101 protein-coding genes, 1 other RNA gene and 1 other annotated feature are annotated in these 95,502 nt (G+C 53.8%); of the genes, 56 read left to right on the plus strand and 46 right to left on the minus strand.

Annotated elements, in window-relative coordinates; translation table 11 throughout:
- The 7 genes from IM290_RS21615 to IM290_RS11295 all read right to left on the minus strand — a co-directional run.
- Positions 1–545, minus strand: a 545-nt coding sequence (locus IM290_RS21615; protein WP_193042565.1) for a BapA prefix-like domain-containing protein, incomplete at its 3' end; no start/stop codon positions are given.
- Positions 546–1,409: 864 nt separating this feature from the next.
- Entirely contained in the window at positions 1,410–2,585 is a 1,176-nt protein-coding gene (locus tag IM290_RS11270) for a cupin (RefSeq protein ID WP_193042587.1), read from the minus strand.
- An 11-nt stretch (positions 2,586–2,596) separates the two neighbouring features.
- A complete protein-coding gene (locus IM290_RS11275; protein WP_023295301.1) occupies positions 2,597–3,388 on the minus strand; it encodes an HpcH/HpaI aldolase/citrate lyase family protein in 792 nt (263 codons plus the stop codon).
- Positions 3,370–4,113, minus strand: a complete 744-nt coding sequence (locus IM290_RS11280) for an alpha/beta fold hydrolase (protein WP_015571633.1) — start codon at positions 4,111–4,113, stop codon at positions 3,370–3,372. Before IM290_RS11280 ends, IM290_RS11275 begins: the two co-directional genes overlap by 19 nt.
- A gap of 8 nt (positions 4,114–4,121) precedes the next feature.
- The gene (locus tag IM290_RS11285) at positions 4,122–4,886 is read right to left on the minus strand and encodes an SDR family NAD(P)-dependent oxidoreductase (RefSeq protein WP_062937992.1); all 765 of its coding nucleotides are present in this window, start codon (positions 4,884–4,886) and stop codon (positions 4,122–4,124) included.
- A gap of 3 nt (positions 4,887–4,889) precedes the next feature.
- Positions 4,890–6,212 carry a histidinol dehydrogenase gene (gene hisD / locus IM290_RS11290; protein ID WP_193042566.1) on the minus strand — a complete coding sequence of 441 codons (1,323 nt, stop codon included), beginning with the start codon at positions 6,210–6,212 and terminating at the stop codon, positions 4,890–4,892.
- A 75-nt stretch (positions 6,213–6,287) separates the two neighbouring features.
- Positions 6,288–7,526 carry an MFS transporter gene (locus IM290_RS11295; protein ID WP_023295299.1) on the minus strand — a complete coding sequence of 413 codons (1,239 nt, stop codon included), beginning with the start codon at positions 7,524–7,526 and terminating at the stop codon, positions 6,288–6,290.
- A 308-nt stretch (positions 7,527–7,834) separates the two neighbouring features.
- On the opposite strand from IM290_RS11295, the gene IM290_RS11300 reads away from it, so the two are divergent.
- The 5 genes from IM290_RS11300 (at position 7,835) to IM290_RS11320 (ending at position 13,841) form a co-directional block, all read left to right on the plus strand.
- On the plus strand, positions 7,835–8,905 hold the full coding sequence (locus IM290_RS11300) for a LacI family DNA-binding transcriptional regulator (RefSeq protein ID WP_003862277.1): 1,071 nt from the start codon (positions 7,835–7,837) through the stop codon (positions 8,903–8,905).
- The gene (locus IM290_RS11305) at positions 8,902–9,873 is read left to right on the plus strand and encodes a nuclear transport factor 2 family protein (RefSeq protein ID WP_015571630.1); all 972 of its coding nucleotides are present in this window, start codon (positions 8,902–8,904) and stop codon (positions 9,871–9,873) included. The genes IM290_RS11300 and IM290_RS11305 overlap by 4 nt, the downstream gene beginning before the upstream one ends.
- Positions 9,874–9,978: 105 nt before the next feature.
- On the plus strand, positions 9,979–11,121 hold the full coding sequence (locus IM290_RS11310; protein WP_015571629.1) for an ester cyclase: 1,143 nt from the start codon (positions 9,979–9,981) through the stop codon (positions 11,119–11,121).
- Entirely contained in the window at positions 11,122–12,417 is a 1,296-nt protein-coding gene (hisD, locus tag IM290_RS11315; RefSeq protein ID WP_193042567.1) for a histidinol dehydrogenase, read from the plus strand.
- Between the two features lie 53 nt (positions 12,418–12,470).
- Entirely contained in the window at positions 12,471–13,841 is a 1,371-nt protein-coding gene (locus tag IM290_RS11320) for an amidase (RefSeq protein WP_015571627.1), read from the plus strand.
- On the opposite strand, the gene IM290_RS11325 is transcribed toward IM290_RS11320, so the two are convergent.
- The 8 genes from IM290_RS11325 to fliE are packed head-to-tail and all read right to left on the minus strand — an operon-like array spanning position 13,838 to position 20,785.
- Complete coding sequence (locus IM290_RS11325) at positions 13,838–14,257, minus strand: flagellar protein FlhE (RefSeq protein ID WP_239660460.1); 420 nt, start codon at positions 14,255–14,257, stop codon at positions 13,838–13,840. The genes IM290_RS11320 and IM290_RS11325 overlap by 4 nt on opposite strands.
- Positions 14,254–16,347, minus strand: a complete 2,094-nt coding sequence (gene flhA, locus IM290_RS11330) for a flagellar biosynthesis protein FlhA (RefSeq protein WP_015571626.1) — start codon at positions 16,345–16,347, stop codon at positions 14,254–14,256. The genes IM290_RS11325 and flhA overlap by 4 nt, the downstream gene beginning before the upstream one ends.
- A complete protein-coding gene (gene flhB / locus IM290_RS11335) occupies positions 16,347–17,492 on the minus strand; it encodes a flagellar biosynthesis protein FlhB (RefSeq protein ID WP_015571625.1) in 1,146 nt (381 codons plus the stop codon). The genes flhA and flhB overlap by 1 nt, the downstream gene beginning before the upstream one ends.
- An 18-nt stretch (positions 17,493–17,510) precedes the next feature.
- Positions 17,511–18,152 carry a protein phosphatase CheZ gene (gene cheZ, locus IM290_RS11340; RefSeq protein ID WP_015571624.1) on the minus strand — a complete coding sequence of 214 codons (642 nt, stop codon included), beginning with the start codon at positions 18,150–18,152 and terminating at the stop codon, positions 17,511–17,513.
- 5 nt (positions 18,153–18,157) lie between these two features.
- Positions 18,158–18,544 (minus strand): chemotaxis response regulator CheY, encoded by a 387-nt coding sequence (gene cheY / locus IM290_RS11345; protein WP_015571623.1) that lies wholly within the window; start codon positions 18,542–18,544, stop codon positions 18,158–18,160.
- Positions 18,534–19,595 carry a chemotaxis response regulator protein-glutamate methylesterase gene (locus IM290_RS11350; protein ID WP_048974279.1) on the minus strand — a complete coding sequence of 354 codons (1,062 nt, stop codon included), beginning with the start codon at positions 19,593–19,595 and terminating at the stop codon, positions 18,534–18,536. Before IM290_RS11350 ends, cheY begins: the two co-directional genes overlap by 11 nt.
- On the minus strand, positions 19,592–20,446 hold the full coding sequence (locus tag IM290_RS11355) for a CheR family methyltransferase (RefSeq protein ID WP_015571622.1): 855 nt from the start codon (positions 20,444–20,446) through the stop codon (positions 19,592–19,594). Before IM290_RS11355 ends, IM290_RS11350 begins: the two co-directional genes overlap by 4 nt.
- A gap of 15 nt (positions 20,447–20,461) precedes the next feature.
- Entirely contained in the window at positions 20,462–20,785 is a 324-nt protein-coding gene (fliE, locus tag IM290_RS11360; protein ID WP_020480519.1) for a flagellar hook-basal body complex protein FliE, read from the minus strand.
- A gap of 264 nt (positions 20,786–21,049) precedes the next feature.
- Between fliE and fliF the strand changes: the two genes are divergently transcribed.
- The 13 genes from fliF to fliR all read left to right on the plus strand — a co-directional run bounded on the left by fliF (position 21,050) and on the right by fliR (position 31,491).
- A complete protein-coding gene (gene fliF / locus IM290_RS11365; RefSeq protein WP_045333244.1) occupies positions 21,050–22,720 on the plus strand; it encodes a flagellar basal-body MS-ring/collar protein FliF in 1,671 nt (556 codons plus the stop codon).
- Positions 22,717–23,703: a flagellar motor switch protein FliG gene (gene fliG / locus IM290_RS11370; RefSeq protein ID WP_015571619.1), complete on the plus strand. Its 987-nt coding sequence runs from the start codon at positions 22,717–22,719 to the stop codon at positions 23,701–23,703. Before fliF ends, fliG begins: the two co-directional genes overlap by 4 nt.
- A complete protein-coding gene (locus IM290_RS11375) occupies positions 23,690–24,394 on the plus strand; it encodes a flagellar assembly protein FliH (RefSeq protein ID WP_017692817.1) in 705 nt (234 codons plus the stop codon). The genes fliG and IM290_RS11375 overlap by 14 nt, the downstream gene beginning before the upstream one ends.
- Entirely contained in the window at positions 24,391–25,764 is a 1,374-nt protein-coding gene (gene fliI, locus IM290_RS11380) for a flagellar protein export ATPase FliI (RefSeq protein WP_033487535.1), read from the plus strand. Before IM290_RS11375 ends, fliI begins: the two co-directional genes overlap by 4 nt.
- Positions 25,765–25,785: 21 nt before the next feature.
- A complete protein-coding gene (gene fliJ, locus IM290_RS11385; RefSeq protein WP_193042588.1) occupies positions 25,786–26,217 on the plus strand; it encodes a flagellar export protein FliJ in 432 nt (143 codons plus the stop codon).
- Positions 26,214–27,275, plus strand: coding sequence for a flagellar hook-length control protein FliK (locus tag IM290_RS11390; RefSeq protein WP_193042568.1), 1,062 nt, complete (start codon positions 26,214–26,216; stop codon positions 27,273–27,275). Before fliJ ends, IM290_RS11390 begins: the two co-directional genes overlap by 4 nt.
- A 127-nt stretch (positions 27,276–27,402) precedes the next feature.
- Positions 27,403–27,909, plus strand: coding sequence for a flagellar basal body-associated protein FliL (fliL, locus tag IM290_RS11395; RefSeq protein WP_032669358.1), 507 nt, complete (start codon positions 27,403–27,405; stop codon positions 27,907–27,909).
- Between the two features lie 5 nt (positions 27,910–27,914).
- Positions 27,915–28,907 carry a flagellar motor switch protein FliM gene (gene fliM / locus IM290_RS11400; protein WP_015571613.1) on the plus strand — a complete coding sequence of 331 codons (993 nt, stop codon included), beginning with the start codon at positions 27,915–27,917 and terminating at the stop codon, positions 28,905–28,907.
- Between the two features lie 7 nt (positions 28,908–28,914).
- Entirely contained in the window at positions 28,915–29,298 is a 384-nt protein-coding gene (gene fliN, locus IM290_RS11405) for a flagellar motor switch protein FliN (protein WP_015571612.1), read from the plus strand.
- On the plus strand, positions 29,298–29,693 hold the full coding sequence (gene fliO / locus IM290_RS11410; RefSeq protein WP_015571611.1) for a flagellar biosynthetic protein FliO: 396 nt from the start codon (positions 29,298–29,300) through the stop codon (positions 29,691–29,693). Before fliN ends, fliO begins: the two co-directional genes overlap by 1 nt.
- Positions 29,690–30,433 carry a flagellar type III secretion system pore protein FliP gene (gene fliP / locus IM290_RS11415; protein WP_015571610.1) on the plus strand — a complete coding sequence of 248 codons (744 nt, stop codon included), beginning with the start codon at positions 29,690–29,692 and terminating at the stop codon, positions 30,431–30,433. The genes fliO and fliP overlap by 4 nt, the downstream gene beginning before the upstream one ends.
- 9 nt (positions 30,434–30,442) lie before the next feature.
- Positions 30,443–30,712, plus strand: coding sequence for a flagellar biosynthesis protein FliQ (gene fliQ, locus IM290_RS11420; RefSeq protein WP_017692822.1), 270 nt, complete (start codon positions 30,443–30,445; stop codon positions 30,710–30,712).
- On the plus strand, positions 30,712–31,491 hold the full coding sequence (gene fliR / locus IM290_RS11425) for a flagellar biosynthetic protein FliR (protein ID WP_193042569.1): 780 nt from the start codon (positions 30,712–30,714) through the stop codon (positions 31,489–31,491). The genes fliQ and fliR overlap by 1 nt, the downstream gene beginning before the upstream one ends.
- 4 nt (positions 31,492–31,495) lie before the next feature.
- Here the strand turns inward: fliR and IM290_RS11430 are convergent, their stop codons facing one another.
- The 3 genes from IM290_RS11430 to IM290_RS11440 form a co-directional block, all read right to left on the minus strand.
- Positions 31,496–32,017 carry a hypothetical protein gene (locus tag IM290_RS11430; protein ID WP_048974273.1) on the minus strand — a complete coding sequence of 174 codons (522 nt, stop codon included), beginning with the start codon at positions 32,015–32,017 and terminating at the stop codon, positions 31,496–31,498.
- A complete protein-coding gene (locus IM290_RS11435) occupies positions 31,983–32,801 on the minus strand; it encodes a winged helix-turn-helix domain-containing protein (protein ID WP_226876068.1) in 819 nt (272 codons plus the stop codon). The genes IM290_RS11430 and IM290_RS11435 overlap by 35 nt, the downstream gene beginning before the upstream one ends.
- Positions 32,802–33,664: 863 nt before the next feature.
- The gene (locus IM290_RS11440) at positions 33,665–35,149 is read right to left on the minus strand and encodes a flagellin (RefSeq protein WP_045333977.1); all 1,485 of its coding nucleotides are present in this window, start codon (positions 35,147–35,149) and stop codon (positions 33,665–33,667) included.
- A 311-nt stretch (positions 35,150–35,460) separates the two neighbouring features.
- On the opposite strand from IM290_RS11440, the gene fliD reads away from it, so the two are divergent.
- The 3 genes from fliD to fliT are packed head-to-tail and all read left to right on the plus strand — an operon-like array spanning position 35,461 to position 37,716.
- The gene (fliD, locus tag IM290_RS11445; RefSeq protein WP_193042570.1) at positions 35,461–36,963 is read left to right on the plus strand and encodes a flagellar filament capping protein FliD; all 1,503 of its coding nucleotides are present in this window, start codon (positions 35,461–35,463) and stop codon (positions 36,961–36,963) included.
- Between the two features lie 44 nt (positions 36,964–37,007).
- The gene (gene fliS, locus IM290_RS11450; RefSeq protein ID WP_193042571.1) at positions 37,008–37,415 is read left to right on the plus strand and encodes a flagellar export chaperone FliS; all 408 of its coding nucleotides are present in this window, start codon (positions 37,008–37,010) and stop codon (positions 37,413–37,415) included.
- Positions 37,408–37,716 (plus strand): flagellar protein FliT, encoded by a 309-nt coding sequence (gene fliT, locus IM290_RS11455; protein ID WP_023295285.1) that lies wholly within the window; start codon positions 37,408–37,410, stop codon positions 37,714–37,716. Before fliS ends, fliT begins: the two co-directional genes overlap by 8 nt.
- A gap of 116 nt (positions 37,717–37,832) precedes the next feature.
- Here fliT and IM290_RS11460 read toward each other — a convergent pair whose 3' ends face one another.
- The 3 genes from IM290_RS11460 to flgA form a co-directional block, all read right to left on the minus strand.
- Complete coding sequence (locus IM290_RS11460) at positions 37,833–38,276, minus strand: flagella synthesis protein FlgN (protein ID WP_015571603.1); 444 nt, start codon at positions 38,274–38,276, stop codon at positions 37,833–37,835.
- A 23-nt stretch (positions 38,277–38,299) separates the two neighbouring features.
- The gene (flgM, locus tag IM290_RS11465) at positions 38,300–38,590 is read right to left on the minus strand and encodes a flagellar biosynthesis anti-sigma factor FlgM (RefSeq protein WP_017692828.1); all 291 of its coding nucleotides are present in this window, start codon (positions 38,588–38,590) and stop codon (positions 38,300–38,302) included.
- 73 nt (positions 38,591–38,663) lie between these two features.
- Positions 38,664–39,362, minus strand: a complete 699-nt coding sequence (gene flgA / locus IM290_RS11470) for a flagellar basal body P-ring formation chaperone FlgA (RefSeq protein WP_193042572.1) — start codon at positions 39,360–39,362, stop codon at positions 38,664–38,666.
- 259 nt (positions 39,363–39,621) lie between these two features.
- Between flgA and flgB the strand changes: the two genes are divergently transcribed.
- From flgB to IM290_RS11565, 19 genes are all read left to right on the plus strand, one after another.
- Complete coding sequence (gene flgB / locus IM290_RS11475; protein WP_015571600.1) at positions 39,622–40,032, plus strand: flagellar basal body rod protein FlgB; 411 nt, start codon at positions 39,622–39,624, stop codon at positions 40,030–40,032.
- A 4-nt stretch (positions 40,033–40,036) separates the two neighbouring features.
- Complete coding sequence (gene flgC / locus IM290_RS11480; protein ID WP_193042573.1) at positions 40,037–40,441, plus strand: flagellar basal body rod protein FlgC; 405 nt, start codon at positions 40,037–40,039, stop codon at positions 40,439–40,441.
- Between the two features lie 8 nt (positions 40,442–40,449).
- Entirely contained in the window at positions 40,450–41,148 is a 699-nt protein-coding gene (locus IM290_RS11485; protein ID WP_193042574.1) for a flagellar hook assembly protein FlgD, read from the plus strand.
- 28 nt (positions 41,149–41,176) lie between these two features.
- The gene (gene flgE, locus IM290_RS11490; RefSeq protein WP_015571597.1) at positions 41,177–42,391 is read left to right on the plus strand and encodes a flagellar hook protein FlgE; all 1,215 of its coding nucleotides are present in this window, start codon (positions 41,177–41,179) and stop codon (positions 42,389–42,391) included.
- A 9-nt stretch (positions 42,392–42,400) separates the two neighbouring features.
- Positions 42,401–43,138 (plus strand): flagellar basal body rod protein FlgF, encoded by a 738-nt coding sequence (locus IM290_RS11495; RefSeq protein WP_015571596.1) that lies wholly within the window; start codon positions 42,401–42,403, stop codon positions 43,136–43,138.
- Between the two features lie 18 nt (positions 43,139–43,156).
- Positions 43,157–43,939, plus strand: coding sequence for a flagellar basal-body rod protein FlgG (gene flgG / locus IM290_RS11500; RefSeq protein ID WP_015571595.1), 783 nt, complete (start codon positions 43,157–43,159; stop codon positions 43,937–43,939).
- A 62-nt stretch (positions 43,940–44,001) separates the two neighbouring features.
- Positions 44,002–44,715, plus strand: a complete 714-nt coding sequence (locus tag IM290_RS11505; RefSeq protein WP_015571594.1) for a flagellar basal body L-ring protein FlgH — start codon at positions 44,002–44,004, stop codon at positions 44,713–44,715.
- Positions 44,716–44,773: 58 nt separating this feature from the next.
- A complete protein-coding gene (locus IM290_RS11510) occupies positions 44,774–45,838 on the plus strand; it encodes a flagellar basal body P-ring protein FlgI (protein WP_045324746.1) in 1,065 nt (354 codons plus the stop codon).
- Positions 45,838–46,767: a flagellar assembly peptidoglycan hydrolase FlgJ gene (gene flgJ, locus IM290_RS11515; protein WP_193042575.1), complete on the plus strand. Its 930-nt coding sequence runs from the start codon at positions 45,838–45,840 to the stop codon at positions 46,765–46,767. The genes IM290_RS11510 and flgJ overlap by 1 nt, the downstream gene beginning before the upstream one ends.
- A 104-nt stretch (positions 46,768–46,871) precedes the next feature.
- The gene (gene flgK, locus IM290_RS11520; RefSeq protein WP_193042576.1) at positions 46,872–48,512 is read left to right on the plus strand and encodes a flagellar hook-associated protein FlgK; all 1,641 of its coding nucleotides are present in this window, start codon (positions 46,872–46,874) and stop codon (positions 48,510–48,512) included.
- 11 nt (positions 48,513–48,523) lie between these two features.
- Positions 48,524–49,417: a flagellar hook-associated protein FlgL gene (gene flgL, locus IM290_RS11525; protein ID WP_193042577.1), complete on the plus strand. Its 894-nt coding sequence runs from the start codon at positions 48,524–48,526 to the stop codon at positions 49,415–49,417.
- Between the two features lie 65 nt (positions 49,418–49,482).
- Positions 49,483–51,111, plus strand: coding sequence for a methyl-accepting chemotaxis protein (locus tag IM290_RS11530; protein WP_045333251.1), 1,629 nt, complete (start codon positions 49,483–49,485; stop codon positions 51,109–51,111).
- 169 nt (positions 51,112–51,280) lie between these two features.
- Positions 51,281–52,009 carry an RNA polymerase sigma factor FliA gene (gene fliA, locus IM290_RS11535; RefSeq protein ID WP_045333292.1) on the plus strand — a complete coding sequence of 243 codons (729 nt, stop codon included), beginning with the start codon at positions 51,281–51,283 and terminating at the stop codon, positions 52,007–52,009.
- Positions 52,010–52,365: 356 nt separating this feature from the next.
- Positions 52,366–52,716 carry a flagellar transcriptional regulator FlhD gene (flhD, locus tag IM290_RS11540; protein WP_023295279.1) on the plus strand — a complete coding sequence of 117 codons (351 nt, stop codon included), beginning with the start codon at positions 52,366–52,368 and terminating at the stop codon, positions 52,714–52,716.
- A gap of 1 nt (position 52,717) precedes the next feature.
- On the plus strand, positions 52,718–53,290 hold the full coding sequence (gene flhC / locus IM290_RS11545) for a flagellar transcriptional regulator FlhC (protein ID WP_015571589.1): 573 nt from the start codon (positions 52,718–52,720) through the stop codon (positions 53,288–53,290).
- Positions 53,291–53,375: 85 nt separating this feature from the next.
- Positions 53,376–54,272 (plus strand): flagellar motor stator protein MotA, encoded by an 897-nt coding sequence (motA, locus tag IM290_RS11550; protein ID WP_017692837.1) that lies wholly within the window; start codon positions 53,376–53,378, stop codon positions 54,270–54,272.
- A complete protein-coding gene (motB, locus tag IM290_RS11555; RefSeq protein WP_017692838.1) occupies positions 54,269–55,174 on the plus strand; it encodes a flagellar motor protein MotB in 906 nt (301 codons plus the stop codon). The genes motA and motB overlap by 4 nt, the downstream gene beginning before the upstream one ends.
- Positions 55,161–57,149, plus strand: coding sequence for a chemotaxis protein CheA (gene cheA, locus IM290_RS11560; protein WP_193042578.1), 1,989 nt, complete (start codon positions 55,161–55,163; stop codon positions 57,147–57,149). The genes motB and cheA overlap by 14 nt, the downstream gene beginning before the upstream one ends.
- Entirely contained in the window at positions 57,146–57,649 is a 504-nt protein-coding gene (locus IM290_RS11565; protein WP_015571587.1) for a chemotaxis protein CheW, read from the plus strand. The genes cheA and IM290_RS11565 overlap by 4 nt, the downstream gene beginning before the upstream one ends.
- A 65-nt stretch (positions 57,650–57,714) precedes the next feature.
- Here the strand turns inward: IM290_RS11565 and IM290_RS11570 are convergent, their stop codons facing one another.
- The 12 genes from IM290_RS11570 to smpB all read right to left on the minus strand — a co-directional run bounded on the left by IM290_RS11570 (position 57,715) and on the right by smpB (position 69,334).
- Positions 57,715–58,770 carry an ABC transporter ATP-binding protein gene (locus tag IM290_RS11570; protein WP_015571586.1) on the minus strand — a complete coding sequence of 352 codons (1,056 nt, stop codon included), beginning with the start codon at positions 58,768–58,770 and terminating at the stop codon, positions 57,715–57,717.
- A gap of 1 nt (position 58,771) precedes the next feature.
- Positions 58,772–59,983: an ADP-ribosylglycohydrolase family protein gene (locus IM290_RS11575; protein ID WP_033487530.1), complete on the minus strand. Its 1,212-nt coding sequence runs from the start codon at positions 59,981–59,983 to the stop codon at positions 58,772–58,774.
- The gene (locus tag IM290_RS11580; RefSeq protein WP_193042579.1) at positions 59,980–61,380 is read right to left on the minus strand and encodes an extracellular solute-binding protein; all 1,401 of its coding nucleotides are present in this window, start codon (positions 61,378–61,380) and stop codon (positions 59,980–59,982) included. Before IM290_RS11580 ends, IM290_RS11575 begins: the two co-directional genes overlap by 4 nt.
- A 14-nt stretch (positions 61,381–61,394) precedes the next feature.
- Positions 61,395–62,294 (minus strand): carbohydrate ABC transporter permease, encoded by a 900-nt coding sequence (locus IM290_RS11585; protein WP_193042580.1) that lies wholly within the window; start codon positions 62,292–62,294, stop codon positions 61,395–61,397.
- The gene (locus tag IM290_RS11590; protein ID WP_223230137.1) at positions 62,294–63,217 is read right to left on the minus strand and encodes a sugar ABC transporter permease; all 924 of its coding nucleotides are present in this window, start codon (positions 63,215–63,217) and stop codon (positions 62,294–62,296) included. Before IM290_RS11590 ends, IM290_RS11585 begins: the two co-directional genes overlap by 1 nt.
- Before the next feature lie 121 nt (positions 63,218–63,338).
- Positions 63,339–64,577 carry a ribokinase gene (gene rbsK / locus IM290_RS11595; RefSeq protein WP_032104640.1) on the minus strand — a complete coding sequence of 413 codons (1,239 nt, stop codon included), beginning with the start codon at positions 64,575–64,577 and terminating at the stop codon, positions 63,339–63,341.
- A 540-nt stretch (positions 64,578–65,117) separates the two neighbouring features.
- Entirely contained in the window at positions 65,118–65,957 is an 840-nt protein-coding gene (locus IM290_RS11600; protein WP_048219595.1) for a TIR domain-containing protein, read from the minus strand.
- 50 nt (positions 65,958–66,007) lie between these two features.
- The gene (locus tag IM290_RS11605) at positions 66,008–66,967 is read right to left on the minus strand and encodes a reverse transcriptase family protein (protein ID WP_193042581.1); all 960 of its coding nucleotides are present in this window, start codon (positions 66,965–66,967) and stop codon (positions 66,008–66,010) included.
- 30 nt (positions 66,968–66,997) lie between these two features.
- The gene (locus tag IM290_RS11610; protein WP_049109617.1) at positions 66,998–67,189 is read right to left on the minus strand and encodes a hypothetical protein; all 192 of its coding nucleotides are present in this window, start codon (positions 67,187–67,189) and stop codon (positions 66,998–67,000) included.
- A gap of 452 nt (positions 67,190–67,641) precedes the next feature.
- The gene (locus IM290_RS11615) at positions 67,642–68,100 is read right to left on the minus strand and encodes a hypothetical protein (protein ID WP_193042582.1); all 459 of its coding nucleotides are present in this window, start codon (positions 68,098–68,100) and stop codon (positions 67,642–67,644) included.
- 298 nt (positions 68,101–68,398) lie between these two features.
- Positions 68,399–68,762: a transfer-messenger RNA gene (gene ssrA, locus IM290_RS11620) on the minus strand.
- Positions 68,763–68,851: 89 nt separating this feature from the next.
- A complete protein-coding gene (smpB, locus tag IM290_RS11625) occupies positions 68,852–69,334 on the minus strand; it encodes an SsrA-binding protein SmpB (protein ID WP_003863115.1) in 483 nt (160 codons plus the stop codon).
- Positions 69,335–69,490: 156 nt separating this feature from the next.
- On the opposite strand from smpB, the gene IM290_RS11630 reads away from it, so the two are divergent.
- Together IM290_RS11630 and IM290_RS11635 are read left to right on the plus strand one after the other, a co-directional pair.
- Positions 69,491–69,928: a type II toxin-antitoxin system RatA family toxin gene (locus IM290_RS11630; protein ID WP_003863117.1), complete on the plus strand. Its 438-nt coding sequence runs from the start codon at positions 69,491–69,493 to the stop codon at positions 69,926–69,928.
- Positions 69,918–70,205: an RnfH family protein gene (locus tag IM290_RS11635; RefSeq protein ID WP_017383006.1), complete on the plus strand. Its 288-nt coding sequence runs from the start codon at positions 69,918–69,920 to the stop codon at positions 70,203–70,205. The genes IM290_RS11630 and IM290_RS11635 overlap by 11 nt, the downstream gene beginning before the upstream one ends.
- Positions 70,206–70,313: 108 nt before the next feature.
- On the opposite strand, the gene bamE is transcribed toward IM290_RS11635, so the two are convergent.
- From bamE to nadK, 3 genes are all read right to left on the minus strand, one after another.
- The gene (gene bamE, locus IM290_RS11640; protein WP_003863121.1) at positions 70,314–70,652 is read right to left on the minus strand and encodes an outer membrane protein assembly factor BamE; all 339 of its coding nucleotides are present in this window, start codon (positions 70,650–70,652) and stop codon (positions 70,314–70,316) included.
- Between the two features lie 138 nt (positions 70,653–70,790).
- Positions 70,791–72,452: a DNA repair protein RecN gene (gene recN / locus IM290_RS11645; RefSeq protein WP_086523996.1), complete on the minus strand. Its 1,662-nt coding sequence runs from the start codon at positions 72,450–72,452 to the stop codon at positions 70,791–70,793.
- Positions 72,453–72,537: 85 nt separating this feature from the next.
- A complete protein-coding gene (gene nadK / locus IM290_RS11650) occupies positions 72,538–73,416 on the minus strand; it encodes an NAD(+) kinase (protein WP_017383004.1) in 879 nt (292 codons plus the stop codon).
- Positions 73,417–73,538: 122 nt separating this feature from the next.
- Here nadK and grpE point away from each other — a divergent pair, with 122 nt between their 5' ends.
- Positions 73,539–74,132 carry a nucleotide exchange factor GrpE gene (gene grpE, locus IM290_RS11655; protein WP_003863126.1) on the plus strand — a complete coding sequence of 198 codons (594 nt, stop codon included), beginning with the start codon at positions 73,539–73,541 and terminating at the stop codon, positions 74,130–74,132.
- A gap of 52 nt (positions 74,133–74,184) precedes the next feature.
- Here the strand turns inward: grpE and IM290_RS11660 are convergent, their stop codons facing one another.
- Positions 74,185–75,471 (minus strand): HlyC/CorC family transporter, encoded by a 1,287-nt coding sequence (locus IM290_RS11660; protein ID WP_026094274.1) that lies wholly within the window; start codon positions 75,469–75,471, stop codon positions 74,185–74,187.
- Between the two features lie 19 nt (positions 75,472–75,490).
- Positions 75,491–76,282 (minus strand): inner membrane protein YpjD, encoded by a 792-nt coding sequence (locus tag IM290_RS11665; protein ID WP_014832951.1) that lies wholly within the window; start codon positions 76,280–76,282, stop codon positions 75,491–75,493.
- A gap of 166 nt (positions 76,283–76,448) precedes the next feature.
- On the opposite strand from IM290_RS11665, the gene ffh reads away from it, so the two are divergent.
- The 7 genes from ffh to IM290_RS11700 all read left to right on the plus strand — a co-directional run bounded on the left by ffh (position 76,449) and on the right by IM290_RS11700 (position 81,866).
- Positions 76,449–77,810 (plus strand): signal recognition particle protein, encoded by a 1,362-nt coding sequence (gene ffh / locus IM290_RS11670; RefSeq protein ID WP_003863132.1) that lies wholly within the window; start codon positions 76,449–76,451, stop codon positions 77,808–77,810.
- Positions 77,811–77,926: 116 nt separating this feature from the next.
- Positions 77,927–78,175: a 30S ribosomal protein S16 gene (gene rpsP / locus IM290_RS11675; protein WP_003863133.1), complete on the plus strand. Its 249-nt coding sequence runs from the start codon at positions 77,927–77,929 to the stop codon at positions 78,173–78,175.
- 15 nt (positions 78,176–78,190) lie between these two features.
- Complete coding sequence (rimM, locus tag IM290_RS11680) at positions 78,191–78,730, plus strand: ribosome maturation factor RimM (RefSeq protein WP_015571575.1); 540 nt, start codon at positions 78,191–78,193, stop codon at positions 78,728–78,730.
- Between the two features lie 31 nt (positions 78,731–78,761).
- Positions 78,762–79,529, plus strand: coding sequence for a tRNA (guanosine(37)-N1)-methyltransferase TrmD (gene trmD / locus IM290_RS11685; protein ID WP_193042583.1), 768 nt, complete (start codon positions 78,762–78,764; stop codon positions 79,527–79,529).
- 43 nt (positions 79,530–79,572) lie between these two features.
- Complete coding sequence (rplS, locus tag IM290_RS11690) at positions 79,573–79,920, plus strand: 50S ribosomal protein L19 (protein ID WP_002914145.1); 348 nt, start codon at positions 79,573–79,575, stop codon at positions 79,918–79,920.
- Positions 79,921–80,052: 132 nt separating this feature from the next.
- On the plus strand, positions 80,053–80,457 hold the full coding sequence (locus IM290_RS11695) for a DUF2946 domain-containing protein (RefSeq protein ID WP_023304265.1): 405 nt from the start codon (positions 80,053–80,055) through the stop codon (positions 80,455–80,457).
- Between the two features lie 38 nt (positions 80,458–80,495).
- Positions 80,496–81,866: a PepSY domain-containing protein gene (locus IM290_RS11700; protein WP_045340482.1), complete on the plus strand. Its 1,371-nt coding sequence runs from the start codon at positions 80,496–80,498 to the stop codon at positions 81,864–81,866.
- Between the two features lie 2 nt (positions 81,867–81,868).
- Here IM290_RS11700 and IM290_RS11705 read toward each other — a convergent pair whose 3' ends face one another.
- From IM290_RS11705 to IM290_RS11720, 4 genes are all read right to left on the minus strand, one after another.
- The gene (locus IM290_RS11705) at positions 81,869–82,354 is read right to left on the minus strand and encodes an OmpA family protein (protein WP_017382956.1); all 486 of its coding nucleotides are present in this window, start codon (positions 82,352–82,354) and stop codon (positions 81,869–81,871) included.
- Positions 82,355–82,366: 12 nt separating this feature from the next.
- Positions 82,367–83,587, minus strand: coding sequence for a diguanylate cyclase DgcN (dgcN, locus tag IM290_RS11710; RefSeq protein ID WP_017692859.1), 1,221 nt, complete (start codon positions 83,585–83,587; stop codon positions 82,367–82,369).
- On the minus strand, positions 83,580–84,116 hold the full coding sequence (locus tag IM290_RS11715; RefSeq protein ID WP_032672087.1) for a YfiR family protein: 537 nt from the start codon (positions 84,114–84,116) through the stop codon (positions 83,580–83,582). The genes dgcN and IM290_RS11715 overlap by 8 nt, the downstream gene beginning before the upstream one ends.
- Before the next feature lie 153 nt (positions 84,117–84,269).
- Positions 84,270–84,644 carry a DUF2799 domain-containing protein gene (locus IM290_RS11720; protein ID WP_193042584.1) on the minus strand — a complete coding sequence of 125 codons (375 nt, stop codon included), beginning with the start codon at positions 84,642–84,644 and terminating at the stop codon, positions 84,270–84,272.
- 212 nt (positions 84,645–84,856) lie between these two features.
- On the opposite strand from IM290_RS11720, the gene aroF reads away from it, so the two are divergent.
- The 3 genes from aroF to IM290_RS11735 are packed head-to-tail and all read left to right on the plus strand — an operon-like array spanning position 84,857 to position 87,992.
- Positions 84,857–85,927, plus strand: coding sequence for a 3-deoxy-7-phosphoheptulonate synthase AroF (gene aroF / locus IM290_RS11725; RefSeq protein ID WP_006811632.1), 1,071 nt, complete (start codon positions 84,857–84,859; stop codon positions 85,925–85,927).
- A gap of 10 nt (positions 85,928–85,937) precedes the next feature.
- Entirely contained in the window at positions 85,938–87,059 is a 1,122-nt protein-coding gene (gene tyrA / locus IM290_RS11730) for a bifunctional chorismate mutase/prephenate dehydrogenase (protein WP_023295266.1), read from the plus strand.
- Positions 87,060–87,119: 60 nt separating this feature from the next.
- Entirely contained in the window at positions 87,120–87,992 is an 873-nt protein-coding gene (locus IM290_RS11735) for an SMP-30/gluconolactonase/LRE family protein (protein WP_015571568.1), read from the plus strand.
- On the opposite strand, the gene pheA is transcribed toward IM290_RS11735, so the two are convergent.
- The 4 genes from pheA to bamD all read right to left on the minus strand — a co-directional run bounded on the left by pheA (position 87,989) and on the right by bamD (position 90,756).
- Entirely contained in the window at positions 87,989–89,149 is a 1,161-nt protein-coding gene (gene pheA, locus IM290_RS11740; protein WP_032669371.1) for a bifunctional chorismate mutase/prephenate dehydratase, read from the minus strand. The genes IM290_RS11735 and pheA overlap by 4 nt on opposite strands.
- A 30-nt stretch (positions 89,150–89,179) precedes the next feature.
- Positions 89,180–89,305, minus strand: a sequence feature (Phe leader region).
- Positions 89,257–89,304, minus strand: a complete 48-nt coding sequence (gene pheL / locus IM290_RS11745) for a pheA operon leader peptide PheL (RefSeq protein ID WP_100229775.1) — start codon at positions 89,302–89,304, stop codon at positions 89,257–89,259. It overlaps the preceding feature by 48 nt.
- A 104-nt stretch (positions 89,306–89,409) precedes the next feature.
- Positions 89,410–89,751, minus strand: coding sequence for a ribosome-associated translation inhibitor RaiA (gene raiA, locus IM290_RS11750; RefSeq protein ID WP_003863162.1), 342 nt, complete (start codon positions 89,749–89,751; stop codon positions 89,410–89,412).
- Between the two features lie 267 nt (positions 89,752–90,018).
- Positions 90,019–90,756, minus strand: coding sequence for an outer membrane protein assembly factor BamD (bamD, locus tag IM290_RS11755; RefSeq protein WP_003863164.1), 738 nt, complete (start codon positions 90,754–90,756; stop codon positions 90,019–90,021).
- Between the two features lie 131 nt (positions 90,757–90,887).
- Here bamD and rluD point away from each other — a divergent pair, with 131 nt between their 5' ends.
- The 3 genes from rluD to clpB all read left to right on the plus strand — a co-directional run bounded on the left by rluD (position 90,888) and on the right by clpB (position 95,299).
- Entirely contained in the window at positions 90,888–91,868 is a 981-nt protein-coding gene (rluD, locus tag IM290_RS11760) for a 23S rRNA pseudouridine(1911/1915/1917) synthase RluD (RefSeq protein ID WP_193042585.1), read from the plus strand.
- A complete protein-coding gene (yfiH, locus tag IM290_RS11765) occupies positions 91,865–92,596 on the plus strand; it encodes a purine nucleoside phosphorylase YfiH (protein ID WP_062937975.1) in 732 nt (243 codons plus the stop codon). The genes rluD and yfiH overlap by 4 nt, the downstream gene beginning before the upstream one ends.
- A 129-nt stretch (positions 92,597–92,725) precedes the next feature.
- Positions 92,726–95,299 carry an ATP-dependent chaperone ClpB gene (clpB, locus tag IM290_RS11770; protein WP_193042586.1) on the plus strand — a complete coding sequence of 858 codons (2,574 nt, stop codon included), beginning with the start codon at positions 92,726–92,728 and terminating at the stop codon, positions 95,297–95,299.
- Positions 95,300–95,502: the final 203 nt, after the last annotated feature.

Consider the following 95,502-nt stretch of genomic DNA (forward strand, 5'->3'; position numbering starts at 1 on the left):
ACGGTTTTGCCGTCAGGTGAGACCTGTAGATTGGTGGGGGCATCCGGAGGCGTGGTATCTGGCTCGGAAGGATTTCCCGGATTGCCGGGATTCGGACTGTTGTTATCGTCATCTCCGCCACCTCCACCGCCGGTTCCCGCCGCAATGGCAATCCCACCTGCGACGGCCAGGCCACCCAGCACCCAGGGCCACGCTGCGGCGCCGCCGGTATCACTCCCTGACGCCGCCAGTAGGGCGTCCGTGGAGGCGATGGATTCATAGGTGGCGGCACCGGTTGGATCTTCAATCCACCACAGCGCACCGTCGCTCTCCTCAAGCACCAGCTGGCTCACGCCCTGCGCGTCGGTGACGTAGAAATTCTTGAGGGTAATCACTTCGCCCGAGTGGAGGGTAATCACCAGATCGTTTCCGCTGCGGGAGTAACCTGAGATATCGGCGCGATCCACGTTAAGTTTAACAATAGACGAATGGCCGAGTGTTACCTGTGTTCCCTCCGTGGTCGTTTCCACGCCAGTTAGTTTCGATATAACAGATATTTGGCTCATACAGTTATTACTCCAGCAGAGTTATTGTTTACGGCGTGTCAGACGTGGCCATATTTTCTGAAGGGATGAGGGCGCTCCCGGCGAAAATACTGTGAATAAAACAGTATTTACCGTTGCTTTCTTTAGAGCGACCGAGACCCGCCAGCAATCAACGTGGCAACATCAGGGCGAAGCTAATTATTTACATGAGTAACTGTTATTTATTTATATTTTCTTAATTTATAAGCCTTATTATTTGTGCGGGTATTATTTGTTTTGCTGTAAAAATGATATAGCTATAAATATCTGAATGTGCAAATTAAGTGTCTGTAAACCCTGCACTGTGATTGCAGAGAAAATTAATTGATAGCGCGAATATATTTTGTTGGCTATGCGGGCCGCGCCACAGAGGCGTTGGCGTACAGGCGGTCGGGATTAGGTAGTGGAAGAAATGAGAGGGGGATAATACTGAATACATAGGCTTTATTTATAATTACAGCGAATATTAATGACTGCTTAATAATGATTTAAGTTAGGGTGAATCATCTGCTGTATGATATATTTCGAAGAATTGCATTAATGAAATATATTTTCGGTTTGGGTTTGGATTCTGCTACGCATAAAAATAAACTGTCGACTTCACATATTTCATAAATAAAAAGGCCGCAAATGTGGCCTTTCTGAGGGGGGAGGTTTAGCCGAAAGAGATAATCCCCATTTCAATCAGTGCGGCGAGCGTCAGAAGAATAAAGAGGATAACGACTATGGGTCTGTACATTTGATTTTCCATCCATGTTTATCATGCAATCCGTTTTATGTGCATCATTATTGATGATGGTGCAGGCGATCCCTGCCCCCCTATTTTGCGCCACTTTGCCGTAAAAATCAGTTAGCTGCTGGCACTTTTTCTACTTTTTCTCCGGCCCGACGGGCCGTGGCTGGCAGGATGTCGGCATCCGCCACGTAGCCATCAGGATCGAGACAGCGATTGTGTTCTCTCGCCTGGTGCAGGATCGCTTCGTCCCAGTACAGGCGCTTACGCTGATCGCCCTGGGTCGTCAGAATAAACTCCACATTGCCATCAACCGCGCGGTAGCGGCGCCAGCTGTTTGCCGGAATGGAGATCACCGAACGTTCCGGGGCGATAATGCTGACTTCTTTACCCGCCTCGTTCCAGGTCACCTCCAGCTGTCCTTTAAAGACCATGATCACCTGAATATCCGGGCAGAGATGGCGACCGACAATGTGGTCGTCAGCAAGACGCAGCCATTCGACGGAAAAACCGTGCGGGCTCACAATAGCGGGAGCGGAATTCCGATCCTGTGAAATGCCGAAACCGATAACCGGCGCAATTTCGCCGCCGTGTCCCGGCAGCACCGAATCCAGCAGTCCCTGTGCTGACCAGCAGCGATCATCGCCGGTTACCGCACGCTGGCGCATCTCCTCAACGCTGTAGTCACGCAGACCGGCAATATATTGCTCTGACAGCGGCGTCAGCAGCGTGGCGGGATCGGGCATTGGTTCACCTGCCTCCTGCGCAATCAGCATATTATCCTTGCTGAGATACATACCGTACTCGCTGGCGGCCGCCAGCACTGACGGGTGCCAGATGATGCCGCCCGTGTTGTCCCCGCCGAGCACGGTAAATACCATGCCGCAGGTATCTTCTTTACTGACGTTGGTGAAACCGCGGAAGATCCAGGTCGGTATTGAGAGGATGGTGGGCGCGCTAAATTCCGCTTCATGCTCGCCGTTGGCGCCCCAGCGAAAACGCCATGTCCCTTCATGGATCAGGAACACTTCTGCGGTGAAATGCAGATGCAGGTTATTGGTTACCCCTTTCGGCATAGCCGCCGCGCCAATGTTAAAGCCGTGCGGCTCGGGGATATTAACAATCTGCTCGCTGGACTGAGTTACACCCGGGCCGATGAAGGAATAGTTTTGTTTGAGATGCGAACCGGGCAGCTTGCAATCAATAAAAGCAAGATTGCAGGAAACCATATCGTCGGGGGCGATTAACCGTGTTCGTGCCTGGCTCTGGCTAAGATGGATAGTTTTCATCATTTCTCCTTTTAATAACCGGATGCACCGGTGGTAGGGATGGCGTTGCCGCGGGCGAGAGCAATTGCTTCACGTGAGGCGCGACCCAGCTGCATAACGTCGTTTGCTGGGGTAACAAACTGGAAACCCTGCGCAATACGCGCTGCGGCGGCCGCGCCGGAAGTGCAGAAAATACCGGCAATCTTCTGCTGCTGGCGGCAGCAGTGAATCACCCGCTCAATAGCAGCAAGCATTTCGGGATGTTGGGATTCGGCGCTGGCGCTGCCGGTCAGCGTCAGCGAGAGATCGTTGGGGCCAATAAACACACCGTCCAGTCCTTCGGTATCAAGGATGGCGTCAAGATCCGCCAGCCCTTCGCGGGTTTCGATCATTGCCAGCGTCAGGATCTCGTCGTTAGCGTGCTGTGGATAATCACTGCCGCCGTAGAGTAGACCTCTGGCCGGACCAAAGGAGCGAACACCCAGCGGTGGATAGCGACAGGCAGCGACAAAACGGCGAGCCTGTTCCGCGCTGGAGATCATCGGACAGATTACGCCATACGCGCCGGCGTCTAATACGCGCATGATTTGCGCCGGATCGTTATCTGCCACCCTCACCAGCGGCACGGCAGGCGTGCTCGATAGCGCCTGTAGCATCGACAACGCGCTGGCAAAATCAATCATGCCGTGCTGCAAATCGACGGTGACGGCGTCGTAACCCTGATGGCCCATAATTTCCGCGCTATACCCGGACGGGATCGCCAGCCAGCCGTTAACGATCGGGGTATTTTCCAGAAATGCGGTCTTTAAACTGTTTTTGCGCACTGTATGCACTCCGTTATCCACTGACGCAGCAGCGGCGCGATCTCATCCGGGGTTTCCAGCGGAATAAAATGCCCGCCAGCCTCCACCGTATGCCTGGTCACGTTCGCGTTGCCTGCTGCCAGTAGCTGATGATGATGGGGCGTGCAGATAACGTCCTGCGCGCCGTTTAGAAGTAATGTGGGGCAGGAGAGGGCGTTAAACGCAGCCCGGTTGTCCTGCCGGTGAATGGCCATTTCCGTTTGCTCCGCAAAGGTCTCAATGCCGCACTCTTGCGCCATTCGGCAAATAGTCTCTTGCAGGATCCGATCGGACAGACGTGACGGGGCGACATAGCTCTGCCACAGCGAGGAGACCAGCCAGTCGGCCAGGCCCCGCGCCTGTGCGGTGTGTACCGCTTCCCGGCGTGAAGCAAGGGTGTCTGGCGCAACGGGCAACGGATTAACGGAAATCAGCGTCAGCCCGTTCACTCTTTCTGGCGCGTCGGCGGCCATTTGCAGCGCGACAATCGCGCCGAGCGAAAAGCCTGCCAGCAGAAAGCGCGGCGGCAGAACCTTTAACAACCGCCGTGACGCCTGCGGCGCGGACTCTGCGCCCGTCAGCGTGATGCACAGCACCGCTGAGACGTTCAGCCGTTCAATGACGGGCTGCCAGAGCCGGGCGTTACAGAGCGTGCCGCCAAGCAGCACCAGCGGCAGATCGGTATTGTCCAGAAGCGGATATTCCATTGCATCCCTCACGTAGCCGTCCAGCCGCCGTCAACCATCAGGGCGCTGCCGGTGATCAGCCCGGCGGCTTCAGAGGCGAGGAACACCACCGGCCCCATAATGTCCTCCAGCCTGCCTGGCCGGCGCAGTTTGATGTTGTCCAGCACATAGCGGCGAAATGCCGGGTCGGCGAGCGACGAACGCGTCAGGTCGGTTTCAATGAAGGTCGGGCACAGCGTATTGACGCGGATCCCCGCATCGCCCAGCTCCAGCGCCATCGTTCGGGTTAACCCTTCAAGCGCGAATTTGGAGGCACAGTACACGCTACGCTCGGGGCCACCAACGTGTCCCATTTGCGATGAGATGTGAATAATCGATCCCCCCTTACCGCCCGCCCGCATTCTGCGCGCCACGTGCTGGCTGATAAAAAAGGTGGCGCGCAGGTTAAGCGCCATCACCGCATCGAAATTTTCCTCGTTCACCTCAAGAAACGGCTGGTGGCGGGCCAGCCCGGCACTGTTCACCAGAATGTCGGGCGTGGGCAACGTCGCCAGCACACGCGCCACCTCCTGAGTGTCGGTAATATCCAGTTCCAGCGGGTGAAATGCGAGACTGTGTTCCGCTGCCAGACCTGTGGCATGCGCCAGCGCCTCGCGGCCCCGGGCGGCGATCCATACCTCTGCTCCCGCCTGTGCGAGGGCGACGGCGGCGGCGAAGCCAATCCCTCTTGACCCGCCGGTCACCAGCGCGCGTTTGCCGTGCAGGGTGAAAGAGGGCGTTTGCAAAAGCGTCATGGCTTACACCTTTTCCCTGACCGGGGCCGGTGTGGCGTAGGGAACTTCCGTCTGGCCATAACGGCGCACGCGAATATTGGCCTGCTCGGCATGTCCGGCGAACCCTTCCAGCAGCGACAGACGGGAACAATAGCTGCCGATTTCGGCGGTGGCTTCGTCGCTGAGGACTTTCTGGAAGGTGCAGGTTTTCATGAACTTGCCCACCCACAGGCCGCCGGTATAACGTGCGGCTTTCTGCGTGGGCAGGGTGTGGTTGGTGCCGATCACCTTATCGCCGTAGGCCACGTTAGTACGCGGTCCAAGGAACAGCGCGCCGTAATTGGTCAGGTTAGCCAGGAACCAGTCGTCCCGGTCGGTCATCACCTGAACATGTTCGGAAGCGATACGATCTGCCTCCAGCAGCATCTCTTCGTGGCTGTCGCAGACGACGATTTCCCCGTAGTCCTGCCACGACTGGCGGGCAATGTCGGCGGTAGGGAGCTTTTCCAGCAGCCGTTCCACTTCGCTGAGCGTCTCTTTGGCAAGTTGAAGCGAGTTCGTCAGCAGGATGGCAGGGGTGGTGACGCCGTGTTCGGCCTGGCCCAGCAGATCCGTGGCGCACATTTCCGCGTCAACAGTGTCATCGGCAATCACCAGCGTTTCCGTCGGACCGGCAAACAGATCGATACCTACCCGGCCGAACAGCTGGCGTTTGGCCTCCGCGACGAAGGCGTTACCGGGCCCGACCAGCATGTCGACCGGTGCCAGCGAGTCCGTGCCCAGCGCCATGGCGCCTATCGCCTGAATGCCGCCAAGGGCATAGATTTCCGTTGCGCCAGCCATTTTTTGCGCCGCGACAATCGCCGGGGCGGGCTGACCGTTAAACGGCGGGGCACAGCTGATGATTCTTGAACACCCCGCCACGCTGGCAGTGATGATCGACATGTGCGCGGAGGCGAGCAGGGGATATTTTCCGCCAGGCACGTAACATCCTACGGCGTTAATCGGAATATTTTTATGTCCGAGGATCACCCCGGGACGCGTTTCAATTTCCAGGTCCCGCAGACATTCTTTCTGCGCGCGGGCAAAATTCGCCACCTGCTGTTGGGCAAATTCAATATCCTGAATATCCTGGCGGCTTAACTGTTTTATGCAGCGGTCAATCTCCGCGGACGTCAGACGATAATCCTGACGGTCATAACGATCGAATTTAATGGATAATTCGCGAATGGCTTTATTTCCGCGTTTTTCAATATCCGCAAGTATTTGTTCAACCGTTTCTCTTATTTGCTGGTTGGCTTGCTGGCGCTCTTCGGTAGATTTACCGGTTTTTAATTTCCAGGACACTCGCTTCTCCTTACCTTTTTCAGATGTCAGTTGTCCTCCCGGCGAGCCGGGAAAGGGTGTTTACTTCAGAAAGAGTTATTGATCCGGCGCGGCAGCGTACGCACCGTTTTTTAATAATTGGGCTGAGGTTTGCGTTTTACGGGCATATACCCATCGAGCGGACAGCGGCGTGGCAATAGCGGCCACAACGGAAAGGGCGGCAATCAATATATAACCGGACGACAGGTTAATATGTTGCATCATTACGCCCATCATTACCGGCCCGACAAACATGCCGCAGGAATAAATGGTCTGGAATAGTCCCATTCGCGTGGATTGTTCATCAGACGAGGTATTCACTACGCTGAGCGACATGAATGCGGCAAAGGCCATACCGAACGAGAACCCCGCCAGCGCCTGCCACAGGTAAATCACATAGATATTGCTGGTAAAGGGAATGCCGAAAGTGGAAATCACCTGTAAAACGATGCCGAGCACGGCGGTTTTTACCAGCCCAAGGCGCTGATAAAACACCGAACTGCACAGGGCGATGGCCAGCCCGTAAAAAAGAAGGTGGATGTTACCCAGCAGCGCGAGGATCCCCGCCCGGGCGCCAAGCTGCTCGGCATAGACCGGCGTCAGCGTGTCACGGGTGGCGAAGGGCACCAGAATGACGACGGTCGCCAGGATGCCAATCAGCCAGACGGAACGGTCGGCCAGCTGCTGGCGCGCGCCGGTAATGCAGGCTTTAAGCGTGGGGGCCTGAACCGGGTCGTGCACGTCCTGAATGCGGGTCGTCAGGAATAACGCCACCAGGGCGGAGATGCAGGAGACAAAAAAGGCGATGTTATTGGCGAAATAGTGAATCAGCACCGCGCCAATACAGTTACCGAGAAACACGCCGATGGGCCCTGCCAGCGCCAGCAGCGCGACGGCGGCAGGCGCTTCGTTGCGACCGAAGTAACGCATGAACAGGATGTTGTACAGCACCCAGGTCGCCGCCGTGACACCGTCTGCCGCTTTCGCCAGATACAGCGTAATGGCGTTGGGTTCAAGCCAGGCAATCGGCCAGGCGATAATTGGCAGCAGCAGGCCAATCTGGATGAAGATCCTGCGGCTTTTAACCACGTCGGAAATAATGCCTAACGGGAAGCGTATCAGAAGGGTTGCCAGACCGGACGCGCCCATGATGATGCCCATGATCTGTGGCTCAATGCCCTGGTTGATCATCATGGGGGCCAGGAATGCATCAATGCTATGAATGCAGATAAAGAACAGGATGCTGATGATGAAAAAGAGCCGGGCTTCCCGACGGCGTAACAGTGCTTGAAACATGGTTTTGAACCTCTTAAGAATTAATGGGTTATAACCAGTCAGGGACGACGTTTACCGGTTCAATCCTTTGGGCGACTCCTGTTCTCTCCGGTACCATTGACGGTATGAAAACTCTTTGCATACGTATTCAAGATTTGAAGTTACGAAAAGGTTTCACATTTGTAAAGTGATCTCGATCTTGTTGTGAGAATTTTAATTTTTTGTGTTGCATACGCATGCAAAGGTGGTGTAAGTATAAAAAACACCCACTTGCTGAGGCGTTTGAAGCACGCGCAAATGGGCAGGACGTTGATAAGGAATCAGGGGTAATGAAACGTAAGACTTTTGCAGCAGTCACATCCCAACAGGTCGCTCAGCTGGCGGGGGTATCGCAATCTGCGGTGTCGCGAACGTTCACGCCGGGGGCCAGCATTTCACCGGCAACGCGTGAAAAAGTGCTGAAGGCAGCGCGCGAGCTGGGTTATCGCCCGAATGCGATCGCCCGTTCGCTCAACACGGCTCGTTCGCGCATTATCGGTGTCGTCATTTCTTACTTTGATAACCCCTTTTACTCGCAGGTGCTGGAGGCGCTGGCGCAAAAGCTGGATACGCTGAACTATCACCTGCTGCTGTTCGTTGGCGACCGGGAAGGTAACGTAGACCGTATTTTTGACCAGATTATGCAGTACCGGGTGGATGGCATTGTGCTGGCCTCGGTGACGCTGTCGCTGGAGTTATCCGAGGAGTGCCTTGCCGCCGGGATCCCGGTAGTGCTGTTTAACCGCAGCGAAGAGAGTGGCATGGCCTCCAGCGTCAACAGTAATAACGAAGCGGCCGCGCGGCAGATTGCCGAGTTTCTGCTGGCGGGGGAGCACAAGCGTTTTGCCTACGTGGGCGGCGTGGCCGATTCCCCGGTCAATATCGCCCGCCAGCGCGGGTTCATTTCCACGCTGGAAGAACATGGCATCACCGATGTCCGGGTGGTGCACGGGAATTACGACGCTCAGCAAACCACCCGGGCAGCCTATACCCTGTTTTCGACGTCGCCAGCGCCGGATGCGGTCTTTGTCGCCAACGATCATATGGCCGTCACGGTAATGGATGTGGCACGCTATGAGTTTGGTTTGCGCATTCCGGAGGAGGTCTCCGTTGTCGGGTATGACGACATCGGCCCTTCCGGCTGGCCCTCTTATGCGTTGACCTCGGCGTCGCAGCCGGTCGGCGCGATGGTGGATGCCACGGTGGAACTGTTAATGAAGCAAATTGACAGCGGAACCATAGAGCCTGAACAGATTACGGTGCCCGGTACGCTGGTGATACGCCACTCGGCGCGTCGCCCACGCAGCGGCGTTATCGAAACCAATGGTTTAACGCTATTCCAGTCTAAGGAGCGCACATGACCAGATTGCGGGGCTTCAGCCCTCAATTCGACTCTATCCAGCAGTTCATTTTGACGCTGACGCACGTGGTGTGGGAGCAGAAAGATATCGGCCAGCTGGCAGATTTTTACGCCACGCCGGTGGTTTTCACTACCCCCGAAAAACAGCTGCATGAGCTTTCCCAGTTTATGCGCCTGACGCTTGAGGCGATGCACAGCTTCCCGCAGCGAGCGGTGCTGACGGAGGATATTCTGTGCAGCCAGAACCCGGGGGACGAGTACTATGCGGCGCAGCGTACCGTAGCCCGCATTCAGCACCAGGGGGAGGGATTTTTTGGCCCGCCGACCGGGAAAAATGTCTGGGTCCGCACCTGGGCCGATCGCATCTGTGTTGATGGTGCCGTACGCCAGGAGTGGCTGCTTCAGGATCGTGCCGCGATTGTGGCGCAACTGGGGCTGGATGTCCGCGACTTTGCTTTTAACCTGGCGACCATGCGCCAGCAGCTTGGGCTGGAATCTGTATCTGCTGAGACGCTTGACGCCCGCTGGGCGGGTGGGCCTGAGGGCGACGACGTGGAAGGGGCGCTGGCCGGGGTCGTTGAGCGCTACTTAACGATGTGGGCGGGCGGTAACAGCGGCGTGGTGCCCGGTCTCTATCACCCGGCGGCGACGCTGTACGCGCCGGGGCACTGCCTCTGCACCGGCGAACAGGAAATTGGCGCACAGCTTTCCGGTTATCGCGCTTCATTTGCCGACAGCGAAACGCAGCTTCATCACCTGATTGTGCGTAAAGATCCTAATGAGCCGATTCGACTTTCATTGCGCTGGTCGTTGTTAACCTGGCATGACGGTTACGGCAAATTTGGTGCGCCGACCCGTAAACCCATATCAATTACCGGTATCAGCCAGCTTGAATTACGTGATGGTTTAATTTTCCGTGAATATCTGGGGATCGATGAATTAGCGATTTGGTCGCAAATATTTAATTAATGGGGCGGCAGCCCCCTTATTCCGGCTGCAAAAAATAACCGTGTTTAATTCACCCTCACTTACGGGTGCGGGTTCTTATTGTCTGAAAACAGAGCAGGAGTTTATATGTCTTCCACCGAAGCAACAAATAAAGCACCAGCCGTACCCGAAAAAAGCAGCGTGAAATCGCTGAAAGAGGAACCTGTATTACAGGTGGAGCGTCGTGATTTTGTCGATCTGGTACCGGAAAAAAGACCGCGCGTGCAATCATTACGCGGCTTTGATGACTGCTATACCGATATTGTCGATTATATCGTTCGCTGCACCCATAAAATATGGGACGAGCGCGATGTTGGCTTAATTTATTCTCACTATACCCATAACTGCGTGCTGTATAACGCGCTGGGGACACTCTATAACCGCGAACAGGTGGTGCAGGATACGCTGCAACGCTTAATTGCCTTCCCGGAACGGCGCGGAATGGCAACCCAGGTTATCTGGAACGGAAATGATGTTGACGGTTTTTATACCTCTCACCTGGTGACGGGAAGCGGGCGGCATACCCAGCACAGCCATTTAGGTAAGCCGACGAACCGTACGTTTGTGACGCGTACCGTGGCGGATTGCATGATCCACGAGAATAAAATTTATCGGGAGTGGGTGGTCAGCGACAATATGTCACTGATGAAACAGCTTGGCCTGAATACCGATCAAATCGCATTTAATATGGCAAAGGAGCAGTTCGATAAAGGCTTCCGCGTGATGGACATCGGCGAAAACGGCCGCATGCTGGGGCAATATCCGCCGGAGATGGAGTGCGATGTTTCCATTGCGCACACCGATACGGAGGAGCAGTGCCTGCGCTGGCTGCATGAGATCTACAACCGCCGGATGTTTGGCAAGATCAAAGAAGTGTATGCGCCTAACGTACAGTGGCACGGTCCGCTGATGAAAGAGCTGTACGGCACCGCGGCGGTAACCCATCAGACGCTGGCGCTGGTGGGGATGATCCCTGACGGCGCGTGGCTGCCGCAGCATATTTGTTCCAACCCGTGCGATGAAGGCGGCGTCAAAGTGGCCGTACGCTGGATTATCGAAGGACATCACCTGGGTTACGGCGAACTCGGCAAGCCGACCGGAGAACGACTGTTCGTGATGGGCATGTCGCACTACCACATCGTCAACGGAAAAATTGTTGATGAGTGGGTGGTTTATGACCATCTGGCGCTGCTGGCGCAGATCAAACTCGGCCAGATGGAGGACGCGTAAATGTTAAATCAGGTGAGCTGGATTAAGCGCCCGCAGGGGCAGGATGCGCAGGCCGATCGTTCCCTGACGGAGAAGGTCAGCGCCATTATCGAGCGCGTGAAAACCGAGGGCGATACGGCGCTAAGAGCCTTTTCGCAGCAGTTTGATCATGTCGTACCGGCGCAGTTTGAGGTGAGCGAGCAGGAGATTGCCGAAGCACTGGAGGGGATGGATGCCCAGACGCGCCGCGACAGTGAGTTTGCCATTAATCAGGTGCGTCGTTTTGCGCAGGCGCAGCTGGCGACCATGCTGCCGCTGGAGGTAGAGACGCTGCCTGGCGTGCATCTCGGTCACCGGATCATCCCGGTGCAGACGGTGGGCTGCTACGTGCCGGGCGGACGGTATCCGATTCTCTCCGCACCCGTGATGTCGATTGTTCCTGCGACGGTGGCGGGCTGTGAACAGATTATCGCCTGTCTGCCCCCGGGCGCCCATCCGGCGATGATTGCCGTTTGCCATCTGGCGGGCGCGCACCGCATTTTCAAAGTTGGCGGCGCGCAGGCCATTGCGGCTATGGCCTGGGGAACGGAGAGCATCCCGTCGGTGGACAAAATCGTTGGGCCAGGCAACGCCTTCGTTAACGAAGCGAAACGCCAGGTGTTTGGTCGAGTCGGCATTGATGCCCTCGCCGGGCCGAGCGAGATTTTTACTATCGCCGACGACAGCGCCGATCCGCGCATTCTGGCCGCCGATATGCTGGCGCAGGCAGAGCACGATATTCTTACCCGCGTCGGGCTGGCGACAACCAGCCGGGATATCGCTGAGCGTACCCTGGCGGAGGTTGAGCGTCAGCTTGCGACTCTGCCAACGGCCGCCACGGCGGGCGAGGCGTGGCGTCGGCAGGGTGAGATTGTGCTCTGCGAAGATGAAGCGCAGCTAATTGCGTTTGCTGACCATATGGCGACGGAGCATTTGCAGGTGCATACCCGCGATCCGCACGCGACGGCAGCGAAGATCCGCAACTATGGCTCTCTGTTTATTGGTCAGAACGCCAGCGTGGTGTTCTCCGATAAATGCTGCGGCACCAACCATACGTTACCGACGATGGCGGCGGCACGCTATACCGGCGGTCTGTGGGTAGGGGCATACGTCAAAATCTGTACCCATCAGTGGATTGACGAGCAGGGTATCCCGGCAATCGCAGAACCGGCGATCCGCCAGAGCCGTACCGAGGGGATGCAGGGGCACCGACGGGCGGCGGAAATTCGTCTGCGTCCGCAGGACATTGATGCCATTACTACCGGCATGCGGGACTAAAACGTATCCCGGGCAGCCTTCTGCCCGGTTTTCAGCACGGGGAGCCTGAGACTATGAAGCGCCTGATACCGCCAGACGACTGTCCGGAGGAAATTGCCCGCCGTCTCGACGTCATACAGCAGCACCGGGCGCTCAACGCGATCCTCGGGGTTAACCCTGACGCCATGTCTCAGGCGGAACAGCATCAGCAGCAGCGTCGGCGTGGAGAGCCGATCGGCCCCCTGCACGGCGTGCCGCTGATCGTCAAAGATAATATTGCCTGCGCGCCGATGCCGATCACCCTTGGCTGCCGTGCGCTGGCCTCACTTAACGCGACAGCGGATGCTCGGGTCGTGCAGCGATTGCGCAGAGCGGGGGCGATTATTCTTGCCAGGGCCAATATGTCCGAGTTCGCGTTCGATGTGCGCTCGCGTAGCTCGCTGGGGGGTGATGTGGCGAATCCACTTTGCCCGACACTCACCGCCGGAGGTTCCAGCGGAGGATGCGCCGCGGCGGTGGCGGCTGGAATGGCGGATGGCGCATTGGGTACCGATACCGGCGGCTCTATCCGCATTCCCTGTAGCTATACCGGGCTGGTGGGGCTACGGCCTGCCTTTCGCCGTTCACAGCTGGACGGCGTGGCGCCGCTCTCGCCCAGCAAAGATACCGTTGGGCCAATGGTACATAGCGTTGAGGATGCCGCCTTGCTGCATGCGGTGATCCATGGCCTGCCGCCGGTTGCGCTTCCTGTGCGTTCGCTGAAAGGCGTTCGCTTTGGCGTGGTGACCGCGTTACAGGGAGAGGATGAGGTACAGCTGGAGGTCTGGCAGTCGGCGCTGCACACGTTGCGCCGTGCCGGAGCGACGCTGGTGGAGGTTTCACTCCCCTTCCTTGAAGAGGTGAGGCAGGCCACCTGCCTCAGTCTGTATGAATTTCGCGTGGCGATTGACGACTGGCTTAGCAAACAGCCTGGCGCTCCCTCCGGGCTGACAAGCATTGTGGACTCCGGCGCTTTCCTGCCAGAGTTTGCGCCGTTTCTACGTCAGATGCTGGCGAGTAACACGCTGAAAACCCCGCTCTGGCTGGCGGGGCGTCGCTTTCAGCGCCTGTTGCGGCAGAACCTTTGCCAGGTGGCGGAGGTGCAGCGCATCGACGGATTTGTGTATCCCACCGTACAACGATTACCAGAAAGTATGGCGAAGATGCCGCCAGGCTGCGCGCCGGAACTGGCCGCCATCAGCGGCCTGCCTGCCATTACGTTGCCCTGTGGCGTAAGCCGTATCGGGCTGCCGGTAGGGATGGAGATGTTATCGGCGCAGGAGGATGAGACGATGCTGATGACGCTGGCGCTGGCGTGTGAGGGGGCGCTGGGCGGGATAAATGAGGTGCTGAGGTTTAAGGCAGGATATCGCCAGAGCGGTACCGTTTGTCAGAACCTCTCTTAAGGCGCCGATGGCCCCTTGCCGCGATACCTTATTGTGATTTCATTTTTCAGTATTGTCAGCGGCGGCGTCATTTCGCCGCGCGCTACCGACTGATACTCAAAGCGAAAGGGGCCCGCGGCCGGGAAACCCGCTGGCAACGGGATTTCGCCCGCCAGTTCCCTAAGTATCAGACAGCGCAGGTTGTTACAGACGCGAATGCGAAAGCCCGGCGGCGTGGGGCCGTCCGGTGTAATCTTCCACAGCAGATGCGTCGGCGTAACCCCTTTCGGAAGGGGGGCGGCGGGCTGAACTGGACGACTTTTCAGTACCTGCTTGCCGCGCGACAGCGTGCCGCCAAAACTATGGCTGCTCCATGAACCGTCCGCAGCAAACGCCGGTGGCGCAAGCAGCAGAACAAGCAAGGCGGCTCTTATCACGATTTACCTCCAATGAGATACGTCATTCTCACGTTGCGCTGAGTGTTTATCTCCTGGCTGGAGAGCACTGCAAGCTGAGGGAAGATGCGACGAAGATAGCGGGACAGCATCAAACGCAGCGCCGGGTTCACCAGCAGAACCGGCGGCGCACCCAGCGCTTCCTGATGCTGCAACGCCTGCTCGGTCTGTTTCATTAAATTCTCGGCAATTCCCGGCTCGATAGCGCTTCCGCTCTGGGTTGCCTGTACCAGCAACTGCTCAAGTGACATATCAAGGCCGATTATTTGGATATCGTCGTCGCCAGGGAACCACTGCTGCGTAATCGCCCGGGAGAGGCGAGCGCGCACGCGGGCCGTCAGCTCGTCAGCGTCAGACTGAGGAGTGGCATACTCAGCCAGCGTGTCGATGATGGTCCGCATATCGCGGATCGGCACGCGCTCGGAGAGCAGATTTTGCAGTACTTTGTGCAGCGTGGTCAGGCTGATTACCCCGGGGATCAAATCCTCTATCAGCTTCGGCGACTGTTTGGTGAGCTGGTCAAGCAGCTGCTGCGCCTCCTGGCGACCGAAAAGTTCGTCCGTGTGGGTGCTGATAAGGTGGTTCAGGTGCGTAGCGACGACGGAACATGGATCGACTACGGTATAGCCCAGCGTCTGCGCCAGCTCGCGATGGACTTCATCGATCCATAGAGCGGGAAGTCCAAAGGTTGGTTCTTTACAGGGCGTACCGGGCACTTCTCCCTCTGCACAGCCTGGATCGATCGCCATCCAGCGATCGGGCTGGACCTCGCCTTTACCAATCGTCACCCCTTTTAGCAGAATACGATAGTGAGTCGGCGGCAGGTCGAGATTATCGCGAATATGAACTGCTGGCGGCAGAAAGCCCATCTGCTGCGCGAACTTCTTACGAATACCCCGTACGCGGGTTAACAGCTGGCCCTGCTGTTCATGATCGACCATAGGGATCAGTCGATAGCCAACCTCCAGCCCCAGTACATCTTCCATCTGTACGTCAGACCATGTCGCTTCATTAACCTGCGCCACGTCAGCTTCAGCTCGGGTAGGGGCGGAGGGGGCGGCGCCCGTTTTTTTCGCCTTACCTTCCTGGCCCCGCAACCACCATGCAATCCCTAATAGTGAGGAGGTAAAGAGTAAAAAGACCAGATTGGGCATGCCTGGGATTAGCCCCAGCAAACCAATTACGGCCGCAGAGAGGGCAAGCACGCGAGGCGAGGTAAACAGCTGGCCGACCATCTGCTCGCCTACGTCCTGCTCGTTGACCACACGCGTTACAACGACACCTGCCGCGGTGGAGATCACAAGACCAGGGATCTGCGCAACCAGGCCATCACCGATGGTCAACAGCGTGTAGGCTTCTCCCGCTGCGCTGAGGGTCATATCATGCTGCATTACGCCGATAATCAGGCCACCGATAATGTTTATTGCCATGATCAGCAGGCCTGCGATGGCATCGCCACGCACAAATTTGCTCGCACCGTCCATGGAGCCGTAAAAATCTGCCTCCTGAGTCACCTCTTTTCGACGGCGTTTGGCCTCCTCCTCGCCGATCAGACCGGCGTTCAGGTCGGCATCGATTGCCATTTGTTTACCGGGCATACCGTCAAGGGTAAAGCGGGCGCCCACTTCTGCAATACGCCCGGCCCCCTTGGTGATGACCATAAAGTTTATAATTATCAATATGATAAAAACGACAATGCCGATGGCAAAGTTGCCGCCTACCAGGAAGTGGCCGAACGCTTCGATGACCTGGCCCGCGGCGTCAGCGCCGTTATGGCCGTGCATCAGGATAACGCGCGTTGAGGCGACGTTTAGCGCCAGGCGAAGCAGCGTTGAGAAGAGCAGTACCGTCGGGAAGGCGGAAAACTCCAGCGTATTCTGGGTAAACATGGCGACCAGAAGGATCATGATCGCCAGTACAATATTAAAGGTAAACAGCAAGTCCAACACGAAGGTTGGCAGCGGCAGGATCATCATCGCAAGGATCGTCATGATCAGGACTGGACCGGCCAGTACCTGCCACTGGGTCTCCTTGATGCCGGGCAAACGTAATTTGGTGGCGATATTAGCCATTACTCTTTACTCTCTTGTGCAAAATCGAGCGCCGGGGGAACCGGCAAATCTTTAGGTTCTGTTGGGCGCAAGCCAAAGCCTTTACGCCACCGGCGCAGGCTATATACCCAGGCCAGGACTTCGGCAACAGCGTTATATAATTCACCGGGCACCGGCTGACCCGGCTCGCAGTGCCGGTAAAGCGCACGCGCCAGCGGTGGCGCTTCCAGCATCGGAACCCGATTTTCTTCAGCCATCTCGCGGATGCGCAGGGCAATAAGTCCACTGCCGCTTGCGACGACGATCGGTGCGCCCATGGTGCCTTCCTGGTACTTCAGCGCCACGGAATAGTGGGTCGGGTTGTTGACGACCACATCGGCGGTGGGCACCTCGGCCATCATGCGGCTTTGTGCCATCTGGCGCTGAATCTGCCTGACGCGACCCTTAATGTGCGGGTCACCTTCCTGGTTTTTAAATTCATCCTTTATCTCCTGGCGGCTCATTCTCAGCTTCTTAAAGTTGCTCCAGAGCTGATAAATCACGTCGAAGGCCACCATGGGGATCAGTGACAAAATCACGTACAGCATGCAGCCAATCAGCAGGTTGCTGATGTCGTTTAGCGCGCCGCCCAACGGTTCATACATTAGATTGATGAACCTGCTTTTATTGAGCAGTAAAAACAGTCCTCCCCCCGTGGCGGCCAACAGCACCTTGAGGATGCTTTTGATCATCTCTGATACCATTTGGGCAGAGAAAAGACGCTTGATACCGGTGACGGGATTAAGTTTTTTAAGATTAACCTTTAGCGCCTTACTGCTTGCGTTCAGGCCGCCGATAATCGACGGTGCCGTTATTGCGGTCACGTACAGCCCGCCGGCGAAGGGCAGAATGGCGAGAAAAGCCATGCTCAACAGCGAGGCTGCACGATGTAACATATTCTGCGGGTCGCGGATCAGCAGTCGATCAAAGGTCAGCCCGTTGTGCAGAATAGATTCAAGCTGCGTCGCCAGATGGCTACCTGCGCCGACGATAAGCCCCCAGCCCACCAGAAGCATGGCAAGGGTGGTCAGCTCGCGCGAACGCGGAACCTGACCTTCCTCCCGCGCTTTCTGTTTTCGGTGGGGTGTGGGGTCTTCTGTTTTGTCGCTCTCGCTCTCTTCAGACATAGTGTTGGCCTGGGGTCATCAAAAGCCCAGCGACTCCAGCAGGTCATCCACCTGTTCCTGAGAGGCGACAATCCCGGCGACGCTGGTATCAATCTGCGGGCCGTTCTTGAGATGGGCGTCACCGCTCTGTTCGATACCCGCGTCACGTTCGCGCATGTTTTCAACCAGCACGCTGATCAGCTCGGTTTCGACGGTCTGAATCACCTGCATCAGGCTTTGCAGCACCTGGCCGGTGAGATCCTGGAAGTCTTGCGCCATCATTATTTCGGTGAGCTGTTGGTTGGTTTGCTGAGCGGTGGCCGGCACGTCCAGCAGAAAGGTACGTGTCTCTTTCACCAGTTCTCGCGCCTCGTCAAGCGGCTGTGGCTCTTCAAACCAGGCGTCCCACCGTTCAGTAAGCTTACCGGCATTTTCACCTAATCTTTCCTGGAGCGGTCGTGCCACCTCGACGGCCGTCAGCGCGCGATCGGCGGCCTGAGACGTTTTGCCAACAACGTAGTTGAGACGGTCACGCGTGTTGGGGAACGCGTCCGCGACTTCTTTAATGGCCTGCTCCAGGCCAAGATTTGCCATACTGTCGCGCAGCAGCCGGGTTAATTGACCGATACGCAAAAAGAGATCCTTTGGCGGTTCCGCGATCTCGCCAGGCTGAGTGGTCATAGTATTCACCCGAGTTTTTCAAAAATTTTGCCAAGCTTTTCTTCCAGCGTGGCGGCAGTAAACGGTTTAACGATGTAACCGTTGGCACCCGCCTGCGCGGCGGCGATAATGTTTTCGCGCTTTGCTTCCGCAGTAACCATCAGTACCGGCAGCTTTGACATCGCCGGGTCGAGGCGAATGGTTTTCAGCAGCTCAAGGCCATCAAGGTTGGGCATATTCCAGTCGCTCACAACGAAATCAAACTCACCGGCGCGCAGCTTGTTCAGCGCGTCCTGGCCATCTTCCGCCTCTTCAATATTTGAATAGCCCAGATCCTGAAGCAGGTTACGTACGATACGTCTCATGGTGGCAAAATCGTCCACCACCAAAAAACGCAGGTTTTTATCCGACATGTGTGTTCTCTCCTGAACGTCGTGGTTTATGGCTGAAACTTTCCAGCAGACGCTGGCTAATTTTATTGAGATCGACGATTTCTCGGGCAGCGCCAAGGGCAATCGCTTCGCGAGGCATACCGAACACCACGCAGCTCGCTTCGCTCTGAGCGAGGGTAAACGCGCCCGACTCCCGCAACGCCAGCAACCCACGTGCGCCGTCGGCTCCCATTCCGGTAAGGATGGCGGCGCTGGCATGTGCGCCCACCAGCTGTGCAACGGAGTTAAAGAGAACGTCTACCGACGGGCGATGACGGTTGACGGGGGGCGCGTCGGTCAGCCTGACGGCGTACCCTTTTCCGTGACGGACGATCTCCATATGCTTGTCGCCGGGGGCGATCAATGCCGTACCCGGAAGTACCGGATCGCCGTCATCCGCTTCATGCACCTTTATCTGGCAAAGTGAATCAAGACGCTGGGCGAAGGAGCGGGTAAATCCGGCAGGCATATGCTGGGCGATGACGATACCGGGGACGCTGGTTGGCAGCGGCGTTAATACCTGGCGCAGCGCCTCCGTCCCGCCGGTCGAGGAGCCAATCGCCACAATGCTTTGTGGATCCACGGTAATGCCCCGCAGTATCGGCGAGGCCACTTCAGCCTGACGTCCCAGTTTTGCCTTCGCGGCAATGCGGATCTTCTCTGCGACCTGCACACCCCACAGTTCCAGATTTCCGGCGATACGCTGATCGGGTTTGGCCAGAAAATCGACGGCGCCGTGTTCCAGCGCGGCCATTGTCGCCTTCGAGCCTCGGGTGGTCATCGAGGAGATCATCACCACCGGCATTGGACGAAGGCGCATCAAACGGGAGAGAAACTCCAGCCCATCCATTTTCGGCATGTCGATATCCAGCGTCAGCACGTCGGGGTTCAACTGCTTAATCATCTCGCGTGCGATCAGCGGGTCTGGCGCGGTGCCGACCATCTCCATATCTGGCTGTTGATTGATCACTGCGCTCAGGATGTTGCGCATGAGCGCAGAATCATCAACTGTCAGCACCCGTATCCGTTTCACCGTAAGGCCTCCGTAAGTTCATACACCGACTGGCCGCGAAGCCTGAGTGGAATGTGCGGATGATTAAAATGTTCAGAGTGACCAACAAACAGCAGGCCGTCTGGCTTCAGCATGCGGGCAAAGCGCTCAAGCAGACGCTTCTGTGTCGGCGCATCGAAATAGATCATCACGTTGCGGCAAAAGATGGCGTCAAACGGTCCGGGCAGCGGCCAGCTGTTGTCCAGCAAGTTGAGCCGCTGATAGTGAATAGCGGCCAGCAGTTCTGGCTTTACCTTCACCCGATCGCTGTTCTCACCCGAGCCGCGCAAAAAATAGTGGCGTTTTTGCACCAGGGTCAGCGAGTGTAGGTCGGACATGCGGTATACCCCTGCCTCCGCTTTGGCCAGCACCTCGGTATCGATGTCAGAGGCCCAGACGCGTGGCCCTCCCGTCGCGCTCCCCAGAGTCTCGTCCAGCGTCATGGCGATGGAGCAAGGTTCTTCCCCGGTGGAAGCGGCAGTACACCAGACGCGGTAGCCGTTGGGCCGCTGACGGGCGTGTTCTGCGAGCACCGGGAAGTGGTAGGTTTCGCGAAAGAAAGAGGTCAGATTGGTTGTCAGCGCGTTGACAAAGTTCTGCCATTCCGGATGCTCGCTGTGGGATTCCAGAATGCTGATGTACTCAAGAAATGTGTCAATCCCCAGCGCCCGTAGCCGCCGTGATAAACGATTAAAAATCATCTCTCGTTTTTGTGCGTTGACTACAATCCCGGCGCGGCGATAGATCAGTTGCCCAATACGCTGTAATTCAGAATCGGATAACGTAAGCTTATTTGGCGATAAGCGCACGGGAATGTCTTTAAATTCACTCATAGACAGGGCGAGGCCTTATACCGGGGTATTCATGATTTCCTGGTAGGCACTGAGCATTTTATTGCGCGCTTGCACACCGAAGCTAAAAGAAATTGAGGACTTCTGCATTGCCAGCATTACGTCATTTAATCCAATATCGCTACTGCCAGACATCCACTGCTGCGTCATTTCTTTCGCGTTAACCTGAGTTTCATTAATTTCATTGATACTGTTGAATAAAATGTCAGAGAACGACGGCGTGTTTTTCAGCGCGGCAGGCTGGTTTCGGCTCATGCCGGCTATTTGCTGTGACTGAGTGTTAATTTGATCGAGTACGCCACGCATTAAAGTTGCTGACATTGTTGACTTCCTGAATTAATAAGGGAAAAGCACACATTTATTACATATCTTTTAAACGTTGATAGTTTAACACGTAGGCAAAATGGCCATAAAATCCAATAAGCGAACATTACTTTAAGCTTATTTATCCTTAAAAAATCGGCCTTTCAGACGATAATGCCCGCCTGAAAATTTCTCTTAATTTGAAATCGTCGTTATCAGCCCTGCGATATCACAGGCGCTGACGCGCATTATTGTGCGTGCTATTTCTTACAGGATCACGGCATGAGTGCCACATTAAATGATTTAACGAATAATCCGGCTGACCGAATTAAATCGGCTCTGTCATGGCTTCGCGCCAGCCCGAAGCTATCGCTGGTCATTTGCGCCGCGGCTGCCGTATCGGTATTAATTGCGCTTATGTTCTGGGCAAAAGAGCCAGGCTATCGCGTGTTGTTTAGCAATATCAGTGATGAAGACGGTGGGGCCATTGTTGCCCAGCTGTCGCAGATGAATGTCCCTTACCGCATCGACGCGCCGGGTGGCGCTATTCTGGTTCCTGAAGGGCAGGTCCATGAAGTGCGTATGAAGCTGGCCCAACAGGGGTTGCCAAAAGGCGGCTCCGTAGGGTTTGAACTGCTGGATAAGGAAAAGTTTGGTATTAGCCAGTTTAGCGAACAGGTTAATTATCAGCGGGCGCTTGAGGGAGAGCTGGCGCGTACTATTGAAAACCTGGGGCCGATCAGATCGGCGCGCGTTCATCTTGCCACACCCAAGCAGACGATGTTTGTGCGTGAGCAAAAACAGCCAACGGCTTCCGTTACCGTCAACCTGATTCAGGGGCGTACCCTGGATGAAGGACAGGTCATTGCCATTACCCATCTGATTTCCAGCGCCGTGACGGGGCTGACGGCAGAAAATGTCACTATCGTCGATCAGCGGGGTGAGCTGCTCACCCAAAGTGGTTTGCGCGGCCTGCAAACGTCACAGCTGAAGTACACCAGTGAGATCGAAAGTGATTACCAGCAGCGCATCCAGCGAATCCTGGCGCCGCTGGTGGGCAGCAAAAATATTCGCGCCCAGGTCACGGCGCAGATTGATTTTACCCAGCAGGAGCAGACGCAGGAGCAGTATCAGCCCAACGCCGATCCGCAAAAAATGGTGATTCGAAGCCGCCAGACGAGCCAGTCCGAGCAGGGTAACGGACGCGGCAATGGCGGCGTACCGGGCGCGCTGACGAATCAGCCGCCAGCGCCTGCCACTGCGCCACTTACGCAACCGCTTGACAAGCCTGCCGCTCAAACCAGTACCGCTGGTACCGGAAATGACCGCTCACAGCCCTACAACAATCACAACGATGAGACCACCAATTTTGAGGTCGATCGCACGCTAACCCACATTAAAAATGCCATGGGGCGCATCGATCGTCTTTCAGTCGCGGTGGTGATAAACCATCTGCCGCAAGGCGCTGAGGGCAAGCCGGGTCCGCTGAGTGAGGCTGAACTGAACCGTATTAATGCTCTGGTTAAAGAGGCTGTCGGCTATACGGCCTCACGCGGCGATAGCGTCAATATTTTGAACTCGCCGTTTAACGGGGTTGAGGAAGAGGAACTCCCGCCATTCTGGAAACAGGATAAGTTTTATCAGTTGATGATGGCGATTGCGCGTTATCTGGTTATCGCGATTATCGCCTGGGTTATGTGGCGTAAGCTTGTTCATCCGGCCTGGATCCGCCATCAGGAAACCAGCCTGCGCCGCATGGAAATGGAAAAAGAGGCGCGTCAGGAAGAGCTGGCCGCCCGCAAGAAAGCGTCCGAAAAGGATGCGCGTGACCGCGCTCAGCAGCGTGTGGATACGGAACTTAACAGTCAGCAGCTGCGCGAACTGGCGGAACAGGAGCCGCGGGTTATTGCGCTGGTTATTCGTCAGTGGATGAATCAGGAGCTCAAATCATGAATGCCGCAGAGAAAAGCGCCATCGTTATGTTGACGCTGGGCGATGTCCTGGCCGCCGAAGTCTTTAAGCACCTAAACGCGCATGAGGTGAAGACCATCAGCAGTTCTATGGTCAACATGGCGGGGTTTACCCACGATCAAATGGCCTCCGTGCTGCGCGACTTTAAAAATGACTCAAGCGAGTATGCCGCGCTGAGCCTTAACACGAACGAGTATCTGCGCAGCGTGCTGGTCAAGGCGCTGGGTGAAGAGCGTGCGTCAACGCTGCTTGAGGATTTGCTGGATACCCACCAGGGTGGAAACGGGATCGAAACGCTCAACTTTATGGATCCGCTGGCGGTATTCGATCTGATTCGTGAAGAACACCCGCAAATTATCGCCACGATCCTGGTCCACTTAAAGCGTAACCAGGCGGCGGACGTCCTGAGCAAATTCGACGATCGTGAACGTAACGACATTATGCTGCGTATCGCCACCTTCGGCGGGGTTCAGCCCGCCGCGTTGCAGGAACTGACGGAGGTACTCAACGGCCTGCTCCACGGTCAGAATCTTAAGCGCAGCAAAATGGGTGGGGTGCGCCCGGCTGCGGAGATTTTAAACCTGATGAAATCCCAGCAGGAAGAGGCCGCCATTGAGGCGGTTCGCGATTTCGACAGTGAGCTGGCACAGAAAATTATCGACGAAATGTTCTTGTTCGAAAACCTGGTGGATGTCGAGGATCGCAGCATCCAGCGTCTGTTGCAGGAGGTGGAAAGTGAAACCCTTATCATCGCCCTCAAAGGAGCAGATGAAGCGCTGCGGGCCAAGTTCTTCCGTAACATGTCGCGCCGTCAGTCGGATCTGATGACCGAAGATCTGGCATCGCGCGGTCCGGTGCGTTTGTCACAGGTGGAAGCCGAGCAGAAGACTATTCTGAACATCGTTCGTCGCCTTGCGGAGACAGGGGAAATCATCATTGGAGGCAGCGACGATGCCTACGTTTGATGCCAATAGCGCCGCTCAGTGGCGCAGCTGGCAGCCTGAGGATCTGTTAAACGAAACGGTTGAAGTACCGTTGCAGACGCAGGATACCGGCCATTCTGACGCGCAGTTTAAGGCCGAGCTGGCACGCCTGCGTAAGCAGGCTGAGCAGCAGGGTATTGCTCAGGGATTGGCGCAAGGCAAAGAGGAAGGCCGTCGCGAAGGCTATGAGGCCGGGCTGAAGGAGGGGCGTGAGGCGGGTCTGGCGCAGGGGCTGGAACAGGCTCGTGACGAACGGCAGGCTTTACTGCTCCAGGCTGGAGAATGGGTGACGCAGTGCAAGCTTGCGCTTTCGAATCTCGATAGCCTTATTCCCGGACGTCTGGTTCAGCTGGCGCTGACGGCGGTACAGCAGCTGTACGGCACCCTGAGCGTGGCGGATAACCATGCTCTGCTTGCGCAGATCCGCCAGTTAATGAAGCAGGATACCCTGCTCAACGGCCCGACAGAACTGCATGTGAACCCGCAGGATCTGCCCATGGTCTCCCAGGCGATCGGTGAGACGCTCTCCTCAATGGGGTGGTCCTTACAAAGCGATCCCCAATTGGCCGCAGGGGGATGTCGTGTGGTCACGCCGGACGTGGAGTATGACGCCACCATGGAAACGCGCTGGCAGTCTCTCTGTCAGCTCGCCCGAGAGGAATTGTCCCAATGAGCCAGCAGTTAAAAAACTGGCTCTCGGTCATGGATCGGGTGGAAGAGAAGCTCGGAGAGCTCCCGCGCTTTCGTCAGTACGGCAAGCTGACGCGTGCTACCGGGCTGGTGATGGAGGCCGTTGGCCTGAAGCTGCCGATAGGCGCGTTGTGCATTGTTGAACGTCAGACCGGGCAGGCTATTTTACCGGTCGAGTGTGAGGTGGTCGGGTTTAACGGTCAGACGCTCTATCTTATGCCGCTTGAACATGTTGACGGTATTCTTCCCGGCGCGCGCGCGTACGCGCCAGAGGCCGATAAGGGAGCGGGTAAACAGCTGCCGGTGGGGTTACACCTGCTGGGGCGCGTGCTTGACGCTCAGGGCCGCCCCCTGGATGGTCGTCCACCGGCGGGAAAACCCGTAGCCGGCCTGTTTACCCCCTCGTTTAACCCGCTTCACCGCGATCCCATCAAGTCCGTGCTCGATGTGGGCGTGAGGGCAATAAATGGCCTGCTGACGGTTGGCAGGGGACAGCGTATGGGCCTTTTTGCCGGCTCGGGCGTCGGTAAGTCGGTGCTGCTCGGCATGATGGCCCGTTTCACCACCGCCGACGTCATCGTCGTCGGGCTGATTGGCGAGCGCGGACGTGAAGTAAAAGATTTTATCGAGAACATTCTTGGCGAAGAGGGGCTCTCACGCGCGGTCGTGATCGCCGCACCTGCTGACGTCTCGCCGATCCTGCGTATGCAGGGTGCGGTTTACGCCACCCGAATTGCTGAGGATTACCGCGATCGTGGGATGAATGTCCTGCTGATAATGGACTCTCTTACGCGCTATGCCATGGCGCAGCGTGAAGTGGCGCTGGCTATCGGTGAACCGCCGGCAACGAAAGGTTATCCACCGTCCGTCTTCGCGCGTCTGCCCGCACTGGTAGAGCGTGCGGGTAACGGTATGCGCGGCGGCGGATCGATAACCGCCTTTTATACGGTTCTGACCGAAGGGGACGATCAGCAGGATCCGATCGCCGATTCGGCGCGCGCGATCCTCGATGGCCATATCGTGCTTTCTCGTCGCCTGGCTGAGGCGGGCCATTATCCTGCTATTGATATTGAAGCCTCTATTAGCCGCGCGATGACGGAGCTGATTCCGCATGTCCAGTACCGCAAGGTTCAGCGTTTTAAGCAGCTGTTGTCGACCTATCAGCGTAACCGGGATCTGGTCAGCGTAGGCGCTTACGTGAAGGGCAGCGATCCGCTGCTCGACAGAGCGATAGACCAGTATCCTGCGCTGGAAGCCTTCCTGCATCAGGCAATACACGAGCGGAGCGGTTACGACGAGGCTATTGCCGCACTGAGCCAACTTTTCCCAGACATCGTTGAACAGGCGGGATAAAACGTGAAAGTGAATAATCCAATGGTCATGCTGCGTGACATGGCTCAGGAAAAGCTTACGGAGACCACTCGCGCCCTCGGCAGCGTCCAGCAGACGCTTATGGCAGCCGTGGCCCAGCATGAACAGCTTCAGCACTATGAGCGCGAGTACCAGCAATCTTTGCGTCAGGGCTTGCTGGGCAACGGTATGTCGATGGCGGATCTGATTAATCAACAGTCTTTCATTTTGTCACTTAACCAGGTGGTGAAGCAGCACGAATCACATGTTTCCACCTGCGAACAAGCCGTGGATCGGGTCAAAGAGAAGTGGCTACAGAAAAAGCAGCGCCTTAATGCGTTTGAGACGCTCATCGATCGCCGCGAAGCGGCACTGGCTATGGCACAGAGCCGCCAGGAGCAAAAAATGATGGACGAATTCGCCCAGCGTGCCGGACAGAAAAGAGAAAGGCTATGAATATTGATATTACGGCTCTGCTGTCCGGCGGAGCGCCGACGAGAGCAGGCAAAGGAAAACTCATCGGCGAGGATTTTGCTCTCACGCTCGACGACAGGTTGGCGCAGATGGGACTGTTGTTACCTGGGCTGGACGTTCCGGCGCAGCTGTTGAGTCATGAAGGATACCCTCTCCCGCAGCCGGTTTTGCCGCCGGTAGCTGAGCCGGGGGAGAGTGACGACACGCTGGCGGAGGTCAGAATCAGCGCCTCTCCCGGTGATGAAAGCCCGCAATGGCAGCTTCAGCAGATAGTCACCCGCCAGGCGAGGGGCGCTACAGAGGCTTCGACCCTTGCTGATGCGAGTCTGCCACGTGAAGAGGTCGCTGGCGAAAAGGCGCCTTTAACGATCCCTGTTGACGATATTAAGCTGAAGCCCGCCCGACGCGAAGATACCCCTCTCCAGATGCAGGCACAGGCGTTAGGGGGAAAAGCCCCGGACGCCAGCGCCGTGATGCCAGGCTTAACGGCTCATCAGGGAGACGCATCGCAGCACGCTACGTGCGATCCCACGGTTCAGAGCGTCGTGATGGAGCCATCAACGGCGCGACTGGTCAGTCAGCCTGTCTCACAGCAGGTGGTCAACGTCCGTTATCCGCTGGAGTCGCCCGAATGGAAACAGTCGGTGAGCCAACATATTGCCCTGTTCAGCCGCGACAATTTGCACAATGCGGAGATCCGCCTGCATCCTCAGGAGCTGGGCTCATTGCATATCTCTTTGCGCGTGCAGCAGGACCAGGCGCAGATCCATATCGTCAGCGAACATGCCCAGGTGCGGCAGATGATGGAGACTGCTCTACCGCACCTGCGGGCGGCTTTAGCGGAAACCGGGCTTCAGTTGGGCCAGGCGAGCGTGAGCCCCGATCGACCACATACTGGCGGTGGCGAGCAGGGACGTCATCCTTCCGGAGAGCAGCATACCGCTCAAGGCGCAGATAACGTGTTCGTGGATGAAGACACTGTGGCGGAATTATTAACATCGACGCAAGGAAATATATACGGCATTAACACTTTTGCCTGAATTGCTGAATTGCCGACAGGAATGAAATTTTATCTCCTGATTATTCTGCTGATTAAATGGACTACAATGTCCGCCGTATTTATCGAGGGGCAGGTTGCTGCCTCTCTTATTTTATTGGGTTTACGTAATGGGTAACAAAAATAAAAATGCTGCGGCTCGCGGAGGGTCGCGCTCGCTTCTGTTAATACTAATGTTTCTGATTGCCCTCGCAGCCTGCGGTTTTTCAGGCTATCTGTTCTGGTCGATGAAATATGCACACGTGCAGACGGACAACAATTCGAGAAGTGAGCACGAAGCCCCGGCGGTACAGCAAGTTGAACCGTTATACGTGTCGATGAATACCTTTACCGTTAGCCTGACCCCGACACAGCACGAGTCGGATCGCGTGCTCTACATTGGTCTGTCCGTACGACTTGGCGATACGTCGTCCGTACAGGTGCTTGAGAAATTCCTGCCGGAATATCGCAGCCGATTGTTTATGCTGCTTTCTCAGCAAACGTATGAAACGCTCTCAACGGATGAAGGTAAACGCCAGCTGATTAGCAACATCAATAATGAGCTTAAAAAACCGCTGGCGTTCAACAAAAAGATTAACGTCACTGACGTTTTGATTAATGAATTTATTCTGCGGTAAACACAATGGCTGATAGTTTTTTATCACAGGATGAGATCGATCGCCTGCTCAATGCTGATACGGAGAGTCCCGATGACCTCCATGGAAGCATGGGAGATGCGGGGATAAAACCTTACGATCCAAATACTCAGCGACGCGTGATTCGCGAGCGGCTTCATTCTCTGGAAATTATTAACGAACGTTTTGCCCGTCAGTTCAGGATGGGGCTATTTAACCTGCTGCGCCGCAGTTCAGATATTACGGCGGGAAATATCAAGATCCAGCCGTATCATGAGTTTGCCCGCAATTTACCGGTGCCAACTAACCTGAACCTGCTGCACCTTAATCCCCTGCGTGGGACCGCGCTGATGGCATTCTCCTCCGGTCTGGTATTTATGGCCGTGGATAACCTGTTCGGCGGAGACGGGCGTTTCCCGACGAAGGCAGACGGGCGGGAATTTACCCCAACCGAGCAGCGGGTGATCCACCGTATGCTGACAATGGCACGCGAGGCGTATGAGTTTGCCTGGGGCTCTATTTATAAAATTAAGACGGAATACATTCGTTCAGAGATACAGGTGAAATTTACCAATATTACCTCTTCGCCAAACGATGTTGTTGTCACCACGCCTTTCTCCGTGGAAATCGGCTCGCATCGCGGGGAGTTCAATATTTGTATTCCCTTCAGCACGATAGAGCCTCTACGTGAACTGTTAAGCAATCCGCCAATGGATAATTCGCGCCATGAGGATTCTGAGTGGCGCAGCATGCTGGCAAGCCAGATGCGTGAAACCGAGCTGGAGCTGGTGGCGCAATTTGCCGACATCAACACGCGGTTGTCAAACGTCATGAAGATGAAAAAAGGCGACATTATCCCACTGGATAAGCAGGAGTTTATAGAAGCGAACGTCGGCAGCGTGCCGGTATTTACCGCGAAATATGGCTCTGTAAATAATCAATATGCTCTGAAGGTCGATCGGATGAATCAGCCAGCATTAAAATCTTTCAATAAGGAGTGATTTCCCCATGAGCGACATGAATAACTCGTCGGGATCTGAAGATAAGTCTATGGACAATCTTTGGGGTGAGGCGCTGAACGAGCAGAACGCTGCGGGAAGTACAGAGCAAACGGCGGTTCCTCAGTTTTCTGAAGAGATGAACCTGATTCTGGATATCCCTGTCAAAATGACCGTTGAGCTGGGCCGCACAAAAATGACTATCAAGGAGCTGCTGCGCTTAAGCCAGGGCTCGGTGGTTTCGCTTGACGGTCTGGCGGGTGAGCCGCTTGATATTCTGATCAATGGTTACCTTATTGCCCAGGGCGAAGTGGTGGTCGTGTCCGATAAATTCGGGATTCGTATTACCGATATCATTACCCCATCCGAGCGAATGCATCGCCTGAGCCGCTAATGAACGCAGTACAACCTCCTTTTGCCGCAGGGAGCACGAACGTGCTCTCTGGCGGGGCAATCGCGCTATCGGTTATCGGTACGCTCATGCTCATTATTATGCTGATGGTACTGCTGGCGTGGATCGCTCGCCGCAGCGGGTTGGCGCGTTGCACCCGCGAAAGCCAGGCTGCGGTATCGCTGGTGGCAAGTAAACCTCTCGGCTCGCGCGAACGGCTGGTGGTGGTTGACGTGGGCGAACAGCGTCTGGTGCTGGGTGTTACCCCAACCCACATTAGCTGTCTTACCGTACAGGTTAGGCCAGAGGTGCCTGAGCAGGCGACTCCTTCAGCGGCTTTCCCCGCCATGCTGGATAACTTTCTTCATAAATACCGTTCGGGTGGTGAGCAAAAATGAACCGTCTGTTGATTGCCCGTGCTGCGACGGGTGTTGGTCTGCTGCTGCCCGTCGCCTCTGCGCTCGCCGCTAACGGCGACATTACGCTGGCCAGCTCGCCGGGGAGCGCTGGCTGGACGCTACCCATCCAGACGCTATTGTTGCTCAGTGGATTCACGTTCATCCCTGCGGTACTGCTGATGATGACTGGCTTTACGCGTATCGTTATCGTGCTGGGATTGATGCGCAACGCGCTTGGTACGCCGACCGCACCGCCAAATCAGGTATTAGTGGGACTGGCTCTGTTTTTGACCTTTTTTGTGATGTCGCCAGTGCTCAACCAGATCTATGAACAGGCATGGCAGCCGTTGCAGGCCAATAAAATCACCATGGAAACGGCCCTGAAGGAAGGCGTAAAACCGCTGCGGGCCTTTATGCTTGAGCAGACGCGTGAAGCCGATCTGGCGATGTTTGCCCGCATTGCTAAAACGCCGACCCTTACCGGCCCGGAGGACGTGCCGTTGAGTATTCTGGTGCCTTCCTTCGTCACCAGCGAGCTGAAAACCGCCTTCCAGATTGGTTTTACCATCTTTATTCCGTTTTTGATTATTGATTTGGTGGTGGCCAGCATTCTGATGGCGCTGGGGATGATGATGGTTCCGCCAGCGACAATTGCGCTGCCTTTTAAGCTGATGCTGTTCGTACTCGTGGATGGCTGGCAGCTGCTGGTCGGTTCGCTTGCACAAAGCTTTTACTCATAGGAGCCTGATATGACCCCCGAAAGCGTCATGGTATTGGGCATGGAAGCTATCAAGGTTGGGCTAATGATTGCGGGGCCGCTGTTGCTGGTCGCGCTGGCAACCGGTCTGATTATCAGTATTCTTCAGGCCGCAACGCAGGTGAACGAAATGACCATGACCTTTATCCCTAAAATCCTGATGATCGTGGGTGTCGGCGTACTGCTCGGTCCGTGGATGATGAAAATCTTTATTGAATACACGCGCATGTTGTTCGCCAGCATTCCTTACGCCATCGGCTAATGATTTTTAATCTTCCCCTTGAGCAGCTTTACGCCCTGATAAGCCATTACTTTTTGGTCATGGTGCGTATCTCGGCGCTTCTGCATGTTGCGCCAGTATTTAGCGAAAAAGCGATCAGCGCCCGCCTGCGTGCGGCATTGGCCTTAACCCTCGCGCTGCTGCTGGGCGGGCTGGTTTCTGACGCGGATATAGGACTTTACTCCTGGGCGGGCGTCTGGACGATGGCTAAGCAGGTGCTCATCGGCGCCGCGATGGGGCTGACGATGCAACTGCTGTTTGCCGCCGTTCGCCTGGCGGGCGAGATCATTGGAATGCAGATGGGACTCTCGTTTGCCACCTTCTTCGACCCGGGCAGCGGTAACAGCCCGGTGATCGCTCGCCTGCTAAACATGCTGGCGATGCTGCTCTTTCTGGTGTTTAACGGCCATCTGTGGTTGCTTTCGCTGCTTGCAGAGACATTCGAGGCTCTCCCCATTAACTCAGAACCGCTGCATGCTGGCGGGATGTTTTACCTCGTTAATCATGCCGGACTCATCTTCAGTCAGGGACTGATCCTGGGCCTCCCGGTGATAGCCCTGCTGCTGAGCATAAACATGGTGCTTGCGCTGCTAAACCGACTTACCCCGCAGCTCTCGATCTTTGTAATAGGGTTCCCGCTCACGCTGACCTTTGGCATGCTGGCACTGTTGCTCATCGACGAAACGCTGGCTCCATTTTTTGAACGTCTTATGAGCCACGGCTTCGAGATCCTGAGCGGGTTACTACAGGCGCTGGTTTGAGGGCTTAATTCGTGCAGGCTATCCGTACTACCGTCTCCGTTCCCGATGCCAGGATGCTGTTTTCCAGCAAATAGAGGGAACTGGTGGAGGTTTCGCCGCTCTTAAGCTGCGGAAAAATATAATCCGTCACCTCTTTTTCGTTGCTTTGATCGCCCAGCCGACGGGCGTGGCTAAGCATCGTCAGATGCAGCAGGTTGCCGGAGAAGGACATGGTATAATTCACGCTGCGCTGTACGGGTGAAGCTTGCCCTACGCGTTTTCCGTCCTGAAAATGGCGGATGTTACCGATATAGGTCGTGTGTCCCTCATGAAGTCCATCGCGGTATGAGCGATAAATTCCTCGCGCCAGCGTCACGTTGTTTTCGTCCTTGATAGTGTAAAACGAGGCTGGGGCAAAGCACGTCTGTTTCAGCGGCGACGTGGCGATCGTGTACCCGATTGTTAACGCTAAACCTGTCATCAGGCCGCCAGCAAAGAGGATCTGCGGGCGTTTAATAAAGATGAAAATAGAACGATTCACAGTCATTCTTTTGCTCCTGAATGGGTTTTTGACAGGCAATAACTGCCTGATATTTATCTATCTTTCCCGTGCCGGTAGTGATGTATAAAATTTTACCCGGTCTGTAATGGACGCGTCTTTCCAGCACATATTCGCTATAGGTGTGCAGCGTTGCCTGGATAAGTTCTGTTTGGCTTATTCGGTTTTTTTGCACCATCACGATATGGCCGGGGGGGATCCCTTCTCCCTGCCAGAGGATAAACTCGATACTCTGCGGGCTGGGGACAAACGCATTTTTGACGGACAAGGCAATAAGAATACCGATCAGCATGCCGCAGACCGCGAACGCAGCGCTTCGCAAAAGCCTTTTTCGACGCGGTGCTGGCGTAGCGGAGGGGGGAGAAGGCGTAGCCTCCACCGGCATTTCAGGCGGCTGTGGTGGGGGGAGGATCTCAACGCTTTCAGCCGAGGGTTCCGGCGGGCTCTCTTCACGAATAATCAGGCGATAGCCGCTTCGCGTTACGGCAACCAGCGCAATAGCATCCTGCAACTCTAGCGAGGCCAGCGCTCGTCGAAGCTTGTTCACCATAACGCGCACGCTATTATCCGTGACCTCAACGCCAGCGCTACGCCAGCCGATATCCATTAACTGTTCCTGAGACAAAATTTGTCCCTGCGCTTCCACCAGGGCGGCAAGGCAGAGGCAGGCGCTGGCAGGCAGCGTCACGCACTCGCCGTCGCGCGTTCGTGTTAGTAACCTCGTGTGTAAATCCAGCGTCACTAACGATCCAATCGCAATGTAATTGACCATAATATCTTGATACTTCGTAATGAAAGATAAGGTGAATTGAATGGGTATTTATGTTAATTGGGTAAAGTCTTTTCGTTAACAATGCGCAACAAGTTCGGGCTACCTAAGGCTTATATCGCAACTATTCGCTGATCGCTAAAGGTAAATTTCAACGATATTAATGTTATTAATGCCGATGTTAAAAATGGCCAGGCCTCGGTTGGCGTATTTGTGTGATAAATAAAGTAAATGCCCTCCCATTTTGATGCGCATGCGGTGATTCCTCTCGCTGAACCTGGCGGCACGATAGCAGTGGGGTGACGCTTATATTCCTATTTTTCTGAGGCTTAGTACGTGAAGGGCAATGACTGACGGGCATTTGCTGACTGCTCAAGTTAGATAAGCTAAACGCTTAAAAATGTATAAGTAACAGGAGGGAATTTCTCCTTTTGCACGCTGTGCAGCGAAAACGATTTTAACATTAAATATCGGCAGTCGCTATAAATGAGTTGGTTAATTTTATCTCACTGGTCATATCATTTAAACAATGTTGAGATGAGCTGTTTAGCGGAAGGTTGCGTTCATAATAAATAAACGAGATGCGTTCGTTCTTTCATTTCGTATTCAATGGCCCTTTACGCATGCTATTTATGGTCGATTACCGATTGTCTCCAAATAGGATAAACGCGTTTTTATATTGTTTTGCGAGACCTTTTTAACCATATTATTTGTAATGTTTTTGGTTGGTTGTGACTTGCCTGACAGACGGTCAGGGCAGGGGAGAAGGATTGAGGACGATTAGCGAGGTTCAAAACGAAAAAAGCCCTCCGACAGGGAGGGCTAACGCGCAATAAATACGCGTAAAATGTTGAGGCTTTTCGGGATTAGCGCAGCAGGCTCAGAACGTTCTGAGGTACCTGGTTAGCCTGGCTCAGAACGGATACGCCGGCCTGTTGCAGGATGTTAGAACGGCTCATTGCGGACACTTCCACGGAGAAGTCAGCATCCTGGATACGGGAGCGGGCTTCGGTGGTGTTGATAACAGTGGTGTTCAGGTTCGCGATGATAGAGCTGAAACGGTTCTGAATCGCACCCAGGTCAGCCTGGAAGTTAGTCACTTCGGTCAGGGCTGCATCCAGGTTACCCAGCAGGTCGTCGGCTGCGGCAGCGTTAGCGGCGGTGTTGATGAACGCGGAGTTCGCTGCGCCTGCATCCGCGACGGTAGGGGCAGTTGCGTTATCTGCGAAGGTCAGCTCTTTCACCACGGTGTTACCGCTTGCGTCGGTGCTCTGCGCGAAGTATTTGGTGTTTGCACCGTCTTTCACGGAGAACAGCTGCATGTTGCTGTCAGCAGCGTCAGCGCCAAAGGCCGCGTTGGAGATCTCGTCCAGTTTAGCCTGATCCAGCGTCACTTCAGAACCATCCTGAGCTTTGAAGGTCGCGCCTTCTTTCAGCTTAGTGGCATCGCTCAGCGTAGATGGACCGTTCAACAGGATATCGGCATCCAGCGCGTTGACTTCCGTTACGGCGCCAGCAGGTACAGCACCGTCAATGATCGCATTGCCAGCACCATCATCCTTGAAGGTGATGGCAGAGGTGTCCAGTTTAAACATTTTGTCGGCAGTTTTATCGTAAGCGAAAGCTTCACCATCAGCTACGTACAGCTCGACGTCGCCTGCTGCTGCGCCCACTGCCGTTTCAATTGCGGTGATGTCAGCTGCGTCAACTTTCCAGTTACCGGCAGCAGTGCTGATACCCGTATCGTCGCCCGCTGCTTTCGCAGTGGCTGCCTTGGTGTACTGGCTGGTGGCGCCCGCAGAGCCGGCAATTTTATCGAATGCAGCAGTGAAGCCGTCCAGACCCAGAGAGTCGATGTCCAGTTTCTTCAGATCGATGTCGATGGTCTGGCCATCTTTGTCGCCAATCTGGATGGTCAGTTTATCTTTGGAGCCATCGAGAACGTTAACGCCGTTGAAGTTGGTGGTTTCAGAAATACGTTTGATTTCGTCCAGACGTGCAGAGATCTCTTTTTTAATGGAGTCACGGTCGTCAGAGGAGTTAGTACCGTTTTTTGCCTGAACGGTCAGTTCACGGATACGCTGTAAGTTCTCGGTTACTTCTTCCAGCGCGCCCTCGGTGGTCTGCGCCAGGGAGATACCATCGTTGGCGTTACGTGCTGCCTGGGTCAGGCCGCGGATAGAAGAGGTGAAGCGGTTAGAGATCGCCATACCTGCTGCATCATCTTTCGCACTGTTGATACGCAGACCGGAAGAGAGACGCTGAATTGCAGTACCCAGAGAAGTCTGAGATTTGTTCAGGTTGTTCTGAGCCATCAAGCTCAATGCGTTAGTATTAATGACCTGGGCCATATCAATATCCTTTTTAAATAAAGTAACGACGGCATTCGCCAGTTAAATATGCGATGTCTGTTGCGCATACTGAATTAATCGGATGAAAAAGAAATGACTAAATTATTTTTTCATAATTTTTTATATTCCAGAAAAAGCATTCACAAGTGATGGCAATTCTCCCGATTACCTCAGTCAATAGCCTGATAAGCGTGTAAGAGTGTATTAATGTGGTGGTTTCGTTGTCGCCTGAACTGTAAAAAATTAAACTTTATGGCCGAAACCCCGATGATATCGCTATATCTATCTTCACTGTAACAGGAATACAAATCATGGCTTCGTTCTCTATGTCAGGCCTCGGCGGCTCCGGGTTAGATATTGAAAGTATGATTTCGCAGCTCCAGGTAGCTGAGAATAAAAAATTAAACCCCTATTTGCAGAAGCAGAGCAATTATGAAGGACAAACTTCCTCCTGGGGTAAAATCTCCAGCAGTCTGGATGCGGTGAAAACGGCGCTGAAAAAACTGGAGGATGAAGGGTTCAACGGGGTCAGCATTGGCACCAACAAGGCATTTAACGCAACGGCAGGTAAGGGAGCGATCCCGAATAGTTACTCGGTCCAGGTTGAGCAGTTAGCAAAAGCCAATAAAGTGGGGACGGCACCGCAAAATGCGAACGACACCCAGCTGGGTGACGGCGCCGGTCCGCGTACGGTGACCATCACCGCAGGCAAAGGCAAGCCGATGGAGGTGGAGCTGAAAGATGATGAAACCTCTCTGGTACAGATTGCTAAAAAAATTAATGCTAAAAATGGCGATGTTACCGCGACGGTAATGCCTGCCGAAGATGGCAAATATCAGCTGGTCGTGACGTCGAAAAAGACCGGCGAAGATGGCGAAATTAGCATCAGCGTAAGCGGCGACAGTAAGCTGTCAAAAGTGCTGGATTACGACCCGGCAGTCACGCCGGGGGCAGATAATGCCCGGGAGATTACGCCGGCGCAGAATGCCATTGTCTACGTTGATGGTACGAAGATTGAACGCAGCTCCAATACCATTTCTGACGCCATTGACGGGATCACCCTCGATCTGCGCGAGGTCTCAGAAAAAGATCCTGACGACGCATCAAAACTGAAATCAGAAACACTGTCGATCACCGCCGATACCTCTAAGGTTAAAAGCCTGATTGAAGAGTTTGTGAATGTCTATAACGCCTATCTTAGCGCGGCATCCAGCGCCAGTGCATACAACGAACCGGAAAAGACGACCGGCGATGAACTGCCGCAGGCCAATGCGTCAAACGGCGCGCTTTTCGGTGACGGTACCCTGCGCCGTTTGACCAGCCAGATGAAGTCCGCTGTCGCCGGGAGCTATGGCGATGCCGACGATCTGTACAAATCTCTGGGTGCGCTCGGTATTGAGGTGAAGTTCAACGAAACCAAACCCGGCGAGGAGCGTACCGGGACCCTGGGCATACTCACCATCGACAATAAAAAGCTCGACGAAGCGCTGAAGAAAAATCCAAAGGAAGTGGAAGCTCTGTTTTTAGGCACCGGCTCAACGGGCGGGATCAAGGATCGCATGGAGGAGGTGTTCACCACCTATCTGGGCGATAACGATTCGATCCCGAAGGTTGAAGGGGCAATCTCCACCGCTCTCAAGGGGGTAAAGGAACAAAATACCCGCGTTGAAAAACAGATAGCCCGCATGCAGGAACGCATTCAGGACAGCCTTGACCGCAGCCGTAAGGAATTCCAGCGTCTCGACCAGGCCCTGACGCAAATGAACAGTACGAGCCAGCAGCTTCAGTCCGCGCTGCTTGGGATCATGGGTTAAACTTAACGCATCCGGGCAGGCCAACTGCCCGGCAGGAACCGAAGATGTACACCAAAACGGGCAACAGCGCCTATTCCTCCGTCTCTCTGGACAGCCAGATTGCTGGCGCCACCCCGCACCAGCTCATCGTTTTGCTCTACGACGGAGCAATCAATGCCATGCGTCGCGCCGAGATCTACTTCCAGTCTGGAAACATCGCTCGCCGGGGTGAGATGATCTCCCGTGCAATCAACATTATTGATAATGGCCTGCGCGCCGGGCTTAACCATGAGGTTGGGGGACAGATTGCCGCCGATCTGGAGCGACTGTACGAGTATATTTCGCGCTCTCTGCTGGAAGCGAACCTTAATAAGTCCGGGGAAATGCTCCCGCATCTTATCTCACTGATGGTGGATATGGCCGAGACGTGGAAAGCCATCGACCCACAGGTGCGTCAGGTGAAGCATGGCTGATAAACTCACGCGGCAAATCGCCCTGATGTTGCAGAGTAACGAACGTCTACAGCAGTTAGCAGACGAGGAGGCGTGGGAGTACTTTAATGAAGAGGTTGCAGCCTACGCCCGGGGTATGCAGGCGCTCTGTGAGTTCAATCTCTCGCCGCTTGCTGAAGACGTCCGCGCACAGCTTGCGCAGCTTCTTGCCCAGGACGAACGTCTGCGCCAGCGGATGTCTGTCCGGCTAGGTCATCTCAGCAATAACATTTCTGCTCTACTTAAATCAAACGCGTCTGCCCAGGCATACCACACTGTCTGACGCTCCCGCCCCTGAAGGCGGGAGCGTGTCCCGCCTCAATCCCTCTGCAAGATGACGTTAGCGCGTAAAAAAAGCCCGCCATGGGCGAGCTCGGTTACGGGTAAGCAAGAGGCGAATCAGATGCTGATATTGTATTTACGACCCGCAGGTGCCTGGCTGGATTCCCCGGCGGGGCCGTAGAGCGTGTTGGCGTGACCCACGCGGTCTACCACCTTCTGCATATATTGATTCTTCTTCATATGGTTTTGCAGAAGCGTTTCGACCTGCGCGTTCAGCGTTTTGGTGCTTTGCACCCGTTCTCTGATCAGCTTCCAGCTGGTGAACAGCCTGCTGTGATGGTGATAGGGCGCCTGAAGGGCGGAAAGCTGTTCCTGCTGGAGACGCATTTCATCATAGTACTGAATCGACGAAAGCAATTGGCTTTTATTATCCGATAATACCTGTAGCGAAACGGGATTTATTTGTACGCGGCTGAGCTGATTGACCTCTTCAATCATGATGGCTTCCAGCTCGTCCAGGGACGTTTTCATTTGCGTCAGTATCGGGTACAGCTTATCCATAATGTTAAAAAATCCTGCCGTTATTAATACTCAAAAATATGTCGCACCAGCGCCTGAGCAATTTTCTCTGGCTCGATAGTGAGTTCCCCGGAGGCCATTGCGGCACGGATCTTATCCACCCGAGCATAATCCACGTCACGGCTGTCATCGGTCTGAATTTTTTTTGTCAGCGCGCTCAGGGTCACTTCGGTTTTGTTTCCGCGCGCTTCGCCCGTCGCGACACTATTTTCCTGAGTAGTGCCGCGTGTACGCAGTTCCTGTCCGCCAGCCAGATTGCCAATCGGTGCGGTGGGTTGGGTGCTTTCGATGCTCATGTTTATCCTCGCCAGTAATCGTTACTGCTCTTGCCTATACACTAGTCTTCGGAAATACACGAAAAAACTAAAATTATTGTTCTAAAAAAATTGTCACGGCTCCGTCACGACCCACTTTTCCCGTAACGTTACGTCCACCCGTGGTTTTCACGCGCAGCGTATCGTCAACCGCCGCGTTGTTTAGCGCTTTGCCCTGGCTGCGGATAAAGAAACCCGGTCCCGACATGACCAGTTCTACCGTCTGCCCGGCGCGAAGACGCCACTGCTGGCGCAGCTGCTTTTGCAGCACCGGTTTGCCCGCGGAAAGGGGGCGCAAAAGGCGTTGGCCGACAATGTCCCTCGCCTCAAACATTAGCCCAACGGGCAAATCGTCTATGCTGCCGGTCATGGGAGTAATATCGCCCTGCTGCACAATTTCCCCGCCCTTCAGACTATGACTGGCGACCCAGAAGGTTCCCTGGGCGCTAATGCTAAACGGCAGATAGAACTTACGCATGCCGCAGCGCGCCACTGCGGTGCGTTTGCCGGTGAGGCGGTCATCATGCCCGGCCAGGCTCAGGTCAGGATTTTCGCACACCGCTGATAGCTGTCCGGGCGAGGCCAGCAGCGTAACGGTACGAACGATATTGCCTGGATTTTCCGTGAGCTTAACCAGCGCCTCCAGTTTCTGCACTAATCGAAGTTTCGCCGTTGTCTCGGATGGCACGCTGGCATACAGCGGGCTAGCGAAAAGGAGCGTTACCAGCGTTACGCGTAATAATGGAAGCTTCATCTTGTTGCCTTATTGTAAAACCAGTAAAGTAAACGGGTATGCTTATTCTGACTAAATTATATACGTGATAGAAACGCTTTTATTGCGTTAAATAATGACACTTCTGCTGCCGTTTTCATGAATCAGTTCCGCATGTTTTAAATATCTATCTTAATTTCGCTAATAGCGCCTATTTCTGTCAGGTCTTTGCAGTGTGATATTTCATCAGCGCTGTCTACACTATCGCGGTTTATATAAAGCAAGGCAGAGGCCAGAGTGCATGATGAATAAACTTGACGATGCGTTTCGCTTCCAACAGCAAGCGTTAGGTCTGCTCTCGCGTCGGCAGGAAGTCCTGGCATCGAATATTGCGAATGCCGATACGCCAGGCTATCAGGCGCGAGATATTGATTTTTCTCAGCAACTTAAAAATGCGTTAGGGAATAAACCTGCATCAGGGCCTGTCACAATGGCTTTAACGTCCAGCAAGCATATGCAGGGTAAAAAAATGCCTTTTGATGATGCTCAGTTGCTATATCGCGTACCGGATCAACCAAGTGCTGATGGTAACACCGTGGATATGGACCGCGAGCGAGTTAATTTCGCGGATAACGCCATGAAATATCAATCGAGCCTGACATTCCTCGGTGCAGATATTAAGAAAATGATGACGGTAGTCAGTCAGGGGTAAATAAATGTCGTTATTTAGCGTATTTGATATTTCAGGCTCGGCGATGGCCGCGCAGTCAAAACGTCTCAACGTGAGTGCCAGCAATATGGCGAACGCAGACAGCGTTGCCGGACCGGACGGACAGCCTTACCGCGCCCGTCAGGTCATGTTTGAAGCGGACACCTCTGCCAGCCAGGGCATCGGCGGCGTCAGAGTCAGCGACGTAGTGGAAAGTACAGCCCCCGATCGCCTGGTCTATGAGCCCGGTAATCCGCTGGCGGACGAACAGGGATATGTACGCATGCCTAACGTCAACGTGGTCAATGAGATGGTCAATACCATTTCCGCCTCACGCAGTTATCAGGCAAATGTGGAGGTGATGAACTCCGCCAGGGCCCTGATGCAGAAAACCTTAACCCTTGGTCAGTAAGGCAGGATATGACAGTTTCAACGGTAAACGACACCAGCGGCAATACCAGCACCTACGGCACGGGCAGCAGTGCAGCCGACCTCTCCGAGCAGTTTATGAAGCTGCTGGTTGCACAGATGCAAAACCAGGACCCGACTAACCCGATGGATAACAACCAGCTGACCTCCCAGCTGGCACAGTTCAATACCGCCGCGGGAGTGGAAAAACTCAACGCATCTGTCGGCAACGTTCAGGCGCTTATGGCGCAGTTGGGCAGTATGAGCGCCGCCTCCTGGGTTGGCCGTGGGGTACTGATCGAGGGCGATCCGAAAGTCGCCTTTGGTGACGCCACGCAGCCACTGGACGGGGAGGAGAAGCCATCAGACAGCTTTAGTTTCCTGTTATCGGGCGATGCAGAAACGGTCACCGTCACGCTGACGGATGATGAAGGCAATGCCTATACGGCGCAGCTGAAGGACGTGAAATCCGGTGTGAAGACTTACACCCTCGACGATCTGGAAAACTTCCAGCCGGAGCCGGGGCCGCCTCAGGACAGGGAATACACGCTCTCCTTTGAGGCGAAAAATCCGGAAGGCGATAACCCGGAAATATCCGGCCTGATTCAGGAGCAGGTGTCTGGCGTCACGATGACGGCCTACGGCGCGGTACTGCACCTGCTCAATCATGACTCCATCACCATGGGCGAAGTGGTTGTTATCCAAAAATAGCGAATAATTTACTCTCTGGAACTTCAATATGAGCTTTTCACAAGGTCTTAGCGGCCTCAATGCAGCCGCCAAAGCGCTGGACGTGGTTGGAAACAATATCGCCAACTCCCAAACAGCAGGTTTTAAAGCAGGCTCCGTGGCCTTCGCCGACATCTTCGCCGGAACGACGGGTCTCGGGGTTCAGGTTGCGGGCGTGACCCAGAACTTCGGCGACGGTGGCCTCACGGCGGGCAATAGCTCGCTGGATATGGGCTTACAGGGAAAAGGATTTTTCCGCATGGTGAGCGAAGGTGGCGCCGTCTATTACGGACGTAACGGCCAGTTTAAGCAGGATCAGAACGGCAATATCATCAACAGCACCAATGGATTGTACCTGACCGGCTACCAGGCGACCGGTACGCCGCCGACAATCGCCCCTGGCGCACCGGTAGGACCCATTCGTATACCGACGGAAGACATGCCCCCCGCGGCGTCCACCGCCGGATCCCTTACGGGTAACCTGAAGTCAGATGACACCACCATCATCACCGACTCGTTCGATTATAGCGATCCGAAAACCTACAACTACCAGAGCCAGATTGAGGCGACCGACACGCTGGGCAATAAACACACCGTAAAGGTCTACTTCGTGCAGACCGCGGCAGGCGAGTGGAAAGCTTACGCGCGCGATGAAACCGCGCCCGGCACGCCTGATGTGACCTCCCTGGATTTAAAGTTCGATAGCAACGGCAATATGGACACGGCGGCGATGGCCAGTACCAAAATGACCATTAACGGGGCCGCGTTTAATGGCTCCGCGCCGCTGAGTATCGACATGGATCTTTCCAGCTTGACCCGCCGGGCCACCGATAGCCTCGTGAAAGTTGACACCATCGACGGTCAGGCCCCGGGTAAATATCAGAGCTTTGTTATTGGCGACAGCGGAGAAGTGGTCGCGACCTACAGTAACGGTCAGCGTCAGACCGTGGCACAAATCGTACTGGCTGATTTCGCCAACAGCGGTGGGCTGGCGGCTGAAGGTAATAACGTCTGGAGCGAAACGCCGCAGTCCGGCCAGCCTTTCCTTGGTACTTCCGGCTCCGGCAGCTTCGGTACGATTAACGGGAATATGCTTGAGCAGTCTAACGTCGATCTGGGTCAGGAGATGGTCAATATGATTGTCTACCAGCGTAACTACCAGTCGAATTCGCAAACCATCAAAACCCAGTCTGAGCTACTCCAGACGCTGGTTAACCTGCGATAAGGGCGGCGGATGGATCGCGCAATATATACCGCATTGAGTGCTGCCAACGCGGCGCTCAACCGCCAGGCCGTGACGTCGAACAATATGGCTAACAGCGCCACGGCGGGCTTTCGTGCTCAACTGGCCGCGTTTCGCGCTGTGCCGGTTGAGGGGCAGACCCTGAAAACTCGCGCGCTGGTAGCGGAATCGACGCCGTATAACGACGACACCATGGGACCGATTACCCACACCGGACGCAGTCTCGACGTTGCACTTCCGCAGAACGGCTGGCTGGCGGTAGCCTTGCCAGACGGTAGTGAAGGGTACACCCGTAACGGCGGCATTGAGATCGATCGGGACGGCGCATTGCAGGTTGGCGGGAAGCCGCTGATGGGCGATGGCGCACCGCTGGTGGTTCCTCCCCATTCGCAGATCACCATTGCGGAGGACGGTACCGTCTCTGCACTTGGCGCGGGTGATGAGCCAACGGCCGTCGTGCCGGTCGGAAGACTGAAAATGGTTAATGCTCCCATGAGCACCCTGATCCACGGCGACGATGGGCTGTTTCGCCCGGCGGCGGGCAATGCGTTGCCCCAGGATGACGCCATGCGTCTGAGTCCTGAATCCCTTGAGGGAAGTAACGTGAGCCCGGTGAAGGCCATGACGGAGATGATCGCCACCGCACGCAGCTTCGAGATGAACATGAAGGTGATCCGCACCGCGGATGAAAACGCGCAAAAGGCCAACCAGCTATTAAGCGTGGGCTAACCCGCGCAAGGAGTACAGATGATTCGGTCATTATGGATCGCAAAAACCGGTCTGGAAGCACAGCAGACCAATATGGACGTGATTTCAAACAACCTGGCGAACGTCAATACCAACGGCTTTAAGCGCCAGCGAGCGGTGTTCCAGGATTTGCTTTATCAAACCATGCGCCAGCCCGGTGCACAGGCTTCCGAACAGACAACGCTGCCAAGCGGCCTCCAGCTGGGTACCGGCGTGCGTCCGGTCTCTACCCAGCGCGTGCATACTCAGGGCGGCCTGAACATGACCGGCAACGATACCGATGTCGCTATCGAAGGCAAAGGCTTCTTCCAGGTGCAGTTGCCCGACGGCAGCACCGCGTACACCCGTGACGGACATTTCGATAAAAATGAAAACGGTCAGTTGGTAAACGCAGAAGGCCATCCCATTCTGCCGGGCGTCGTAGTACCGCAGGACGCCAAAGAGATGCAGATAAGCCCTGATGGTATCGTCAGCGTGACGCTCCCGGGTCAGGCTCAGCCGCAGCAGGTGGGGCAGTTGACCCTGGCGACCTTTGTCAACGATGCCGGTCTCGAAAGCATTGGCGGCAACCTCTATCGTGAAACGCAATCCTCCGGCGCACCGAATGAACTGAATCCGGGCCTTGAAGATGCGGGTACGCTCAAGCAGAAGTACATTGAGACGTCTAACGTCAACGTGGCTGAGGAGCTGGTCAATATGATCCAGGTCCAGCGCGCCTACGAGATCAACAGTAAGGCCGTTTCTGCATCCGATCAGATGTTGCAGAGGCTTACCCAGCTTTAATTTCCTCTCTCTTACCGCTCCGGGCGCAGGCTCGGGCGGATAGATGGTTTATCGACACGTAAATGAAAACACTTTTTACATACAGTCCAACAGGGCTATCGCGTCCTGCACTGCTGGCGGGCGTGCTGCTGCTAAGCGGCTGCGCGCATATTTTGCAAAAACCGCTCGTGGACGGACCAACGTCGGCAGAACCATTACCGATGGCACCGGTCACAACCGGCGGCTCGCTGTTCCAGGCAGGACAGGCCATGAACTATGGCTATCAGCCGATGTTTGAAGACCGCAGGCCGCGCAGCGTGGGCGACACGTTGACGATCCTGCTTCAGGAAAACGTTAGCGCCAGCAAGAGCTCCTCCGCCAGTGCCAACCGTAATGGATCGGCCGGAATGGGATTACTGGCCATGCCGGGCAGCTCGAACAGCTGGCTGGGTAACGGCAAAGCTGACTTTAACGCGGAGGGCAAAAGCGACTTCTCCGGCAAGGGCGGGGCGGCGGCGCGCAACACCTTTACCGGCACCATCACGGTGACGGTAAATAAACTCCTGCCGAACGGCAATTTACAGGTGGTTGGTGAGAAGCAGATAGCCATAAACCAGGGGACCGAGTTTATACGCTTCTCGGGTGTGGTGAACCCTCGCACCATCAGCGGGGCCAACACCGTGCCCTCAACTCAGGTGGCGGATGCGCGCATTGAGTATGTCGGCAACGGCTACATCAACGAAGCGCAGACGATGGGCTGGCTGCAACGCCTGTTCCTGAACCTTTCTCCTTTTTGATACGACGATGAATACAAAATCCATTCTGTTATTTCTCGGCCTGCTGCTCAGCATTCCGATGCTGTACACGCCGGCGCAGGCCGAGCGAATTCGCGATCTGGCCACGGTGCAGGGGGTACGCTCCAACTCGCTAATGGGCTACGGGCTGGTGGTGGGGCTTGATGGCACGGGCGACCAGACGATGCAGGCGCCGTTTACGGGCCAGAGCCTCAATAATATGTTGTCCCAGCTTGGGATCACCGTACCGGCGGGCACCAACATGCAGCTGAAAAATATTGCCGCGGTGATGGTGACGGCCGAACTGCCGCCGTTCGCCCGCTCAGGGGATAAGATCGACATCGTGGTCTCTTCTCTGGGGAATGCGAAGAGCCTGCGTGGCGGTACGCTGCTGATGACGCCACTTAAAGGGGCGGACAACCAGATCTACGCGATGGCGCAGGGCAATGTGCTGATCTCCGGGGCTGGCGCGCAGGCTGGCGGCAGTCGCGTGCAGGTTAACCAGCTTAACGGCGGTCGCATTAGCGGTGGGGCGACGGTTGAACGCGAAGTCCCAAATGACTTCGCCACGCAAAACACGCTGCGCCTACAGCTTAACGAGTCAGATTTCTCGCTGGCGCAGCAGATCAGCGACGAGATTAATCGTCGCTATAGCGGTGGGGCGGCAATCCCTGAAGATGCCCGTACTGTACGTTTGTTTGCACCGCCGGATGGTCCTTCCCGGGTGCGTTTCCTCGCCAATATCCAGGATATTCCGCTGCGGGTGGGGATACAGGATGCGAAGGTCATTGTTAACTCTCGTACCGGCGCCGTGGTGATGAACCGCCATGTTTCCCTCGATGCCTGTGCCGTAGCTTATGGATCGCTGACGGTAGAGGTTACACAGAATAATGTTGTGAGCCAGCCGGATACTCCCCTCGGGGGAGGGCAGACCGTCGTGGTGCCGCAAACCGATATCTCAGTACGCGACCGCGGCGGCTCGCTGCAAAGCGTGCGCAGCAGCACGGATCTGAACGCGGTGATCAGGGCACTCAATACGCTTGGCGCGACGCCAAATGAGCTGATGTCCATTTTGCAGTCAATGAAAAATGCAGGCTGCCTGCGTGCGAAGCTGGAGGTGGAGTGATGAATGCTTTCGATCGTCTGGATAAGCCAGCCTTTGACGTTCGCTCTCTCGACGCGCTGAAGCGTGATGCACGCCGCGCTGAACCCGGGGCGCTCAGGGCGGCGGCGCAGCAGATGGAGGGGATCTTCGTGCAGATGATGATGAAGAGCATGCGCGATGCCACCATCAAAGATGACCTCATGCACAGCCAGTCCACCGATATGTTTACCGCGATGCACGACCAGCAGGTGGCGCAAAATATTGCGGGGAGCGGACAGCTTGGGTTTGCGGATATGATTGTGCGCCAGTCAGGCGGGGAGATCGATAGCCCATCGGTGTCGACGCCCGGCAGCGGTCCGCTTAATTTGCCGGGACTTTCCTCCTCCATCAGATCCGCCACCGGGCCGCTGGCGCCGTCTGCGTCGGTCTCCTTCGGCAAAGTAGCGCAGGGGGCTCAATCCTTTATTTCTCGTCTGCTGCGTCCAGCACAGATCGCCGCCAGGCAGAGCGGGGTTCATCCGCAACTGATCCTCGCGCAGGCGGCGCTGGAGTCAGGATGGGGGCAGCGTGAAATCCCCACCGCTGACGGCCGCCCCAGCCATAACCTGTTCGGTATTAAGGCCGGAGGTGACTGGCAAGGCAAGACCACAGAGGTGATGACCACCGAATACATCAACGGCGTGAAGCAAAAGATAAAGGCCTCGTTTCGCGTTTACGATTCCTATGAACATGCGCTCGCCGATTATACGAAGCTACTCACTAAGAACCCGCGCTATGCGGGCGTTGCGCATTCCCGTTCGCCGGAGCAGGCGGCCAAAGCGCTTCAGGCGGGGGGATACGCAACCGATCCTGCCTATGCGAAAAAACTGATCGCCATTATTCAGAAAGTAAAAGGTGATATTAAGCAGGGTGTAGAAGCCTATAAAAACGACCTCGCGAAAATATTTTAAAAAAGTTTTTAGATAAATTCGCAATCACCGATGAATAAAGCAGAGCAATAATTTTGACCCTGCCCGAATATCGGGCTGGAAATAACGGAATATCCAGGTGCCTTATGAACAACCTCTTTAGTCTCGCGAAAAGTGGCCTTAGCGTAGCGCAATCCGCTCTTAGTGTGGTAGGCAGCAACCTGACCAATGGCATGAGCGATACCTATAGCCGCCGCAGCCTTGTGATTGGTGAGCTCGGTGGCATGACCACGGGAAACGGATTTTATGGCTACGGTGCGACGGTAACTGGCGTCGATCGCGCTTACGATGCTTTTGCCAACAAGCAGCTACGCGGCTCCGTCTCAAACTGGGCCTCGCTTAACGGCCGCATGGAGCAATTGAGCGACATTGATAATATGTTGGGCGATGAATCCGACAACGTCTCTGTCTCCATCAATAACCTGTTCAAGTCGATGGCGACGCTGAGCGCAACCCCAGATGACGGCCCGGCCCGTTCCGCAGTATTCAGCTCACTCGGCGTATTGACCCAGCGCTTCAATGACAGCGGCAAGCGCCTCACCGCGCTGGAAAAGAGCACCAACACCAATATCGAAACCAGCGTTAAAGAAATTAATAGCATCAGCGACCAGCTGGCAGAAGTGAATAAACAGCTGGAACGCGTACAGGCGCAGAACGGTACGCCGCCTGCGGACCTGCTGGATCAACGTGATGCATTACTGGAAAAACTGAGTGAGCAGATCGGTATTGATGTAACCGAGAATAGCGTATCTGGCCGCGTCGACGTAACGCTTCAGGATGGTCGCCCCCTTGTCTTTGGCGAAAACGCCAGCAAGCTACAGGCCACAGCGTCTGAAAGCGATCCTGACAGAATCGTTGTCTCTTACGTTGATAGCAACGGCACTACCACGCCAGTTAACGAAGCGAGCATTACCAAAGGCCGCCTGGCCGGGTTGTTTAAGTTCCGCAGCGAAGATCTTGAGATCGCTAAAAACGAGCTAAACCAGATCGCCTTTATGATGGCGAGCCGCATGAACGAGCAGCACCGTTTGGGTGAGACGCCAGCGGGTGTGCCGGGGGGCGATCTTTTCTCTCTGCCACCTATGAAGGCGGTGGCAAATGCAGGCAATGCCGGTGGGGGAACGCTCGACGCTATCAGCGTGACGGACTACACCAACGTAAAATCTGAAAATTACAGCATCGACTTTGATGGAACAAACTGGAACGTAATGGGGGAGGACGGACGCCTGGTGAAGCAGGTGCCGGCCGGTTCCGCCACGCTTGAGTTTGACGGCATTGAGATTGATTTCTCCGGTGTGACCGCAAGCGCCGGGGACAGTTTTTCCTTTAATCCTATGGCTGGGGCTGCGGAGGGTATTGGCCGCGCGATCAACAGCGCACAGGATTTTGCCGCAGCGGATGCCTCCGGGGGCGGGGTGGGAAATAATCTTAATCTGGAAGAGATGCTTAAGATCCAGAATGAGAAACTGATTGGCGGCAGCACGCTGACGGAGGCTTATTCAAGCCTGGTGGGGACCATTGGTTCTAACGCGCGGGCGGTAAAATCGGGCATTTCCTCGGCTGAGATCGACCTGCAAACTAAATATGATGCGAAGCAGGCGCTTTCAGGTGTGGATATGAACGAAGAAACCGTCAATATGCAGATGTTTATTCAATATTACCAGGCCAATGCGCAAATTCTACAGACCGCAACCACCATGTTTGATTCGCTGCTTTCGATTAAATAAGGAGCTATCCGATGCGATTAAGTACGCTGTATATGTTTAAACAGAGCGCCGAGAGCATGTCAAAGCGCGTGAGTGATAATAATAATATTTATCTTCAACTCTCTGCTGGAAAATCGTTGCTGCGAGCCTCGGATGATCCAAAGTCCGCTACCGATGCGGTAAATTATCAGGACGCACTGGCGAAGCTTGAGCTTTACAGCAACGTACGTTCAACGGTGCGGAGTTCACTTGAGCATGAAGATAATATCCTGAACGGTGTGGGCAATTTGCTGACCACTACCCTCACCGAAAAAATCGTAGCGGCGAAAACGGAAAGCTACTCTGATGAAGATCGTCGGGCGCTGGGTGCAGAGATTAAAGGTATTCGCGGCAATCTGATGGATCTCGCGAATAATCGCGACGGGAGCGGGCGCTATATTTTTGGCGGATTTAAAAGCGATACGGCGCCGTTTGACGATGCGGGTAACTATGTCGGCGGTGATACCGCTCGTCGACAAACCGTTGCCGATGGTACGGATATGCAGACGGGCCACCTGGGCAGCGATGTTTTCGGGGATATATTCTCTGTTCTTGATAAAGCGGTAGAAGAACTTTCTCGCGATCCCATCGACAGTGATGCGCTGAATGCTGCGTTGAGCGCCGCCAGCGAAGCGGTTTCCGGCGGCATCGATCGTCTGGGTAAGGCGCAGGCGGAACTGGGGACCAACCTTCAGCAACTGGACGCGCTTGATATGAGTGGCGACGTCATGATCAACGACACCATAACCAAGGTTCAGACGGCCATTGGCGCTGACTATAGCACGATGACCTCGCTCATTATGGATTCTAAAATGTCAGAATTTGCACTGAACGCATCCATGATGGTATTTCAGTCAATGCAAAAAATGAATTTATTTAATAAATAACATTATCTTTCCATCTTATTTCTGAAAGTTTTAGCCGCATATTTATGTGCGGCTTATGAGGACCTATGTTAAATAAACTTAAAATCTATACCGTAATCAGCCTGATTATCGGCATGATCTCTTGCATGCTGTTTGGCGTTACGGCTTTTTCCGTTTATAACTCGGTGACGATTAATAAAAATTTTAAACGCGTTGTGGACGTTAATGACAGCAACGCCTACATGACTAACGCCGCATATAACATTAACTCGGTGGTGGCGAATACGAACGGGATGATGCTTCAGACGTCGCTGCATAAACCGCTGTCGCCAGAGATGATCAAACATACCCACAACCTGCTGAAAGAGGCGCGCAAGGAGATGGATGCTTTCGCGCAGGTGAAATTCAACAGCCTGGCAGAGACAAGGGCTGCTGAGGAGCTTCGCGCCAAATTTGACCTGGTTTATAACACCGTCCAAACCAAGCTCGGCTATCTTGAGCGACCGGAAGGATACCCGGGCTCGATGAACGGTGATATGGAACTGCGTACCGAGCTGCGTCAAAAAATTGAGAAGTATTCAGAAATCTCATCTGACCGGGGGTACGAATATGTATCAGTAGCTGAAAGCAGCTACAAGATGATGATTTGGGTAAGCGTGGTGATGATGGCTATCGCGATTTGCGTATTGTTAGCCGTTCGTTACTGGTTGCGTATTGCGCTGGTGCGCCGGATGGAAACTACCGTTGAGATGCTTCAGCGCGTAGCGGCAGGCGATCTGAGTCATGCCATAGAGACTGGCGCTGATAACGAAATTGGCAAAATGCTCAGGGAGCTTGAGAAGATGCGTGTCTCCCTGACCAACACCATTACCGGTATCCGTGAAGGGGTAGTGAATATCCATTCTAACGCCCAGGAGATTGCTCAGGGCAACAGCGACCTTTCCTCCCGTACCGAAGAACAGGCTGCGGCCCTTCAGGAGACGGCTGCCAGCATGGAGCAAATTAAAACCACCGTACGCCAGAATGCGGATAACGCACATGCGGCGCGCAGTCTGGCAGAAGGGGCAAGCATGAATGCCCAAAATGGCGGTGAGGTGATGGTAAACCTGGAAGCTATCATGGCGCAGATTACCGAAAGCTCCCGTCAGATTGCTGATATTAACGGCGTCATCGACAGTATCGCCAATCAGACCAACATTCTGGCCTTGAACGCGGCGGTTGAAGCCGCTCGAGCGGGAGAGCAGGGGCGTGGCTTTGCGGTAGTTGCGGAAGAAGTGCGTAACCTCGCCAAGCGCAGCGCCGATGCAGCGAAAGAGATTAATCAGCTGATTAATACCAGCGTTAACAATATTGATACAGGTTCGCGCCAGGTAAGCCAGGCGAGCGGCGTCATGCAGGACATCGTGACTTCGGTTGCTGAGGTGACGCAGATTATGGGCGAAATCAGTTCGGCCTCTGACGAGCAAAGTGCGGGTATCAATCAGATTTCGCAGGCCGTGAACGAGATGGATCTGGTGACTCAGCAGAACGCGGCGATGGTGGAAGAAGCGGCCATGGCGGCAGGCAAACTGGAATCTCAGTCGGACGAGCTTGAGCAGCTTGTTGCCCAGTTTACCCTGCGAGATGAAAAAGCTGAAAAACGCCATACGCCCGCGCCGGAAAAAATGACGTTGCGTCACGTTGAAAATGATAATGCGCAGTGGGAAACGTTCTGACATCTGCGGAAAGAGAATAATTGGCGTCAATAGTGCCGCCAATTATTCCTGTCAGGCAGCGCGATGATTAAATTAACAGAATGCGCATTTTTATAAAAGCTTATCGCACTTTTTGATTATGTGGTTTCAACTGATAATTGAGAATGTGAAGATTAGGTGGAAGAAATGCGTGGACGGTATATACACAGCTGAAGGGCTGGAGAATAAAACGGCATTGTGGTCAAAATACCATTTTATCGTCAGGCAAGAAGCGCTGCGTTTGCATAAGAGACTGCCTGCCAATGTCGAATTAGACGATCTCATTCAGGCGGGCTCCATGGGTTTTTTGAGTGCCATTGATAGCTTTGACCCTAAAAAAGGGGTGGCCCTTAATGCCTGGATCTCACAGCGTGTGAAATGGGCATTAATGGATGAGCTTCGGGAAAGTGATTGGGTTCCACGGCGCGTGCGATCGCATTCGCGGGAAATTGTGTCACTTATTCAGCAGATCGAACAGGAAAAGGGGGGAGAAGCGACCGAAGCTGATATTGCTGAACGGATGGGCGTTTCGCTAAAGGAATTTCAGCAAATGCTGGCTGATAATAATAGCAGCCAGATGTACTCTATTGATGAGCTTCAGGAAAACTATTCTGACAGTTGGGAGAGTAATGACGGCGAAAATGCACAGCTTAATCCGTTAAATGAGGCCATTCAGGAAAATTTGATAGCCAACATTGCTGAGCATATCCGAATGATCCCCAGGCGTGAACAGCAGATATTGCAGTTTTATTATCAGCAGGATCTAAACATGAAAGAGATTGGATTAATTTTGGGCGTTACAGAAACGCGCGTTAGCCAGTTGCACAGTTTAGCGATAAAACGTTTACGAAGCAGAATGGATCGGTTAAGGAAAGAATAACATAGCGATAACATTAACAAGATTAACAATATTTCCTAAGTAAAGTTAATTACGTTGCGTGATAATTAAGAATGTTTAACAATGCGTGTTTTTATAAGTAAATCATTTAGTTATGATAATTTTTTGGTGCGCGTTGTTTTCTTAAAGCTTGCTAGGAAAATTCTTAATGAATATGATTTCGTCAGATTTGTGATGTAGCCATCCTTTGGCATTGAAAAGCTTTTCGATAATTTATTGAATCAGCTTGACTGAATTCAGCGATTATCAATGCCAAAAGACTCTCTGCATCGACCGGGTAAACATTTTGCCTTAACTATTTAGCCTTGTTTGTGGTTGAAAAACAGTGGGAGCTTTTTGTGTCCAATTTTGACGAGTATCTGCAAAACATTCACGATATTAATCTTTCTTATTTATTACTGGCACAGCAGCTGATCAGACAGGACAAGTTTGCTGCCAGTTTTCGTCTCGGCTTATCCGAAGGCACGATTGATAATTTAAAAGAGTTGTCTTTACCACAGTTGATGAAACTGGCTGCGACCAATCAGTTGATTTGTCGTTTACGCGTCGATGACGAAGTGGTCATCGAAAATTTGACGAAAGATTCGCGTATTGAAGCTCTTCAGCAAATTCATACCGGCATCATTTTATCGACAAACTTACTTAATTCATTAAGCGAGTCCGATGCTGCTGTGACGGGAGAGGCATAAAATGTGCGAGAAAAGTTTATTGCAAGAAATTGAAGAGGTAAATATTGCCATGGGGTTAATTAACCTTGGGGCAAGAATGCAGGTTCTGGAATCTGAAACTTCTTTAAGTCGTCGGCGTTTACTGCGCTTGTATAAAGAGTTACGCGGCTGTCCGCCTCCAAAAGGGATGCTCCCTTTTTCTGAAGACTGGTTCATGTCATGGGAGCAGAATATTCACTCTTCCATGTTCTATAACATTTACCTTTATCTTCAGAAAACTGGGGGCGGGCGTCCTATTGAAATATTGATGAAAACCTACCGTCTTTATCTGGAGCAGTGTGGTTCTTGCTGCGACGATAAACCTGTCCTGGGGCTAACGCGTGCCTGGACATTATTACGCTTTATCGACTGCGGTATTATTTCCCGTAAGGCCTGTAGCGTTTGTTCCGGTGGTTTTGTGGTCACGACGGAATTCATCAAAAACCCGTTCACCTGTAGTTTGTGTAGCCCTCCTTCGCGGGCATTTAAGAAATCGCAGGTCAACCTCAGCGGAATCGCAGGCAATTATGCCACGCCGGAAATTATGACAGCCTGACGGATGTTCGATGGCAATGCACAGGATGGCGTTTTATTCGATGCCACGGCACTCGACATCGGTCAGCGAGTAAAAAGGAGAGAGTGTGTTAGTTATCTTTGGCTATCTTGTTGTTATTGCTACCGTATTTGGTGGGTTCGTACTGTCTGGTGGTAATCTGCTCGCGCTGTTCCAGCCTTTGGAATTGTTAATTATCGGCGGTGCCGGGGTCGGCGCTTTTATTGTTGGTAATAACATGAAATCCCTTAAGGCGACGGGTAAAGCTATCGTGAAGCTGTTCGTGGGGAAACGCTACAACAAAACGGTTTATATGGACCTGATGGCGCTTATGTTTTTGCTGTTGTCAAAAAGTCGTGTTCAGGGACTCATGTCACTTGAGAAAGACATTGAAGATCCGGCGGGCAGCGAAATTTTCAGCGCTTATCCTCGTCTGATGAGCGATCCGATGTTAAGCAACTTTATCCTCGATTACTTCCGCCTGATGATTGGCGGAAGTATGAACTCGCATGAAATCGAAGCGTTAATGGATGAGGAAATTGAAACCTGCGAAGAGGAGCTTGAGGTTCCGGCCCACAGTCTGAATACCGTCGGCGATGCCTTTCCGGCCTTTGGTATTGTGGCTGCCGTCATGGGGGTAGTGAACGCGCTCGGTGCCGCGGACCGACCCGCAGCTGAGCTCGGAATGCTGATTGGCCACGCGCTGGTGGGCACGTTCCTCGGAATTTTGATTGCCTACGGGTTTGTATTACCGCTCGCAACCCTGCTGCGTCAGATGAGTTCCGATCAGGTCAAAATCCTTCAGTGTATAAAAGTCACGCTGCTCTCCAGTCTAAACGGCTATGCGCCACAAATTGCCGTGGAGTTTGGCCGAAAAACCATTTTTACCAGCGAACGGCCTTCCTTTGAGGAGCTTGAAGAGCATGTGCGGGAAGTGAAATCCAGCGCCAGCCTCAAGTCTAAGTCTGCGGATGCCACGGCATGAAAAACGATTCCCCGATAATCATTTCGCGTAAGCGAAAGAAGAAAAAGCATGCTCATCACGGTGGTACGTGGAAAATCGCCTACGCCGATTTTATGACCGCGATGATGGCGTTCTTCCTGGTAATGTGGCTGATTTCTCAGTCCAGCACGGTGCAGCGGGAGATGATCGCCGATTACTTCCGCATGCCGCTTAAGCCATCTATGGCCAATGGCGACAAAACCAGCCTGAGCGACAGCATCATCCCCGGCGGCGGTGACGATCTGATGAAGCAGGACGGAGAAGTGGCGAATCATAAGCGGGTACAGAGCGAGCGGCAGCGCTGGATGGAGAGCCTGAAACAGGCCAGAGATAAATTGCAGCAGATGATCGAAACCGATCCCCGGCTCAATAACTTTAAATCCAACATTATGCTGCGTCTTACCAACGACGGGCTGCTCATTCAGATCACCGACAGCCAGGATCGCCCGATGTTTAGAGTAGGCAGCGAGCTGCCGGAATCCTATATGAACGGCATTTTGCAGGCGCTTGTGCCGCTGTTGCAGGAGTTGCCCAATAAAATCAGTCTCACCGGCCATACCGACTCGCTTCCCTATGCGGGCGGCACCTCCGGATACAGTAACTGGGAACTTTCTTCCGGACGCGCCAACGCCGCGCGCCGCGTGCTGGTTAAAGCAGGTCTTGACGATGAGCGTTTTCTTCGCGTGATCGGCACGGGAAGCCGTATGCCTTTAGAAAACAGTGATCCCTCAAGTCCGGCGAATCGCCGTATTAGCATTTTGGTATTAAGTAAAACCAAAGAACAGGATATCCGTCTGGAAGACACGCGCATGCATCGCCCAGAAAACGTCCTGAACAACACTACGCAGCAGGAGGTAAGGGGGTATAGCGATGGACATGAATGATTTCACCGAGATCTTTTTTACCGAAGCGGAAGAACTGCTGGCCGAGATGGAGAAGCATTTGCTGGAGATTGATGCCGCATCGCCGAATCCTGAACAGGTAAATGCCATTTTTCGCGCAGCGCATTCTTTGAAAGGCGGGGCAGGGACTTTTGGCTTTAATGCCCTGCAAGAGACCACGCATTTACTTGAGAACCTGTTTGACCAGGTGCGAGCCGGAGAACGCTCGCTTAACCGAACGACCGTTAATCTATTTCTGGAATGTAAAGACATTATGCAAGCGCAACTGGAAGCCTATCAGTCTTCGCAGGAACCTGATGAAGCGAGTTATCGCTATATTTGTGAAGCCCTGCGCAAGATTGCTCTGGAAGACAAACATGCCCAGACGGCAGTCGAGTTGCAAGACAAAGCCGCGACGCAGCAGGGGGCAGCTGATGGTGAGCCTTTACTCTGCGTGACGTTGAAGAAAATTCCTGAAAGCGAGCGGGCAATGCTTCAGGAAGAGTTATCCCACATGGGAGAGATTGTCGCTACGGAGAAGGCTGATGATGGCATGGTGGTTCAGCTGCGCACGAGCGCCTCTGCCGACGATATCTCCGCGGTGCTGTGTTTTGTGCTTGAAGAGTCGCAAATACTTATCGAGCATGTCGTTCAACCAGCGTCGGTTGAAGTGACTTCTCCTGTTACGGACAAAGCTTCTGTAGTCGCGGACCATTCAGAACCGCCTTCACGACCTGCCGCGCCGGTGCCAGCCCGTAGTAATAGTCAGGAATCGGGCAGCATCCGTGTGGCGGTCAGTAAAGTCGATCAGATCATTAACCAGGTGGGTGAGCTCATCATCACCCAGGCGATGCTATCTCAGCTTTCCAAAAAACTTGATCCAGCAAGCTACGATATGCTCTCCAGCTGCGTGGCGCAAATGGAGCGTAATACACGCGAGCTTCAGTCATCAGTCATGTCAATTCGAATGATGCCAATGGATTATGTTTTTAGCCGCTTCCCGCGGCTGGTGCACGATCTGGGTTCACGCCTGAACAAAGAGGTAGAGCTAACTCTTCGTGGCGGCTCGGCCGAGCTGGATAAGAGCCTGATCGAACGCATTATCGACCCACTGACTCATCTGGTGCGTAACAGTCTCGATCACGGCATTGAGCAGAAAGAAGAACGTGCCCGTAAGGGGAAGTCGGTAGTGGGCAATCTTATCCTCTCGTCGGAACATCATGGCGGCAATATCATCATTGAGGTGACTGATGATGGTGCCGGACTGAACCGGGAGAAAATCCTCGCGAAAGCCCGCTCCCAGGGAATGAATATCAGCGACACCCTCAGCGATGAGGACGTATGGATGCTGATTTTCGCCGCGGGATTTTCCACCGCAGAAAGCGTGACGGATGTTTCCGGGCGCGGCGTGGGTATGGACGTGGTCCGTCGTAACATTATGGCCATGGGCGGCCATGTCGAAGTCCTTTCAAAGCCGGGAGAAGGCACGACGATACGCATTATTCTGCCGCTGACGCTGGCAATCCTTGATGGCATGCTGGTGAAAGTTGGACAGGAGATCTATGTTCTGCCGCTCGGCGCGGTAATGGAATCGCTGAGGCCCGGCGAGGATATGCTCTGCCGCTTCGTCGGGGAGGAACGCCTGCTGCAAATTCGTGGCGAATATCTTCCGCTGGTGATGCTGCGTCAGCGCCTATCGGTGCCCGGCGAGACCGCACCTGAAGATGGCATTGTGGTGATCGTCCAAAGCGCTGGATGCCGCTACGCCCTGTGGGTCGATCAGCTCATTGGTCAGCAACAGGTTGTGGTAAAAAACCTCGAACAGAACTATCGCAAAGTACCGGGCGTTTCAGCCGCGACCATTCTCGGTGATGGCAGCGTTGCGCTAATCCTCGACGTGGTTGAACTGTCGACGATGAACGGACAAAAGGAAAACCATGTCAGGCCGACGTTCGGCAAGCAAGGAGTAACAGCATGACCCAAACAACGACAAAGCCTGCGGGCGCGGACGCCATTGCGCAGGAGTATCTGGTTTTTCGTCTCGGTAACGAAGAATATGGGATCGACATTCTGAAGGTACAAGAGATACGTGGATGCGATAGCGTTACTCGTATCCCGAACGCGCCAGGTTTTATCACCGGCGTGACCAACCTGCGCGGTGTGATAGTGCCAATAGTTGACCTTCGCGTGCGCTTCAGTCTCCCTGACGTTCAGCAGGATGACAGTACGGTGGTGATCATCCTTAACCTCAATAATCGCGTTGTAGGAATCGTGGTAGACGGTGTGGTTGACGTGCTGTCGATGGACATGGATCAGATTAAACCGACGCCGGACTTCGCGTCCATGCTATCAAGCCGCTATCTTCTTGGGCTTGGCGTGATGGAAAACAGAATGATCATCCTGGTCAATATCGAAATGCTGCTCAGCCGTGAAGAGATGGATATGGTGGATTCGATGCTGGAAACTAGCCTGGCCTAGCCTGATATATACCCACCGCCATTATAAAATCCCCCTGCGATTGCAGGAGGGATTGATTAAGCATTCTATGACCGCAGGCGCTTACCGGTCTGGGCATCAAACAAGAACATTTTTTCCGCGTCTACGGTGAGGAAGACCTTCTGACCCACGTTAATATCCAGCTTTTCATGGGACACTACGATCAGCTCCTGATCGTTGATACGCACCCGGATCTCCTGTCCTTCCCCGGTCATTTCTATCAGCACGATTTCCGCAGGCATCCCTGACTCGCCGAGCCGGATATAGTGCGGTCGGGTGGCGCAGATGATCTCCATCCCTTCAATATGTGAGCGGAGGGGGCAGGGGAAGCGGTAGCCGTTGTTGAGCACAATCTCGCCGTGCTGAATCACGCCTTTAAGGGTGTTAATTTCCGGCGTGCCGATAAAGCCCGCGACAAACAGGTTATCCGGGTTACGGTACAGCTCTTCCGGGGTGCCGACCTGCTCAATATGTCCGGCATTCAGCACAACAATCCTGTCCGCCATGGTCATCGCTTCCGTCTGATCGTGCGTCACGTAGATGGTGGTGCGCCCCATCCGCTGGTGGATCTTACGAATTTCGCCGCGCATTTTATGGCGCAGTTTGGCGTCCAGGTTGGAGAGCGGTTCATCAAACAAAAAGGCCTTCGGGTCACGCACCAGCGCGCGTCCCATCGCCACGCGCTGACGCTGGCCGCCGGAAAGATCCCGCGGGAGGCGATCGAGCAGATGCGTCAGGCCGAGGATTTCCGCTGCCTCTTCCACGCGCGCCATCCGTTCCGCTTTTGAGACGCTGGCAAGCTTCAGGGCAAAACTCATGTTGTCCCGCACCTTCATGTGTGGATAGAGCGCATAGCTCTGGAACACCATGGCGATATCGCGTTTTTTGGCGGGCAGAGTGTTGACCACCTCGCCGTGCATCAGCAGTTCGCCGGAGGTGATGTCTTCCAGACCCGCAATCATGCGCAGCAGGGTGGATTTCCCACACCCGGACGGGCCGACCAGTACAATAAATTCGCCTTCGTGAATGCTCAGCGAGATCCCTTTAATGATGCTGACGTTGCCGTAGGATTTGCCGAGATTATTTAAAACGATTTGGCTCATGTTACTCTCCTCGCCCGGCGGTGTGGCCTGGCTGCAATAATGGCATGACGTGCTGGCGGTAAAGCGCCGCCGCAGCGAGATCCTGCTGGATAATGCTTTGTGCTGATTCGCTGAAGCGCAGCGCGGCCGTACGCAGATCCAGGCGGTTGGCGCTATCAATACCCGCCAGCACCTCAGGTTCGACAATGGCTTCCCCGTGCAGCGCGCCTAAAATCGCGCCGCTCATCACCCCGATAGAGTCGGTATCACGGCCTGAATTGATGGCGTCTTCCACCGCCCCGCGAAACTCGCCTTCGCGCAGCAGGCAGAAGGCCAGCGCCATTGGCAGTTCCTCAATCGACATCAGGCGCGAGGGCTGGTAGGCCATGGTCGGGACGCCCGCTTTTTCCGGGCCGTGCATCAGGTCATCTCCCATCGGTGAGAAGGGCAAAAGCGCATCGTGCAGGGCGTCAACGACCTGTTGATAATCCCATGCGGTTCCACGGTAGCGATGCGCGACCTCAAGCGTTGCCGCGATGGCCTGGCGGGTGCCGTCTTTAGCCAGTTTCAATGCGATGTTGGTGATAGCCTCAATGGTGATGCCAGGAATAAATGCCGCTGCAACGCAGGCGGCGAAGACCCCGGCGGCCTCCAGCCCATAGCTCTGCTGATGCCCCTGGGTGAAATTAATGGCTTCCTGGTAAGCTGCCTCAGGGTTGCAGGCATTAATAGCTCCGATGGGGGCGGCATACATGGCTGCGCCGCAGTTCACCATATTGCCCACGCCGCCCTGGCGCGGATCGCAGGCGGCCAGTTGCAGACGATGGAAGATCCATTTTTCCGGATAAAACAGGCGCTCAATAACCAGCGCTTCCCGATCCAGTTCCGGCACCCAGCGCGGTTCCCAGGCAATCTTCCGCACAAAAGACTCCCCCATATCCCACGCATCAACGTGACGGCCCAGCTCGCTGTAAACTTCCATCAGGCAGAGTGTCATCAGCGTATCGTCGGTGATGATACCGTTGCCGCGTACGCGGTTGTTGCGCCGTGCGGACGGCTCGTCCATCCGGTGCCAGCGCTGGTGGATGGAGGTGACGCGGCCATATTTCTCCGCGATTTGCCGGGCGGAGAGTTTCTCAACCGGTCCGCCTAAGGCATCACCGAACGCCACGCCATACAGCATGCCCAGAATGCGGGACGTGAACGATAAATCAGCGGCTTGAGTAACGGTCATTTTAATTTTTCCTCTGCATATTCGGTCATGGCGTTTCCACCTGCGGCTTTCCAGGCGCTGACATACTGATCCCACTGATCAAATGACGCTTTGCCAGAGACAAACTGGTACGCCCACTGGTTATAAATACTGCTGGTTGAGTCGATGGCGGCGGCAAACGACGCCGGGAAGATAAAGGCGTTATCCGCCGTAAAATAACGTTGTGAATTGTCGATATAGCGCAGCATCGCGGGCGTCCGCCACTCCACCGGCGGCTTCCAGTTGGCGGCCTGGATAAACCGCGGATACCAGGCATTAATTTTTGGCGTCACGTTTATCGTGTTGCCCTTACGAACGTAGTGCGTGTTCTCGAAGCCCATCTGCTCCATCATTTGCCCTTCCGGGCTTGCCAGAAAATCGAGCAGGATCATCACTTCCTTTTTATGTTTCGAGAGCGAGGACATGGCAAAGCCGCGCGTTTCCATGGAAACATCTGTCGCCGCCAGCCCTTTACCTGCCGGGCCTTCGGGTGGGTCGAGCAGGGTGAGGGTGGCGTCAGGATGGATCTGACGCATCTTTTCCTGGTACACGCCGACGTTGCCTGGCGATGAGACGGATACCACGCCAACCTTGCCGGTATAAAACTCATCTTCTTTTAGCTCCCAATTGGTGGTGATGTACTGGGAGGAGAGCAGTCCTTTCTGATACAGAGAATGGTAGAACTCCAGCTTGCTCCGCTCCTGCGGGCTTATCTGGGCGTTGATCAGCTTGCCCTGGTCGTCCTTGAGCCAGGTGGCGTGAATGCCAAACGCCGGGTTCATAAAACCGTCGAGATCGCGCAGGTCTTTCTCGGAGGTGATCCCCCAGCTATCCGTCTTACCGTCGCCGTTGTAGTCGCCGGCGTGGATCGCATTGAACAGCGTGACGTACTCCGCCAGCGTTTTGGGTGATGCGCTGAATCCGCTCTTCTGTAACCAGTCCTCACGGATCACCGGCTGGCGCGCGCGCAGGGGAAAGACATACAGCAGGGTCGGATGGTTTTGCAGGCGAAGCCGGTTGTGCGGCCACAGCGCCTCTTTCAGATAGCGGGTTTGCGCAATCCACGGACGCCAGTCTTCAAGAATGCCCTGTTCAACCATCTTCTGGTCGCTGCCGTTGAAATAGATCAGGTCAGGGATGGTGGCGGAGAGCAGCATCACGTTCAGCACGTCGGAGTAGCCGGAAGACGACAGGTTGACGATCTCAATGTGGATATCGTGTCCCTGGCGTGCCAGCGCCTGCTCGATTCGCTGAATATGCGCGACATCTTCGCGGTTGGTGGTCAGCAGATCTTTTTCCACAATCCGGATAGTGACCGGCTCGGCCCAGACGGCCTGGCATAACAGCAGGCCGCAGGCGATTGCTGTGAATAATTTCATCGTCATCGCTCCTGTTAACCCTTCACCGCGCCGGACATGGTCCCTTTGGTGAAGAAGCGCAAAATAATCGGGTAGATGGCAATCAGCGGGGCGATGGTTAAGGTGATCATCCCGGCTTTCAGCGCCTTAATGCTGATCTGGCTGGCATCGGTGTAGTTCGACATGCTTTCGACGCCTACCATCGCCAGCTTATCGCCCTCGACGACAAACTGACGCAGCACCACCTGCAACGGCCATTTGTCCGGGTCGTTGAGGTACACCATGGCGCGGAAAAACTCGTTCCAGTGCAGCACCATGTAAAATAACGTGATCATGGCAATGGACGATTTGGCGACCGGCATAATGACGTACCACAGCGTCTGGAACGGGTTCGCGCCATCGAGTTCGGCGGCTTCCAGCAGCTCCTCCGGGATCTCTTCGAACAGGCGAACCAGAATAATCAGGTACCAGGCGAAGACGGCGCGATACAGGATGACGGACCAGTAGCTGTTCAGTAGCCCCAGCTTTTTCATCACCAGAAAATCGGGGATGATGCCCGGCTCAAAGACGATGGTGAACAGGACAAACATAAACAGCCAGCGGCGTCCCGGCAGGCATTTTTGCGCCAGCGCCCAGGCCAGCAGCACGGTGAAAACTACGTTGATGATGGTGCCCACCACGGTAATCAGCATTGCATTGCCAAACCCGCGCAGCACGGCTTCGTTGGTCAGCAGCAGCTTCCAGACGTCCAGCGAAAAGCCCTGCGGAATAATTTCCAGGCCGCTCATGCCGGGCACGTTTGCCGGGCTGGAGAAGGATATCGCCACCAGGTTGAGGATCGGTTGTAGCGTCACGACAACCAGCAGCATCAGTACCGAGAGAATGAGCACATATTCGATGCGCTCAAAAGGGGTGCTTCGTGATGAGATGCGCATTACCAGACTCCTTTACCCGTCAGGCGTTTTGAAACGTTATGTGCCAGCACGATAAGGACCATGCCGATCACGCCTTTGAATAACCCTGCGGCGGTCGCCAGCGAGAACTCCCCGGTGCGCAGGCCCATGCGGTAGACGTAGGTGTCGATGATGTCTATCTGACCGTTCACCACGTCGTTGGTCATGTTGAAGACCTGATCAAAGCCCTGGCTCAGGAACAGCCCGACGTTGAGGATAAACAGCGTGGCGATGGTCGGGGTGATAGCGGGCAGGGTGATGTGCCAGATTTTGCGCCAGCGCCCGGCACCATCCATTTCCGCCGCTTCATACAGCTGTGGATCGATGGCGAGGATCGCCGCGATGTAAAGTAATGAATCCCAGCCCGCGCTGCGCCACATTTCAGTGAACACCAGCACCCAGCGGATAGAGCCACTGTCGGTCATAAAGGGGATCGGATCGTAGCCCATCGATTTAATGATGTCGTTAACCGCGCCATCAACCGGCGAGAGCGTGGCAATCGCGATACTGGCGATCACCACCCAGGAGAGATAGTGCGGCAGATAAATCACCGACTGGACAAATTTACGGTAACCGGATGAGCGCACTTCATTGAGCAAGAGCGCCACGATAATGGGAACCGGAAAAATAAAAATCAGCTTCATTGCGCCGATAATCACGGTGTTCTGTATCACCTGCCAGAAAACAGGGGATGACATCAGCGTGGCAAAATACTGCATCCCGACCCAGATATTCGGCGGGATAATACGGTACTGCTCAAACGCAATTTTGGTTTCCCAAATGGGTAAATAGTGCCAGATAAAAAAATAGATAACCCCAGGCAGGGCCATTACGTAGAACGGCCACCACCGGCGTAACGTCTGGCGGCAACGTGCCATGCGGGAAAGTGTTTGCTGGTGAGGCATGTTATTTACCTGCGGTATCGCGCCGCCGGGTTTAGATTCTGTCAGGGCTTTCATCGGACATACTCCCATTACTGAAATGGTTGTCGTGAATATAATCTGTTTTTGCAGAAATATGCGTGCGTTAAATTTTCTCGGTGAGAATGTTTTTATCGTTATATTGCGCGAGGCGGGTCAGGACATCTTTATATTCGGGCATATTTGATGCGCCTTCTTTTTCGACGGCCAAAGAGGCGAAAGCACAGGCAAATTTTGCTGCCTGAATAATGGATTCCCCTTTCGCCATCGCGGCGGCGAATGCGCCGTTGAAGGCATCGCCAGCACCGGTGGTATCCACACATACGGCTTTCAGCGCCGGGATATGAATGAATTGCTCACCGTCATAAATAAGCGCGCCTTTCGCTCCCATGGTGATGATGACGTGACCTACCCCTTTCGCTTTAATGGCTCTGGCGGCTTCCTTCGCGCTGGCAAGATCCACAATATGAATGCCGGACAGCAATGAGGCCTCAGTCTCGTTTGGGGTCAGAAAGTCCACGTTCTTCAGGCAGCTAACCACATCAGATGACCAGGGGGCAGGGTTCAAAACCACCTTAATCCCGTTACGGCGGGCAATTTCAATGGCCCGAAAGGTAGCGGGTAGATTATTTTCCAGCTGGGTTAAAAAAATATCTGAGTTTTTCACTTCAGGGGTAATCGCTTCAACTTCATCGGCTGTAATGGACCGATTGGCCCCAGGGCTGATGGCAATCATATTTTCACCATCACTTTGACAAACATAAATAAGCGCGGTGCCGGTTTTCTGATCTTTATCCTGATAAAGCGTGAAGCTGTCGATAGCAGAAGATGAAAGATGTTCAAAGGCCATCTGACTAAACTGATCGTTACCCACCTTACCGACAAAATGGGTTTTAACATTGCATTTGCTTACGGCCAGCGCCTGATTGGCGCCTTTGCCGCCGGGTCCAATAATGGTATTTTCGGAGAAAATAGATTCTCCGCTTTGCGGGAAACGATCGACATTAGCAATAATATCAACGTTGAATGAACCCAGAATACAGACTTTACCTTTCATCTTTCGCCCTTTATGTCGGGATTTGATCGTTTTTCTTGACTGCGCGGAGTCAAAAAAATGAATGATATTGCTATCTAAATTATTGACTGATTGGGTATGAAAAATACGGCGTTTGATAATTGCCCCACCGTGGCATCGTTCAATGCCGCCTTCCTGCGCTAATAAGTTCAGGTCGCTGCGAATCGTTTCCCTGGTGACGTTAAATACTTTCGCAAGCTGATTCACCGTCGCCCGTTCGTACCTGTTAAGCCAGGTCAAAATTGCATAATGCCGTTCTTTATTGAGCATAAGGTCACCTCTGTAGTTATATTATTGTTTCCTTGTTGTTAATGTTTTGGTGTTGTTCACAGATCGTTCGACAAAACAAAAGAAAACGGAAATATATGAGGCATTAAATGTTTTATATCAATGACTTATGTTCTGTATAGGAAGGGTGTTTGGGCTTTGTTTTGCAGTACGGGGATTTCAACGATGGCATGGGCCATGACGCAACGTTAGATCTTTCTCGGGCGCTTTAGCACGCAGAACGTTGGTGTTGGTCTGGGGGCTGTGGCTGATCCGGCATGAACTGGAATACCTGAACGTATAGCGATAATCGCCGGACTAAGTCGAATGGCTCGGAGAACAACAGACACAAAAAAGCCCGCAGGGCTTGCACCGTGCGGGCTTTCAGGACTTCATCGGATGACTCTGGTAATCACCGATGGAGAATTTTGGTGGAGCTGGCTGAGAGCGACACCAAATACTAACTGTCTGATTCCTTGAGCAATGTAGCGGGAATCAATGTCACAGCAGTATGGCACATTTATAAAAGGCTCTTCAAGTGGTTCACACTAGCTTGTTCATATCAATGTCAAATCCAGCTTGTTTCATTTCTTTAGCCAACTGAAAGTGCCATGCGTTTGCCTCATCCATCTTTATGTAGACGACCCCACTAATATCGTTTGGAAGCTCTATTGCTCCATCAACCAAAGCCACTACACGATCTCTTCCTAACTTACTTATTAAAAAGCCATGTTCGAAAACAACATTTTGACGAGCACGTAGCTGTAGGTTGTCTGCATTGCCTTTGGAATTACCTATATCATCCGGTGTGTAGAGGACAACAGCAAATCCAACATCAGTATATTGCTCGATTTTCTCGATTATTGTTCTACCTGAGCTTGCTTGTTCATGCAGAATGATAGCTTTGTAATCCAATTGTTCTACAAATCGAGCAGTCTTGGTCTTCGCAGCATCATCATGCCCATGGACGATGAAAACCTTGTTAGAGTTCGAATTAGCTATTGATTTAGACGGTTTCTGGGACGAAGTCGATTTTTTGCTACCTGCGGGACCCGTGATGAACTCATCTGTTACATCAGTGGCTCGATATATTGCACGTTCTAAGTAAGATGGTCCCCCGATCATAAACACGCTGGAGTTTTGATCTTCTGCCTCTATTGCAGGTATTAAGGATTCAATGCTGGATTCAGTAGCCTTAACAGTTAATCTGTTAATTTCTGATGTTTGAATAGTCGTACCGTTTACTGTAATTGGATTGCCCTGCTCGTAAGGTTCTATGAAGCGAGCTATTAGCTGTTCTTTCGTGAGATCGGTTTTGTTTTCTTCAACGCCGGCTTTCCCGGTTTTTGCTGGTTTCTTTTCAATAACAACGTGATACAACATTTCATTTTCCTTGTATGGCACGATGATTATTTTAATCTCGCTGCGGTTTTTTAAGTACCTTGCTCTGATAGCTTTTTCGCGGTTTTAAGCTGCTGTGTGAAAAAACGAGCTTTATCTTTCTGTCTGGAGTCAACTTGACCAGCTGCATGCAGCTTACCTGCTAGCTTTTCTAGATGGATTATTTTTGCAGCGTTGTCTTTTGCTTCAGCCAAAATAGCAAATTCTTTTCCGATTGAATCATTGTGTGCCCAGCGTACCTTGAGTTCTCCATCCTGAATCACTATCCCTGTAAGTAGCTTTCCCTCTGATGACGAATAAAATCGCTCTTTCTTGTCTTTAGAGGTGAGACCATGAGAACGAATACATTTTTTAGCTTGGGCGGCAAATCCTTTTGGGATTTTCGAACCAGAGAACGCTACATCGTCAACATATGCCGTAAATACCAAGCTGTTTGAGGCTGCAAGGTTGCTAAGCTCGTCAAACATATCCTTATTGGCCCAAAACGCTATAGCCATGCTTATCGGGCTGCCTGTGGGCACTTTTCCTGCAAAGGTTGCGAGATTGGTCATTACATAAGCCACATCAGGTGACATCTCAAATTTATCAACAAATGCCTTATAGACCTTCGCTGCCCTAGTCGAGGGGAAAAACTTGTGAATGTCGAGCTTCAGAAGTTCAGTTGCTTGCTTATGTGATTCTGCATTAGTCAGGGTTGAATGCTTCTTCCGACCCGAGTGAAGATATGGAGGTAATTCGATTCTGCTCAATAAAAAGCCGATCTTCCTGTGAACTGCTTTGAGTTGGGCAATTGGTTCCTGAATCTTCCTCCCAGCGTCGTTTTCGAATTCTTTGAAAGCTGAATCAAGCATTAACTTATCTGCTTGTTTCTTTGATAAGCCAATGACTTGTAGGAGTTTTTTCTTGTTTTTAAGCTTGAATAGAGGAGATTGATTTAGGGGGTAGAGTTTGAGGGATTTTTGAAGACTAGGGGTACGTTTTGTGCTTTTCATTGTTGTTTATCCTATCTATTACGGCCTCCATTACAGGAATCCCTTGATGGAAGCTAAGATGAAGGCAACAGTATCAGAGTGAATAATCGCTGTGAAAGCCTCGTTGGCAACACAGCTCAAGAAAAACATGCCTAAGCCTTTAAGGTTTTTCTTTAACTCATCACTCACACAAAACGTTTGCTGAACACTAGCCTGGCATTTTTTACGTGTCTTTCGACCCATAATACATCTCCTTCTCAGTTCCCGGTTACCACTATGGTTACCGGCCTCGCCTGAACTGACAGGAATAAGAGATGTTCAGCAATTAACCCCAGTTTTCGACGTCACTTAGTGACGTCCCCTCGCCACAATCCCGGCAATACCAACTGTCACAGCAAGTACCAGAGCGTTGGTGATGCGTTAGCATCGTAACGTTGGAACATTGAGAACGTGTGGCATGCGTCGTGTGGGGAGAGAATAGAGGCCGAAGCCTCCACGATGGCTGACAAGCAGACCATCAAGCTTTTGCGAGGAGCTCTCTCCTAGGTACTAGCAGGATCATTTTATGATCAGATTCATGTGGTTAGCAATAGCGAAGAGGGGGTATGTTTCGAAATGTGAGTGAAAATGATTATGGGTTTTAGGGTGCGAATTCTACTCCCTAACAGGAAGCTGAATTCGTTGATTGAACAACTCTACTTATAACTACAAGGATGCCAGTTGCCCTTATCCCACAGGAAGAACTGGATTAAGTTGTTCTGCACTTTAGGAAGAATTTTGGCTCTGACATTGCCGTTACTGAATATGAGGATACCGCCCAAAATAATTGCTCTGGTATCCTGCAAGGATTTGACCTTGGCTTGTGCCACCATGCGAGCAATGACCTGGTAATCGTATTCACTGAGAGTAGCTTTGAGGTGTGGTAGTTCGTCCAGAACTGTACTTGCTTCGGCCCGGTGCAGAGATGGTTTATCATCGTAAGCGATGCGTTCTTTCAAATCAGAGACAGCCATATCTAATGTCTCAAGATAATCGTTCAGATCACCTTCATTACGTGCAGAGCCGCAGAACCAATGTTCTGTTTCCTCGGCGGTCCATTCGGCAATTTTTGCTCGAAGTTTTGCTCTGATTTGCTCTTGTGCTGATTTTTCCATCACGCCATTCTTCAGTTTCTTGGGGGCCCCCAAAGAAGCAACCATCTATTGGCAAAGTGTCTGTAAACGAAGGGCAAGAAGACGAGCACGCTGAAAGCTTGCTGTTTGCAGGCTCAGTCTGTATTCGATGGCATTGCCGTCAGATACGAAACGCTTCCTGAACCACCAGGTGTGGGTACGCTTATAGAGGTAATGGGGGATGCTATTTGATGGCATATGGTACACTCCTGAGTCACAGTTGTGCCACACGCCCAAAGAAAAACGGCCTGAAACTCTAAGAGAATCAGGCCGTTATATTTGGTGGAGCTGGCGGGAGTTGAACCCGCGTCCGAAATTTCTACATCCTCGGTACTACATGCTTAGTTTGTCTTTACATTCGCACGCCAGCTGCGGACAAACACGCCACTGACGAACTAGCCTGATTAGTTTTAACGCTTCAACCCCAGGCAGGGTTTCCACGCGATCTCTTTTGGGTTTGACCTCTCTTTGATCCCCGTCTTAAGAGCGGAAGCTAGGGAGAGAGGGCTCTTAGCAGGTTATTAAGCTGCTAAAGCGTAGTTTTCGTCGTTTGCGACTATTTTTTTGCGGCTTTTTACGAGGCAAACCGCCCCTCGGCATGCACCTTGGGTTTCGCAAATCCCGTCGAATCCAGAATCAGCCCCAATAGTGTTGAACTGAGTATACCAGATTTCACTTCCTGGATACCAGCCCGAAACGCTAACTTATTGAATAGTACAATAAGTGCGCAGAATCAACGTCCTGCGTTTTTCATGATACGTGCTTTGTCGAGCTGCCACTCGCGTGCTTTCAGGTCAGTACGTTTGTCGTGCTGTTTCTTACCTTTCGCCACGCCGATTTTCACTTTGCACCAGGCATTTTTCCAGTACAAAGAGAGCGCCACCACGGTGAAGCCTTCGCGGTTGATGCGTCCGTAGAGGGATTCCAGTTCGCGCTTGTTCAGCAGCAGCTTACGGGTGCGGGTAGGATCGCAGACGTAATGTGAAGAGGCGACGGTCAGCGGCGTAAAGTTCGCGCCGAACAGGAAGGCCTCACCGTCTTTCAGGATCACGTAGCTGTCGCCGATATTGGCTTTCCCGGCACGCAGCGATTTTACTTCCCAGCCCTGCAACGCAAGGCCTGCCTCGAATTCTTCTTCGATGAAATACTCGTGGCGAGCACGCTTGTTAAGCGCAATGGTCGCCGAACCAGGTTTATGTGCTTTTTTCTTCGTCATAAGTGTCGTAAAGCCGTCGGTAATCTGATTTTAAAAAGTCACCTCATTGCGTCCTGTGAGGTCTAACGCGCTATCTTAGCACGAGATAAGGCTTAGCGTTTTTTTAACAGGTGATAAATGTTATTATTTGTCTGTTGTGTGACCATGGAAAATGCTATGCCTCAGATTAGCCGTACCGCGCTTGTTCCCTACAGCGCGGAACAAATGTATCAGTTAGTGAACGACGTTCAGTCCTATCCGGAATTTATTCCGGGATGCACCGGTAGCCGGGTGCTGGAATCCGGCCCGACGCAGATGACTGCGGCCGTGGATGTCTCCAAAGCGGGGATCAGCAAAACGTTCACCACGCGCAATACCCTGACGAGCAATCAGAGTATTTTGATGCATCTGGTGGATGGTCCGTTTAAAAAACTGATGGGGGGGTGGAAGTTTACGCCGCTGAGCGCTGACGCCTGCCGCATTGAGTTTCATCTGGATTTTGAATTTACCAATAAGCTGATCGAACTGGCGTTTGGCCGTATCTTTAAAGAGCTGGCCTCGAATATGGTTCAGGCGTTCACCACGCGCGCCAAAGAGGTTTACAGTGTCGCATAAGATTGCTGTTGAGGTGGTGTATGCGCTGCCGGAGAAGCAGTATTTGCAGCGCGTGATGCTTGAAGAGGGTGCCACCGTTGAGGCGGCTATCCGGGCCTCCGGCATCCTTGAACTTCGCCGTGATATTGACCTGGCGAAGAATAAAGTCGGCATTTATAGCCGTCCGGTAAAGCTTGCTGATGCGCTGAAGGATGGCGATCGGGTTGAGATTTATCGCCCGCTGATTGCTGACCCGAAAGAGCTGCGCCGTCAGCGAGCGGAGAAATCGGGTAAGTAACGCTTTCTCCCCCGGTGGCGCTTCGCTTACCGGGACTACGATTCTGCGTAAGAATTCAGATACAAAAAAGGTGCTCAATGAGCACCTTTTTGCGTTGCTGACGCCTGCTTATTTGGTCAGGGCAGGCTTGTTGTCGATGTTGGTCAGCACGCCGGCACTGCTGAAGGTCAGCGTCAGGGTTTGCTGGGTCACATCTTCATGACCAGGCTGCTGGCGGAATACATAGAACCAGGTGTTTGTGCCGAACGGATCGGACATCATCGGGGTTCCCAGGGCATAAGCGACCTGCTGTTGTGTCATACCCACGCGGATTTTGGACACATCGTTAGGGGTAAGGTAGTTCCCCTGGTTGATGTCAGGACGGTAAACCACTTTCTCCAGAGTGGAACAGCCTGCGGTCAACATCAGAAGAACCGCTGCGGCAGCGGTCAGCGTTTTACAGCGCATAGTGATTTGATTCCTTTTCGGGCCCGAGCAGTACGCGGCTCATATGTAATATGCCGATGATAATAGACCTTGCCCCACTTTGAAACCGGTCTGGCGGCGTTTTTGTTGTTCTGTATGACCCTGAGATCCCGAAAAAGTTTATGCCGCCAGCAGTTCTTTCGCATTCGCAAGCGTATTGCGGGTGACTTCACTGCCGCCGAGCAGGCGTGCCAGCTCCTGCAAGCGTGAGCGTTTATCCAGCGGCTTCATGTGCGTTTCCGTCATTTCGCCATCGGTTTCCTTGCTGACGATAAAGTGGTGATGACCACAACCGGCGACCTGCGGCAGGTGAGTCACACACATGACCTGCGTCGATTCACCTAACTGACGCAGCAGTTTGCCGACAACGGCCGCGGTCGGGCCGCTGATACCCACATCCACTTCATCGAAAATCAACGCCGGGGTTTCCATTTTACGGGCGGTAATCACCTGAATGGCCAGGGCGATACGCGACAGTTCACCGCCGGAAGCCACTTTCGAAATCGCCTGCAAAGGCTGGCCCGGGTTGGTGGTGACGCGGAATTCTACGCGATCTGCGCCTTCCGCCGTCAGGTGATTCTCTTCAAAGCGAACATCTATGGTGAACACCCCATGCGGCATCGCCAGCGTATGCATGCTGTCGGTAATGTGCTGGCTAAGCTCCAGCGCATAGTGTTGCCGCACGTCATGCAGCCGTTTCGCCGTTTCCAGCGCCTGCTGATGATGCAGATTAACCGCCAGAGACAAGGTTTCAAGGGAATCGGCCTGATCGTCCAGCTGCTGCTGTTCCTCCAGCAGAGACTGATAGTAATTCGGCAGCTCTTCCGGGGTTACGTGATGCTTACGCGCCAGTGAAATCTGCCGGGAGATGCGTTGCTCAAGCTCGAACAGACGGTTCGGGTCGAGATCCAGACGTTCACAGTAGTGGCGCAGTTCATCCCCGGCTTCTGAAATCTGAATCGCGGCCTCTTCCAGCATTTCCAGTACGCCAGAAAGCTTATTGTCCATGCCGGTCAGTTCGGTCACAAGCTGACGCACGTTATACAGCTGGCTCTGCAAATTCACGTCTTCGCCATCCGCCAGCATGTTAAGGGCAGTCTGGCTGGTGGAAAGCAGCTGACCGCTGTTGGCCAGACGCTTGTACTCTTCGTCGATTTGCTCAAATTCACCCACCTGTGGGTTAAATTCGTTCAGCTCTTTCAACTGATATTCCAGCAGCTCGGCGCGCGCGGTACGCTCCTGGCTTTGCTGCTGATGCTGCGCAAGTTCGCGGCAGCTTTGATGCCACTGACGATAGTGCTCCGCCATGAGTTGAGTAAGCGCGTACTCACCTGCGTAGCCATCAAGCAGGGCTTTCTGTTGTTCGGGTTTGATTAACTGCTGGTGCGCATGCTGACCATGGATCTGGATGAGCAGCTGGCCCAGCTCGCGAAGCTGGGAAAGGGGAACCGCTGTACCATTGATAAAACCGCGGGAGCGGCCATCGCTGCTGATGACGCGGCGAAGTAAACACTCACGTCCGTCTTCGAGCTGGTTCGCTTCCAGCCAGCGCAGGGCGGCAGGCGTGTCTTTTAACGAGAAGCGGGCGCAGAGATCGGCACGGGCGGCGCCTGTGCGCACCATATCCCCCTCAGCACGACCGCCGAGGCACAAGCCGAGGGCATCAATGGCAATGGATTTACCTGCACCGGTTTCTCCGGTAATCGCCGTCATTCCGCTATGGAAGTCGATCTCAAGCTCACGAACAATGGCAAAGTTGCTGATGGTCAGTTGTGCCAGCATAATTGTTTTCCTGTATGAAAAACCATAACTGTGTTTGTATACAGTATAAACTGGTTTTATATACAGTAAAGTGCTGGATGCAAAATCAGAACAATTTTTTTGACCAGCCGAGCTTGGAGCTTAATGTGTTGAAATAGCTGTAATCTTTCGGGTGAATCAGGTTCAGATGGTAATCGCAGCGGCGAATGAGGACATCTTCACCTTCCTGAATGGGGAGCGCAATCTGGCTGTCGCAGCTGATCTCCAGGTCGTTACGGCGATGGGAAAAACGCAGGCGGATGGTGCTGTCGCCGTTGATCACCAGCGGACGCGCCGAGAGCGTATGCGGGAACATCGGCACCAGGGTAATGGCATCCAGCGATGGCGTCAGGATTGGCCCTCCGGCTGAAAGCGAGTAGGCAGTTGACCCCGTCGGGGTTGAAATAATCAGCCCGTCAGAACGCTGCGAGAAAGCGAATATTTCGTCGATATAGACTTCGAACTCGATCATGTGCGCCACTTTACCGGGATGGAGAACCACCTCGTTAATGGCGGTGCTGATGCGCTTCTGGCAGTCCTGCTGACACACCTGGGCTTCCAGTAAAAACCGTTTTTCACTGATATAGTGGCCTTCCAGCACGTCCGCCAGCTGCTGCTGCGCATTGTCCGGGTCGAGGTCGGTCAGGAAACCGAGATTGCCACGGTTAATACCAATAACCTTAATATCATAGCGAGCCAGCGTTCGCGCCGCGCCCAGCATATTACCGTCGCCACCGACCACCACGGCGAGATCCGCCTGCTGGCCAATTTCCGCCAGCGTGCCGGTTCTGACGCTTTTAAGCTGCAACTCCTGGGCGATCTGCTGCTCGACCATCACTTCATAGCCTTTACCACACAGCCAGCGATACAACATTTCATGTGTCGTCAAAGCGGTAGGGTGACGCGGATGGCCGACGATCCCAATACACCTGAAATGATTATTCATTTTCTGGAGGTCCTTGTGCCTGATGAATGATGACAATCTGCCTTGTTCCCTTGAATCCAGGAAACTGATCCCCATAATAAGCGAAGTTAGCGAGATGAATGCAGAAAAACGCGGAGAAATTCATGAGTAGTAAAGAACAGAAAACGCCTGAGGGGCAAGCCCCTGAAGAAATTATCACGGAACAGCACGATGAAGTTGAGGCAGTAGAGCCAGACACGTCTGCTGAGCAGGTGGACCCGCGCGATGAAAAAATTGCCAACCTGGAAGCTCAGTTGGTAGAAGCGCAGAATCGCGAACGCGATGGCGTACTGCGTATCAAAGCGGAAATGGAAAACCTGCGCCGTCGTACCGAGCTGGACGTTGAAAAGGCGCACAAATTTGCGCTGGAGAAATTCGTCAACGAACTGCTTCCGGTGATCGACAGCCTGGATCGCGCGCTGGAAGTGGCGGATAAAGCTAACCCGGATAACGCGGCGATGATTGAAGGCATTGAGCTGACGCTGAAATCCATGCTGGATGTGGTGCGTAAGTTCGGTGTTGAAGTGATTGCCGATACGGATGTACCGCTGGATCCAAACGTTCACCAGGCCATTGCGATGGTGGAATCCGAAGACGTTGCCGCGGGTAACGTGCTGGGCGTGATGCAGAAAGGGTATACCCTGAACGGTCGTACTATTCGCGCTGCGATGGTGACCGTGGCGAAAGCGAAAGCGTAATTTGCCGACCCGTAGTGCCGGGTGGCGGCTTCGCCTTACCCGGCCTACAACATTACTCGGCGATACTTTCGCGTAAAGGTTTAACGGGCAGGACCTTCACCTGCTTAATCATGTTGTCCTGAACGTCCAGAATATCAATATCATACTGTTCAATACGCACGCGCGTGCCTGCCGCCGGGATCTCTTCCAGCGCTTCCAGGATCATACCGTTCATCGTCCGCGCTTCGTCTTCCGGCAAATGCCAGTTGAACGCTTTATTGATTTCACGAATGTTGGCGCTGCCGTCGATAAGCACTGACCCGTCGTTTTGCGGGGTGACTTCTTCCGCAAGGGAAGGCGACATCGACGTGGTAAAGTCCCCAACAATCTCTTCCAGAATATCTTCGACCGTCACCAGCCCCTGTATGTCGCCGTATTCATCCACCACCAGGCCGACTTTCTTCTTGTTTCGCTGGAACTTCACCAGCTGCGTGCTGAGTGGGGTGCCTTCCGGCACGTAGTAAATTTCGTCGGCGGCGCGCAGCATCACCTCTTTGGTGAACTCGTTTTTCTCAGTCATCAGACGATAGGCCTCGCGCACGCGCAGCATGCTGATGGCATCGTCGAGGGAATCGCGATAGAGGACGATACGCCCGTGCGGGGAGTGTGTCAGTTGGCGGACAATGGCCTTCCAGTCGTCGTTGATATCAATCCCGACGATTTCATTGCGCGGCACCATGATGTCGTCAACGCTGACCTTTTCCAGATCCAGCACCGACAGGAGCATGTCCTGATTGCGGCGGGAGATCTGCGAGCGGGATTCATTCACGATGGTACGCAGTTCGTCTTTGCTGAGCGCGCTACTAATGGTGACGTCTGCCTTTATACCCACCATGCGCATCAGCACCCGTGTCACCATATTCAGCAGCCAGACCAGCGGCATCATCAGAATAAGCAGCGGTGCTAACAGGAAGCTGCTCGGGTAGGCGACTTTTTCCGGGTAAAGCGCGGCGATGGTTTTGGGCAGCACTTCCGCAAACACCAGCACCACAAACGTGAGCACACCTGTGGCAATCGCCACGCCTGCGTTGCCGTACAGACGCATCCCGACGATGGTGCCCAGTGCAGAGGCGAGAATATTGACCAGGTTGTTACCGATAAGCACCAGGCTAATCAGACGGTCCGGCTTACGCAGAAGCTTTTCGACACGACGCGCGGCACGGTTACCCTGCTTGGCGCGATGGCGTAACCGGTAGCGGTTCAGCGTCATCATGCCGGTTTCAGAGCCAGAGAAATAAGCGGAGATGACCACCATGATGACCAGAATGACGATCAGCGTGGTGGTAGAGATGTGTTCCAGGGGGAACTCCTTTTGTTACTTAGCCAGCAAATTGCTGTATGAAGCGGCTACCAAAATAGGCAAGCGTGAGAATGCCCGCACCCGCTACGTTGAACCAGACCACGCGACGACCGCGCCAGCCTTCATGATAATGGCCCCATAACAGGACAATATAGACAAACCACGCGATGATGGAGAGGACCGCTTTATCGATATTCTCCACGCTGAACAGGTTCTTCATATAAAACAAGCCCGTGCACAGCGTCAGCGTCAGCAGAACCACACCGACCTGGGTGATGTGGAACATCTTACGCTCAATCACCATCAGCGGCGGCATTTCGTGGTTAAACGCCAGCTTTTTATTTTTCAGCTGGTAGTCAATCCAGGCGAGTTGCATGGCGTAAAGGGCGGCGATGATCAGCGTCGCGTAGGAGAACAGCGACAGGCCAATATGCACCAGCATCCCCGGCGTGGCTTCCAGGTGAGTAATAAACTCATTGGGCATGAACGTGGCTAACGCCAGGTTGATCAGCGCAAAGGCGTAGACTATCGGCAGCAGCAGCCAGCCACGGTTTTTAGACGCGACAATGGTCATGACCGTACAGATCATCAGGCTGACCAGCGAGCCGACGTTCAGTACGCTCAGATTTTGCACGCTGCCGTCGCCGGGAATGATGCGTGATTCCAGCGCAAACGCGTGGCTAATCAGTGCGATCACTGCCGAAAGAATAGCCATGCGCCGCCAGCCGCTGTTTTTTTGCAGCAGGCCAGGAATGATCAGCGCGAGGCTGACAGAGTAGGCAACAAGGGCGATCAGTGCGAAAACAGGCATATAGGCGTCGACAGTTGTCTTAATAAGAAAGAGAAGCAGTATAACGTTACGTGACGCCTGCTCCAACCGTTGCATAACAACAAAGGCGCCTTCATGTTATACTCCGGCAAAATTCTGTGTATGTGTCGCCCAGGCGACCTAACGTTTCTACCCCAGGCGAGAGACAATGTTTGATAATTTAACCGATCGTTTGTCGCGCACGCTGCGCAACATCAGCGGCCGTGGACGCCTCACCGAAGAGAACATCAAGGAAACGCTGCGCGAAGTGCGCATGGCGCTGCTGGAAGCAGACGTCGCGTTGCCGGTCGTGCGTGATTTTATCAACCGCGTGAAAGAGAAAGCGGTTGGCCATGAAGTGAACAAGAGCCTGACTCCGGGTCAGGAGTTCGTCAAAATCGTCCGTAACGAACTGGTTTCGGCGATGGGTGAAGAGAACCAGGTGCTTAACCTGGCGGCTCAGCCGCCGGCCGTCGTACTGATGGCGGGTCTGCAAGGTGCGGGTAAAACCACCAGCGTTGGTAAGCTGGGGAAATTCCTGCGCGAAAAGCATAAGAAAAAGGTGCTGGTGGTGTCGGCGGACGTGTATCGCCCGGCGGCGATCAAACAGCTGGAAACGCTGGCCGAGCAGGTTGGCGTAGACTTCTTCCCGTCCGACGTGGCGCAGAAGCCTGTCGACATCGTTAACGCGGCGCTGAAAGAAGCGAAGCTGAAATTCTACGACGTGCTGCTGGTGGATACCGCCGGTCGTCTGCACGTTGACGAAGCGATGATGGACGAAATTAAGCAGGTGCATGCCTCTATCAATCCGGTAGAGACCCTGTTTGTTGTTGACGCCATGACCGGTCAGGATGCGGCGAACACCGCAAAAGCGTTTAACGAAGCCCTGCCGTTAACCGGCGTGGTGCTGACCAAAGTCGACGGCGATGCCCGCGGCGGTGCGGCGCTCTCTATTCGTCATATCACCGGTAAGCCAATCAAGTTCCTCGGCGTGGGCGAGAAAACCGAAGCGCTGGAGCCGTTCCATCCGGATCGTATTGCCTCCCGTATCCTCGGCATGGGCGACGTGCTGTCGCTGATCGAAGATATTGAAAGCAAGGTTGACCGCGCGCAGGCGGAAAAACTCGCCAGCAAGCTGAAAAAGGGCGACGGTTTCGATCTGACCGACTTCCTTGAGCAGCTGCGTCAGATGAAAAACATGGGCGGCATGGCAAGCCTGATGGGCAAACTGCCAGGCATGGGCCAGATCCCGGACAACGTCAAATCCCAGATGGATGACAAAGTGCTGGTGCGTATGGAGGCCATCATCAACTCGATGACGCTGAAAGAGCGCGCGAAGCCAGAAATCATCAAAGGTTCCCGTAAACGCCGTATCGCAGCCGGTTGCGGCATGCAGGTGCAGGACGTTAACCGCCTTCTGAAACAGTTCGACGACATGCAGCGCATGATGAAGAAAATGAAGAAAGGCGGCATGGCGAAGATGATGCGCGGCATGAAAGGCATGATGCCGCCCGGTTTTCCTGGGCGATAATCGCTTTTGAGATTGCTTTTTGCCCGGAAATGAGTAAAATTTTCGGGCTTTTAATATGACACCCGGGCTCCGTTCCTCGATGGGGCCCGGTTGTTTTATTCACACAAGAGGATGTTATGGTAACTATTCGTTTAGCACGTCACGGCGCTAAAAAGCGTCCGTTCTACCAGGTTGTTGTGACTGACAGCCGTAATGCACGCAACGGTCGCTTCATCGAGCGCGTTGGTTTCTTCAACCCACTGGCCGCTGGCGCAGAAGAAGAAACTCGTCTGGATCTGGATCGTATCGCTCACTGGGTTGGCCAGGGCGCTACTGTTTCCGATCGCGTTGCTACGCTGATCAAAGCAGCAAACAAAGCAGCTTAATCTGTCACGGTGGTCATGATGAGCAATAAAGCACCTGTTGAACCGATCGTATTGGGAAAAATGGGTTCTTGCTACGGTATCCGTGGTTGGCTCAGAGTGTTTTCCTCCACTGAAGACGCTGATAGCATTTTTAATTACCAGCCCTGGTTTATCCAGAAAGCCGGTAAGTGGGAAGAGGTCGAGCTGGAAAGCTGGCGTCACCACAATCAGGACATCATCATCAAGCTGAAAGGCATTGACGATCGTGATGCCGCGAATGCGCTGACTAATTGTGAAATTGTCGTGGATTCGTCGCAGTTGCCACAGCTGGAAGAGGGTGACTACTACTGGAAAGATCTTATGGGTTGCCAGGTAGTGACCACTGAAGGCTACAGCCTGGGGAAAGTCATCGACATGATGGAAACCGGGTCAAATGACGTTCTCGTCATTAAGGCAAACCTGAAAGATGCATTTGGCATCAAGGAGCGGTTGGTTCCGTTCCTCGATGGACAGGTTATCAAGAAAGTCGATCTCACTACTCAAACCATTGAAGTAGATTGGGATCCTGGTTTTTAAATTCTCCGGATAAACGGTAAAAGACGGCGCTATGTGGATTGGCATAATTAGCCTGTTTCCTGAAATGTTCCGCGCGATTACCGATTACGGGGTAACTGGCCGGGCAGTAAAGAATGGCCTGCTGAGCATCCAGAGCTGGAGTCCTCGTGACTTCACGCACGACCGGCACCGTACCGTGGACGATCGTCCTTACGGCGGCGGACCGGGGATGTTGATGATGGTGCAACCCTTACGGGACGCCATTCACACAGCAAAAGCCGCGGCAGGTGAAGGCGCGAAGGTGATTTATCTTTCACCTCAGGGACGCAAGCTTGATCAAGCGGGCGTGAGCGAACTGGCGACGAATCAAAAGCTGATTCTGGTCTGTGGTCGCTACGAAGGGATAGATGAGCGTGTAATTCAAACCGAGATTGACGAAGAATGGTCTATCGGCGATTACGTTCTCAGCGGTGGTGAGTTACCGGCAATGACGCTGATTGACTCCGTCGCCCGGTTTATTCCGGGGGTTCTGGGCCATGAAGCTTCGGCAACGGAAGATTCCTTTGCCGATGGATTGCTGGACTGTCCACACTATACTCGTCCTGAAGTGTTAGAAGGGATGGAGGTCCCGGCAGTGTTACTGTCTGGAAACCATGCCGAGATACGTCGCTGGCGTTTGAAGCAGTCGCTGGGCCGAACCTGGCTTAGAAGACCTGAACTTCTGGAAAACCTGGCTCTGACTGAAGAGCAAGCAAAGTTGCTGGCCGAGTTCAAAACTGAACACGTGCACCAGCAGCATAAACATGATGGGAATGCGTAATACGCACCCGAATATCAGTTTACCCAGGATAAGAGATTAAATTATGAGCAACATTATTAAGCAACTTGAACAAGAGCAGATGAAGCAGGACGTACCTTCCTTCCGTCCAGGTGACACCGTGGAAGTGAAAGTATGGGTTGTTGAAGGTTCCAAAAAACGTCTGCAGGCATTCGAGGGCGTGGTTATCGCTATTCGTAACCGCGGTCTGCACTCTGCATTCACTGTTCGTAAAATTTCCAACGGCGAAGGCGTTGAGCGTGTCTTCCAGACTCACTCTCCGGTAGTTGACAGCATTGCTGTTAAACGTCGTGGTGCTGTACGTAAAGCTAAACTGTACTACCTGCGTGAGCGTACTGGTAAGTCTGCTCGTATTAAAGAGCGTCTGAACTAAGATTCGCTTAAGCGACATCCTGTTAGAAAGGGCTGGCCGAAAGGCTGGCCCTTTTTTTATCCCATCGCACCTCTCATGTTAACCCTTCCGTCATAAATCATTTACAATGTTCACCTCTTGGGTGGAGGGTAAGTGGATAACGTACTGCATCAGCGTAACTGGAAACGCGCAGCGGCATTGACCGCGCTGTTTGCGATCCTGCTGATCGTCGTGGCGCCGCTGATCTCCGTCTCGCTGCAAAAAGATCCCATGAGCGCCATGCCGGGTATGCACCATGACATGAGCATGATGTCGATGGACGAGCATCATGGTGATATGCCGCATTCTATGCCAGTTGACCATGCGGAAGCATGCGGCTACTGCGTGCTGTTAGCGCATGTGCCGGGCGTGATGCTGGCGCTTATCGTTCTGCTCAGCGTGGTGTTGCAGCGGCTGCGCGTGAAACCGCCTCGTCAGGCGGTCAGCCACTGGCACTTTTTCCCCTGGCTTTACCCCGATACCCGCGCGCCGCCGCGTCGGTCTGCTTTCTCCCTTTAAAACAAAATCACTCACTTTTTGCCTTAAAAAGGAAAAGTATGACTACCTGCACTCCGCGCGCGGCATGGGGAAACCTGCTGCGTCGCCTCCATTTCTATATCGGGCTGTTTGTCGGTCCGTTTATCTTCTTCGCAGCGCTGACCGGAACGCTGTATGTCGCCACGCCGCAGCTTGAAAAGGCGCTGTACCATCATGCACTCCACACGGATGCCGTGGGTGAGGCGCAGCCTCTTGCTGAACAAATTGCCGTGGCGGAAAAGGCCGTGGGTTCAGCGCTGCGTTTACATGCTGTACGTCCGGGGCTGGAAGAGGGCGAAACGACCCGCGTGATGTTTGCCGACCCGGCGCTGGGTCCCTCCGAGCATCGGGCTATTTTTATTGATCCCACCAGCCTTGAGATTCGAGGGGATATGACCGTGTACGGCACCAGCGGGATTTTACCGCTGCGTCAGACTATCGATTATCTGCATACCTCGCTGATGCTGGGCAACATCGGGCGCCTCTATAGCGAGTTAGCCGCCTCGTGGATGTGGGTTGCTGCCCTGGGCGGGATCGCGCTGTGGTTCTACACCCGTCCGAAGCGCCGTATTAACAATCGTTTCCAGAATCGTCGTCGCCTGCATGTGATCTTAGGCTGGACGTTACTGGCGGGAATGCTGCTGTTCTCAGTCACCGGGTTAACCTGGTCACAATGGGCCGGTGGCAACGTCGATAAGCTGCGTGCAGAGATGAACTGGCTGACGCCGCAGGTAAACACCACCCTTTCCGGTGCGCCGGAAATGAGGGATGAACACGCCGAACATCGTGGTCATCACGGGGGAATGACGATGCCTGAAATGCCAGTCAAACTGTCGCTTTTTGACAACGTATTGCAGGTCGCCCGCCAGTCAGGGATTGATGCGAACAACGTTGAGATCCGTCCGGCAAGCAGGGTCGACCAGGCCTGGACGGTGACGGAAATCGATCGCCGCTGGCCTACGCAGGTTGATGCCGTTGCCGTGGATCCCCACTCACTGAAGGTGCTGGACAGCACTCGCTTCGGGGATTTCCCGCTGATGGCTAAACTCACCCGCTGGGGCGTGGATTTCCATATGGGGATCCTGTTTGGTCTGGCAAATCAGCTGCTGCTCATCGCGTTTGGCGTTGCGCTGTGTGTGTTAATTATCTGGGGATACCGGATGTGGTGGATGCGTCGCCCTGCAACGTCAGCCGCGAACCCGGTACAGACGCTCTGTCAAAGCTGGCTGGCATTGCCGCTGTGGGGAAGGGGAGTGACGTTCCTGATAAGCCTCCTGCTGGGGCTGGCGTTGCCGGTAATGGGCGTCAGTCTGGCGGTCTTTATTGTGATTGACTGGCTGCGCTGGCGAGCGGTTTCAGGCGTGTCGCTCGCCGGAACATCCGTTAAATAGCCTTAAGGCGTGCTGATGACTACCGCAACCCGGCGATTTTCAGCGCGCCCCTGCGCAGTGCGGTTGCTGCTGACAGGGTATTTTTTGCCTAAGCCCCGCGTAGTGAGATTGCTGCGCGGGATGTTCGCGCCCTTCGCCCAGGCATCCGCCACAACATTGGCACGTTTTAACGAAAGCGCTTCGTTGTAGCTCTCTTCGCCATAGTTATCCGTATGGCCATCCATCCTGGCGTGGTTCAGACCGGTTGCCGCCAGGCGTGAGGCCATAGTCTGGATCTGCGTTTCACTTTCCGGGCGCAGCCTGGCGTCATTTTTATCAAACAGGATCTTATCCGACAGGCCCAGAGACCAGTCGCCATTCAGTTCGTTAAAGCCGTAGGATTTCATGGCCGCAATTTGCTCTGGCGTGAATTTCCCTTCAGGGGATGACTGGCATCCGGACATTACCAGTGATGCCAGTATTAACGGCGCAAAGTATCGCTTTAACATATCGTCTTCCTTTCAGGATATTGTTTTCGAACGCTGGTTTTTGACCAGATACATATTGCGATCGGCTTGCTCCAGTAATGCTTCAACGGAGGCATTTTCCCACGCCAGAGCAAAGCCAATGCTGAGGGACATTGATGCTGTGTGCCCGTTATGCAGATCAAACGGACGGATAAATTGCTGCGACAGCGCAGCGCAAATAAATTCGACCTCACGTGCGGTGTGGACGCCGTAAAGGATCATGGCAAATTCATCGCCGCCAAGACGGTAAGACTGATGACGTTTTTCGCCAAACTCGACCATCCTTTTGGCGGCTTCGATCAGTACGCAGTCACCCGCGGCATGACCCCAGGTGTCATTGATAACCTTAAAGTTATCACCGTCCAGGAAGAGCAGGGCAGAATTGGTTTTTGCTGAAGCGTCGTTCATTAATGCCGCAATGTTGTTGCGAAACGCGGCGCGGTTTGCAAGCCCCGTGAGCGGATCGTGCATGGCGGTACGCAACAGTTGAGCGTTTTTCGCCTGTAGCTTGAGCTGCCATTCTTCCATTTCATCCAGCAGGCTGTTGAAGTCTTCACCAAACTGGTGGAACTCTTCAATGCGGCCTTCCGTTACCCGGCGAGAGAAGTTGCGGTTAGTGCGAACGTCATGCACAACGTCAGTGATGTTTTGCATTTCAACAACCATGCCATGATGTAGCGAGCGGGTGATGGTCAATGCGACGGCAGAGGCAAAAAGAATGCAGCCGGTGAGGACCGCAAATGAGAGCCAGATAAAGTGGCTAATCAGGCTGTCTCGCGCGGTCAGACGAATTTCGCCAATCACATTGCCATTATGTATGATGGGCTGTGCGACAGGAACAGGGAACAACCACCGGTTGACCAGCGCGCCCAGCGTGTCGGTATTATCCGCCGGGTTCCATGACCACCAGGCAAACCGTTTATGATGTGCGTTAAGCACTTCCGCCACGGCGAACTGCCCCTGCTTGCCGAGGGTCGCCAGCGTTTCATTTGCCGCCACGGCATCGTTGAACACCAGAGAGGCTTCAAGGCTGTGGCTCATGGTGGCGCCGGTAAGTTCGAGGTTTTTTTGCGCGTATTGCTTTAATGTCACCACGGAAGCGAAACACAGCAGCAACCATATAAACGTCATCGTTATAATGACGCTTATCATGCTGATTCGTCGCAACGTTCTTTTAAACGTCGGACGCGGTGTTGGTGCGACTTCCTTATTCATGCTTCTTATTCCGTGCGAGCATTAATACATCCGGATTGACTCTTACGCCACTGCGCGCCAGCGCATCCAGATTTACGGAAAACCTGACGAGGTTGTGCTCTATTATCAGACAAAATGCGCTGCCAATAACGCATTCAGGATTTTGTTCTGACATTAATAGCAACGCCTGGCCCTGATATTGATTTATTATTTCCTGTTGTTTTGCCGGCGACTCGCTCCCGAAATAGAGGGCATCACACCTTGCTGCGAGTGCTTCCCGATCGCTATGCACAATGACAGGACTATAGGGCAACGGGTTGTGTTCATCTTCACTGCTGAGCGCCTGTCTGTAATGGGAAGAGGCATAAATACAGAGCTTAGGCTGGCCGGACAGTGCTGGCCATCGGGTGTAGCTCACAATGCCAGAAACAATCGAACGTACTGATTTATCCGTTTCCGTGTACGAGCCTGCCGTTGCAGGGGCTACTAAAATGAACAGTATTAGCGCCAGGGGGAGTCGGAGCAAAGCGATCAAGATTGCATTTCTCATCAGAATCCGCCAAACCGCCCCGGAAATAGATGTCCTTAAGAATTGTCGGCAGAATACCATTGTTTATCAAAGCCGTCATTATGTCAGAAATATCCCTGTTTTGACCTAAGCTAAATCTTACAGTGAGCTATATTCAGAGGAATTAAGGCAGGCTCAATTAAGCCTGCTGGAACGCATACTTTCATCCAATCCTTGTTGCCAGGATTCATGCAGTTTTACTGCATTTTCAGTTGCATCGCAGCTGGCAGGAAATGATTTGCCCGCTAATTCCCAGGCGTGAATAAAGCCCTCTTCGCATATTTTTTTCTGTCCGTTAGCGTAGCCACGAAGATATTCCGCTCGATCAACCTGAGGGTCATTAAAACTATCGGCCAGAGCCTGGTTATCTTTAACCGGAACACCATTCATAGCGTCTTCTTTACCGGCCGTGAACCAGTCCGGGCTGGTCCAGTCAGGCTGAAAAGTATAAGGATTGATCTGGCAACCCGACAAAATCAGCGACAACAACATAAAAATAATTGAACGCATGGCTATTCTCCTTTTTGTGAGCATAGCCTGACTTACAGGCGTGCGTGTGTAATTTTAACTTTACGATTTTAGGCCATGACTTTTGCAATTAAAGGGTTGATGTAAAGTAATGTGTACGTATTTTGGATTGAAATCTTTACTTAATGTGATATCGTTGTGTCACCTCTTCGAGGAAAACCACTATCGCAAACGAGTTTGACAGGATCGCAATCATGCAAAAAGACGCGCTGAACAACGTACATATCACTGACGAACAGGTGTTAATCACCCCGGATCAACTGAAGGCGGAATTCCCGCTGAGCGTCGCGCAGGAAGCTCAGATTGAGCACTCGCGCCAGACCATTTCTGACATTATCGCTGGCCGCGATCCGCGCCTGCTGGTGGTATGTGGTCCTTGCTCTATTCACGATCCTGAAACCGCCATTGAGTACGCTCGTCGATTTAAAGCATTAGCGGAGGAGGTCAGCGATAGCCTCTATCTGGTGATGCGCGTCTATTTTGAGAAGCCACGTACGACCGTTGGCTGGAAAGGGTTGATCAACGATCCGCACATGGATGGCTCGTTTGATGTGGAAGCCGGCCTGAAGATTGCGCGTCGCCTGCTGGTAGAGCTGGTCAGCATGGGGCTGCCGCTGGCAACCGAGGCGCTGGATCCGAACAGCCCGCAGTACCTCGGCGATCTGTTTAGCTGGTCTGCGATTGGGGCGCGCACCACCGAGTCACAAACCCACCGCGAGATGGCGTCTGGCCTGTCTATGCCGGTTGGTTTTAAAAACGGTACCGACGGCAGCCTGGCCACGGCGATTAACGCCATGCGCGCCGCCGCCATGCCCCATCGTTTTGTCGGGATCAACCAGGCGGGCCAGGTATGCCTGCTGCAAACGCAGGGCAACCCGGACGGGCATGTGATCCTGCGCGGTGGTAAAGCGCCAAACTACAGCCCGGCGGATGTCGCGCAGTGTGAAAAAGAGATGGAACAGGCGGGACTGCGTCCGGCGCTGATGGTAGATTGCAGTCATGGTAATTCGAATAAAGATTACCGTCGCCAGCCTGCGGTTGCAGAATCTGTGATTGCTCAGATTAAAGATGGCAACCGTTCAATTATCGGCCTGATGATTGAAAGTAATATTCATGAAGGCAATCAGTCATCGGAACAGCCGCGTAGCGCGATGAAGCCCGGCGTCTCGGTCACCGATGCCTGCATTAGCTGGGAAACCACCGATGCGCTGCTGCGTGAGATCCACAAAGATTTGAACGGCCAGCTGGCGACGCGTCTGGCATAAGAGGGTAGTTATGGTTGCTGAATTGACCGCATTACGCGATCAAATTGATGAAGTGGATAAGGCGTTGCTGGATCTTCTGGCGCGCCGCATGGCACTGGTTGCTGAGGTCGGCGAGGTTAAAAGTAAATACGGACTGCCGATTTACGTTCCGGAGCGTGAGGCCTCTATGCTCGCCTCCCGCCGTAAAGAGGCGCAGGCCCTGGGCGTTTCACCTGATTTGATTGAGGACGTCCTGCGTCGCGTGATGCGCGAGTCCTATTCCAGCGAAAACGACAAGGGCTTCAAAAGCCTCTGTCCGTCGCTGCGCCCGGTGGTTATCGTCGGTGGTGGCGGGCAGATGGGGCGTCTGTTTGAGAAAATGCTGACGCTTTCTGGCTATCAGGTGCGTATTCTGGAGAAAGAGGACTGGTCGCACGCGCCGGAGCTGATGAAAGACGCCGGAATGGTTATCGTCAGCGTGCCGATCCATGTGACGGAGCAAATAATCGCGAAACTTCCTCCGCTGCCGGAAGATTGTATTCTAGTGGACCTGGCCTCCGTTAAAAATGGTCCGTTACAGGCAATGCTGGCGGCGCACACTGGCCCCGTGCTTGGGTTACACCCGATGTTTGGCCCGGACAGCGGAAGCCTGGCGAAGCAGGTAGTGGTTTACTGTGACGGACGGCAGCCGGAAGCCTACCAGTGGTTCCTGGAACAGATCCAGGTCTGGGGAGCACGTTTGCACCGCATTAGCGCGGTAGAGCATGACCAGAACATGGCGTTTATTCAGGCGCTGCGCCACTTTGCAACCTTCGCCTATGGGCTGCACCTGGCGGAAGAGAACGTTCAGCTTGAACAATTGCTGGCGCTTTCCTCGCCAATCTATCGTCTGGAGCTGGCGATGGTCGGGCGACTGTTTGCCCAGGATCCGCAGCTTTACGCCGACATCATCATGTCGTCTGAAAATAATCTGGCGCTGATCAAGCGCTATTATCAGCGTTTTGGCGAAGCGATCACCTTGCTGGAACACGGCGATAAACAAGCCTTTATCGACAGTTTCCGTAAAGTGGAGCACTGGTTCGGTGATTACGCCACGCGATTCCAGAGTGAAAGCCGCACGCTGTTGCGCCAGGCAAATGACAGTCGCCAGTAATGCGATGATGTATATACTGAAAGCCAGCATTGCTGGCTTTTTTCATTTTGGGGAACTGTCATGGCTGAACCGCAGCTGCTGTTGAACTATACCGGGCATCTGCCCGAATGCCCGACGTGGAGTGCAGACGAGAAGGCGCTCTACTGGGCGGATATCCTGGAAGGGGAGATCCATCGGTACCATCTGCCCACCGCGGAACACTCGGTGCTCTCATTCCATGAAGAAGTTGGGTGTTTTGCCCTGCGTGAACGCGGCGGATTTATCGTCGCGATGCGAAACGCCATCTGGCTGACCGATAAGCACGGCCTGCTACAGCGTAAAGTTTGCGATAACCCATCCAACCCGCAGCTTGCACGCTTTAACGATGGCGGTACCGATCATCAGGGACGGTTTTATGCGGGCACCTTCTGGGGGCCGGGAGATTATAACGGCGCCATGCTGATGCGTATCGACAACGACCTGACGCCGAAAGTGATCCAGTGCGATATTCACGGGCATAACGGTTTAGCGTTTAGTCCTGACAAACGATGGATGTTTACTTCTGATACGCCGAACGGTGTGATCTACCGTACGCCGCTTGATGAGCAGGGGGAACCCGGTAAGCGCGAAGAGTTTCGCCGGTTTAGCGAGGGAGAAGGTATACCCGATGGAGCGGCAATGGATGAGGAAGGCTGCTACTGGAGTGCACTGTTTGACGGCTGGCGTATCGCACGGTTTTCACCGCAAGGCGAACAGCTGGAAGAGTATCGGCTGCCGGTACGCTGCCCGACAATGGTCTGCTTTGGCGGCGACGATATGAAAACGCTGTTTATCACCACCACGCGGGAAAATATGGAGGCGGAGGAGCTGGCGAAATATCCGCTTTCCGGTGCCATCTTCACCCTGCCTGTAAATGTGGCAGGGATGAAGAAAAGCCGCTTTATCGAACGTTAAGCCGGATCGACCGGGACCACGTTTTCGCTCGGATAGCAGCCCAGCACTTTCATGGAGCGTGTGATCTCGCCCAGTTCGCGCAGGGCTTTCTGCATGGACGCAGACTCCAGGTTGGCCTGAACGTCGAGATAAAACATTTCTTCCCACGGGTTGCCATGTATTGGGCGGGATTCCAGCTTCGTCATGATCAGGTTGTGATTACGCAGCACCAGCAGCGCTTCAACCAGCGCACCCGCCTGCTGGCCGGTCGCCATCAGCAGGGTGGTTTTCGCCGGGACCTGGTCCGACACGTTGATGGCCTTGCGGGCCAGAACCACGAAACGGGTGATATTCTGCGTCTGGTTGGCCAGATTGCGTTCCAGCACCTGTAAGCCATACAGCGCGCCGCCCGCTTCGCTACCGAGAGCCGCGATGGCAGAAGAGTTTGCCTGCGCCACTTTTTCCATCGCCGCCGAGGTGCTTTCGGTGTATTCAATTTTCCAGTGCGGATAACGGTTCAGGAACTGGCTGCACTGCTGGAACGGCTGCGGGTGGCTGTACACCGTTTTAATCTGACTCAGATCGGTTGAGCCAGAGACCAGCACACAGTGATCGATAGGGATAGTCAACTCGCCGACTAACGACAGGCTGGTGTGCTGGAGCAGATCGTAAACATCGTTGATGGCACCGGAACTGGTGTTCTCAATAGGCACCACGGCGTAATCTGCCTGGCCGGTTTCGACTTGGTTGAAGATGTCTGCAAATTTCGCGCAGCCGCTCTCAATAAACTCTTCGAAATGGCGGGCTGCGTACTGGCGAGCTGCCAGGTGAGAATAGGACCCTTTCGGGCCGAGGAAAGCGATACGAGCAGAGTGCGGGTTGGTTTTGTTCAGATGCTGCTGGAGCAGGGCTTGTTGCGTCAGAACGGAGTCTTCGATGATGAGCTGGAACAGGCGGGTGATGTAGTGCGCATCCAGATGATGCGCTTTGCCGAGTTGAATCAACCGTTCCAGTAAATCACGTTCGCGATCGATATCGCGCACCGGCCGATGGGACTCGAGCTTGGCTTTGCCCACTTCAACGGCGAGCGCGCGGCGTTCTGCCAGCAGGGCCAGTAATTTTTCGTCGAGTGCACTGATTTTTACGCGTAAATCCAGGAGCGGGTTTTCCGGTGTCATAGTGTTGTCTGTCTCATTTTATCGTTATCAATAAAAAAGGCCTCCCGGTGTGGGAGGCCTTGTTGTTCGTCTTCGCATTCTTTATCACACGACGAAACGCCTCCCGGTCAGGGGAAGGTAAAAAAGAATGCGAAGAAAAACGGCGTCTGTTTCATAAGGTCATCCTGAAATTGATAGGGTTAAAGTACCTGCACTGTTTTGATCCTGTCAATAAAAAACGCGCCCGAAGGCGCGTTGTCGGTACACTCAATTTTAGAGGATTACTCTTCTTCAACTTCTTCCGCGAAGCTGGCGTCTTTCACCGAGGTTGCGGCGCGACGTGCTTCACCTTTGTGTTGCACTTTATTGAGCTGCCGTTCCAGCTTGTTGATCAAATCGTTAATTGCGGTGTACATATCCTCGTGTTTTGCGCTGGCGACCAGATGGCCGTTTGGAGTATTGATAGTTGCATCAGCGATGAAACCCTGCGGCTCCTTGGACAGGATGATATGTGGATTAATCAAATGTGTTTGCCATTTATCCAGTTTGGCGAGACGGTCTGCGACGTGCTGGCGGATTGCCGGAGTAATTTCCATTTGTTTACTGGTAATGTTCATTGTCATAAATTTTACCTCTTGTCTTTCCGTCTTGGTGATTCCAGCATACCCGACCTAATGTCAAAATGTGTGATTTAGATCACGTTATTTTGTCGGTTTTTGTCAGGGAATCTTTTTTGTGAGGCAGGGCAGGAAGAGGTGAGATTTACCTTGTCGAAGCCAACAATTGCGGTCATAGTTGAATGGATGTGTTGAAGCTAAACCGCTTCAGCGTAAGTCTGAAAGAATAAAAAAACGGCAGCCCGCGGGCTGCCGTTATGCGTTGTAGCGGTATCAGGTGTTGCTGCTGTTCGCGGCGATGATTTTCGCCACTTTGTCAGCCTGAGCCGTCATCTGCATCTGGCGATACGCATTTTCCATCAGCTTCAGGCCATCACGCGTGGCCTGGGTATCCGGATAATCACGCAGCATGCCTTCTACACGGTTAACCACGGCAACCCATGCGCCACGGCGGGTGTAGTATTCCGCAACGGAGTACTCATATTTCGCCAGACGATCTTTCAGGAACACCAGACGCTTAGTGGCATCGGTAATGTACTGGCTGTTCGGGTAGCTACGCACCAGCTTGGAGAAGTCATTGAAAGCATCACGCGCATGTTGCGGGTCACGGTCGGAACGATCCACCCCGAAGAAGCCCTGCAATGCACTATCATCCAGCGCCATGTTAGTCAGGCCGCGCATGTACATCACGTAATCGATGTTAGGATGGGTAGGGTTCAGACGCATGAAACGATCGATCGTTGCCTGAGCCAGCGGCAGATCGGCATTTTTGTAGTAGGCGTAGATAAGATCTAACTGTACCTGCTGCGAATACGGGCCAAACGGATAGCGATTATCCAACGCTTCCAGTTGCGTTATCGCCTGTTTCCAGTTACCGTCCTGCAACTTTTGTTGTGCAGTCGCATAGATTTCATTCGGCGGATTGTCAGGGACCTGTTCATTCGAACCGGAGCAGCCCACCAAAGCCAGGCTCAACGTGGCCGCTGCCACCAGATATTTCATGCGCGTCATGACGTTTTGACTTTCCTCAAATGTTTGTCCGGGAGAAACTCAGTTCCTGCTCCCGATTAAGACCAGCTACAATAGCACACTATATTAAACGGCAAAGCCGTAAAACCCAACGTTAAACGAAGAAGCAGTTTATGGCACAACGAGTAGAACTCACCGCAACAGTCTCCGAAAATCAGCTCGGTCAACGCTTAGATCAGGCTTTGGCCGAATTGTTCCCTGATTATTCGCGTTCACGCATAAAAGAATGGATCCTTGACCAGCGCGTGCTGGTAAACGGCAAGATCTGGGACAAACCAAAAGAGAAAGTGTTTGGTGGGGAAGCTGTCGCCATCAATGCTGAAATCGAAGAGGAAGTCCGCTTCGAGCCGCAGGATATCCCGCTGGATATCGTCTACGAAGATGACGATATTCTGATCATCAACAAGCCGCGCGACTTTGTTGTTCATCCGGGCGCGGGCAATCCTGACGGTACGGTACTTAACGCTCTCCTTCATTATTATCCGCCGATTGCCGACGTACCGCGTGCCGGTATCGTTCACCGTCTGGATAAAGACACCACGGGTCTGATGGTGGTGGCGAAGACGGTCCCAGCTCAGACTCGCCTGGTGGAATCTTTGCAATTGCGCGAAATTACCCGTGAGTATGAAGCGGTGGCGATTGGTCATATGACCTCTGGCGGCACGGTGGAAGAGCCTATCAGCCGTCACCCAACCAAGCGTACGCATATGTCCGTACACCCAATGGGTAAACCGGCGGTAACCCACTACCGCATCATGGAACATTTCCGTATTCATACGCGCCTGCGTCTGCGCCTGGAAACCGGGCGTACTCACCAGATCCGCGTGCACATGGCGCATATTACCCATCCGCTGGTGGGTGACCCGGTTTACGGCGGTCGTCCGCGTCCACCAAAGGGCGCATCGGATGAATTCATCTCCGTGCTGCGTAAATTCGATCGCCAGGCGCTGCATGCGACGATGCTGCGTCTTTACCACCCAATCACCGGAATTCAGATGGAATGGCATGCGCCGATCCCACAGGATATGGTGGAACTTATCGACGCGATGCGCGCAGATTTCGAAGAACATAAGGATCACGTGGACTGGTTATGACCAAACTGATTGTCCCGGCGTGGCCACTGCCTGAAGGCGTGGCCGCCTGTAGTTCAACCCGTATCGGTGGCGTGAGCCAGGGCGCGTGGGAGTCTCTGAACCTCGGTGCGCACTGTGGCGATAACCTGGAGCACGTTGAAGAGAACCGTAAACGCCTCTTTGCTGCGGGAAACCTTCCTTCAAAACCGGTCTGGCTTGAGCAGGTGCACGGTAAAGCGGTGCTGAAGCTGACGGGGGAGCCCTATGCGTCTAAGCGCGCCGATGCTTCGTACAGCAATACGCCGGGAACGGTTTGCGCGGTGATGACTGCTGATTGCCTGCCGGTGTTGTTCTGCAATAAGGCAGGAACTGAAGTGGCTGCTGCCCACGCCGGATGGCGAGGCCTGTGCGAAGGCGTGCTGGAAGAGACTGTTGCCTGCTTCCATGACGATTCTGCAAATCTCATCGCCTGGCTTGGCCCGGCGATTGGCCCGCAGGCGTTTGAGGTCGGGCCCGAAGTGCGCGATGCCTTTATGGAAAAAGATCCGCAAGCGGTCGAAGCGTTTGTGGCTTCCGGAGATAAATATCTGGCCGATATTTATCAGCTTGCCCGCCAGCGCCTGAATAACGTCGGCGTGACCCACATCTTCGGCGGAGATCGCTGTACCTTCAGCGAAAAGGGTGATTTTTTCTCCTATCGCCGCGACAAGACGACAGGTCGTATGGCAAGTTTCATTTGGCTGATATAACCTAAAGAATCAAGACGATCCGGTACGCGCCGTTTTCTTTTCACATAATTCAGGTTATTAACCTTGAATAATTGAGGGATGACCTCATTTAATCTCCAGTAGCAAATTTGACCTGTTATGGGAGGAGTTATGCGTCTGGATCGTCTTACTAATAAATTCCAGCTTGCTCTCGCCGATGCCCAGTCCCTTGCACTGGGGCACGACAACCAATTTATCGAACCTCTTCATTTAATGAGCGCCTTGCTGAATCAGGAAGGGGGATCGGTACGTCCTTTATTAACGTCCGCTGGCATTAATGCCGGCCAGTTACGCACCGCCATCGATCAGGCGCTGAGCCGTTTACCGCAGGTAGAAGGTACCGGCGGCGACGTGCAGCCGTCGCAGGATCTGGTGCGCGTGCTGAACCTTTGCGACAAGCTGGCACAAAAACGTGGGGACAACTTTATTTCGTCAGAGCTGTTTGTTCTGGCGGCGCTTGAATCACGCGGTACCTTAACCGACCTGCTGAAATCCGCCGGTGCAACCACCGCTAATGTGACCCAGGCGATTGAGAAAATGCGCGGAGGTGAAAGCGTGAACGACCAGGGAGCCGAAGACCAACGTCAGGCTTTGAAGAAATTTACGGTCGACCTGACCGAACGTGCCGAGCAGGGCAAACTTGACCCGGTAATCGGCCGTGACGAAGAAATTCGTCGGACTATCCAGGTACTGCAACGTCGTACCAAAAACAACCCGGTGCTGATTGGTGAGCCTGGCGTCGGTAAAACCGCCATCGTTGAAGGGCTGGCGCAGCGTATCGTTAATGGCGAAGTGCCCGAAGGGCTGAAAGGCCGTCGCGTACTGGCGCTGGATATGGGCGCGCTGGTGGCCGGGGCGAAATACCGCGGTGAATTTGAAGAGCGTCTGAAAGGCGTGCTGAACGATCTGGCGAAACAGGAAGGTAACGTCATCCTGTTTATCGACGAACTGCACACCATGGTGGGCGCGGGTAAAGCTGACGGCGCAATGGATGCCGGGAACATGCTGAAACCTGCGCTGGCGCGTGGTGAACTTCACTGCGTCGGAGCCACTACGCTGGACGAGTATCGTCAGTACATTGAAAAAGATGCCGCGCTGGAGCGTCGCTTCCAGAAGGTGTTTGTCGCTGAACCAAGCGTTGAAGATACCATCGCTATTTTGCGTGGTCTGAAAGAGCGTTATGAGCTGCACCATCACGTGCAGATCACTGACCCGGCCATCGTTGCGGCGGCGACGCTTTCGCATCGTTACATTGCCGACCGTCAGTTGCCGGATAAAGCCATCGACCTTATCGATGAAGCGGCGTCCAGCATCCGTATGCAGATTGACTCGAAACCGGAAGAGCTGGACCGACTCGATCGCCGCATTATCCAGCTCAAGCTGGAACAGCAGGCGCTGAACAAAGAGTCTGACGAAGCGAGTAAGAAACGCCTCGATATGCTTAACGAAGAACTGGACGAGAAAGAGCGTCAGTATTCTGAGCTGGAAGAAGAGTGGAAAGCTGAGAAAGCCTCCCTCTCTGGCACCCAGACAATCAAGGCGGAGCTGGAGCAGGCGAAAATTGCCATTGAGCAGGCCCGTCGCGTAGGAGATCTGGCGCGGATGTCCGAGCTACAGTACGGCAAGATCCCTGAGCTGGAAAAACAGCTTGAGACCGCCACGCAGTCGGAAGGCAAAACCATGCGTCTGTTGCGTAATAAAGTGACGGATGCCGAGATTGCCGAAGTGCTGGCGCGCTGGACGGGCATTCCTGTGGCTCGCATGATGGAAAGCGAACGTGAGAAACTGCTGCGTATGGAGCAGGATCTGCATCAGCGCGTCATTGGACAGAACGAAGCGGTCGAAGCGGTATCTAACGCCATTCGTCGTAGCCGTGCGGGGCTGTCCGATCCGAATCGTCCAATCGGCTCGTTCCTTTTCCTGGGGCCAACCGGTGTCGGTAAAACCGAGCTGTGTAAAGCGCTGGCTAACTTTATGTTCGACAGCGATGACGCAATGGTGCGTATCGATATGTCCGAGTTTATGGAGAAACACTCCGTCTCGCGTCTGGTCGGTGCGCCTCCGGGATATGTCGGTTATGAAGAGGGCGGTTACCTGACGGAAGCGGTTCGTCGTCGTCCTTATTCTGTCATCCTGCTGGATGAAGTGGAAAAGGCTCATCCTGACGTGTTTAACATTCTGTTGCAGGTGCTGGATGATGGGCGTCTGACGGACGGGCAGGGAAGAACGGTCGACTTCCGTAACACGGTGGTGATCATGACCTCGAACCTGGGTTCCGATTTGATTCAGGAACGCTTCGGTGAGCTGGATTACAGCCATATGAAAGATCTTGTGCTGGGTGTGGTCAGTCAAAACTTCCGTCCGGAGTTCATCAACCGTATTGATGAAGTGGTCGTGTTCCATCCGCTGGGCGAGAAACACATCGCGTCGATTGCGCAGATCCAGTTGCAGCGTCTGTACAAACGTCTGGAAGAGCGTGGGTATGAAATCCACATTTCCGACGATGCGCTGAAACTGCTGAGCGAGAATGGTTACGATCCTGTTTATGGTGCGCGTCCGTTAAAACGTGCTATCCAGCAGCAGATCGAAAACCCGCTGGCACAGCAAATCCTCTCTGGGGAGCTGGTTCCGGGCAAAGTTATTCGTCTGGAAGCCAACGACGATCGCATTGTGGCAGTGCAGTAAGTCACAAAACGCAAAAACGGGCCGCTTGCGGCTCGTTTTTGTTTAAAAACCAGGCGAAAATTGAGGTCTGGGATGTGATTTGCCTGGAAAATGAGCGGTCAGTAAATAATTTTCACTTTATCCTTGCAGGTTCGGAATTACTCCCTATAATGCGCCTCCACTGACACGGAACAACGGCACGCTAGCCGCCGGGTCAGCAGAGA

This window comes from Enterobacter cloacae complex sp. S1 (genome assembly GCF_014930525.1).
Lineage (GTDB): Bacteria > Pseudomonadota > Gammaproteobacteria > Enterobacterales > Enterobacteriaceae > Enterobacter > Enterobacter hormaechei_C.

Coding starts and splice junctions, on each gene's coding strand:
- IM290_RS11270 (WP_193042587.1), bottom strand. CDS start 2,585: ATGAAAACTATCCATCTTAGCCAGAGCCAGGCACGAACACGGTTAATC.
- IM290_RS11280 (WP_015571633.1), bottom strand. CDS start 4,113: ATGGAATATCCGCTTCTGGACAATACCGATCTGCCGCTGGTGCTGCTT.
- IM290_RS11285 (WP_062937992.1), bottom strand. CDS start 4,886: ATGACGCTTTTGCAAACGCCCTCTTTCACCCTGCACGGCAAACGCGCG.
- IM290_RS11295 (WP_023295299.1), bottom strand. CDS start 7,526: ATGTTTCAAGCACTGTTACGCCGTCGGGAAGCCCGGCTCTTTTTCATC.
- IM290_RS11300 (WP_003862277.1), top strand. CDS start 7,835: ATGAAACGTAAGACTTTTGCAGCAGTCACATCCCAACAGGTCGCTCAG.
- IM290_RS11305 (WP_015571630.1), top strand. CDS start 8,902: ATGACCAGATTGCGGGGCTTCAGCCCTCAATTCGACTCTATCCAGCAG.
- IM290_RS11310 (WP_015571629.1), top strand. CDS start 9,979: ATGTCTTCCACCGAAGCAACAAATAAAGCACCAGCCGTACCCGAAAAA.
- hisD (WP_193042567.1), top strand. CDS start 11,122: ATGTTAAATCAGGTGAGCTGGATTAAGCGCCCGCAGGGGCAGGATGCG.
- IM290_RS11320 (WP_015571627.1), top strand. CDS start 12,471: ATGAAGCGCCTGATACCGCCAGACGACTGTCCGGAGGAAATTGCCCGC.
- flhA (WP_015571626.1), bottom strand. CDS start 16,347: ATGGCTAATATCGCCACCAAATTACGTTTGCCCGGCATCAAGGAGACC.
- flhB (WP_015571625.1), bottom strand. CDS start 17,492: ATGTCTGAAGAGAGCGAGAGCGACAAAACAGAAGACCCCACACCCCAC.
- cheZ (WP_015571624.1), bottom strand. CDS start 18,152: ATGACCACTCAGCCTGGCGAGATCGCGGAACCGCCAAAGGATCTCTTT.
- cheY (WP_015571623.1), bottom strand. CDS start 18,544: ATGTCGGATAAAAACCTGCGTTTTTTGGTGGTGGACGATTTTGCCACC.
- IM290_RS11355 (WP_015571622.1), bottom strand. CDS start 20,446: ATGAGTGAATTTAAAGACATTCCCGTGCGCTTATCGCCAAATAAGCTT.
- fliE (WP_020480519.1), bottom strand. CDS start 20,785: ATGTCAGCAACTTTAATGCGTGGCGTACTCGATCAAATTAACACTCAG.
- fliF (WP_045333244.1), top strand. CDS start 21,050: ATGAGTGCCACATTAAATGATTTAACGAATAATCCGGCTGACCGAATT.
- fliG (WP_015571619.1), top strand. CDS start 22,717: ATGAATGCCGCAGAGAAAAGCGCCATCGTTATGTTGACGCTGGGCGAT.
- IM290_RS11375 (WP_017692817.1), top strand. CDS start 23,690: ATGCCTACGTTTGATGCCAATAGCGCCGCTCAGTGGCGCAGCTGGCAG.
- fliI (WP_033487535.1), top strand. CDS start 24,391: ATGAGCCAGCAGTTAAAAAACTGGCTCTCGGTCATGGATCGGGTGGAA.
- fliJ (WP_193042588.1), top strand. CDS start 25,786: ATGGTCATGCTGCGTGACATGGCTCAGGAAAAGCTTACGGAGACCACT.
- IM290_RS11390 (WP_193042568.1), top strand. CDS start 26,214: ATGAATATTGATATTACGGCTCTGCTGTCCGGCGGAGCGCCGACGAGA.
- fliL (WP_032669358.1), top strand. CDS start 27,403: ATGGGTAACAAAAATAAAAATGCTGCGGCTCGCGGAGGGTCGCGCTCG.
- fliM (WP_015571613.1), top strand. CDS start 27,915: ATGGCTGATAGTTTTTTATCACAGGATGAGATCGATCGCCTGCTCAAT.
- fliN (WP_015571612.1), top strand. CDS start 28,915: ATGAGCGACATGAATAACTCGTCGGGATCTGAAGATAAGTCTATGGAC.
- fliO (WP_015571611.1), top strand. CDS start 29,298: ATGAACGCAGTACAACCTCCTTTTGCCGCAGGGAGCACGAACGTGCTC.
- fliP (WP_015571610.1), top strand. CDS start 29,690: ATGAACCGTCTGTTGATTGCCCGTGCTGCGACGGGTGTTGGTCTGCTG.
- fliQ (WP_017692822.1), top strand. CDS start 30,443: ATGACCCCCGAAAGCGTCATGGTATTGGGCATGGAAGCTATCAAGGTT.
- fliR (WP_193042569.1), top strand. CDS start 30,712: ATGATTTTTAATCTTCCCCTTGAGCAGCTTTACGCCCTGATAAGCCAT.
- IM290_RS11430 (WP_048974273.1), bottom strand. CDS start 32,017: ATGACTGTGAATCGTTCTATTTTCATCTTTATTAAACGCCCGCAGATC.
- IM290_RS11435 (WP_226876068.1), bottom strand. CDS start 32,801: ATGGTCAATTACATTGCGATTGGATCGTTAGTGACGCTGGATTTACAC.
- IM290_RS11440 (WP_045333977.1), bottom strand. CDS start 35,149: ATGGCCCAGGTCATTAATACTAACGCATTGAGCTTGATGGCTCAGAAC.
- fliD (WP_193042570.1), top strand. CDS start 35,461: ATGGCTTCGTTCTCTATGTCAGGCCTCGGCGGCTCCGGGTTAGATATT.
- fliS (WP_193042571.1), top strand. CDS start 37,008: ATGTACACCAAAACGGGCAACAGCGCCTATTCCTCCGTCTCTCTGGAC.
- fliT (WP_023295285.1), top strand. CDS start 37,408: ATGGCTGATAAACTCACGCGGCAAATCGCCCTGATGTTGCAGAGTAAC.
- IM290_RS11460 (WP_015571603.1), bottom strand. CDS start 38,276: ATGGATAAGCTGTACCCGATACTGACGCAAATGAAAACGTCCCTGGAC.
- flgM (WP_017692828.1), bottom strand. CDS start 38,590: ATGAGCATCGAAAGCACCCAACCCACCGCACCGATTGGCAATCTGGCT.
- flgA (WP_193042572.1), bottom strand. CDS start 39,362: ATGAAGCTTCCATTATTACGCGTAACGCTGGTAACGCTCCTTTTCGCT.
- flgB (WP_015571600.1), top strand. CDS start 39,622: ATGATGAATAAACTTGACGATGCGTTTCGCTTCCAACAGCAAGCGTTA.
- flgC (WP_193042573.1), top strand. CDS start 40,037: ATGTCGTTATTTAGCGTATTTGATATTTCAGGCTCGGCGATGGCCGCG.
- IM290_RS11485 (WP_193042574.1), top strand. CDS start 40,450: ATGACAGTTTCAACGGTAAACGACACCAGCGGCAATACCAGCACCTAC.
- flgE (WP_015571597.1), top strand. CDS start 41,177: ATGAGCTTTTCACAAGGTCTTAGCGGCCTCAATGCAGCCGCCAAAGCG.
- IM290_RS11495 (WP_015571596.1), top strand. CDS start 42,401: ATGGATCGCGCAATATATACCGCATTGAGTGCTGCCAACGCGGCGCTC.
- flgG (WP_015571595.1), top strand. CDS start 43,157: ATGATTCGGTCATTATGGATCGCAAAAACCGGTCTGGAAGCACAGCAG.
- IM290_RS11505 (WP_015571594.1), top strand. CDS start 44,002: ATGAAAACACTTTTTACATACAGTCCAACAGGGCTATCGCGTCCTGCA.
- IM290_RS11510 (WP_045324746.1), top strand. CDS start 44,774: ATGCTGTACACGCCGGCGCAGGCCGAGCGAATTCGCGATCTGGCCACG.
- flgJ (WP_193042575.1), top strand. CDS start 45,838: ATGAATGCTTTCGATCGTCTGGATAAGCCAGCCTTTGACGTTCGCTCT.
- flgK (WP_193042576.1), top strand. CDS start 46,872: ATGAACAACCTCTTTAGTCTCGCGAAAAGTGGCCTTAGCGTAGCGCAA.
- flgL (WP_193042577.1), top strand. CDS start 48,524: ATGCGATTAAGTACGCTGTATATGTTTAAACAGAGCGCCGAGAGCATG.
- IM290_RS11530 (WP_045333251.1), top strand. CDS start 49,483: ATGTTAAATAAACTTAAAATCTATACCGTAATCAGCCTGATTATCGGC.
- flhC (WP_015571589.1), top strand. CDS start 52,718: ATGTGCGAGAAAAGTTTATTGCAAGAAATTGAAGAGGTAAATATTGCC.
- motB (WP_017692838.1), top strand. CDS start 54,269: ATGAAAAACGATTCCCCGATAATCATTTCGCGTAAGCGAAAGAAGAAA.
- cheA (WP_193042578.1), top strand. CDS start 55,161: ATGGACATGAATGATTTCACCGAGATCTTTTTTACCGAAGCGGAAGAA.
- IM290_RS11565 (WP_015571587.1), top strand. CDS start 57,146: ATGACCCAAACAACGACAAAGCCTGCGGGCGCGGACGCCATTGCGCAG.
- IM290_RS11570 (WP_015571586.1), bottom strand. CDS start 58,770: ATGAGCCAAATCGTTTTAAATAATCTCGGCAAATCCTACGGCAACGTC.
- IM290_RS11575 (WP_033487530.1), bottom strand. CDS start 59,983: ATGACCGTTACTCAAGCCGCTGATTTATCGTTCACGTCCCGCATTCTG.
- IM290_RS11580 (WP_193042579.1), bottom strand. CDS start 61,380: ATGAAATTATTCACAGCAATCGCCTGCGGCCTGCTGTTATGCCAGGCC.
- IM290_RS11585 (WP_193042580.1), bottom strand. CDS start 62,294: ATGCGCATCTCATCACGAAGCACCCCTTTTGAGCGCATCGAATATGTG.
- IM290_RS11590 (WP_223230137.1), bottom strand. CDS start 63,217: ATGCCTCACCAGCAAACACTTTCCCGCATGGCACGTTGCCGCCAGACG.
- rbsK (WP_032104640.1), bottom strand. CDS start 64,577: ATGCTCAATAAAGAACGGCATTATGCAATTTTGACCTGGCTTAACAGG.
- IM290_RS11600 (WP_048219595.1), bottom strand. CDS start 65,957: ATGTTGTATCACGTTGTTATTGAAAAGAAACCAGCAAAAACCGGGAAA.
- IM290_RS11605 (WP_193042581.1), bottom strand. CDS start 66,967: ATGAAAAGCACAAAACGTACCCCTAGTCTTCAAAAATCCCTCAAACTC.
- IM290_RS11610 (WP_049109617.1), bottom strand. CDS start 67,189: ATGGGTCGAAAGACACGTAAAAAATGCCAGGCTAGTGTTCAGCAAACG.
- IM290_RS11615 (WP_193042582.1), bottom strand. CDS start 68,100: ATGGAAAAATCAGCACAAGAGCAAATCAGAGCAAAACTTCGAGCAAAA.
- smpB (WP_003863115.1), bottom strand. CDS start 69,334: ATGACGAAGAAAAAAGCACATAAACCTGGTTCGGCGACCATTGCGCTT.
- IM290_RS11630 (WP_003863117.1), top strand. CDS start 69,491: ATGCCTCAGATTAGCCGTACCGCGCTTGTTCCCTACAGCGCGGAACAA.
- bamE (WP_003863121.1), bottom strand. CDS start 70,652: ATGCGCTGTAAAACGCTGACCGCTGCCGCAGCGGTTCTTCTGATGTTG.
- recN (WP_086523996.1), bottom strand. CDS start 72,452: ATGCTGGCACAACTGACCATCAGCAACTTTGCCATTGTTCGTGAGCTT.
- nadK (WP_017383004.1), bottom strand. CDS start 73,416: ATGAATAATCATTTCAGGTGTATTGGGATCGTCGGCCATCCGCGTCAC.
- grpE (WP_003863126.1), top strand. CDS start 73,539: ATGAGTAGTAAAGAACAGAAAACGCCTGAGGGGCAAGCCCCTGAAGAA.
- IM290_RS11665 (WP_014832951.1), bottom strand. CDS start 76,282: ATGCCTGTTTTCGCACTGATCGCCCTTGTTGCCTACTCTGTCAGCCTC.
- ffh (WP_003863132.1), top strand. CDS start 76,449: ATGTTTGATAATTTAACCGATCGTTTGTCGCGCACGCTGCGCAACATC.
- rpsP (WP_003863133.1), top strand. CDS start 77,927: ATGGTAACTATTCGTTTAGCACGTCACGGCGCTAAAAAGCGTCCGTTC.
- rimM (WP_015571575.1), top strand. CDS start 78,191: ATGATGAGCAATAAAGCACCTGTTGAACCGATCGTATTGGGAAAAATG.
- trmD (WP_193042583.1), top strand. CDS start 78,762: ATGTGGATTGGCATAATTAGCCTGTTTCCTGAAATGTTCCGCGCGATT.
- rplS (WP_002914145.1), top strand. CDS start 79,573: ATGAGCAACATTATTAAGCAACTTGAACAAGAGCAGATGAAGCAGGAC.
- IM290_RS11700 (WP_045340482.1), top strand. CDS start 80,496: ATGACTACCTGCACTCCGCGCGCGGCATGGGGAAACCTGCTGCGTCGC.
- IM290_RS11705 (WP_017382956.1), bottom strand. CDS start 82,354: ATGTTAAAGCGATACTTTGCGCCGTTAATACTGGCATCACTGGTAATG.
- dgcN (WP_017692859.1), bottom strand. CDS start 83,587: ATGAATAAGGAAGTCGCACCAACACCGCGTCCGACGTTTAAAAGAACG.
- IM290_RS11715 (WP_032672087.1), bottom strand. CDS start 84,116: ATGAGAAATGCAATCTTGATCGCTTTGCTCCGACTCCCCCTGGCGCTA.
- IM290_RS11720 (WP_193042584.1), bottom strand. CDS start 84,644: ATGCGTTCAATTATTTTTATGTTGTTGTCGCTGATTTTGTCGGGTTGC.
- aroF (WP_006811632.1), top strand. CDS start 84,857: ATGCAAAAAGACGCGCTGAACAACGTACATATCACTGACGAACAGGTG.
- tyrA (WP_023295266.1), top strand. CDS start 85,938: ATGGTTGCTGAATTGACCGCATTACGCGATCAAATTGATGAAGTGGAT.
- IM290_RS11735 (WP_015571568.1), top strand. CDS start 87,120: ATGGCTGAACCGCAGCTGCTGTTGAACTATACCGGGCATCTGCCCGAA.
- pheA (WP_032669371.1), bottom strand. CDS start 89,149: ATGACACCGGAAAACCCGCTCCTGGATTTACGCGTAAAAATCAGTGCA.
- raiA (WP_003863162.1), bottom strand. CDS start 89,751: ATGACAATGAACATTACCAGTAAACAAATGGAAATTACTCCGGCAATC.
- bamD (WP_003863164.1), bottom strand. CDS start 90,756: ATGACGCGCATGAAATATCTGGTGGCAGCGGCCACGTTGAGCCTGGCT.
- rluD (WP_193042585.1), top strand. CDS start 90,888: ATGGCACAACGAGTAGAACTCACCGCAACAGTCTCCGAAAATCAGCTC.
- yfiH (WP_062937975.1), top strand. CDS start 91,865: ATGACCAAACTGATTGTCCCGGCGTGGCCACTGCCTGAAGGCGTGGCC.
- clpB (WP_193042586.1), top strand. CDS start 92,726: ATGCGTCTGGATCGTCTTACTAATAAATTCCAGCTTGCTCTCGCCGAT.